General features: G+C 36.7%; 82 protein-coding genes and 1 pseudogene (1 of these 83 cut by a window edge). 45 read left to right on the forward strand and 38 right to left on the reverse strand.

Translation table 11 applies throughout. The features are described 5' to 3' along the window. Window positions 1-593 precede the first annotated feature (593 nt). Both dnaJ and dnaK read right to left on the reverse strand, forming a co-directional pair. Window positions 594-1,736, reverse strand: coding sequence for a molecular chaperone DnaJ (dnaJ, locus tag ACFIO5_RS00430; RefSeq protein ID WP_375611466.1), 1,143 nt, complete (start codon window positions 1,734-1,736; stop codon window positions 594-596). 158 nt (window positions 1,737-1,894) lie between these two features. Next, the gene (dnaK, locus tag ACFIO5_RS00435; protein ID WP_375633677.1) at window positions 1,895-3,787 is read right to left on the reverse strand and encodes a molecular chaperone DnaK; all 1,893 of its coding nucleotides are present in this window, start codon (window positions 3,785-3,787) and stop codon (window positions 1,895-1,897) included. A gap of 959 nt (window positions 3,788-4,746) precedes the next feature. Between dnaK and ACFIO5_RS00440 the strand changes: the two genes are divergently transcribed. Beyond that, window positions 4,747-5,301, forward strand: a complete 555-nt coding sequence (locus ACFIO5_RS00440; protein ID WP_375633676.1) for a copper chaperone PCu(A)C — start codon at window positions 4,747-4,749, stop codon at window positions 5,299-5,301. Window positions 5,302-5,411: 110 nt separating this feature from the next. Here ACFIO5_RS00440 and lysM read toward each other — a convergent pair whose 3' ends face one another. Further along, window positions 5,412-5,867, reverse strand: a complete 456-nt coding sequence (gene lysM, locus ACFIO5_RS00445; protein ID WP_375606145.1) for a peptidoglycan-binding protein LysM — start codon at window positions 5,865-5,867, stop codon at window positions 5,412-5,414. A gap of 386 nt (window positions 5,868-6,253) precedes the next feature. On the opposite strand from lysM, the gene ACFIO5_RS00450 reads away from it, so the two are divergent. From ACFIO5_RS00450 to thpR, 6 genes are all read left to right on the forward strand, one after another. Continuing rightward, the gene (locus ACFIO5_RS00450; protein ID WP_005774392.1) at window positions 6,254-6,976 is read left to right on the forward strand and encodes a response regulator transcription factor; all 723 of its coding nucleotides are present in this window, start codon (window positions 6,254-6,256) and stop codon (window positions 6,974-6,976) included. Between the two features lie 39 nt (window positions 6,977-7,015). After that, the gene (locus ACFIO5_RS00455; RefSeq protein WP_375636362.1) at window positions 7,016-8,800 is read left to right on the forward strand and encodes a sensor histidine kinase; all 1,785 of its coding nucleotides are present in this window, start codon (window positions 7,016-7,018) and stop codon (window positions 8,798-8,800) included. A 23-nt stretch (window positions 8,801-8,823) separates the two neighbouring features. Further along, the gene (locus tag ACFIO5_RS00460) at window positions 8,824-9,288 is read left to right on the forward strand and encodes an HPr kinase/phosphatase C-terminal domain-containing protein (RefSeq protein ID WP_375612806.1); all 465 of its coding nucleotides are present in this window, start codon (window positions 8,824-8,826) and stop codon (window positions 9,286-9,288) included. 136 nt (window positions 9,289-9,424) lie between these two features. Beyond that, window positions 9,425-9,823, forward strand: a complete 399-nt coding sequence (locus ACFIO5_RS00465; RefSeq protein ID WP_375606142.1) for a PTS sugar transporter subunit IIA — start codon at window positions 9,425-9,427, stop codon at window positions 9,821-9,823. Window positions 9,824-9,840: 17 nt separating this feature from the next. Next, a complete protein-coding gene (locus tag ACFIO5_RS00470) occupies window positions 9,841-10,134 on the forward strand; it encodes an HPr family phosphocarrier protein (protein ID WP_012754483.1) in 294 nt (97 codons plus the stop codon). A gap of 625 nt (window positions 10,135-10,759) precedes the next feature. Continuing rightward, complete coding sequence (thpR, locus tag ACFIO5_RS00475; RefSeq protein WP_375633674.1) at window positions 10,760-11,299, forward strand: RNA 2',3'-cyclic phosphodiesterase; 540 nt, start codon at window positions 10,760-10,762, stop codon at window positions 11,297-11,299. Between the two features lie 106 nt (window positions 11,300-11,405). On the opposite strand, the gene grpE is transcribed toward thpR, so the two are convergent. After that, the gene (gene grpE, locus ACFIO5_RS00480; protein WP_375701158.1) at window positions 11,406-12,068 is read right to left on the reverse strand and encodes a nucleotide exchange factor GrpE; all 663 of its coding nucleotides are present in this window, start codon (window positions 12,066-12,068) and stop codon (window positions 11,406-11,408) included. Window positions 12,069-12,192: 124 nt separating this feature from the next. Then, entirely contained in the window at window positions 12,193-13,263 is a 1,071-nt protein-coding gene (gene hrcA / locus ACFIO5_RS00485) for a heat-inducible transcriptional repressor HrcA (RefSeq protein WP_375633672.1), read from the reverse strand. Window positions 13,264-13,777: 514 nt separating this feature from the next. On the opposite strand from hrcA, the gene rdgB reads away from it, so the two are divergent. Together rdgB and hemW are read left to right on the forward strand one after the other, a co-directional pair. After that, window positions 13,778-14,425, forward strand: a complete 648-nt coding sequence (gene rdgB / locus ACFIO5_RS00490) for an RdgB/HAM1 family non-canonical purine NTP pyrophosphatase (protein ID WP_375633671.1) — start codon at window positions 13,778-13,780, stop codon at window positions 14,423-14,425. Continuing rightward, window positions 14,422-15,621, forward strand: a complete 1,200-nt coding sequence (gene hemW, locus ACFIO5_RS00495; protein WP_375633670.1) for a radical SAM family heme chaperone HemW — start codon at window positions 14,422-14,424, stop codon at window positions 15,619-15,621. Before rdgB ends, hemW begins: the two co-directional genes overlap by 4 nt. Before the next feature lie 1,625 nt (window positions 15,622-17,246). Here the strand turns inward: hemW and dapE are convergent. The 3 genes from dapE to ACFIO5_RS00510 form a co-directional block, all read right to left on the reverse strand. Further along, window positions 17,247-18,419, reverse strand: a complete 1,173-nt coding sequence (gene dapE / locus ACFIO5_RS00500) for a succinyl-diaminopimelate desuccinylase (RefSeq protein ID WP_375617489.1) — start codon at window positions 18,417-18,419, stop codon at window positions 17,247-17,249. A gap of 222 nt (window positions 18,420-18,641) precedes the next feature. Then, entirely contained in the window at window positions 18,642-19,388 is a 747-nt protein-coding gene (locus ACFIO5_RS00505) for a M48 family metallopeptidase (RefSeq protein ID WP_375611379.1), read from the reverse strand. Window positions 19,389-19,419: 31 nt separating this feature from the next. Beyond that, window positions 19,420-20,199 (reverse strand): alpha/beta hydrolase, encoded by a 780-nt coding sequence (locus ACFIO5_RS00510; protein WP_375633669.1) that lies wholly within the window; start codon window positions 20,197-20,199, stop codon window positions 19,420-19,422. Between the two features lie 196 nt (window positions 20,200-20,395). Here ACFIO5_RS00510 and infC point away from each other — a divergent pair, with 196 nt between their 5' ends. Together infC and ACFIO5_RS00520 are read left to right on the forward strand one after the other, a co-directional pair. Beyond that, window positions 20,396-20,914: a translation initiation factor IF-3 gene (gene infC / locus ACFIO5_RS00515; protein WP_375617486.1), complete on the forward strand. Its 519-nt coding sequence runs from the start codon at window positions 20,396-20,398 to the stop codon at window positions 20,912-20,914. A 597-nt stretch (window positions 20,915-21,511) separates the two neighbouring features. Further along, the gene (locus tag ACFIO5_RS00520) at window positions 21,512-23,278 is read left to right on the forward strand and encodes an ABC transporter ATP-binding protein (protein ID WP_375617485.1); all 1,767 of its coding nucleotides are present in this window, start codon (window positions 21,512-21,514) and stop codon (window positions 23,276-23,278) included. 1,528 nt (window positions 23,279-24,806) lie between these two features. On the opposite strand, the pseudogene ACFIO5_RS00525 reads toward ACFIO5_RS00520, so the two are convergent. The 3 genes and pseudogenes from ACFIO5_RS00525 to ACFIO5_RS00535 form a co-directional block, all read right to left on the reverse strand. Next, window positions 24,807-25,084: pseudogene (locus ACFIO5_RS00525) on the reverse strand (Arm DNA-binding domain-containing protein); the annotation flags it as partial. Between the two features lie 455 nt (window positions 25,085-25,539). Then, on the reverse strand, window positions 25,540-30,198 hold the full coding sequence (locus ACFIO5_RS00530) for a translocation/assembly module TamB domain-containing protein (RefSeq protein ID WP_375705044.1): 4,659 nt from the start codon (window positions 30,196-30,198) through the stop codon (window positions 25,540-25,542). Continuing rightward, entirely contained in the window at window positions 30,198-32,162 is a 1,965-nt protein-coding gene (locus ACFIO5_RS00535) for an autotransporter assembly complex protein TamA (protein WP_375633986.1), read from the reverse strand. Before ACFIO5_RS00535 ends, ACFIO5_RS00530 begins: the two co-directional genes overlap by 1 nt. Window positions 32,163-32,569: 407 nt before the next feature. Here ACFIO5_RS00535 and ACFIO5_RS00540 point away from each other — a divergent pair, with 407 nt between their 5' ends. Next, a complete protein-coding gene (locus ACFIO5_RS00540; RefSeq protein WP_375636377.1) occupies window positions 32,570-34,102 on the forward strand; it encodes a YifB family Mg chelatase-like AAA ATPase in 1,533 nt (510 codons plus the stop codon). An 11-nt stretch (window positions 34,103-34,113) separates the two neighbouring features. Here ACFIO5_RS00540 and ACFIO5_RS00545 read toward each other — a convergent pair whose 3' ends face one another. Further along, window positions 34,114-35,019: an ABC transporter substrate-binding protein gene (locus ACFIO5_RS00545; RefSeq protein WP_375636379.1), complete on the reverse strand. Its 906-nt coding sequence runs from the start codon at window positions 35,017-35,019 to the stop codon at window positions 34,114-34,116. Window positions 35,020-36,275: 1,256 nt separating this feature from the next. Here ACFIO5_RS00545 and gyrB point away from each other — a divergent pair. The 11 genes from gyrB (at window position 36,276) to tsaE (ending at window position 54,696) form a co-directional block, all read left to right on the forward strand. Next, window positions 36,276-38,708 carry a DNA topoisomerase (ATP-hydrolyzing) subunit B gene (gene gyrB / locus ACFIO5_RS00550; RefSeq protein ID WP_375617480.1) on the forward strand — a complete coding sequence of 811 codons (2,433 nt, stop codon included), beginning with the start codon at window positions 36,276-36,278 and terminating at the stop codon, window positions 38,706-38,708. Between the two features lie 118 nt (window positions 38,709-38,826). Next, window positions 38,827-39,609, forward strand: coding sequence for a bifunctional demethylmenaquinone methyltransferase/2-methoxy-6-polyprenyl-1,4-benzoquinol methylase UbiE (gene ubiE / locus ACFIO5_RS00555; RefSeq protein WP_375617479.1), 783 nt, complete (start codon window positions 38,827-38,829; stop codon window positions 39,607-39,609). Window positions 39,610-39,611: 2 nt separating this feature from the next. Further along, window positions 39,612-41,198 carry a 2-polyprenylphenol 6-hydroxylase gene (gene ubiB, locus ACFIO5_RS00560; RefSeq protein WP_375633664.1) on the forward strand — a complete coding sequence of 529 codons (1,587 nt, stop codon included), beginning with the start codon at window positions 39,612-39,614 and terminating at the stop codon, window positions 41,196-41,198. A 68-nt stretch (window positions 41,199-41,266) separates the two neighbouring features. Further along, complete coding sequence (coaBC, locus tag ACFIO5_RS00565) at window positions 41,267-42,688, forward strand: bifunctional phosphopantothenoylcysteine decarboxylase/phosphopantothenate--cysteine ligase CoaBC (RefSeq protein ID WP_375633663.1); 1,422 nt, start codon at window positions 41,267-41,269, stop codon at window positions 42,686-42,688. Between the two features lie 1,889 nt (window positions 42,689-44,577). Next, window positions 44,578-45,297 carry a sulfate transporter family protein gene (locus tag ACFIO5_RS00570; protein WP_375633662.1) on the forward strand — a complete coding sequence of 240 codons (720 nt, stop codon included), beginning with the start codon at window positions 44,578-44,580 and terminating at the stop codon, window positions 45,295-45,297. 982 nt (window positions 45,298-46,279) lie between these two features. Next, window positions 46,280-47,200 (forward strand): acetyl-CoA carboxylase, carboxyltransferase subunit beta, encoded by a 921-nt coding sequence (gene accD, locus ACFIO5_RS00575; protein WP_012754464.1) that lies wholly within the window; start codon window positions 46,280-46,282, stop codon window positions 47,198-47,200. 4 nt (window positions 47,201-47,204) lie between these two features. Beyond that, window positions 47,205-48,524 carry a bifunctional folylpolyglutamate synthase/dihydrofolate synthase gene (locus ACFIO5_RS00580; RefSeq protein WP_375633661.1) on the forward strand — a complete coding sequence of 440 codons (1,320 nt, stop codon included), beginning with the start codon at window positions 47,205-47,207 and terminating at the stop codon, window positions 48,522-48,524. 42 nt (window positions 48,525-48,566) lie between these two features. Next, a complete protein-coding gene (locus tag ACFIO5_RS00585) occupies window positions 48,567-49,565 on the forward strand; it encodes a complex I NDUFA9 subunit family protein (RefSeq protein ID WP_375633660.1) in 999 nt (332 codons plus the stop codon). 712 nt (window positions 49,566-50,277) lie between these two features. Beyond that, entirely contained in the window at window positions 50,278-51,675 is a 1,398-nt protein-coding gene (gene ahcY, locus ACFIO5_RS00590; protein ID WP_375633659.1) for an adenosylhomocysteinase, read from the forward strand. A gap of 33 nt (window positions 51,676-51,708) precedes the next feature. Beyond that, window positions 51,709-54,174, forward strand: coding sequence for a sensor histidine kinase (locus ACFIO5_RS00595; RefSeq protein WP_375633658.1), 2,466 nt, complete (start codon window positions 51,709-51,711; stop codon window positions 54,172-54,174). 51 nt (window positions 54,175-54,225) lie between these two features. Further along, a complete protein-coding gene (gene tsaE / locus ACFIO5_RS00600; RefSeq protein ID WP_375633657.1) occupies window positions 54,226-54,696 on the forward strand; it encodes a tRNA (adenosine(37)-N6)-threonylcarbamoyltransferase complex ATPase subunit type 1 TsaE in 471 nt (156 codons plus the stop codon). A 679-nt stretch (window positions 54,697-55,375) separates the two neighbouring features. Here the strand turns inward: tsaE and trxA are convergent. The 6 genes from trxA to ACFIO5_RS00630 form a co-directional block, all read right to left on the reverse strand. After that, window positions 55,376-55,699, reverse strand: coding sequence for a thioredoxin (gene trxA / locus ACFIO5_RS00605; RefSeq protein WP_375611361.1), 324 nt, complete (start codon window positions 55,697-55,699; stop codon window positions 55,376-55,378). Window positions 55,700-55,877: 178 nt separating this feature from the next. Continuing rightward, complete coding sequence (gene addA / locus ACFIO5_RS00610; protein WP_375705045.1) at window positions 55,878-59,354, reverse strand: double-strand break repair helicase AddA; 3,477 nt, start codon at window positions 59,352-59,354, stop codon at window positions 55,878-55,880. Between the two features lie 2 nt (window positions 59,355-59,356). Continuing rightward, a complete protein-coding gene (addB, locus tag ACFIO5_RS00615) occupies window positions 59,357-62,476 on the reverse strand; it encodes a double-strand break repair protein AddB (protein ID WP_375705046.1) in 3,120 nt (1,039 codons plus the stop codon). 385 nt (window positions 62,477-62,861) lie between these two features. Then, window positions 62,862-64,436, reverse strand: coding sequence for a peptide chain release factor 3 (locus ACFIO5_RS00620; RefSeq protein WP_375633653.1), 1,575 nt, complete (start codon window positions 64,434-64,436; stop codon window positions 62,862-62,864). After that, entirely contained in the window at window positions 64,436-66,097 is a 1,662-nt protein-coding gene (locus ACFIO5_RS00625) for a lysine--tRNA ligase (RefSeq protein WP_375671712.1), read from the reverse strand. The genes ACFIO5_RS00620 and ACFIO5_RS00625 overlap by 1 nt, the downstream gene beginning before the upstream one ends. A gap of 378 nt (window positions 66,098-66,475) precedes the next feature. Next, window positions 66,476-67,711, reverse strand: a complete 1,236-nt coding sequence (locus ACFIO5_RS00630; protein WP_375671711.1) for an argininosuccinate synthase — start codon at window positions 67,709-67,711, stop codon at window positions 66,476-66,478. A gap of 169 nt (window positions 67,712-67,880) precedes the next feature. Here ACFIO5_RS00630 and ACFIO5_RS00635 point away from each other — a divergent pair, with 169 nt between their 5' ends. Next, complete coding sequence (locus ACFIO5_RS00635; RefSeq protein ID WP_375617465.1) at window positions 67,881-68,522, forward strand: LysE family translocator; 642 nt, start codon at window positions 67,881-67,883, stop codon at window positions 68,520-68,522. Between the two features lie 509 nt (window positions 68,523-69,031). Here the strand turns inward: ACFIO5_RS00635 and rlmN are convergent. The 6 genes from rlmN to lptC form a co-directional block, all read right to left on the reverse strand. Beyond that, complete coding sequence (gene rlmN / locus ACFIO5_RS00640) at window positions 69,032-70,258, reverse strand: dual-specificity RNA methyltransferase RlmN (protein WP_375633649.1); 1,227 nt, start codon at window positions 70,256-70,258, stop codon at window positions 69,032-69,034. Window positions 70,259-70,299: 41 nt separating this feature from the next. After that, window positions 70,300-70,803 carry an invasion associated locus B family protein gene (locus tag ACFIO5_RS00645; RefSeq protein WP_375633737.1) on the reverse strand — a complete coding sequence of 168 codons (504 nt, stop codon included), beginning with the start codon at window positions 70,801-70,803 and terminating at the stop codon, window positions 70,300-70,302. A gap of 1,885 nt (window positions 70,804-72,688) precedes the next feature. Next, window positions 72,689-73,153 carry a PTS IIA-like nitrogen regulatory protein PtsN gene (ptsN, locus tag ACFIO5_RS00650; protein WP_375612779.1) on the reverse strand — a complete coding sequence of 155 codons (465 nt, stop codon included), beginning with the start codon at window positions 73,151-73,153 and terminating at the stop codon, window positions 72,689-72,691. A gap of 912 nt (window positions 73,154-74,065) precedes the next feature. Continuing rightward, complete coding sequence (lptB, locus tag ACFIO5_RS00655) at window positions 74,066-74,860, reverse strand: LPS export ABC transporter ATP-binding protein (RefSeq protein ID WP_012754448.1); 795 nt, start codon at window positions 74,858-74,860, stop codon at window positions 74,066-74,068. Window positions 74,861-74,866: 6 nt separating this feature from the next. Then, window positions 74,867-75,466: an LptA/OstA family protein gene (locus ACFIO5_RS00660; protein ID WP_375622043.1), complete on the reverse strand. Its 600-nt coding sequence runs from the start codon at window positions 75,464-75,466 to the stop codon at window positions 74,867-74,869. A 76-nt stretch (window positions 75,467-75,542) separates the two neighbouring features. Beyond that, a complete protein-coding gene (lptC, locus tag ACFIO5_RS00665) occupies window positions 75,543-76,187 on the reverse strand; it encodes an LPS export ABC transporter periplasmic protein LptC (RefSeq protein WP_375701162.1) in 645 nt (214 codons plus the stop codon). Between the two features lie 183 nt (window positions 76,188-76,370). Between lptC and ihfB the strand changes: the two genes are divergently transcribed. From ihfB to ACFIO5_RS00700, 7 genes are all read left to right on the forward strand, one after another. Then, window positions 76,371-76,649: an integration host factor subunit beta gene (gene ihfB, locus ACFIO5_RS00670; RefSeq protein WP_273790186.1), complete on the forward strand. Its 279-nt coding sequence runs from the start codon at window positions 76,371-76,373 to the stop codon at window positions 76,647-76,649. 7 nt (window positions 76,650-76,656) lie between these two features. After that, the gene (locus tag ACFIO5_RS00675; RefSeq protein WP_375617461.1) at window positions 76,657-76,953 is read left to right on the forward strand and encodes a lipopolysaccharide assembly protein LapA domain-containing protein; all 297 of its coding nucleotides are present in this window, start codon (window positions 76,657-76,659) and stop codon (window positions 76,951-76,953) included. A gap of 171 nt (window positions 76,954-77,124) precedes the next feature. Then, entirely contained in the window at window positions 77,125-78,057 is a 933-nt protein-coding gene (locus ACFIO5_RS00680; protein WP_375620886.1) for a class I SAM-dependent methyltransferase, read from the forward strand. 2 nt (window positions 78,058-78,059) lie between these two features. Then, on the forward strand, window positions 78,060-78,914 hold the full coding sequence (locus ACFIO5_RS00685; RefSeq protein WP_375668167.1) for a TrmH family RNA methyltransferase: 855 nt from the start codon (window positions 78,060-78,062) through the stop codon (window positions 78,912-78,914). Next, on the forward strand, window positions 78,904-79,407 hold the full coding sequence (gene lspA, locus ACFIO5_RS00690) for a signal peptidase II (RefSeq protein ID WP_375611348.1): 504 nt from the start codon (window positions 78,904-78,906) through the stop codon (window positions 79,405-79,407). The genes ACFIO5_RS00685 and lspA overlap by 11 nt, the downstream gene beginning before the upstream one ends. 1,119 nt (window positions 79,408-80,526) lie before the next feature. After that, a complete protein-coding gene (locus ACFIO5_RS00695; protein ID WP_375611347.1) occupies window positions 80,527-81,300 on the forward strand; it encodes a Bax inhibitor-1/YccA family protein in 774 nt (257 codons plus the stop codon). A gap of 112 nt (window positions 81,301-81,412) precedes the next feature. Beyond that, window positions 81,413-82,276: an endonuclease/exonuclease/phosphatase family protein gene (locus tag ACFIO5_RS00700; RefSeq protein WP_375633643.1), complete on the forward strand. Its 864-nt coding sequence runs from the start codon at window positions 81,413-81,415 to the stop codon at window positions 82,274-82,276. A gap of 6 nt (window positions 82,277-82,282) precedes the next feature. Here the strand turns inward: ACFIO5_RS00700 and polA are convergent, their stop codons facing one another. From polA to ACFIO5_RS00730, 6 genes are all read right to left on the reverse strand, one after another. Next, window positions 82,283-85,210 carry a DNA polymerase I gene (gene polA, locus ACFIO5_RS00705; RefSeq protein ID WP_375642790.1) on the reverse strand — a complete coding sequence of 976 codons (2,928 nt, stop codon included), beginning with the start codon at window positions 85,208-85,210 and terminating at the stop codon, window positions 82,283-82,285. A 299-nt stretch (window positions 85,211-85,509) separates the two neighbouring features. Further along, window positions 85,510-86,217 (reverse strand): DNA polymerase III subunit epsilon, encoded by a 708-nt coding sequence (gene dnaQ, locus ACFIO5_RS00710; protein ID WP_375633965.1) that lies wholly within the window; start codon window positions 86,215-86,217, stop codon window positions 85,510-85,512. Between the two features lie 4 nt (window positions 86,218-86,221). Further along, window positions 86,222-86,809 (reverse strand): dephospho-CoA kinase, encoded by a 588-nt coding sequence (gene coaE / locus ACFIO5_RS00715; RefSeq protein WP_375639474.1) that lies wholly within the window; start codon window positions 86,807-86,809, stop codon window positions 86,222-86,224. Next, entirely contained in the window at window positions 86,806-87,678 is an 873-nt protein-coding gene (locus ACFIO5_RS00720) for a shikimate dehydrogenase (RefSeq protein WP_375639472.1), read from the reverse strand. Before ACFIO5_RS00720 ends, coaE begins: the two co-directional genes overlap by 4 nt. Then, complete coding sequence (locus ACFIO5_RS00725; RefSeq protein WP_375639471.1) at window positions 87,671-88,267, reverse strand: Maf family nucleotide pyrophosphatase; 597 nt, start codon at window positions 88,265-88,267, stop codon at window positions 87,671-87,673. Before ACFIO5_RS00725 ends, ACFIO5_RS00720 begins: the two co-directional genes overlap by 8 nt. After that, window positions 88,264-89,103 carry a pyruvate, water dikinase regulatory protein gene (locus ACFIO5_RS00730; RefSeq protein ID WP_375633959.1) on the reverse strand — a complete coding sequence of 280 codons (840 nt, stop codon included), beginning with the start codon at window positions 89,101-89,103 and terminating at the stop codon, window positions 88,264-88,266. Before ACFIO5_RS00730 ends, ACFIO5_RS00725 begins: the two co-directional genes overlap by 4 nt. Before the next feature lie 552 nt (window positions 89,104-89,655). Here ACFIO5_RS00730 and rho point away from each other — a divergent pair. The 6 genes from rho (at window position 89,656) to ACFIO5_RS00760 (ending at window position 96,624) form a co-directional block, all read left to right on the forward strand. Further along, complete coding sequence (gene rho, locus ACFIO5_RS00735; RefSeq protein ID WP_015857121.1) at window positions 89,656-90,921, forward strand: transcription termination factor Rho; 1,266 nt, start codon at window positions 89,656-89,658, stop codon at window positions 90,919-90,921. A gap of 31 nt (window positions 90,922-90,952) precedes the next feature. Continuing rightward, a complete protein-coding gene (gene mnmE, locus ACFIO5_RS00740) occupies window positions 90,953-92,260 on the forward strand; it encodes a tRNA uridine-5-carboxymethylaminomethyl(34) synthesis GTPase MnmE (protein WP_375639469.1) in 1,308 nt (435 codons plus the stop codon). Window positions 92,261-92,366: 106 nt separating this feature from the next. Continuing rightward, window positions 92,367-94,235 carry a tRNA uridine-5-carboxymethylaminomethyl(34) synthesis enzyme MnmG gene (mnmG, locus tag ACFIO5_RS00745; protein WP_375633640.1) on the forward strand — a complete coding sequence of 623 codons (1,869 nt, stop codon included), beginning with the start codon at window positions 92,367-92,369 and terminating at the stop codon, window positions 94,233-94,235. Then, complete coding sequence (rsmG, locus tag ACFIO5_RS00750; RefSeq protein WP_375633639.1) at window positions 94,235-94,882, forward strand: 16S rRNA (guanine(527)-N(7))-methyltransferase RsmG; 648 nt, start codon at window positions 94,235-94,237, stop codon at window positions 94,880-94,882. The genes mnmG and rsmG overlap by 1 nt, the downstream gene beginning before the upstream one ends. Before the next feature lie 6 nt (window positions 94,883-94,888). Next, a complete protein-coding gene (locus tag ACFIO5_RS00755) occupies window positions 94,889-95,686 on the forward strand; it encodes a ParA family protein (RefSeq protein ID WP_273790170.1) in 798 nt (265 codons plus the stop codon). 41 nt (window positions 95,687-95,727) lie between these two features. Beyond that, on the forward strand, window positions 95,728-96,624 hold the full coding sequence (locus tag ACFIO5_RS00760) for a ParB/RepB/Spo0J family partition protein (RefSeq protein WP_375612765.1): 897 nt from the start codon (window positions 95,728-95,730) through the stop codon (window positions 96,622-96,624). Window positions 96,625-96,645: 21 nt separating this feature from the next. Here the strand turns inward: ACFIO5_RS00760 and ACFIO5_RS00765 are convergent, their stop codons facing one another. The 7 genes from ACFIO5_RS00765 to dapF form a co-directional block, all read right to left on the reverse strand. Further along, window positions 96,646-97,074 (reverse strand): hypothetical protein, encoded by a 429-nt coding sequence (locus tag ACFIO5_RS00765; protein ID WP_375705047.1) that lies wholly within the window; start codon window positions 97,072-97,074, stop codon window positions 96,646-96,648. Between the two features lie 194 nt (window positions 97,075-97,268). Beyond that, window positions 97,269-97,766, reverse strand: coding sequence for a hypothetical protein (locus ACFIO5_RS00770; RefSeq protein ID WP_375633637.1), 498 nt, complete (start codon window positions 97,764-97,766; stop codon window positions 97,269-97,271). 2 nt (window positions 97,767-97,768) lie between these two features. Next, the gene (gene gloB / locus ACFIO5_RS00775; protein WP_375705048.1) at window positions 97,769-98,530 is read right to left on the reverse strand and encodes a hydroxyacylglutathione hydrolase; all 762 of its coding nucleotides are present in this window, start codon (window positions 98,528-98,530) and stop codon (window positions 97,769-97,771) included. 62 nt (window positions 98,531-98,592) lie between these two features. Next, window positions 98,593-99,279, reverse strand: a complete 687-nt coding sequence (locus tag ACFIO5_RS00780) for a septation protein A (protein WP_375620900.1) — start codon at window positions 99,277-99,279, stop codon at window positions 98,593-98,595. Then, window positions 99,276-100,520 (reverse strand): signal recognition particle-docking protein FtsY, encoded by a 1,245-nt coding sequence (gene ftsY / locus ACFIO5_RS00785; protein WP_375705049.1) that lies wholly within the window; start codon window positions 100,518-100,520, stop codon window positions 99,276-99,278. Before ftsY ends, ACFIO5_RS00780 begins: the two co-directional genes overlap by 4 nt. A gap of 14 nt (window positions 100,521-100,534) precedes the next feature. Beyond that, entirely contained in the window at window positions 100,535-101,818 is a 1,284-nt protein-coding gene (gene mtaB / locus ACFIO5_RS00790) for a tRNA (N(6)-L-threonylcarbamoyladenosine(37)-C(2))-methylthiotransferase MtaB (protein WP_375633947.1), read from the reverse strand. After that, window positions 101,818-102,669, reverse strand: coding sequence for a diaminopimelate epimerase (gene dapF / locus ACFIO5_RS00795; protein WP_375671703.1), 852 nt, complete (start codon window positions 102,667-102,669; stop codon window positions 101,818-101,820). Before dapF ends, mtaB begins: the two co-directional genes overlap by 1 nt. A 225-nt stretch (window positions 102,670-102,894) precedes the next feature. Here dapF and ACFIO5_RS00800 point away from each other — a divergent pair, with 225 nt between their 5' ends. The 8 genes from ACFIO5_RS00800 (at window position 102,895) to lpdA (ending at window position 114,026) form a co-directional block, all read left to right on the forward strand. Continuing rightward, on the forward strand, window positions 102,895-103,440 hold the full coding sequence (locus tag ACFIO5_RS00800) for an AprI/Inh family metalloprotease inhibitor (RefSeq protein WP_375633631.1): 546 nt from the start codon (window positions 102,895-102,897) through the stop codon (window positions 103,438-103,440). 98 nt (window positions 103,441-103,538) lie between these two features. Further along, window positions 103,539-104,738, forward strand: a complete 1,200-nt coding sequence (gene zapE / locus ACFIO5_RS00805; RefSeq protein WP_375633630.1) for a cell division protein ZapE — start codon at window positions 103,539-103,541, stop codon at window positions 104,736-104,738. A 289-nt stretch (window positions 104,739-105,027) separates the two neighbouring features. Further along, a complete protein-coding gene (gene mdh / locus ACFIO5_RS00810; protein WP_375617436.1) occupies window positions 105,028-105,990 on the forward strand; it encodes a malate dehydrogenase in 963 nt (320 codons plus the stop codon). 88 nt (window positions 105,991-106,078) lie between these two features. After that, window positions 106,079-107,275, forward strand: a complete 1,197-nt coding sequence (gene sucC, locus ACFIO5_RS00815; protein ID WP_375633629.1) for an ADP-forming succinate--CoA ligase subunit beta — start codon at window positions 106,079-106,081, stop codon at window positions 107,273-107,275. 3 nt (window positions 107,276-107,278) lie between these two features. Beyond that, window positions 107,279-108,181, forward strand: a complete 903-nt coding sequence (sucD, locus tag ACFIO5_RS00820; protein WP_375633942.1) for a succinate--CoA ligase subunit alpha — start codon at window positions 107,279-107,281, stop codon at window positions 108,179-108,181. Between the two features lie 163 nt (window positions 108,182-108,344). Then, complete coding sequence (locus ACFIO5_RS00825; protein WP_375633940.1) at window positions 108,345-111,344, forward strand: 2-oxoglutarate dehydrogenase E1 component; 3,000 nt, start codon at window positions 108,345-108,347, stop codon at window positions 111,342-111,344. Between the two features lie 32 nt (window positions 111,345-111,376). Further along, on the forward strand, window positions 111,377-112,588 hold the full coding sequence (odhB, locus tag ACFIO5_RS00830; RefSeq protein WP_375606076.1) for a 2-oxoglutarate dehydrogenase complex dihydrolipoyllysine-residue succinyltransferase: 1,212 nt from the start codon (window positions 111,377-111,379) through the stop codon (window positions 112,586-112,588). A gap of 31 nt (window positions 112,589-112,619) precedes the next feature. Continuing rightward, window positions 112,620-114,026 (forward strand): dihydrolipoyl dehydrogenase, encoded by a 1,407-nt coding sequence (gene lpdA, locus ACFIO5_RS00835; protein ID WP_375611323.1) that lies wholly within the window; start codon window positions 112,620-112,622, stop codon window positions 114,024-114,026. A gap of 1,124 nt (window positions 114,027-115,150) precedes the next feature. Here the strand turns inward: lpdA and ACFIO5_RS00840 are convergent. Further along, window positions 115,151-115,343, reverse strand: the 3' end of a protein-coding gene (locus tag ACFIO5_RS00840; RefSeq protein ID WP_375633624.1) for a saccharopine dehydrogenase family protein. 1,046 nt of this gene lie beyond the right edge of the window; 193 of the gene's 1,239 nt are visible here — the last part of the coding sequence; the start codon falls outside the window, past its right edge; it ends in the stop codon at window positions 115,151-115,153.

Genomic DNA, 115,343 nt, shown 5'->3' on the forward strand with positions numbered 1-115,343 from the left:
ACATCAGAAATACAAAACTAAATCCGCATCTAAAAAGACATGATTACTGCTAAAAGCTAAGATGAGGCATGTAAAAGCTATTCCGAATAAAATAACCCTTATTTTAAAGGAAGCAGTGATTAAAACTATGAAAAATGCCAAAAATAAAATCGGTTATAAGAAGTTGATACTTTATTTGAAAAAGATGGATTGCCTAACAGCTTATTTAGCGTTTCTTGGCAAGCCGCTACCTATTTTATAGTTTTATTATAGAGCCTTTAAAAAGAAATTTTGAGTGAAAAAATAAACACAAAAAATACTGAATGCATAAAGGCAGTTATCATGACACTGGCAATATTTATTATCAATCACTCAATTGCGTTCTTATATGGATAAGCCCTTTTTAAAATGTCATAGACACTCAAAAATAAGACTTATCCATAAAATTCATGAAATATAAAAACTATCAGCAGCAGGAGTTTATCCTAAATTAGCTGTCTCTCTCTTTTCTTTTCAAGAAAAAATGCTTTTCAAAGATAATGAGACAATAGAAAGCTTAATGAAAATAACTTTCCCACAGTTCTCTCTAATTATTCTGAGAACATTCACATATTTTAACCAGAAATATTTTCAAAAAATTCTTTCATACGTGAAAAAAAACCATGTGATTGCGGTGAATTTTCATGATTTGAGAGTTTCTCAAATTTTTGCAACAATTCACGTTGTTCTTGTGTTAATTTCTGCGGTGTCTCAATCGTGATATGGATGTAAAGATCACCCCTTGCTTGCTGACGGCGCAACATAGGCATACCTTTGCCTCTAAGGCGGAATTGACGTCCATTTTGTGTCCCTTCTGGAATCTTAACGCGTGCTTTAACACCATCAAGGTCGGAAACTTCAAACTCTCCTCCTAAAGCAGCTGTTACCATTGAAATAGGAACGCGACAGTGAAGATCTGCTCCTTCTCGCTGAAAAAACTCATGCGGTTTAATGGAAAGGAAAATATAAAGATCACCATTGGGGCCACCACGAATACCAGCATCACCCTCACCAGAAAGGCGAATACGCGTTCCATCTTCAATACCAGCTGGAACATTTACGCTTAATGAACGTTTTTTCTCTATACGCCGTGTCCCCTGACATTTGGGGCATGGATCCGTAATAGTTTCACCACGTCCATGACATGTAGGACATGTCCGCTCAATAGAAAAGAAACCCTGTGCAGCACGCACACGACCAGATCCATGACATGTTCCACAAACTTGCGGCTTAGAGCCTTTTCTCGCTCCTGATCCTTCACAAACATCACACGTAACGGAACTGGGAATATTAATTTCTGCAGTTTTTCCTGAAAATGCCTCTTCTAAAGTCACTTCCATATTATAACTCAAATCTGCGCCACGTTCGCGACTATCACCACGCTTACGGTGTGTCCCTCCCATAATCTCACCAAAAAAGTCTTCGAAAATATCCGCAAATCCACCACCAGCAGCAAAACCACCAAAGGGATTTGCTCCCCCTTGACCACCGCTATTTTCAAAGGCCGCATGGCCAAATCGATCATAAGCAGCACGCTTCTGGGGATCTTTAAGAACTTCATAGGCTTCGCCAATTTCTTTGAATTTTCGCTCTGCCTCTTTATCCCCCGCGTTGCGATCAGGATGATATTGCATTGCTAACTTACGAAAAGCAGATTTCAACTTTTTATCATCACATTCGCGAGTCACGCCAAGAATTTCATAATAGTCAACCTTCATCATGTATTCCTGATAATTTTTCTGTCATCCATCTTTATGGATAATATTGCTTTTAATTTATATTTTTAGCAACAAAGTTGCAACTTATCTCAAATAATAAAGCCCCGCCTTATATTTCAAAGGCCGGGTTTATCAATTAATCAACACATATGCTGACACTATTTCTTCTTATCATTAACTTCTTCAAAATCAGCATCAACAACATCATCATTCTTTGCCTCTGTTTCAGTGTCAGCGCTCGCTGCTTGTGAGGCTTCGTACATAGCCTGTCCAAGTTTCATACTGACTTCTGCTAATTTTTGCATCTTTGTTGTTACTTCTTCCGTATCACTGCCTTCAAGCGCAGATTTCAAATCAGATATTGCTGTTTCAATCTGTCCCTTTTCTTCAGCTGATACTTTATCGCCATATTCATTGAGCGACTTTTTAGTTGAATGAATAAGAGCCTCCGCTTGATTTCTAGCTTCAACACCTTCACGGCGTTTTTTATCCTCAGCCGCGTGCTCTTCTGCATCCTTTACCATTTTTTCAATATCAGCATCACTTAAACCACCTGATGCCTGAATACGAATTTGATGCTCTTTACCTGTTCCCTTATCTTTGGCCGAAACATTAACAATACCATTCGCATCGATATCAAAAGTAACTTCAATTTGAGGTATACCACGTGGTGCTGGAGGAATACCAACAAGATCAAATTGAGCCAATAACTTATTATCACTTGCCATTTCCCGTTCACCTTGGAAAACACGAATCGTTACAGCACTCTGGTTATCATCAGCTGTCGAAAAAACTTGCGATTTTTTCGTCGGGATAGTGGTATTGCGCTCAATAAGGCGTGTGAAAACCCCACCCAAGGTTTCAATACCCAAAGATAAAGGTGTTACATCTAGCAACAACACATCTTTGACATCGCCTTGCAATACACCTCCTTGGATGGCAGCACCCATTGCGACCACTTCATCAGGGTTAACGCCTTTGTGTGGATCCTTACCAAAGAAGCTCTGCACAACTTGCTGAATCTTGGGCATACGTGTCATTCCACCCACTAAAACAACTTCGTCAATCTCACCGGCCTTTAATCCAGCATCTTTCAACGCAGCTTTACAAGGTTCGATGGTACGCTGCACTAAATCGTCAACGAGAGATTCAAATTTTGCCCGAGTCAATTTCATTGTTAAGTGCTTGGGACCTGATTGATCTGCCGTGATAAATGGTAAATTAATTTCTGTTTGCTGTGATGAAGAAAGCTCAATCTTTGCTTTTTCTGCCGCTTCTTTTAAGCGCTGTAAAGCGAGTTTATCATTTTTCAGATCAATTCCTTGCTCTTTTTTGAATTCATCGGCAAAATAACCAACCAAGCGCATGTCAAAGTCTTCACCCCCTAAAAATGTATCCCCATTGGTTGACTTAACCTCAAAAACGCCATCTCCAATTTCAAGGACTGAAATATCAAATGTACCACCACCAAGGTCGTAAACAGCAATTGTTTTTCCGTCCTTTTTGTCCAAACCATAAGCTAAAGCAGCAGCAGTTGGCTCATTAATAATCCGTAAAACTTCAAGTCCAGCAATTTTACCTGCGTCTTTCGTGGCTTGACGTTGCGCATCATTAAAATAAGCAGGAACCGTAATAACGGCTTGTTCAACTTTTTCACCAAGATAAGATTCTGCTGTTTCCTTCATCTTTTGCAAAATCATAGCTGAAATTTGTGACGGAGAATATTTCTTTCCCGCCTCTTCAACCCATGCATCACCATTGTCACCTTTAACAATTTTATAAGGAACAAGCGCTTTATCTTTTTCAACCATAGGGTCATCAAAACGGCGCCCTATCAAACGTTTAACTGCAAAAACTGTCCCTTCAGGATTTGTCACCGCCTGCCGTTTAGCAGGTTGCCCAACAAGCCGCTCCCCCCCATCAGTAAAGGCAACAACGGAAGGTGTTGTTCGCGCTCCTTCTGAGTTTTCAATAACTTTTGCGTTTTTGCCATCCATAACAGCCACACAAGAGTTCGTTGTCCCCAAATCAATACCAATTACTTTTGCCATATTATAATCTCCATTCAGCAAGCTACCTCAACCTTCATAAAGCATCTTTTTAAGATAGCTCCTCATAACACCTAAAGCCCGTATATTGCTTCAAGCAACATAAATAATAATAAACTGCAAGTCGCAACAAGCCTTGCTGCCTCGTATATAAGAACAGGCTTTTATTGCTACAAGAGAATAATGAGAGAAACATCTCCAAAATAAAAAATTTATTTTAAAATAGGCACGCTAATGACCCATAAATACCATATTTATGAGAGACTTGAGAGTATAATATATTTTTCTTGCGATTCTTAAAAAATATATCTTTCTATAAAAATTAAAAAATAAAAGAATGATTGCACTCTCGCTCTTGATCTTCTCATCATTGATAAAATCATACTCACGTAAAATCTTTTTAAAAGGCGAATAATTTATATCACAAATATTATAAATTTTCCTTGGACTAAAATAGTCATCATATCTAATGCTCATATCAGTAAAGGTATTATCTATCGATCTCCTTTCAAAAATTCTCCTTCTAACGGTCTCATTGTTTGCGGCTTTTGAAATCTGTGCTTTAAATTCACCTAAAGCGTTTTTTCTTAACTGTATAATTTTGAACTTTGAAAATATTAAAAATACCTCTGTATAAACGCTTTAAAATGCCAAGAGCTGTCATAATATTAAAAATTGGTAAAGTGGTTGATGATTGTTCTGTATTATATCTTCATTAAGTAAAATAGTAGTGCATCATAGATTTTATACCATTTGCAAATACTATTTATGAGATGAACACGGAAGCGTTAAGAGGTGTGTTGTCATTGTAAATCTTACTGTCTTCTTTTAAATTTCAAGAATTCTATGATTTTTATATTCAAATCAATTTCATTTTAGCATTTCTTTCTTTTATTTTAAATAAAAGCTCTGCTAAAATAAAAAATATTCAAAGTGTGAATCTTATGAAGGAGGGTAAATCAATGATGACATCTATTATTAAGAAAATAACAAATCTCATCTTTAAGAATATAATACATACACAATATCCATACAAAAAGGTTATCATAAATATCGTGTGTGCTCTTCTCTTTGCTGGTATAACCCTGCCAGCAGGTGCTCAGCAATATAAACTTGGCGACATAGAAATTCTCAATCCTTGGACACGCGAAACACTTAGAGGTATAAGAGTTGGTAGCGGTTATCTCTACATTATTAATCACAGTAATACCCCAGACCGTTTGGTTTCTATTTCCACAAACGGAGTAAAAACAACAGAGATACACTCTATGGCTGTCGTTAATGATATTATGAAAATGGAAAAAATGCACAATGGCATTGAAATTCCGGGAAATGGCGAAATCACGCTTAAGCCTGGCGGTGATCATATTATGTTCATGGGGCTTTCACAACCATTTAAGTTAGGTGATAAAATTAGCGCAAAATTAACATTTGAGAAAGCAGGAACCATTGATGTTGATTTCTCTGTAAACGCTATGAAAGTACCATCACCTTCTAAATCCTCTCCTGTTCACTAAGCTCCTTTTATTATAAATACACACTTTATAAAATGAAGAAGCGTGAAATTTTTTACGCTTCTTTATTTTTTGTTTAATGCCATCAGTAAAAAATTATCCCCTTTGATGAATTAACTATGGTCAATTTCAGGAATACGTAAAACTTGTCCAGGATAAATTTTATCGGGAGATTTTAGCATTGGCTTATTGGCTTCAAAAATAAATGTGTTTTTATTACCTTGCCCTTTTCCATAAACCTCTTCAGCAATTTTCCAAAGATTATCACCAGATTTAACCTCATAAAAGCGAGAAGTTTTTCTAGGCGTTGTATCTATAACCTTTAATTGATCAACATCTACAGAAGAGATACCTTGTGAATTGCCAACAACCAGCAGTGCTTTTTCAAGTGTTTCCCTATCTGGAACTTCACCGCTTAAAATAGCTTTACCGTCTTCAACTTGAATATTGACTTTTTCTGTACCGAGTTGAAAATGATCAAATGCTCTCTTAAAATCCTTTTCTTTTGGTTCATGGTCCCCAATACCTAATTTTTCCCCTACAGTTTTAATAAAATTAAAAAATCCCATTACGACCTCCTTTCGTGTAGCAGAAACAAATTTTTGTGCATATATTGCCACATTCTTTTCTTTGCTCTTAAAACACATAGGCAGATTTTCTAAACTTCAACAATCAAAACTACATCTGTTCAATTATGAGACAAATACAATAATAAACTTTGTAATAAACCTTGATAAAAAAAGCCTTTATGAAAATTTTCTCTCAAATGAAGGGATCTTAATAGACGTAAAAACATTATAAATTATGAAAGCAAAACAAGATTTTACAGTAATGACAGAAGGTTTTTTACTTTGCTACAATTTGTATCATATTTGTTTTGCAAAAAAAATATGAACTCCCATATAAATAAGTGTGGGTAATTTGCTACCACAGCAATAGAAAGGTCTAAGAAACCATGAAAGATACACCAACAATCACGCAAACGATTGTACTTGTTGATGATGATCGCAATATTTTGACATCTTTATCTTTTGCGCTTGAGACAGAAGGATATCGGGTTGAAAGCTATACAGATGGAGCATCTGCACTCAAGGGTCTCACACTTCACCCTCCACACTTAGCTATTTTTGATATTAAAATGCCCCGAATGGATGGGATGGAACTTTTGCGTCGTTTGCGTCAAAAATCTGATCTTCCAGTTATTTTTCTTACCTCTAAAGATGATGAAATTGATGAATTATTTGGTCTCAAAATGGGAGCTGATGATTTTATTACTAAACCTTTCTCCCAACGTCTTCTTATTGAACGCGTGAAAGCTATTTTACGCCGTTCTAATGCACGTAACCAACCGCTTTCTACAGGAACTTCTTCCACCTCTTCTCTCAAACGCGGAGACCTTGTGATGGATCAAGAACGCCACACCTGTACATGGAAAGATAAACCTGTTATTTTAACCGTTACGGAATTTTTGATTCTGCAAACCTTAGCACAAAGACCAGGAGTTGTAAAAAGTCGTGATGCTTTAATGGATGCTGCTTATAGTGATCAAGTCTACGTAGATGATCGCACCATTGATAGTCACATTAAACGTCTGCGTAAAAAGTTTAAACAAGTGGATGATGATTTTGCAATGATTGAAACACTTTATGGTGTAGGTTATCGTTTCCACGAGGTATAAAACTACTTTGTCGCAAAAATTTGAATGGCAATCAAATCGATGACAGACAATTTTCAACTGGAAACTTTACAAAAAACAACCGTTAATGGTACATCCTCAACGCCATTTCTTATGTTCGCTCGTTTGCATCTTCGAACACAACGTCTCTTTAGACAATTGCTTTTTTCCAGCCTCACACGTCGCATTGTTATATTAAACATTGCTGCTCTTGCCGTTTTAGTTACAGGCATTTTATACCTTAACCAATTTCGCGATGGTTTAATTGAAGCAAAAATCAAAAGTTTATGTACCCAAGGAAAAATTATTGCTGGGGCTATTGCTGCTTCTGCAACAGTAGATACAAATTCTATCCTCATTGACCCTCAAAAACTCTTAGAGTTACAGACTGGTGAAAGCGTTACACCCGCTCCTCAATCAACCGATTCTTGGGATTTTCCTATTAACCCTGAGCAAGTTGCCCCTCTTTTACGGCGTCTTATTACACCTAAAACGACAAGAGCACGTATCTATGATCGTGATGCTACTCTCCTTCTTGATTCGCGCGTTCTTTATTCTAGTGGAGAAGTTTTTAGTTATGATTTACCCCCACTTAAAACAGAACAAAACATGTGGGATCGCCTTACTTCATGGTATTCAAGCGCATTTTATGGCAAAGGTATTGCTCTTGACAGAGAACAAACAAAAACCAGTGGTATTGCTTATCCAGAAGTGTACCGCGCATTAAACGGATCTCTTGCTACGGCTAAAAGACGCAACAGACAAGGGCAATTAATTGTTTCTGTTGCCGTTCCTGTTCAACGCTATCGCGCAGTGGTTGGAGCTCTTCTTCTTTCAACCACTGGTTCCGATATTGATAACATTGTAAAAGGCGAAAGACTGGTTATCTTTAAAGTTTTTGCCGTTGTAGGTAGCGTACTTTTGGTTCTTTCTCTCTTTTTGGCCCATACGATTGCCCATCCATTAAGTAAATTATCTGCCTCGGCTAATCGAGTGCGTAATGGCAATAATCAGCGTGTAGAAATTCCTGATTTTTCAATGCGTGAAGATGAAATTGGTCACCTTTCAACTTCTATTCGTGATATGACTAATGCCCTTTATATGCGTATTGAAGCCATTGAACGCTTTGCTGCTGATGTAAGCCACGAATTAAAAAATCCTCTCACCTCTCTACGCAGTGCTGTTGAAACGCTCCCTCTGGCTAAAAATGAAGAAGCACAAGAGAAATTGCTGGAAATTATTCAACATGATGTGCGCCGCCTTGATCGGTTGATTACAGATATTTCTGATGCATCGCGACTCGATGCAGAGCTTGCACGAGAAACCGCAGAGATTGTTGATATGACACCGCTTTTGGAAAGTCTTGTTCATGCTGTTCAGGAAGTGTATCGTAATACGCAAACTATTGATATAAGCCTTAATATTGTCCCACGTCCTCATGGAAAAGCTTATCTTGTATTGGGACATGAACTTCGTTTAGGACAAGTGATTTCAAATCTTCTTGAAAATGCGCGTTCTTTTATTCCTCGGAATCGTGGCAAAATTTGCATTACTATGAAAAGTCATGCTTCAACCCTTATTTTAACCATTGAAGATAATGGCCCAGGTATTCGTTCAGAAAATATTGAACGCATTTTTGAACGTTTTTACACAGATCGACCAAATGAAGACGCTTTTGGACAAAACTCTGGACTTGGCCTTTCTATTAGTCGGCAAATCATCGAGGCTCATAATGGGACAATTACAGCCGAAAATATTATCGATCCTACACTTGGGAAGTGTAAAACTGGTGCACGTTTTACTATTATGCTTCCGCTTGCTAAATAAATCTTTTATCCAAAGTAAAAGGCATGAAAACAAAATGTGAAATACTCCACGCAAATTGCCTTCAACTGGGCGGCAAGGGGCTGTTAATTATAGGTCCATCGGGATCAGGAAAATCAACCATCACCCTTTCTTTGCTTGACCGCGCTGAGTGGTCAAAACGTGAAGCGAAGCTTATCAGTGATGATTATACAATGTTGCGTGCGGAAAATGGAAAGCTTCACGGATACACTCCCGATAATTTAGAGGGCGGCATCGAGATTCGTGGCGTTGGTCTTTATATGATAGAATTTAAAAAGCACACAACTATCGATTGCGTTATTTTTCTCGGTCCGGAATATGAACGTTTTTCCACAAATAAAACTTTTCAATTTGAAAATTTGCACATTCCTCTTTTAAAACTTCCCTCTCTTCGTGAAGCCGATTGTACAGCCATTTGTCAAGCTATTGAAGCATTTTTGTTTAGAAAAATATGGCAAAAATCTGTCTAATTTTTTTCTAAAGATAAAAAAATCACAATTTTTGCCTTTTTTTTGCAAATTTTTCTTGGCAGCAAGATAAAGCCTTGTACAATGTCTTTCCCACCAACTATGGTCGGGTCTTATTAGTTAACAGGAGTTTGCGTAAATGATTGGACTCGTGCTTGTAACGCACGGTGAGCTGGCTGTCGAATTTTTACATGCCGTGGAACATGTTGTTGGAGTACAAGAAAAGTTCGCAACAATATGCGTTTATCCCGATGACGATATAGATCAGCGCCGAGGTGATATTATAGCCGCAGTAACCGATACAGATACGGATCATGGCGTCATCATATTAACAGATGTGTTCGGTGGAACACCATCAAATATAGCTATCCCTGCTATTGAAAAAGGACGCGTTGAAATGATTGCGGGTGTTAATTTGCCCATGCTTATTAAACTGATTTCTATTCGCAAATGTCCTGATATTTCATTATCAGACGCGTTAAGAATAGCACAAGAAGCAGGGCGTAAATACATTAATGTACCAAGTATAATTTTATAGCGGATAATAAAATACCAATGTTTTCCAAAGATACCCTCCCATGTATAAGTCGTCATTTCAATATCTGTAATAAACGTGGATTGCATGCACGTGCTTCTGCAAAATTTGTACAAACTGTTGACAATTTTAATGTTACTGTTGAAGTTGAAAAGGACGGAAAAATTGTTGGCGGATCATCAATTATGGGACTTATGATGCTAGCGGCTTCATCCGGTTGCAACCTCACCATTCGTGTTTCAGGACCAGAAGCAACAGATGCTCTTAATGCTCTTGAAAAGCTCATCAATAACAACTTTGGAGAGGAAAACTAGTGCTTTTTCATCATAAACAAGGATGATGATTCTTAGAAAATAGGAACTTTCCATCATTATTTTGAATTTTAATTTCTCTTCCCGCTTTTATACCAATATTCATATCCATTATAGATTGGCATAATTATCATAAATGTAAAAGCTTATAGTAATTTTGTTATGCTCGATTTTTTTCTTCCTTTCCTAACATTATTTGACCAATTTGAATAGTTTTGCGTATTATGGCTATTCCCCGATTTAATCATATAATTAAATTTTTACAGAAAAGAGAACTCTTCACCTTGTATTAAAGTATGCTTTATTTTAGACTAAAGATAAACGTCAAAATAATTTCGCACATCAAAAATCTATCAACTTTTCTTATTTTCTGCTAACTTTGTAGCCTTTATAATACACAAGTAATCTTCCATTGCACATCATTGTGATACAGATCCTGAAAACGCAATTCTTATCAATGTCATAACCATTTCTTAAAACGAATAAGCTTTGTACGCTCATAATTATAGTAAGCATTTTTTAGACATTCTTTTTCTATACTATTGCCTTGTTTTCTGTGATACGTGCCCCGCCCTTATTATCTATATTGCGCTTGAGATAGCATCTTTCATTATAAGGAGATAATATCATGGGTCGTCTATTTAGTGCTCTTCAGATTCCTCAACAAACAACAAAAGCCCTCGTATCATTGCAAAATGGCTTACCAAAAGCGCAATGGATCAACCCGCAAAATTTTCATGTCACCTTATCTTTTTTTGGCGAAGTTGAAAGCTCCTTAGCAGATGAAATTATGCATACCTTTAACACTATAGAACTTCCTTCTTTTACGCTACAGATAAAAGGTTTTGAAGTTTTTGGTTCAGAAAATGCTCCTCATTCTCTTGTGGTTCGCATTGAACCTTGTGAAAAGCTTATTCTTTTACATGAAAAGACGCAATATATCCGGAATAAATTAGAGTTAAAGCCTGATAAAAGACTATTTATTCCGCATATCACTCTTGCACGAATATTTGATATTAATCTTAAAGATCTTTCTTATTATCTATCTTTTCAAGATGATTTTTTTGTTCCTCCTTTTGAGGTTGATCATTTTGTTTTATTGTTATCGGCCTCTCCCTTAAATAAGGCTCCCTATATTGTAAAAGGAAGTTGGGCGCTTCAAAGATAAAAGGGTGTTTATAACACCCTTTAAAACCCCTTTAAGAAAAGACTTCATATATGTGTGATTGCAGGGAATACTGCATTTTATGTTAGAGATTTATTATTGATGTGTTTTAATCCGAATCAGCTTCAACAGAAGCTTCTTTTGCTCCTCCTTTAGCTACACCCACTATAGCTGGACGCAGCACCCTTTCCCCGATAATATAACCTGCCTGAACCACTTGTTGAACAGTATTATCTGGAACATCAGCATTGGGAATTTCAAACATCGCTTGATGAAAGTGAGGATCAAATTTTTGCCCCTCTGGATGAATTTTTTGCACCCCATGACGTTCTAATGCTGCCATCATGGCACGTTCAGTCATTTCAACGCCTTCTGCCAATGATTTCAAACCAGCATCACTCTCCCGTGCACCTTCTGGAATAGCTTCCAAAGCACGATTGAGATTGTCAGAAACCAATAACATATCCCGTGCAAAATTAGCAATGGAATAAGCCTTTGCATCCGCCACATCTCGCATAGTACGGCGTCGAAGATTTTCCATATCTGCAACAAGACGTAAAAGTTGATCTTTCAATTCTTTATTTTCATCCTGCAAAGAGGCTAAAAGATCACTAATCTCATTGCTTTCTGTTTCAACGACTTCGTGTTCCTCTGTTTTATGTGTTTTTAAAAATTCATCGGCTGCCTGTTTAAGTGTATTACGATCAGCTGGATTTTTTAAATCACAATTTTCAAATGAAGCGTCAGTAAATTTGTTTTTTTCATCAGACATAAAAATTTTATTCCTTCATAAGATTCGTTATTCTCGATATCGAAATTCTACAGACAAAAATCAAGGGGTATCGATGTATATAATACAATGAGCTTTTATAGTACAAATACTTACTTGCATCGTTTTAACGCAATAACTGTGACACAAGTTGAGCTGTATAATCAACCATGGGCACGATCCTTGCATAATTAAGCCGTGTAGGACCAATAACACCTAAAGCACCAATGACTCTTTGTTGTGAATCACGATAAGGTGCTACAACTAAAGAAGAACCAGAAAGTGAAAATAACTTATTTTCTGAACCAATAAAAATTCTAACCCCAGAACCTTCATCCGTTAAATCGAGAAGCTGTGCCATACTCTCACGCGTTTCAAGATCATCAAACAAATGGCGTAATCGTTCTAAATCTTCTTCTGCTTTCACATCTTCAAGTAAATTGCTACGCCCGCGAACAATGAGGTGTATTTTATGATCAGCACCTTCTCCTCCCCAAAGAGCTAATCCCGTTTCAACAAGATGATGCGATAAATCATCAAGTGCAGCCCGTGTTTCTGCGCATAAGCGGGCAATTTCCCCTTTAGCTTCACTCAATGTACGCCCTTGGATATGGGCATTGAGAAAATTCATTGCTTCCGTCAATTGTGCATGAGTAACCCCTTCTGGTAAATGAACAATACGATTTTCAACTTCACCTTGTTGAGTCACCAAAACGGCAAGAGCGTGCTCCCTATCAAGGCGCACAAATTCAATATGTTTCAATGTTCCTTCTTGTTTTGTTGCTAAAACAAGCCCTGCCCCACGTGAAAGATCTGAAAGAACTCGGCTTGCTTGAACAAGAAAATGTTCAACCGATTGTGCATGACCAGCCTCTTTGACTTGCATTTCAATATTTTCTCGCTCTTCGTTTGGCAAATCACCCGCTTCCATAAATGCATCAACAAAAAAGCGTAAACCTGATTGTGTTGGCATTCGACCCGCAGAAACATGTGGTGCATAAATCAAACCGAGATGTTCAAGATCACTCATCACATTGCGAATCGTCGCAGGCGATAATGTCTGTTGTAAAAGCCGCGAAAGATTACGTGATCCTACAGGTTCACCATCATTAAGATAAGCTTCAACAATATGGCGAAAAATATCACGCGAACGTTCATCAAGATATTTTAGTTCATTATCAATAGTTTTGTGCTTCATCACAATTGTTTCACTACTTCTAAAATCCTCATCTCTTATATAAGTTTTGCCAAGGTTTGGTCAAATAGTCTAAAGTAGTATAAAAACATATTATCCTATTGAGCTGTAAAATGCTACCTTTCAGAGTGATGCTTGATAAATTACGCGGGAAATATTTTTTGTTAGAGTGTGTGAGAAATATTTAAGATTAAGAGTTGATCTGTAAAGTGGTCTGCTGTAGGGACTTGTCAAGAAAATCTAGATTGATTAAAAACCGCTGTAAATAGAAAATTTCACCCTTTAGAGCAAGCAGAAAATTGGAAATTTACCATAAAATGCTATCATAAAAAAGACATGTCTTTCTTATCTTTGCAAGATTATCTTCGTGCAAGATAAAAATTTTTATTGGAATAAAATATCATAAAACGTGTAAAATAATCATATCATGTAAAATCAAGCAGAATGTGTGTGTATGAGCATTTAAACCGGTTTTTAGCACAAAAATAATTCCCCTTTCATTTTTGGAGAAATCTATATGAGAAGCATAGCAGATAAAAAACTTGTCATTGCTACACATAACACCGGAAAATTGCATGAAATCACTACTTTAATTACGCCTTTCGGTTTAATAATACAATCGGCAAAAGAACTGGGCTTGCCAGAACCAAAAGAAACGGGAAAAACATTTGAAGAAAATGCTTATATTAAAGCTTTTTCAGCAGCAAAAAAAACAGGACTTCCTGCACTCTCTGATGATTCAGGCTTAGAGGTAGATGCATTGGAGGGTGCGCCAGGCGTTTATACCGCTGATTGGGCAATTCAAGCCGATGGTACACGTAATTTTCCAAAAGCTATGAAAAAAATAGAAAATGAACTCCAAAAAGTCGGAGCACGAGAAAAAAGTCAACGGAAATGCCGTTTTATATCCATCATTTGCATTGCATGGCCTGATGCTCATGCAGATTACTTCCGCGGATGCGTTGAAGGAACGTTCATTTGGCCTCCACGGGGAGACAAAGGCTTTGGTTTTGATCCTATTTTTTTACCCGATGGATATGAAAATACCTTTGGAGAAATGTCAACAGAGCAAAAACACAACTGGAAACGTAATGATCTTCTCCCTCTTTCGCATCGCGCACGTGCTTTCAAACTTTTGGCAGAAAACCTTTTAGCATTCTCATGAATGAACCTTTCGGCATTTACATTCATTGGCCCTTTTGTGCAGCTAAATGTCCTTATTGTGACTTTAATTCGCATGTTCGCATCCATGGTGTTGATCAACCACGTTTTGTCACCGCCTTTAAGCGCGAAATAGAAACGCAATACCACAAAATAGGCCCACGCCATATTACAAGTATTTTTATTGGTGGAGGAACCCCTTCTCTTATGGAGCCACAGACTGTCGATGCCCTATTGCAAGCACTTGCAAAAAAATGGGTAGTCGATGATAAAGTTGAAATTACATTAGAAGCCAATCCATCCAGTGTGGAAGCAGAGCGCTTTCGTGGATACCGTGCGGCAGGTGTTAATCGCTTATCTCTAGGAATACAAGCGCTCAATGATAAAGCATTGCGCAAACTTGGCCGACTCCATAATGTGGAACAAGCTCTTTGCGCCATTACTTTAGCACGGAAAATTTTTCCACGTTTATCCTTTGATCTCATTTATGCCCGTCCCGAACAAACCCTTGAACAATGGAAATCTGAACTTGTACAAGCAATTGATTTAGCAGCGGACCATCTTTCTCTTTATCAATTGACAATCGAAGAAGGAACTGCCTTTAAACGGCTTCATGATGCAGGAAGACTTATCCTTCCCCCATCAGAGCTAGCAACAGATCTGTATCATCTTACTCAAGAAATAACGGCACTAAATGGACTTCCTGCCTATGAAATCTCAAACCATGCAATGCCCGGTGCCGAATCAGCACACAATCTTCTTTATTGGCGTTATCACCAATATGCAGGCTTTGGTCCAGGAGCACATGGACGTTTCATTGAGCATACACCGAATCATTCCTATTTCTGTTCAAAAACATTGTCATCACACCTTGAAAACCGCGAACGTTATGTCACAATAAATGAAAAGCATCCCGAACAGTGGCTTAATTTGGTAGAAACAACAGGACATGGCTGTATTGAAACAGAACATTTAACCACTGAACAACAGGCAAATGAAATGCTCCTTATGGGATTACGCCTTTGCGAAGGCTTAGAACTTATACGCTATGAAACCTTAAGCCCTAAACGCATTCCAATGGAAAAACTGATCGATTTACAACACCAAGAATTGATAGAAATGGTGGATAACCAACGCTTAAAAGCAACAACCAAAGGACGTATTGTTCTTGATCACATCATCAGCCAACTCGCAAACTAAAGTTTTTATAACAACATACTTATTTTAATCATAATTATCATTTTTCACAGCAAAGGTGAGATTAGAATATCGTGAGATTCTCTCATTTCAAAACTATTTATAGCAAGCTAGTTACCGCCATTTGCTTACACCTTAAAAAGGGAGAAGCATGTGGATAAAAACTATAAAAAAGGAGTAAAAAGGCCTCTGATGAACACTCTTAAATGCTAAAAGCTATTGCAATATTTTGAGCTAGAAAATGTATGGTGCTCTAACTTTATTTTTCATAAACATAAAGATGAGGAGGCACTGTAGACTTTATACGCTTCACGGAAAATTTTATACTACACTATTCATAAGCACCGTAGTGGCATAAATGTGATAAACATTGAGAAAATTTCTTTAAAACAAGTATGTGAATGCATAATACGATAATGTATTGTTCTTTATGAAATCGTGGCACCATTTAAAGAACCAGAGAAATAAGCATGAAGCCATGCATCAGTCTCTGATTATTTAAAAAGATATTACTCTAGTTACTTTTGAAAACCGTAAAGCCGAATAAAAAAGGAGAGTAAAAAAGCACGCTGATTTTCACCTTTATACCTTTTATATTTTCCCTCAATCAGGTTGTGGTTGTATGTCTGTTTCAGAGATTATAAAAAATAGATATACACAATACTTTTATCCTATTCTGGCATATAAAAGCTGTTGTCGCAAAAAATACTGAACCAATATTTATTTGAGATACGCGGCTGTATGATTGGTGTTGATTTATAGATAACAGCAACATCATGAGCTTTATTACACAAATAATGCACTCAAATGGCAAATATACCAAATATGAATCGAGATTGCTTTGTTAGCGAGCGAAATGACATTAATCCCATATAATTTCACTTGTATGCGTACATGCTTATGAGTATCTATACGCGTCCTTTAAGGTTATTTTATTAAAAAATTGAGAATAATACTAGGACAATCCTTGGCTAAAGAAGTCAACGTGATGCTACAAAAGAATTTCTGTGTACCTTTATCATAACCAATATTAAAGCTGATTAAATAAGCTCACCTTCTATCTCGTAATGATATTGCAACGGAAGTTCTTGGGGACAAAAAAAGCAGAGCAAAATATATGAAATAAAATAAACTTAAAGCGCTTTTCCTATAGTCTTTATTCTAAGAGAGTCTAATTGAAATAAGAGGTACCTTTTGTGAGAGCTCAGAAACCATATTAAAACATGAGCTGTGAATGAGCGCATTTATGTTGTACAAACTTTTTACAATAGCAACATGTTTTTGTGTGTCTTCATGGCTTCAACCTGTCACTACACAATGATGATATAATATTCATTGTTTTCCATATATGATTGCACTGCCTTTCTACACCTTAAAGAACGAATATTTTCAATCTAATATGGTCTAAATAGTTCTGCTTCTTCAAGCAGTCCTCTTTTGGCTTTCCAATTATGTAATTCAATTAACTAAAGATTCTACAGACAAGAATCCCAACTTAAGAATATTCATCACTTACTCTAAAACCACTTAATATATTAAGTTTTACGGAACTCGTATCACCATACCTTAAATGGTAATATCTTATGGCACAACAAGATAAAAGTATTTTTGAACCAGCAATCTTTTCTTTATGAAAAAAAATCAATAATAAAACGCTCATAAATAGTAGTAAGCGTTTCCACTGCATCAAGGGACACACACTCATCTACCATATGCATCGTTTGCCCTGGTAAGCCGAATTCAACCACTGGGCAATAATCCTTAATAAATCGCGCATCCGAACTACCACCTGAAGTGGAACATTCTGGTATATTCCCTGTTACACTTTTAATAGCATTGGATAAAGTTTGAATAAGTTTATCATTTTTGGTTAAAAAAACATCCCCTAAACTTGGAATCCATTCAAGCTGATAAGAGGGATATTGGTTACCATTGTTTTTTGATTGCACCAAAGCAAGACGCTTTTCAATTTCCTCCACCAGTGTTTCTTTTGTCCAAAGATCATTGTAGCGTATATTAAAACGAACTGTTGTCTGCGCTGGGATAATATTGACTGTTAAATTACCGGTATCGATGCTTGTTAGCTCTAGATTACTAGGTTGAAAATTCTCTGTCCCTTTATCTAAAGCAGTTTGTGTCAATGCTTGAATAAGCTTACTTGCCAAAGGCAAGGGATTAGCAGCCCGCTCTGGAAAAGCAACATGACCTTGGCAACCCTTCACGGTAATAATACCAGAAATCGATCCGCGGCGACCAATTTTGATAATATCACCAACAGTCTTTACGCTTGTTGGTTCCCCCACAAGAGCCGCAGTCCATTTTTCACCTTTTTTTTCTGCCCATTTGAGAAGTTTTACCGTACCATTAACAGCAGGCCCCTCTTCATCACCAGTAATTAAAAGGCTTACCCTTCCTTTAATGGGTCGTTTCTCAAAAACTCGCGCTAGAGCCGCAATAAAACAAGCGATTCCACCCTTCATATCAACAGCACCCCGCCCATATAATTTTCCTTGATCTATGACAGCTTCAAAAGGTGGATAAGTCCAATCTTCCAATGCACCTGGCGGTACGACATCCGTATGACCCGCAAACATAAGATGGGGTCCTTCACTTCCCATTTTTGCATAAAGATTTTCAACATTGTCTGTATTTTTATCCGTAAAAATAGGGCGCTCGACATGAAATCCCATTTTTTTCAAAAATTGTTCCAAAGTTGATAACGCCCCTGCTTCATGAGGTGTAACAGAAGGACAACGAATAAGTGCCTGTAATAGCTGAAGTGGATCTGTAAGAACAGACATAAAAAACCTTCCCATTTTTTATAAGTCATCGGAACTTAGGGTTATTACGCTGAATTACAAAAAAGATAAAGTAAAAACATTGAAGACACTCAGCAAACCAAGCAGGGGAGAACAATCGTGCTGAGAGCTTCAATGGCTTCCTCATTATACATGAGCAAGCACACACACAACAAAACACTCAACAAAAAGTTCCGTTAAATATTGCCTTCATTTGAAAGTTTTTTACGCCTCTAAATTATATGAATCAAAATTAATTGCATGCAGTCTAGGAGCATTTTCTTTCAACCAAGCACGATATGTTTTACTATCAGGACATAGCTCTTCACAAAGAGCCCAAAATCTTGGCCCATGATTCATTTCAACAAGATGAGCAACTTCATGGGCAACAACATATTCCACAACTTCTTTTGGCGCCATAATAAGGCGCCAAGAAAAAGAAAGACGCTTATCTATTGAACAAGAGCCCCAACGACTTCTCGTATCTTTATAACAAATGGATTTGACTTTACGCTCTACCTGATGAGCATAATGTGCCACCAAAGGCGTTATAATAAGCGCCGCTTGTTTTTTTAAAACGTCAGCAATGCGTCTTGGAAGATATTCTAATTGACCATAAACAATAATTTCAGGCCCTTGCTCCGCATCTGCTGTAATGATTTCTGTTACTCCACGTCCCTCTCTATGTTTTATGGTATGAGAAACACCCAATAAGGGAATTGTCGCCCCCTCTTTGAGATAAGCATTTTTATGAGAGATTTGTACATGAGCAAGACGTGCCTCAATCCAAGATCGATGCTTTTCAATAAAATTTTCAACCGCATAGAGATTTATTGCTGGTGGTGTTGTTACACAAATCTCCTGACTTCTGGCATCAATACGTAAGGTAAGACGGCGCGCATACTTATTTTCCCGCACCCGTACAGGTACAGAGCGCTCAGAAAAAATAAAATGCTGTTTAGAAATGCTCATATATTTTTATCTTCATCAATAAATGTACCCCTTACTTTGCATTAATCTGATTAATAAAAGATCTCAATACTGTTTCAAGGCAATCTAAATCTTGTGGACGAGAAAAGCGATGATCTGCATCACGAACAAGTGTCAATGTTACATCATGGAGAGGTAAATGATCAAGTAAAGTCAATGTATGCTGATAGGGAATATCTTCATCTTCCATCCCTTGTAGAATATGGACTGGACACCCAACATCAATGCATCCTTTCATAACACAATTTTCGCGCCCATCTTCAATCAATGTTTTTGTAAAGGGCATTGGCTCTGTATCATCAACTGCAGGTCGTTCAATATAGCCTTTCTCCTCCAAAATCTTCCATTCTTCTGGGCCTAATTTTGGTTCCACCAATGTTTGTGTAAAATCAGGTGCTGGAGCAATCAATACCATGCCAGCAAGCTTCTTATTTTTCTGTGCTAGCATCATAGCAAGCCTTAGCGCAATCCACCCACCCATAGAGGAACCAATCAAAATTTGTGGACCCTCACAATAGGTTTCAAAAGTCGCTAAACTTTCCTTAACCCAACGCGAAATTGTTCCTTGAAAAAAATCACCTTCAGATTCTCCATGTCCAGAATAATCAAAACGTAAACAAGACAAATCATTCTTCTGAGCAAACTGATCAACTAACGTTGCCTTACTTCCTAACATATCGGATTGATAGCCAGGAAGCCAAACCAAACCTGGAGATTGGCGCCCCTTGCGATAGCGTACTGCAAGTGCGGTGTTCTCAAATGAAAAAAACTGACAAGGAATATTTTGATCCATGATTCTTTATCCTCCATAAAATAATTTCTTTAAATTAAGAGAAAAACTTTTATAATCTAAATCATCCCAAAAAGTAATAAATCAAATAATGAAAATAACACGAATTATAGTTGTTTTTAGGTACATAATTGTATATTAAATTAACTGTAGTTGAATCAAAATTTAAGGAGCATAAACCATTCGTAAACCGTTTAAAATGACACCTACCCAAAAAGACGGACCACGTTCAAATCAGGATATTCGGGTACCTCATGTTCAGCTTATCAATGATGAGGGACAACATCAGGGAGTTGTTTCGATACAAGAAGCTCTTGCTATGGCTGCAGATGCGGGACTTGATTTGGTTGAAATTGTACCAAATGCGGAGCCACCTGTATGTAAAATCATCGATTTGGGAAAATTAAAATATCAAACCCAAAAAAAAGCTGCTGAAACACGTAAGAAGCAAAAAGTCATCGAAATCAAAGAGATTAAGATGCGCCCAAATGTTGATGTCCATGATTATGGAGTCAAACTCAAGGCTGTTCATCGCTTTATTGATCATGGTGATAAAGTAAAGATTACTTTGCGTTTTCGTGGTCGTGAGATGGCTCACCAAGATCTTGGATTAAAGCTTCTTCAGCGTGTGAAAGAAGATACAAGTGAAATTGCCAAAATCGAATTGGAGCCAAAGCTTGAAGGCCGGCAAATGATGATGGTGATAGCACCTAAATAGTTTTGCATTGGAATAATATTCGCATGCAATTCATCAAAATGATGTGTATAGTATTATTTAGAAGCACCACATAGAGTTTTTGTGGTGCTTTTAAGGTTTTATAAATGTGTATAAATCCTTTTAAGAGTTTAATAATGCTTGATCGATTTATAAGAAGAATTCATTATTTTGCATATTAAATGAGAAAACTCAAACATCGTAAGGTCTTCTTATTTCAAGCTCTCTGTATCATGCAATGCGGCAAAATTGTTTGCTTACACATCACAAATGGAGATGATACATAAAAATTATCAAAAAAGCAGAAATGTTTTTTGTGAACTATTTCAAGTGCCAAAGACTATCACAATATGGAAATTGGTAAATACAATAGTGAAACTTGCCGGTACCTTTTATTGAAAACTAAAAATAATGATGAACAACGAATTTTCGTTATACCTTTCACAGAAACTTTGCACTACATTCTTCACTCTCACCATCGTGAAATTGATGTGATGAACCTTGAAAGAAAAAGCTATTTTTGTAAAAAAGATTAAGGGGCTTCTTAATTAAGAGTGTTTCAATCTTGCATAAAATAATGAGAGAATATAGAAGCTCTTCATGGCTAAAAAACAAATTTCCTCTTTTGACAAACATCTTATTATCCGCCTTTTGCGAGAAAATTTTCGTAAACATATGCGTTGGTATAGTGCGGCTATCTTCTCAATGATCATCATTTCTTGTACCACAGCAACCAGTGCATGGATTATGCGGGATGTTGTTAATCAGATTATTGATGCACAAAATTTTCCTATGATTGTTTTGATTTCTAGCTTCATTGCTTTTATCTTTATTCTCAAAGGAGTTGCAACTTTTTTCCAAACTTACTTTCTAAACAAAGCAGGCAATAGTATCATTGCTGAACAACAGCGTAAAATTTTTGCACGACTTATGGAACAAGGAGTCTCTTTTTATCATAATAACACTTCATCTGATCTTCTTGTTCGTGTAACTCATAATGCGACAGCCGTACGTAATATAATTGATACTATTATCACAACTTTTGTACGTGATTTGCTTTCCGTTAGTGGTCTGTTGCTTGTCATGTTCATTCAAAACTTTGTGTTAATCTCCATTACTTTAATCGTAGGACCACTAGCTTTTTTAGGCGTTCGAATGGCTTTAAAACGCGTTCGCAGCTTGATGGAAAAAGAGCTCCTTTCACTTGGTGAAATTATCAAAATCGTACAGGAAACGGCTGTTGGTATTCGAATCATCAAGGCCTTTTCACTAGAAGAAGTCATGAAAAAACGGATGGACAAAGCCATTTGTGATGTTGAAAAACAAACAAACAGTATTGCAACACTCGAAGCTATTACCAATCCAATTATGGAAACACTCACGGGTGTTGCCATTGCAGGTATTATTTGTTTTTCCGGTTATCTTGCAACCCAACGCGCAGGTGTTCAAGGTGAATTTATGTCCTTTATTGTTGCTTTACTTTTAGCTTATGAACCCGCAAAAAGACTAGCAAATGTACGTGTTAAAATTGAATCTGGCTTGGTCAATATCCGTACGATGTTTGAAATACTCGATTGTCCCCTTACAGTTGTAGAACATAAAGAAGCTAAAGATCTGAATAAAACGCAAGGAACTATTCGTTTCGAACATGTTTCTTTTGCATACACTAATAACAAAATGATATTGAAAGACATCAACCTAGAAATAGAAGCCGGAAAAATGACAGCATTGGTGGGACCATCCGGTTCGGGAAAATCAACCCTTATCAACCTTATTATGCGCCTCTATGACCCCACAAAAGGACGCATATTGATTAATGATCAAGACATTCGCTACACAACATTTCGCTCTCTGAGAAACCTGATGGCCTATGTAGGACAGGATACTTTTCTCTTTCAAGGAACTGTTAAATATAATATCGGACTTGGAAAAGAAGGAGCTAGTGATGACGAAATTATCGAAGCAGCAAAAGCAGCAAATGCTCATGACTTTATTATGAGTTTGTCAAATGGTTATGATACACAGATAGGTGATAATGGCTGTAATCTTTCAGGGGGGCAAAAACAACGACTCGCTATCGCTAGAGCAATGATTCACGATAGTGAAATTCTGATTCTTGATGAAGCAACGAGTGCGCTCGATTCACACACCGAAGCACAAATTAATGAAGCTATTCATCACCTTACTAAAGGACGCACAACGATCATTATTGCTCATCGCCTTTCAACGATTGCTCGTGCTCATAAAATTGTGGTCATACAAAATGGACAACTAATTGAACAAGGTACTCAAAAAGAATTGCTAGCAAAAGAACATGGGTTTTATAAAAAACTTCATAATATCCAGTTCAAAAAACATACCTCCTAATTTCTAGATCCTTAAATAAAATTTGAAATAAAAAATGGATAGAAGGTAATGCTCCATTTATAAAAAAGACTTGTTACCAAGAAAAAGCATTACTTTAATCAAAGTTTGCGAAGAATTTATGGTTTATTGAAAATAAACTTCTTGGATTTAAATGAAAACTTTACTCGCTATTTTGTTGAATGCAATTGACTTTAACCATGAAATTTCAAAAACCCCTTCCCTTCCTCAAATAAGTGTTGAAACATTCATAAGTGTTGTGAATCCTGAAAGAGAGAGCATCAAGGTTTGAAAAAATTATCGCGGATGATAATGAATCTGGATCAATACAACCTTTATCCGTGTTTATCCCTGCACTGATAATTTTTTTCTCCACACAACTTTTAAAGGACAAAGACTCTACCCAATCTGATCTGTAAACAATCTAGATTTTTATTGAGCTCATTCCACTTGATAACAACTTATGTGATTCACTTATACAAGGCTTACCCTAAATATTCACCACGTGCTTTCAGAATACTGTGTCAAAAAGGCTTACATACCTTATATCGCCACACCTCAAATGTCGGTCTTTTATGGTACAACAGAATAAGCTAACAATTATAAATTGTGTTGCAAATTATAGATACACTCCGTTTAAAAGAAAAACATTGAAAAAATAAGAGAGGTTTTATTATAAAACTTTTTTACTGTTGTAGCTTGCTTTAAAGCAAGCTTTGCTGTTTTTTCTACATTTAGAAACTAAAATGATATTCCTCCAATACTTTAACTGCTTGAAGAGTTTATAAATGCACAACGTTAGTGCTTATATAAGGCTATAATTTCAATATGCAAAAAAACAGATGAAAAGCAAAATGACATTCCTCTTTCTTTTAACCGCTAAAATAGAAAAATACGACATATAACTCTGATAAATATTTTTACAAAAATATCTTTTAATATACATTTTAATACTTTGATTTATAATCATAATTTGTTATTTTACATCTTAAACAAAAGATAAGATGTAATTTGCTTATTGCAAATTTTCTTTATATTTATGATGAATCAATCAAAAGCGCTTGTTGTACGTCATAAGAGATATTGGTATATGCATAAAAACTCTTAAGATAAGCAATAAAAATACCTCTACACTTTCAAGTGAAAAGATTGTCAGCAACATGAGAAGCTGAAAAATAGAATGATAATGCCGGCTTATAGCTTTAGTAAATACTTATACCTTTATTAATAACGGTAGTGTGGATTTTATACCATTCATAAGAGGTACTTTATACCATTTCACAAGCAATCTTATGAAATAGACTCAAGCGCACACTGAGAAATGTTGCTTTAAAACAAGTACATAAACTTGCAATACAATAATGTTATATTTTGGAGTATTCTGTTCGCGGAGCTATTCGTTATAAGAAAAGTGATCTCATTCAAGACACAATAAACAAAAATCTAAAATAATAGGTAATTTTTATTATTAAAAAATATTGCTTTAAATGCGTTTGACAATAAAATCGATGTCTTATGAATTCTCCGCTTAACGCTTTTGTTTATCACGTTCTTTAATGGAATCATGTCCTTCACATAAAAACAGAATGCCATTGTGTTGCAAATTCACGTGCTTGTTTTAAAGAAACCTCTCTCAAAGTCTTCCCCAAGCCCATTTCGCGATAACGTCCGTGAATTGTATAATGATAAATCCATTAAGCTGCCCTATCTTTACGCTTATGGAGTAACAAGCCGGCACCATTCACACTATTCTGCCAGTCCCTAATGTTGCGACAGCTCTTAGTTCTCGAGATGATTCATAAGAGGCATTTTTAGTCATTTCTTAATAGTTTTATCCACACAGAATTCTCCGCTTGTAGCATGCAAGCCGAATGGTTTTGATTGATTCAATACGAAAGAGATTAGTAATGAGAGAATCATATAATATTCAAAGTTCTAATTCAAGTTGAATAACAATAAATTATCTTTATAAATCAATATATTGCACACACTCCATTCTTTAGGCAACAGCACGATATGGGCTTGAAAACAAGGTAAGGTATTTCTCTAAAATAAATATATAGCAGCAAAATAACATACTATCTTTCGTGAAGATTTTTTCCCTTTAGAGAATAGCATAAACAAAAAATCGAATATTTCAGATATATCTCTTCACGCCTCAACAAAAAGCTTCTTCTTTTATAGGATTTCTAGTCTATCTCTTCTTCCTCAGATTTAGAAATGAGAGACAAAAAACGAAGAAATTGTTTTTTTAAATTCAATCTTTAATAATCTCTTTCATAAAAGAGACCTATACTAGAATTTTGTTCATTTCCTATGGCACCTTTAGCTTTGAGATGACGCGAAATATCTAAATTAATTGTCCCTTTCGTCGTTCCATCAGACCCTGCTTCAAAGCCCAAATAAATATTATTGTGTATGTAGCGTCCAATACGTAAGCCTGTATTCCCCTTCTCATTAACGATAACATCAAGATCATCAAGTCCAATTTTAGTTCGTAAAGTATTCAACAAAGATGTATTAGAACTACCTGCAAGATCAGCCGCTGCTGCTGCAAGTTGAGCAATCTGAAATGGTGATAATTCATTAAGAGAGCGATTAAAAATCAAACGCGCCAAAATCTCATCCTGAGGCAAATTTGGTTGTGATGAAAAATTAATATCAAGATTATCAACCGTCCCACTTACAGTTACAGTGACGCGAATATCACCACTGTTATTGTTGGTTACAAAATAAACCGTAGGATTAAGATTACCACTAAAACTCGCTTGTCCTTGATCAAAATTAAGACGTTGCGACAGGATATCAAAACGTCCACGAATCATTCTAAATTCACCAACTGGATGCACATCATTCAATGGACCTGCTAGATTAATGCGTCCTCCCAGTTCAGCATCTAAGCCTTTTCCGCGTACAAAAAATTGATTGCGTGCTGTAATACGCATATTTGATAGCACGACAGATGAAGATTCTTGTGTAACTATACGGCTTTTGCTTTTGTTCGTGTTCTTAACATCAGCACGTTCAAGTGTTGTTTGAATCGATTTAGTTAAATTCTTATTTCTAACATCAAGAAACTTGGCACTTTTAAAATGATCAGGAACAAAAACTTCAGCTTTTTCAACGATGATATCACCACCAAGAACAAGACTATTTAAAAAATGACCTGTCATTGTCATCTCACCTGATAATGTTGCCAGAATCATAGAACCATCATTATAATTGGCATTATCAAGATGAAATATCAAATCTGTCTCTAGACCATTAGAGATACGACCTGAAGCAGAAATTCCTCCCCCCTCAAACGAAGAAGCTGAAGCTTTTTCTATAAGGATATGATCACCTTTCAATTTGCCTTCAATCGTTATATTATTCAATCCTACATTTGTTTGTGAATCAAAAAAGCTACCGTCGCCTATAGAAATATTTCCTATCAATTGTGGCTTTGATAATGACCCATTAAGAGCTGTATCAATTCTTGCTGTACCCGTTATATGTGCACCACGCTTAGCTAATAAGAGATTAACAAAATCAAGAGGCATTATCCCTTTAACGTTTAATTTTGCCTCTGAACCATTAAGAGATAAAGGCCCATGGATGGAAAGATCTAATCCTTTATCTCCAGTAGCTATCATATTTTCAATATGAAATGTCGATTTTTTATAAGAACCACGAGCATTTATATTGATTGACATCGGTCCTTTATGCGTCATAGCGGTTAAATTTTGACTAGAAAGCTCAAAATGAGCAGATGGATCCTTCATTGTTCCATCAATATCAACTTTACCTATTACTGTCCCATCAAGCGCTTGTCCTGCAATAAAACCATTCGCCAAACGTGCAGATAAATTTTGCAAATTAATATGAAGATCAAGCGCATTTTTCTCTAGAGATACACGCCCCTGAGCTTGTGCTTGTATTCCTTCTCCTGTTAAATTTGCATTCAAAGTAAGATTTTGATCTACAGTGTTTCCCGTAGCAGAAAAAGAAAAAGGCATAATTTTTTTATCTTGAAAAGCAACGGTTGTCAGTCCCTCACCTTTTATATCGTAAGTTATATCAGGTTTTTTTAAATGACCACGAATCATAACCTGCCCTGTTACACTCCCTGCTGCTCCAAGATCGGATTTCCACAAATTGACTAAAGTAGCAGGAAGGGCATTCATTGTAAGTTGTAAATTCAGGGTATCTTGAATATTTCCTGCTAAGATGATGTTGCCCCCATTTATTGCAATTCCTAATTCATTGATTGTCATTCCATCTTTATCAAAAGAAATTATAGATGGCTTCGGCAATGTTGCATGAAAAGTGTGTTGTTTTAAGTCCACAGCTTCAATTTGCACTTCTCGTTTTATACTTTCTGGAAGTTCCTCAACCATTAAACGACCAGAAAGCCTTGCATTGAGAGTATCATGCAACATCGCTTGGACAGTAAAAACCGTTTGTCCATTATTCCTATCGGCGTGAGCATTTAAACGATTGACCATTACCAAAGGTGTTTGAATATGTTCTGCATTGATAACTCCTTCAAACTGAGTCATGCCAAAAGGGTCGAATATGTCAGCATCTATTGCCAATTTTTTTATTTTATTCTTGGAAAAATTCAAATGGTTAACATGCGCCTTCACATTGGTTTTTTGTCTGCCATTTTGTTCATCAAAAATAAAATCTCCTTTTACTTTTCCACTACCATCCTGCAAAAATAACGCTGAAAGTACGGAAATATCATCGGCATCAATATGCAGCGCTCCTTTCAAAAAACCGCCAAGTTGTTGAGAAAGATCACCCGTTATTTTTGCACTTCCCCCTCTAATATCGATATTTTCAAGTTTTCGAATTTTATGAGAATCTTTAAAAGAGGCCGATAAATGCAAAGGTTTCTTAGCAAAAATTCCTTCACCTTTTATCCCCCCCGTTAAAGCAGTAACTGGTGCTGTATTATCTACAAGTACATCTATGTTAAATGTTGTGTTTTGAAGTTTCTTCCCTACGATTAATGCTTCAGCAATATGGGCACGTGTATTTAGTTTTATATGGCTATTGCGCCCTCTCGCCGTACTTTCAATCGTAAGCGCACCGCTTATCTTTGGATCTAATTTGGACAAATCAGATATTTCAGCAGATAGATCCATTTTAGCGCTTTCATCTGAAAAATAACCATTAGCCTTTATGTTTGTATATTGATTTTTCAAATTAAAATGACGAAAAATGAAACCCTTCGTATTTCGAGTAGCACCACCTGAAAGAGTGATGTTTCCTTTGAATAAACGATCAAAAGACTGCACGCCTATTTTCATATCGTCAGCCATTCCTGATAATTGGAGATCAAAAATGCCACTCAATAAATTGATCGTTCCTTTGGCTTTAATATCTGCACTACCAGAAAGTGATTGTTTACTGAACACTTCCAAAGGAGTTAATGTTTGAGCTTTTAAACCGAGATCGCCTTTAAAAACAAAATTCTCCATTGTCCCTTTTAACCAAGAAGAAAAACTCTGAGCCGTAACACTCAGATCATGAATCAAAATTGGTTTGTTCGAAACAATATCCGTATCTAAATGCACATGAACCGCTTGGCTTAAATTTTCTACTAACGCTCCCTTAATCTTTTTAACCCCTTGAAGCGTCCCTTTAACCTGAACACCAACATGACGAGAAGCTGCATTATCAAGATTTTCGCTTACTCCTCCCATATCAAAAATTGCATCGCGAATATAAATATTTTTATTGCTTAAATGATTTACAACCAACCGCCCATTCCAAGATTGTTGACCTTCGCGACCATAGTCAATGTTCAAAGCAAGAGTATTCGCAGGTTTTGGCACTTCTGATATAGGTAAATGAACAGACTCCTTTTCGTTATCAAGAGCCATTTTGCCATCAACAAAAAGCCGTCGCAAGAATCCATCGGCGGTTATTTCAGCATTGGCTATAACATTCATTGCTTTGTTCTGAATAACCATCTGATCAAGGTGTGTCACACCTTCTTTTGTTCTTCTTGCCTTTGCTTTTAATGTTATATCAGATTCGAAGAGACTACGATATTGAACAGGTATTAAAGGGCTCAGTGTTCCCTCTAATTTCGTAGAAAAACTCTGTCCTTCTGGAACACTTGCAAGAATAACATTACCATCTAAAATAGAATGATGATCGGACTCTAAAGAAAGTTTGATAACCAAATCATCAAAAGTACCATCACCTTTCACGACGAGACTTAATGCTGGACGTTGTTCAATGTTAAAAATATTCGCCAAAATACCATTTTGTGGTTCGTTAGCAGAAATATCAATTTGAGCTGTACGATTACTATCAGATATCTTGGTGAGAACAGAAAAAGAACCCGGTGCATCTAAACGATGCGCCGCTATATCGACATCAAAATTACCACCAGCCAAGGTGAAATTGCCTTTTAAGGACATATCAGCAGAAAAACCAAAAAGATTCTGTTCAAATGTCACATGTTGAGCTGTAAGCGTATTGATAGAAAGAGCAAGCGGCAATTTTGGTAAAGAGAACTTACCCGTCTCAAGGGAAGAAACAAAAGAAGAATTGCCTTGCGGTTTGCGTAAAAATGTAACCTGTTCTGCCGAAAGCTGGTTAATATCCATCCGCCCTCTCAGCAACGCTAGACGATTCCAATCCATTTTAGCATTGGTAATTTTAAGCCAAATCCCTTTTTTATCACTGACAGTAATAGTATCAATTGATGTTTGAGAAGACAGTGTCCCTTGCATATTGTGTAAACGAACTTGACGATTAGGTGTTGAAAGCTTTCGTTCAATTAAAGAAACAAACCATGAGCGATCATCTGTTTTCATTTCGCTAGAGGGAAGAATGTCTCCTCTTTGCGCAAAAACAAAACCACCCACCCAAAAAAACAAAAATACAAAGAAGAAAGCTGATAAACGTACACCTTTTTTCATTAAAATGCTTGCCCTATACCTACATAAAAACCAATGCGAGGGTCACCCTTCTCTCTCTTTAAAGGAAAGGCTAAATCAACGCGTAAAGGACCAAGACCCGTCATATAACGACCTCCTATACCGGCTCCCCATTTAATTTTTTGAGAAAAATCAAAATTCGCCTTTTCCCCTACTAAACCTCCATCAAGAAAACTGACAAACCCTATTTTATCATTTAAAGAAACACGCAATTCTGCTGACCCCTCAATAAGCGCCCGTCCACCAACAACCCCATCATTTTCTGTTTTGATACCAATATTACGGTAAGCATAACCACGAACAGAGCCCCCACCACCAGCAAAAAAAAGCGTATTTGCGGGTACTTGTGCTGTATCATTCCCAAGAATTGTACCAAGCTTTGCCCGCGCAGCAACAACAAAACGATCCCCTTCATCCAACGCCCAATAAGAACGACCTTCTGCTGTTACTTTTGCAACAAAGTTGCTAAAACGCATCTCATAAAAAGGCTCAATGAAAACTTCACCATATAAACCTTTTGTTGCATTAAACTTATTATTACGACTATCGTAAATCAAACCGCTAGGGAAACCGATTGTTGTAAAATTACGGCTCCCAAAATAGATATCGCGTGAATAACCATTTGAAACTTCTACAGCAGCCTGTCCCGATAGATTACCATTAAAAATATGCGTAATACCTAATTTTCCTTTGATGGCTTTTGTCGTATAATTTTCTAAAACATCTTGTTGTATTTTTAATTCTGACCTGAAATCTGTATCTGGCGTGAGTACACCGGGCTTTATAAATGTGCCACCGAAAAGATAATCAAAATTTTTAAAATTATATGATTGCTTTTTATTGCTACCAACACCACTTATTTTTGTTTCAATTTTAAGAGTCTCTGCATGACCAAAAAGATTGTTATGCATCCAATAAGTCTCAAAACCAGCACCGTCTAAAGTTGAATAGCTACCGCCTACACCAAAACGACGCGGTTTACGTTCTTGTACAACAAGTGCAAGCGGTAAACTACCATCTAGATTAATAGTATCAGCCTCACGTATATTGATAGCACGAAAAACACCAAGGCGCGCAAGACGTTCATTTGCCTTAGCTAACGCATCAGAATCGTATATCTGCCCTGGTTTCAATCCGGTCATCCACGCGATATAAGCTGAATCTACACGTGGTTTCTTACTTATATTACGCACACTTAAAGGACCATAATAAGCCTTTTGTCCAGGAGCAACAACAATCCGTCCTTCAACACGCAACGCAGCATGGTCAGCCACGACCTCACTCTTCATAATTTTAGCTTTAGCATAACCTTGTTGCCGCCATCCTTCTATCGCCCATTTTTCTGCTTTCAAAATGGTTTCAGATTTAGCAATAGCCCCAACTTTATAGCCCAATTCTTCAATTGTGGGCATTTTATGCGCTTTACGTTTTTCAAACGGAGCTACTTTATCAATATTTGCAATACTAAAAACATATTGTGGACCAGCATTAATTGTAATAACAATATTAGACCGTGCTGGAAGTTGAGTTACCGGACTTAAATCAGCGACTTCTAAGCCATTAATTTTAATACTAATAACACCACCATAGCGTCCATCAGCATAAAGAGCAGAAAGAATTGCTCGATAATCTGAACGCGCCTTGGCGAGCAAACCAGAAGAACTGGCGGATGCTTTCTCTTTATCAGCAACAAGAGAAGAAACAGATTTAACTATTTTTATACCTTCTAATGGTGCACCTGGCGGTGCAACAACATCAACTTTATAAAATTTCTCTGTACTTTTGGCATAATGTGAAGAAGAATTTGTTTTCTTTTGACCAAAAAGAGGGATGCCGAAAAAATCAAATGCAGCAAGTGGCTGTGGAAAAGAAAAAGCAAAACACAAGCCTATAAATACACAGCGCACAGTCCCTGATTTTAACAAAATTCTTGTCTGGTATACCATAAAATCAGATACCTTATAATACACTTTGCATCTACTACGCTTTAAATAATATAAAAATAAGAAAGGTAAATATAATTACTTTGCACATTTTACACGTTTTATCACATCAAATAACACTCTGCGATACATAACGTTATCCTCCCCTTATATTTTCATAAAATTCTGCACTGTTGTATAACACGAACAGCCTCATTCTTTTTTTCTTAACATATTTATTTAGCTTATTATAAATGTTTTATTGCGTCCCATATCATCATGGTTAAATTTGTACAAATGACTTTCCATGGGAATGCTAAAAAACTGCCCACGTATATAGTTCTCTCTATAAAAAAAGCTATAGAGATGCTTCTTGATTTTTATAAATAGATATGATTGTCTCTACCAAGTCTAAAGGGGAAAATAAATAAATGATCGCACGTATTACAACTGTTGCTTTTCGCGGTCTAGAAGCAGTCCCTGTCGATGTACAGGTTATGATTTCGTCTGGTAAAATAGGAATGGCTATTGTTGGATTAGCTGATAAGGCAGTTGCAGAAAGCCGTGAACGTGTACAAGCAGCCCTCCACGCTTGTGGACTTTCTATGCCTACTAAACGAATTACGATTAATCTTGCACCAGCTGATTTGCCTAAAGAGGGATCGCATTATGATTTGCCAATCGCTGTAGGCTTAATGCTTGCTATGGGAATCCTCCCTCCCGAAGTAGCTCAAGACTATATCATTTTAGGAGAATTATCACTGGATGGTTCACTTACCGCTGTTAATGGTGTTTTACCAGCTGCCATGACAGCTTTATCACTCGATAAAGGACTGATTTGTCCCTTCCAATGTGGACCTGAAGCAGCATGGGCAAATGCAGAAATAAATATTCTTGCCCCAGAGACTCTGCTCACTATAGTCAACCATTTCAAAGGAACCCAAATTCAAAAACGTCCACAACCGCGCCAATATACTATCGAAACTGGACTTCCAGATCTTTGCGAAATCAAAGGACAAAAAACAGCCAAACGTGCCTTAGAAGTTTGTGCTGCTGGACGCCATAACCTTTTGTTTGTAGGTCCCCCTGGTGCTGGAAAATCTATGCTAGCGCAACGCTTACCTTCCATTTTGCCACCTCTTGATAGCCGTGAGCTTTTAGATGTCTCTCTGATTGCTTCTATTACAGGAGAAACGGTTCATAATACCATTTCACTTCATTGCCCCTTTCGTTCCCCACATCATTCTGCTTCCATGGCCGCAATGATTGGTGGAGGGCTTAAAGGACGACCAGGAGAGGTCTCCCTTGCTCATAATGGTGTGTTATTCCTTGATGAATTGCCTGAATTTTCTCCACAGGTTCTTGATTCTCTTCGTCAACCTTTAGAAAGTGGGGTGTCAGTTATCGCCCGCGCTAATCACCATATTAGCTATCCTGCTCGCTTCCAACTTATTGCCGCAATGAATCCTTGCCGTTGTGGTATGGCAGGCGAAAAAGACCATGTTTGCCCTAAAGGGATACGCTGTCAAATCGATTATCAGTCCCGTATTTCTGGTCCTCTGCTTGACCGAATTGATTTACGGATTGATGTCCCTGCTTTGACGGCTATAGACCTTATGCAACCAGAACAATCAGAAAAAAGCTGTGACGTTGCCAAACGCGTCGCACGGTGCCGTACCATTCAAGCTAAACGTTTTTCAACAATGGGGTTTGATCATATTCGTACCAATGGCGATTGCCCTGCCAAAATTATAGAACAGATTGCCATTCCTGATAAAAGTGCGACCATACTCTTACGAGATGTGAGTGAAAAAATGCACCTCTCTGCACGCGCTTATCATCGCATTCTCAAAGTTGCACGCACAATTGCTGATCTTGACGGATCAGATACTCTTTCACGCTATCATCTCGCAGAAGCTATTTCCTATCGACTAGGCGCAGAAAGATTAACAGCCCTTAATTAAAAAACTACTCATCAATAAAAACTTATTGGAAAATAACGCAAATAAAGTTCTGTAAGTTTACCATCCTCTTCTAGAGATTTCAGCGCATAATTGAGTATATCAACCAATTTTTCATTCTTTTTTGCAACAGCAAGCTGCATTCCTTGCCCCAATAACTGTGGCGCCATATATGCCCCCCCAACAAAATGGCAGCAATCAACAGATTTTTGTTTTTTGAACCATAATGATAAAGCAAATCCATCATCAAAAATAAGGTCAATTTTACGCTCTTGTAATGCTTTATAGAGCTCTTCTCTCTTTTTAAACCCTTGCCATTTGGCTTTAGGAAAATAATGTTGAAAGAGTTTTTCGTGAACACTTTTAGACAAAACACCACTGGTTAAATGTATCAATTGATCGCTTATTGGCTCATCGAGATTTAAACGTCGAGAAGCAACAAATCGCGCTGGAAAGCGCAAATATGACTTTGTAAAAACAAGATCTTGCTGGGTTTTACTTGTTTCTTTTAAACCCGCAATAATGACTTCTGCACCACCATTTTTAACATGTTCTACAAGCTCTTTCCAAGGAATCACTTCTATTTCACAAAGCTTCTCTAATTTTAATTTTGAGCAAATAGCGCGCAATAAATCGATATTATAACCTGCAAGATACCCCGATTGATCAATAAAATTAAAAGGAGGAAAATCAAAACTTGTTACAAAACGCAAACGAAAGATATCCGTTGTATCAGGTTGTACCAAATGTTCATGCGAATCAAAAAAAGAAGGCAGCCTTTCAGCTTCTGCGTAAGAGGAAAATAGAACCCCCCCTGCTACAAATAAAATACGAATAAAAATATTGTATGGATTATTGAATAAAAAGTACTTTAAACGCAATTGAAGATGTTTCACATATATAGATTTTTTTATTTTCAAAATCTCTCCCCCATTTTTCAAAACTAAGATGCAACACTTCTTAACTATTATCTAACGCACTTCACCAAAATATCTGGCGTTTAATAAATAAAATTCTTGCTATTTTTGAAACCATTGAAAATGCTTAGATTTCTGATGTTAATTTTCCAAAATGAATATATAAAAAGTAATTTTAGAGAAAAGCGATTTAATTTTTTAATATAAGAAATAAGCTGTATATACTTTAGTGGTACACTTTATTTTATCAAAATATCCCGCGTACCTTAAAATATTAAGACCATTTCCTTGCGTATCACAACCTGGGAAGTATATAGATACTATTGAAGAAAAGAGTAAAAACACCCCTCAAATGCCGAGGGTTTTCTCAACATTAAGGTTGCACCAACATTTAAGAGCTGAAAAATAAAATGATGATTCTGATTTGCACTTTATTGTCACGATGGGAAAGATGGGGGACATAAATCTTGTAGTATTCACAGGGTATTTTGCGTTATACTATTCAAATATCGTTGTAAAATGAGTTTGGGAACATTGAGAGATGCTCCTTAAAAAGTGCGTGAATAAACAGTACAATGGCGTTTTGTTTTGAATGAGCGATGCAACCTCACGAGAATACAAGAAACAAAAGCGTAAGATAATGCGTCATTACCCTCCTTATTCAAAAACATCACCGTAAGACGTTTTTTTTAAATTGTAAAGTTGAATATAAAGATGATCGTGGAAACATGTTTTTACATTTACGCATTTATATTTTCCTCAAATAAAGCTTTTTTCACATTTTAAAGATGACACAAACCAATATACATAATATTTTCGTCTCAATCTAACATACAAAAGTTTGAACTGCTTAGAGAGCTCGCAACCTTTGTTTTAAATATATGGTAGAATTAGGATTGAAAAATTGATTTATGGATAAAACAAGTGAGACCTTTATTAGTGTAACACAAAATGCATAACTAATTCTGAAACAGAACGTATATGCAAAAATAAACAAAGTAAATAGCATCGTTTATGAAACAGCTTTTTGTATAAGTCATAAGTGTTTATTCGCCTTATATCACCGCCCTAGTGTTTTACAGCATAACAGTACACTATCATTTTATCATTCTCTCCATTATATATCGACAGATATTGAATCTAGATCTGATATACGGTAAATATTTAATGTGGTTATTCCATAAATAACTGATCAGAACATTGAGCTTTAAAAAAAGCGGATAAAATATTGTAAATTGAACACAGGAATGGACTAACTTATGAGTGATGAAATAACCTCACCAGCACAAAGCAATAACTATGATGCCGCTTCTATCAAAGTTCTCAAAGGTCTTGATGCTGTACGCAAACGTCCTGGTATGTATATTGGTGATACTGATGATGGATCGGGGTTACATCATATGGTCTATGAAGTTGTAGACAATGCTATCGATGAAGCTTTAGCCGGTCATGCAACTCTTGTAAACGTCACACTCCATGCTGATGGTTCTTGTTCTGTTCGTGATAATGGACGTGGAATTCCGACAGATATCCATCCAACAGAAGGTATTTCTGCAGCTGAAGTTATTATGACACAGCTTCATGCCGGCGGAAAGTTTGATCAAAACTCTTATAAAGTTTCAGGCGGATTACACGGTGTTGGCGTCTCTGTTGTGAATGCATTATCCGTTTGGCTTAAATTGCAAATCAAACGCAATGGTAAAATTCATGAAATATCATTTACCCATGGGGTAGCTGATGCTCCATTAAAAGTTGTTGGCGATTGCGATCAAGAAAGTGGAACAGAAATTAGATTTTTACCAAGCTCTGAAACCTTTACTATGGTTGAGTTTGATTTTGAAATTTTGGAGCGCCGCTTACGGGAATTAGCCTTTCTAAATTCTGGGGTTTATATTCTTCTTGTTGACGAGCGTCATGCTGATATTAAATCCGTTGAATTGCATTATGAAGGTGGATTAATAGAGTTTGTGAAATATATTGATCAATCAAAAAAAGCTCTGCTTGATACTCCTATTTATATTGCAAGTGAAAAGGATGGTATGAGCGTTGATGTTGCCCTATGGTGGAATGATTCCTATCATGAGAAGGTCTTGTGTTTTACCAATAATATCCCTCAGCGTGACGGTGGAACTCATTTGATAGGTTTCAGAAGTGCCCTTACACGCCAAATTAATGGCTATGCTGAATCTTCAGGTATTGCTAAAAAAGAAAAAGTGAACTTAACCGGTGATGACTGCCGTGAAGGATTAACAGCTATTCTTTCTGTCAAAGTTCCTGATCCAAAATTTTCTTCACAAACAAAGGATAAGTTAGTCTCTTCTGAAGTGCGCCCTATTGTTGAAAGTTTGGTCAATGAAGGTCTTTCAATATGGCTGGAAGAACATCCTCATGAAGCAAAACTTCTCATTAGTAAAGTGGTAGAAGCTGCAACAGCACGTGAAGCAGCACGCAAAGCACGTGAACTAACAAGACGAAAAGGGGCGCTTGATATCACTTCTCTACCAGGAAAGCTTGCCGATTGCCAAGAACGAGATCCCGCAAAATCAGAAATCTTTATTGTCGAGGGGGATTCGGCTGGCGGTTCAGCAAAAAGTGGGCGCTCACGTCAAAATCAAGCAATTTTACCCCTTCGTGGTAAAATCCTCAATGTTGAACGAGCACGTTTCGACCGCATGCTCTCATCTGATATGATTGGAACACTTATTACAGCTCTTGGAACGTCTATCGGGAAGGATGAATTTTCACCGGATAAATTACGTTATCATAAGATTATTATCATGACGGATGCGGACGTTGATGGAGCCCATATTCGTACTCTGCTGCTCACTTTCTTTTTTAGACAAATGCCCGAGTTGATTGAACGTGGACATCTTTATATTGCTCAGCCTCCTCTTTATAAAGTGTCGCGTGGAAAATCTTCCCAATATATTAAAAATGAAGCAGCGTTTGAAGAATTCTTGATCGATACTGGATTAGAAGAAACAACGCTTGAGCTTTCAACGGGAGAAGTTCGTGCAGGGGCTGATTTGTATCAACTCGCTAAAGATGCTCGTATATTACGTCAACTTTTAAATGGTCTTCATACCCGTTATGACCGTAATATTGTTGAACAAGCAGCAATTGCTGGCGCTTTTAATCTTGAAGTCTTTGCAACACAAGAAAAAGCGCAAAAAATAGCAGATACTACAGCACACCGCCTTAATCTGATTGCTGATGATATGGAACAAGGTTGGAGTGGACAATATACAGCAGATGGAAGTTTATGTTTTGAGCGTATTTTGCGTGGTGTTAAAGATGTTGTTACGCTTGATGTGGGACTTATAAATTCAACTGACGCACGCCAAATTGATCGCATTTCCCAAAATTTTATCGACATATATCATCCTCCTGTTCTTTTACGTCGCAAAGATAAAACAGAGCGTATTTTTGGTCCTATGAGCCTTTTAGAGAGCATTTTTACAAACGGTAAAAAAGGTGTTACTCTTCAACGTTATAAAGGTCTTGGGGAAATGAATGCTGAACAACTTTGGGAAACAACGCTTGATCCCAATGCACGTTCTCTTTTACAAGTAAAAATTAATGATGCAACCGATGCAGATTCACTCTTTTCTCGTCTCATGGGTGATGAAGTTGAACCTAGACGTATTTTTATTCAAGACAATGCCTTAAGCGTTGCCAATCTTGATATCTAAAGGTACTCTTCTGTTTTTGGCTGTGTAAACGTCGTAGTTTTATACGTTGTTTTTTCGTAGTTGAACATTCCCTCTCTATTTCATTTACGATAAAAGAAAAATAAGGAAGATCATATACATGGCAATTGAAACAGAACGTGTAGGAACCAAGGGTGGCATGGAGCACTCTTTTGGTTTTACAAGAGTAGATGAAACACAAAAACAATTCATGGTGGATGGTGTGTTTCATTCTGTTGCTGAAAATTATGACAAGATGAATGATATCTTATCCTTAGGGCTACACCGTGTGTGGAAAAATTCCATGATTGCTTGGCTTTCCCCACCAGCACTTTCTCATTGGAAAGTTCTTGATGTCGCTGGCGGTACAGGTGATATTGCTTTTCGTATTCTTAATGCTTCACGCCAAAAAGCCCATGCTACGGTGCTTGATATTAATGGCTCAATGCTCAGCGTTGGCAAAAAACGCGCACAAAAAAATGGTCTTGCCCCTCTGATTGATTTTGTTGAAGCCAATGCAGAAAATCTACCTTTTGAAGATCGAAGCTTTGACGCTTACACGATTGCTTTTGGAATTCGCAATGTTCCTCATATTGATCAAGCTCTTAGAGAAGCTTTTCGTGTTTTAAAGCCCGGTGGACGTTTCTTATGTTTAGAATTTTCAAATGTCGAGATGCCTTGGCTCGATAAAATTTATGATCTTTGGTCTTTCCATGCTATCCCTAAGCTGGGTCAATTTATCGCAAATGATGGCGATGCTTATCGTTATTTGGTTGAATCTATCCGCAAATTTCCTAAGCAAGATGATTTTTCCCATATGATCAAGCATGCGGGGTTTTCGCGGGTATCGTACCGCAATCTCACCGGTGCGATTGCAGCGCTGCATTCAGGTTGGAAAATTTAAAAATGGTGCAAATTTCCCCTTACTTTCAATTGATGCGTGCAGGATGGGTTTTAACACGTGAAGGTGTTTTAAGTGCTCTTCCTCATGATGATCTTCAAGGATTTCCAGCGCTATGTCATCGTATAGCGAGTGCATTAGCACGACGCAAAACAAAAAAGAAACAGCGATCTGAAAATATTTCATATGCCATTAATAAGCTTGGACCCTCTTACATAAAACTTGGTCAATTTCTTGCAACAAGGCCTGATATTGTCGGCCGTGATATTGCGGAAGATTTGTCACAACTACAAGATCGTGTCCAAACATTTTCTTGCACCGCCGCTATTGCTCAAATTGAAAGTTCTCTTGGTCGCTCTATTGATGATTTATTCGTAAATTTTTATCCCCCCATTGCCGCCGCTTCTATTGCTCAAGTTCATCCAGCTGAATACAGTGATGAAACTGGCCATAAGAAAAAATGTGCTGTAAAAGTTATTCGTCCCAATATCAGAGCACGTTTTTCTAAAGATCTTAGAGGATTCTATCTCATTGCTCATTTGCAAGAGCGCTATATCCCTGCCTCTCGAAGGCTTCGTCCTGTTTGTGTGGTGGATACTTTAGCACAAATAACACGACTTGAAATGGATTTACGCTTAGAAGCAGCAGCTATATCTGAAATGGCTGAAAATATTCAACATGATACAGGCTTTCGGGTTCCACGTATTGACTGGGAACGGACAGGACGTAATGTTCTTACAATGGAATGGATTGATGGTATAAGAATATCCGAAACTTCCAAACTCAAAGAAGCAGGATTTGATTTGAAGGCGCTTGCTATTACGCTTATTCAATCTTTTCTTCGTCATACACTGCGTGATGGTTTTTTTCACGCCGATATGCATCCTGGTAATTTATTTGTAGATGAAAAAGGATGTATTGTCGCTGTTGATCTAGGTATTACAGGACGGCTTGGAAAAAAAGAAAAGCATTTCCTTGCTGAAATTCTTTACGGCTTTATTACCCGCGATTACCATCGAGTTGCACGTGCCCATTTTGAGGCAGGCTATGTTCCTTCACACCATAATATTGAAAGCTTTGCGCAAGCCAACCGCGCTATTGGCGAACCAATTCACGGACAATCAGCACAAAGCATTTCCATGGCTAAATTGCTCACTTTATTGTTTGAAGTCACTGAATTATTTGACATGCAAACGCGACCTGAACTTTTATTGCTGCAAAAAACGATGGTTGTCGTGGAAGGTGTTGCCCGCACATTAGACCCCACTTTTAATATGTGGAAAGCTTCTGAACCCATTGTCAAAGAATGGATTAGTAAAAATTTAGGACCCGTAGGCGTTGCAAAAGACTTTAGTGAAGGAGCACAAGCTCTCCTTTCGCTGGCACGCAAAACACCACAATTGGTTCAAAATTTCCAACAAATAGAAGAAGATTTTAATCAAATGAGAAAAACAGGTTTTAATCTTTCTCATGCTACCCTCAAACAACTTGCTGTAGAACAAAGTCACAGAAACCGTTATGGTCGTTATAGTCTTTTCATCATTGCACTTTGTTGCGCTTGTCTTACTTTTTACTTTTTTCATCTTTTCTAATCTCCTTAATATGCTAAAAATATCAACAATGAAATCATTGCAATCATTTTATTTCTTGGAGGTATTTTATGGCCAGTATTACCATTCGTAACCTGTCTCCTGAAACCAAAGAAGCTTTGCGCATACGCGCCGCGCAAAATGGTATTTCTATGGAAGAAGAAGTCCGGCGCCTTTTAAGCAATCCCTCTCTTCTCACCACACAACCCCTTCATGCTAGCGCTGTTGAAATGCAATCATTGAAATCAAAATCTCTCCTTCTTATTATTGGTGGAAGTATTGCATCCTATAAAGCACTTGATTTGATTCGCCGTTTACAAGAACGTGGAGCACATTTAAAAGTTGTGATGACAAAAGCAGCGCAAAAATTTATTACGCCTTTAGTCGCTGAAGCTTTAAGCGGTGGTACTGTATATACTGATTTATTTTCACGCGAAGAAGAACACGATATCGGACATATCCGATTAGCACGTGATGCTGACCTGATTATTTTAGCTCCTGCTACAGCCAACCGTATTGCAAAAATAGCCAATGGCATAGGAGATGATCTGGCTAATTGCATTCTTTTAGCGGCACGCTGTCCACTCTTGATTGCACCCGCTATGAATCCGTCCATGTGGACGCATCCAGCCACTATTCGCAATGTTGCACAATTGCGCGCAGATGGCGTTCATATCATCGGACCAGAAATCGGAAATATGGCTGAACGTGACGAGATGGGATATGGACGCATGAGCGAACCTTTAACTATTGTCGCTACCATAGAGAATCTTTTGAATGTGCATGAAAAACCTCTCTCTGACCGCCATTTCATCGTTACCTCTGGCTCTACCCATGAACCAATTGATCCAGTGCGTTATATTGCTAATCGGTCTTCAGGTAAACAAGGTCATGCCATCGCAACCGCTCTTGCACATTTGGGTGCAAAAGTAACACTTATTTGTGGACCTGTTAATCTCGCAGACCCACAAGAAGTAAAAACCATTCATGTTGAAACAGCACAACAGATGTTACAAGCCGTTCAAACCGCATTGCCTGCTGATGGTGCTATCTTTGTTGCCGCTGTTTGTGACTGGCGCAGTCAAACGCAGTCTTTACACAAAATTAAAAAGAATGCTCATAAAATACCACCATCCCTTCATATGGTTGAAAATCCTGACATTTTAGCAACGATTGGACACGCTCCAAACCGCCCCTCATTGGTCATTGGTTTTGCTGCTGAAACATGTGATATCATTGCCAATGCACAAAAAAAATGTGTTGAAAAAGGAGCTGATTTCATTCTTGCTAATGATATTTCTCTTCAACTAGATGGTACAAGTGTCATGGGCGCTGATACAAATCAAGTTTATCTCGTAAGTAGAAAAAAAGTTGAACAATGGCCCCATATGAGTAAACAACACGTAGCGCAAAAATTAGCAAACGTGATTGTATCATTTTTTGCCCCCAAAACACCTACTCCTCATGAGGAAAATATACCCCTTTGCAAATAAGAACTCTTCAAACGCGTTGATATTAAAACACCTTATAAAATAGAACTGACAATAGGTGTCTATCCATCTCAATTAGTATATAATATTTCTGGTTTATAATGATAATATCGCATTGTTCATATTAAATTAGAATCCCAAATATCATAAGATTCTCTCATTCCCAATCTCTCTCATGTTGAATCAATAAAAATCATTTTCTTGCACGTTGTAAACAAGGATAACTGTATGAATACAAAACGTTTCAGAAAGAACTAAAAGCGCTTATAATGGACCGTCTCAAGAACCAAGGGCTTGTCTCGGACAAACACTGAGAATGATGGTGCCAGCGTGCTCTTTTTATTAAGCGTAAAGTTAGTGATGCCCTATAAGTTTTATATTATTCACGAGAGCTTTACCCATATACCATTCACAAACGCTGTTGCGAAATGGGTGTGATGAGCGTTGGGAAATGTTTTTTTAAAAAATCCTATCTCACCCTAGCCTTCATAAAAGTAGGATCTATTGCACCACTGTCTCGCCAGCTTATAAAAAAAAACAAGCTATCATTCACTTTGGCTACCATCAATTTTGACAAAGCTCTTGTAATGGATAAAATTTATAAAAAGCATTTTCTTTCTTCAATGTTTTTATCCACATATCGGTCATATTTATGATATGCAAATAAATGATTTTGATTGTTTCATGATGAGAGCAGCTAATGAGAAAATATGAAAACTTTATTTTGAGCTCTTATTCGCTATGAAAAATAATGTATAAATCAATGATATTATAATATCTCAATGCAATTTGAAGCATATCTCACACTGACGCTTATAAAGAGTGTAGACAAAATTCACTGCACCACTGTCTATAAGTTTATGAAACTGAAGCCTTTATTATTTTTCTCAGTGATCGGTCTTTAAAATTAAATGTGTGTGTCCTCTCTCCAGAATACCAAGACCACAAAAACTAGAATTTTATCCATGATATCCTCACATTGTGATGTTTCATGAGAAGCATTTTTATTCCTTTATTGAAAGCTTTGTATCCATACATTGGTCTCGCCTATAATGTGTACGTAAATAATTTTTTGATGTTGAATAGAGTCTTTGAAATTAAAGAATATTTCTATATTTGGGATTCTTATTCAAGTTGAAAATGATCAATTCTCTTCGATAAATTAGTGGTGTTATTATCTAAAAATTATTTGATACAGTGCACCACTTGTATGAAAAGTGCTTCAATGAATGCTTACTTCATTGCACTTATAGCTTTTAAAATTCAAAATCTCATCATTTTTAAGCATCCGTGGTTTCTCCCTTTCTTTGCTTCCTCAAAAAACTGCTCTTCTATGGGATCGGACGGTCAATCGCCTAAGCTTATTTTTTCCACTTCTATCATATTAATCATTCTGTTGCCCAAAATTAGAATATCTACGGAGCTACTACGTTACCCCTATTCCATTGAACTCAATATTTTTTTGAAAGCGAGGGGCAAAAGCATGCCGCCAAATAGTAGAAAAGTACAGAATTTTAGGAATTGTGTAAAACAATTAAGCACTTAGATAAACGAAGTTAGATAACTCTACTGAATAAATAGAAGTAAACAACTTTTCTCCCAAATAGTTCTTATTCCTTAATTTTTTACATATATCATATAAACGCAATAATCTACACTATGTACAAAAATACTAAAAATTTCTTCTACAACAGCTACTTTTTAAATTCTTCTTTGTTTTTAAAAATCAAAATTTCTATTTATTCAAACTTTATTTTTAACAAAGAAACCTTAACCGTTTTTTATAATGTTCTTGAAAAAAATCTTGTAATTCAAAGAAAGAAAAAATTACACTGTACATACTTTAAATATATTTCTTGTTTTTTTTGCTTCTTTCCTTAGTTTATTAATCTATGATTTTTACTGCTGCTTATCGTGCTTTACAACGTCTTATGACCTCGCAATATCGTATTATGATACTGAAAGCATTGGGGGTTACTTTTTTCATTCTCACCATTTTATGGTTATGTGTGCACCAACTTTTTGTGTCTTACTTTTGGCCCTGGATTGCTCAATTTCTTCCTGGACTCCCTAGTTGGGCGGGATGGATTGGTTTTAGCATGCTTATCATTTTTAATCTTGGTTTGGCTCTTTTGTTGGCTTTTTTGATTGCACCGATCTCAGCTATGATTGGTGGTTTTTTCATTGACTCTGCTGCTGAAATCATTGAAAAAGAGGATTACCCAAACGAGCCTATTGGACAAGCTTTGCCGTTTCAGCGTTCTCTTATCATTTCCTTTAAATTTGTTATTTTAAGCCTTCTTGGTAATGGAATTGCTTTTATTTTATTCTTCATACCAGGTATTAATTTAATTGCTTTTTATCTTATTAATGGTTATTTGCTCGGTCATGAATATTTCTTGTTTGCGGCTTACCGTTTTCGAACAGAACAAGATGCCCGTGCTTTTTTACATACTCATTACACAACGGTTTTTGGCGCAGGATTATTGATAGCGCTTTTTGTTTCGATTCCAATTCTTAATTTAGCAACACCGCTTTTTGCAGCTGCCTTTATGACATATTTACACAAAATGCTTTCCCAAAAGACCATGGCACGCATTACACAAAAATAGTGTTCCTTGACTTTAAGGTTAATAAAACTTGCCAGCCAAAGAAAACATAATATAAAATTTTATGCTTTATCTTTTATTAAAGCAATATATTGATTTATAATGATAACTTATCGTTTCACAACATGAGTGAAAAACCTAAATATTATGAGGGTTTTTCATTTTAATCCTATTCATATTAGGTCAATTGAAATCGTTTGTTAATATGTCATAAACGGAGGTGGTGTGCGGATAAAAGTACTTTCAAAAAGGCGTGAAATATCTTTATATGAATCCTCTTAATGCAAACATTATCGTCGTATTGAAAACTGAAAAAGAATATGATGGTGTCGCTTTGTACTTTCTATTTCAGTAAAAACGGATAGCATAATGTCTTTTATACCATTCATGGAGAGTGTATACTCTTCATAAGAGAGTTTTGGAAATTATTGAAAGATATCTGTGTAAAATAAACACGTAAATGAGTAATATAATGGTATTTTGAGCGTATTCTATTTTAATTGTGAAAAGCACGCGCTTTAAAAAAACCTTTTGAAAAAAATCTTGCTCTGATGTTAGCGTTTCGCTAATATGATGTCGTCTTATACAGTATTTTAAATGGATTATTTTAGCCTTATTAACGCCTTATATTATAAGGTTTCTTTTCTTCAGAACCGTTGATACGAGTGATTAATTGGATATTCATTTTTATTAAAAAATAAGGGATTTGTTAACCATCGCAAGGAGTGAATTTTAATACCAAAGTAAAAAAATAAAAACATGTAAGTTCTTAAACTTATGAGAAATTTGTTATAGGGAATACTCTTCATAGATATGATTGTTATGATATTGGAAAATTAAAAAGTTAAAAAACAAGCTATACGTACACTGATAAAAGTATTAAATAGACTCCTTTGTTCCACCGGTAAAGCAAATGTGACTGCTTAGATTCATATTCTTTCAAATCATGCGAAAGATGTGTAATATTTAAAGGAAGGTTATAAAGATGAACTGGATTACAAATTATGTTCGTCCTAAAATTAACTCTATATTGGGGCGCCGTGAAATTCCAGAAAATCTATGGATTAAAGATCCTACCAGTGGTGAAATGATCTTCCATAAAGATCTGGAAGCTAATCAATTTGTAGCTCCCAATTCTGGTCATCATATGCGTATTAGCGCTAAAAATCGTCTCATGCATTTTTTTGATGATGGTGTTTATACAGCTCTTGAAAATCCAAAAGTTGTAACAGATCCTTTAAAATTTCGTGACGAAAAACGCTATATTGACCGGTTAAAAGATTATCGTTCTAAACTTGGTGTTGATGATAATATCTTAAGTGCACGTGGTACGATTGAAGGCTTACCAATCATTGCAACCGTTCAAGATTTCGCCTTTATGGGTGGATCACTCGGTATGGCTTCAGGAGAAGCTATTATCAAAGCTTTTGATACTGCCATTGCCGAAAGGCGTCCGCTGGTTCTTTTTTCTGCTTCTGGTGGCGCACGCATGCAAGAAGGAACGCTCTCGTTGATGCAAATGCCTCGTACAACTGTAGCGATTGAAATGTTGAAAGAAGCAAAACTTCCCTATATTGTTGTGCTGACTAATCCAACCACCGGTGGTGTTACTGCTTCTTACGCCATGCTTGGTGATATTCACATTGCCGAACCTGGCGCTATGATTGGTTTTGCTGGTCCACGCGTGATTCAACAAACTATACGCGAAACCCTACCAGAAGGTTTTCAAAGTAGTGAATATCTGCTCGAACATGGTATGATTGATATGGTTGTATCACGTTTAGAAATGAAAACAACGATTGCGCGTCTTTTACGTTTGATGATGAAACGCCCTGCTGTTTTTAACCCTTCCGATCCATCCCCTACAGACTCTCAAACATCGCTTTCTACAACAAAAGCAGCTTAAATTTATGCAACAAAGCCAAATACAAAAGGTGGTAGATGATTTACTAAAAAATTATCCGAAAAAATTTGATCTTTCTTTAGAGCGTATTATTCACCTTTTAGAGCGTCTTGGTAATCCACATTTAAAACTTGCCCCTATTATTCACATCGCTGGAACAAATGGCAAAGGATCTGCCTCAGCAATTTGCCGTGCTCTTTTAGAAAGTGCAGGATACTGCGTTCATGTCTATAGCTCACCTCATCTCGTCAACTGGAATGAACGCTGCCGGATAGGTCAAAAAGGAGGTGGTCAACTTGTTACAGAAAACCAATTGGCTGAGACAATCCGTGAAATTATAAAAGTAAATCGTCAAGAGCCGATTACTATTTTTGAAATTTTTACAGCCGCTGCCTTTATGCTGTTTAGTACACATCCAGCTGATGTTGTCATTTTAGAAGTTGGGTTGGGAGGACGTTTTGATGCTACCAATGTCATTAACAAACCAGCTGTATCGCTTATTATGCCCATCGATTATGATCATGAGAACTTTCTTGGAAACACAATTGCTCAAATCGCTTTTCAAAAGGGGGGAATTATCAAACCAAACGTTCCAGTAGTTATCGGGAAGCAAAATTATGAAGAAACTCTTGCTACTTTAATACCCCTTGCCGATAAAAATAAAGCACCTTATTCTCTATTTGATCAAGATTATCAAAGTTATAAAGAACATGGACGTATGGTTTTTCAAAACAATCAAGGTCTCATGGATCTTCCCCTTCCTAACCTTATTGGAGGCCACCAAATTGCCAATGCTGGCGCATCTCTTGAAGCAGTCTATCAAGCGGGCTTTCAACTTTCAGAACAAGCCATAAATGATGCTTTGAAAAATATCTATTGGCCCGCACGGATGCAACATCTTATCCAAGGACATTTGGTTGATCAACTGTCTCCTAATATTGATTTATGGTTAGACGGTGGTCACAATCCTGCTGCTGGAAAAGTTATTGCAGCAGAACTTACACAATGGAGAAAAAAAACAGATCGTCCTATTATTATGATTGCTGGCATGCTCAATACCAAAGATGCTGTCGGTTATTTTCGTTCCTTAGCGAACCTTGTCGATAAAATATATACGATACCGCTAATTAACAATAATGCCAGTATCTCTCCAATAAAATTAGCTGAATCAGCGCAAAAAGCAGGAATCTTTGCTACTCCACAAGCACATCTACAAGATGCTTTGCATAAGATTAGAGCCGAATATAAAGAGGCAATTGTCCTTATTAGTGGTTCCCTTTATCTTGCGGGCGATATTTTACGTGACAATAAAACACCTCCATGCTAGAAATTGATTATTTTAAAGCTTTGAAAGATAGACTTTTTAATCATGCAACTTGATTGTGCACTTTATCAACATCCTAAACTTATTACTGTTTTTGGCGGATCTGGTTTTGTAGGACGACATGTCGTTGAAACTTTGACTAAGCGGGGATATCGCGTTCGTATCGCTGTTCGTTATCCACAAAAAGCTTATTACATGCTCCAAATAGGAGAAGTAGGACAAACCCAAATGCTTAAAACGGATATCAAGCATCGTGCCTCTGTTGCACGCGCGTTGCTTGGAGCTGATGCGGCAGTGTTTTTACCTGGTAGCTTAAAACAAGCAAATCAATCGAATTTTAAAAACACACAAATTGATGGTGCTTACAATGTTGCTGAATTAACAGCACAAGCTGCTATTCCGCTCATCTATATGTCAGCACTTGTGGCTAACGAGAATGCTTCATGTCTTTATGCACGTGTTAAGTTTATGGGTGAACAAATCGTTCATAACAAGCATCCTCAAGCAATTATTATCCGTCCATCCGTTATCTTTGGACCAGAGGATTGTTTCTTTAACACCTTAGCAGATTTGTCACGTTTTTTACCAATTATGCCTCTTTTTGGGGGTGGGCAAAGCAAATTGCAACCCGTGTATGTTGGTGACGTTGCTGAGTTTATCGCGCGCGCTTTAGATGGACAGGTTGCTTGGGGAAAAAATTATGATCTTGGTGGTCCCCAGATTATCACCTTTCAAAATACTCTTGAAAATATACTCAAAATTATTCACCGTAAAAAAACAATCCTATCCATACCTCTTTCTGCTGGTCTATTGATTGGAGGAATTTTGGGAACTATCGGTAAATTGCCTTTTGTACCAACACTTGTAACAGCCAATCAGATACGTTTTTTGCAAATGGATAACATTGTTTCTAAAGAGGCTATAGAGAATGGATATACTCTAGAAGGTGCGGGAATTACCCCCAGAGCAATGGCTGCATTCTTGCCAAGTTATCTTTGGCGATTTCGTCCACATGGTCAATTTTCCCAAAACTTACACGTCTAGAATAAATTTTTCCAAAACTGAGTTATTATTTGATTTATAATTTATAACTCGTTGTTAGCGATTCTGAAATCAGAATGCTCAATAGAGTAATGTTTTTGCGTTTTAAATGCTCTATTCAGTATCACAAAAAATGTTTAATCGTATACCTATAGTATTTTGATAAAAATCGTTGAAAACAGGAGAAAAGCACTTCTTATAAACTGTCTTTATCCAAGAGCAGATGCAACATTGGAATCCTAAAGAACCGATTCTGAATTGCCTATTCATAAATATGATAACCTATGACTTTGCATTATATTATTTTGGTAGAAAGCTTAATAATGAGATTAAAGTAATTCTTCCTTTTTCAACAACCGCATAAGTGAGTAGAATACGAGTATAATACTTTCGATATTATCCCATAAAAAATCGATATAAAAACTGTGAAGCAATGCACAATTTTTATTATTTAAAAGGTATTCTCTTTGGAGATTTTTAAAAGCTTTAAAGTTACGTGAAAAGGATAGAGTTTTGTTTATATAATAAGACTTATCATGAAGATCTCTTATTCTATCAGTAACATCATTATTCAGATTCATAAATGCATATTTGTTGCACAAATTTATGGAGATTTTAAAAGAGCTTTTTCACATAAAGAAGTCCTCTTCTTGTCTTGCATTTTTTTTTAATTTCTCCTACCGTCTTGGAAAAACTTATTTTAAAGGAATAAAGAATGGCAGCTCAAGATTTTGTTGTCAAAGATATTGCACTTGCCGCTTATGGTCGTAAAGAACTTGATATTGCTGAAACTGAGATGCCTGGTTTGATGGCTTGTCGTAAGGAGTTTTCCTCTAATCAACCTTTGCGCGGAGCGCGTATTTCTGGCTCATTGCACATGACAATTCAAACAGCTGTTTTAATTGAAACATTAAAAGCGATTGGCGCCGATATACGGTGGAGCTCTAGCAATATTTTTTCTACGCAAGACCATGCAGCAGCAGCTATCGCCGCAACTGGTATTCCTGTATTCGCCGTTAAGGGTGAAACATTGGAAGAATATTGGACTTATATAGATGCAATTTTCCAATGGCCAGATGGTAATCCTTCCAATCTTATTTTAGATGATGGCGCTGATGCCACAAACTATATTTTAATGGGAAGTCGTGCAGAACAAAATAAAGATATCCTATCGCATCCAAAAACAGAAGAAGAAGAAATTTTTTTCAAACAAATACAAAAGCGTATGGATGCAACGCCAGGATTTTTTACACGACAGCGCGCAGCAATTAAAGGTGTAAGCGAAGAAACCACAACAGGTGTAAACCGTCTTTATCAGTTACAAAAAGAAGGGCTTTTGCCTTTTCCTGCTATTAATGTCAATGATAGCGTCACTAAATCAAAGTTTGATAATAAATATGGATGTAAAGAATCATTGGTCGATGGTATTCGACGTGGAACAGACGTGATGATCGCTGGTAAAACTGCCATTGTCTGTGGTTATGGTGACGTAGGAAAAGGTTCAGCAGCATCTCTTTCTGGTGCTGGGGCTCGTGTTAAAGTAACAGAAATTGATCCTATTTGCGCTCTTCAAGCAGCTATGGATGGCTATGAAGTTGTTAATTTGGATGATGCTGCTTCCAGTGCTGATATTATCATCACGACAACAGGCAATAAAGATGTTGTTCGTTTAGACCATATGCGACAAGTAAAGGATATGTGTATTCTTGGAAATATTGGTCATTTTGATAACGAAATCCAAGTCGCAGCCCTTAGAAATTTGCCATGGACAAATATTAAACCACAAGTTGATATGATCACCTTTCCCGATGGAAAACGCATCATTTTGCTCTCTGAAGGGCGTTTGTTAAACCTCGGGAATGCGACTGGGCATCCCTCTTTTGTCATGTCAGCCTCGTTTACTAATCAAGTTTTAGCGCAAATTGAACTTTTTACCCGTGCAGAACACTATACAAATGAAGTCACTGTTTTGCCTAAACATCTTGATGAAAAAGTTGCACGTCTACATCTTGATCGGTTAGGAATAAAATTAAGTGTTTTATCAGAAGAACAAGCCGCCTATATTGGAGTCACACCACAAGGACCTTATAAACCAAACCATTACCGTTACTAAACATTTCCTTGGGTTAAAAAAGGGAAAGATATCGTGCGCAGCTTTGGTGACTATAACCCCAAAGAAAAAGCTCAAAAAATGATTCGAATCTATGCGTATATATTTTGCCTTTTTTTCTTTTTTTCTCCAACATGCGCTGTTGCTCAGTCATTGGAAGGTTATTTACCATTTTTCTTCACTTTGCCGAATGGTCCATGGCTGCTTTTAGCGCTGTGTGGAGGAATTTCTTGTGCTTCACTTCTCACGTGCCTAGCTGTTATTATGCGTGCAAAAAAAACTGCACAGAAGACTTTGAAGATAATTCAGGCAAATTTTTCTGAAAAACTTAAATATTATGAATGGCTTCTGGAAGAAACCGAGCAATTCCTTCTTATTTGGGAAAATCCAACAACCTTACCCCGTGTCGTTGGTGCCCTTTCTGCATTGCAAAAAATAGGAATCGACCAGAAAGATTTTCAGCGTTTTGAGCTCTGGGTTGAAGAAAATTCTCTTCGAGAACTTGATTATGCATTGACTCAACTACGTTGTAAATGTCACCCTTTTGATCTTTCTATCACCACCACAAACAATGTATTGCTGCAAGTTACAGGAGTCATCGCAGGAACAGTCGCTATTGCTCGTTTTCAAGATATCTCAAAACAACAGAGTGAAAATGCTCGTTTACAGAAAGATATCGCCCGCCTTCTTACTGAACTGAGAATGCAGCGTAATCTTCTTGATCTTATTCAAGAGCCCGTATGGATAAAAGATTGTGAAGGAAAAGTTTGTTTTATCAATCGCGCCTTTAGAGAAATGACAGATTTTCGTGAAGGCAGTGATGAAGTGGGGGATCTTTTCAATGAAAATACACAACGCAAAACAAATGAAACAGAAACAATTTTTCAAGAACATGTTCACACAGTTATTGATGGAGAACGACATCGTTTTCATCTCACACGTATTACAACAGCCGAAGGGATGGCAGCTTTTGCGCGTGATGACAGCGCATATGAAAATATTGCTCATGAATTAAGTTATGTCCTTCAAAGCCATTGTGAAACACTTGACCAAATTTCAACAGCTGTAGCTATTTTTGATACAAACCAAAAATTAAAATTCTGTAATCATGCTTTTAAAATTTTATGGCCGTTGGAGACTTCCTTTTTAGAAAGTGAACCAAGCCATACATTATTTCTTGAACGTCTACGTGAAAAAGGGCTCATTGCTGCACACCCCGATTGGCGCGCATGGAAAGAAGAACTTTTTAAAGCCTATCGACAAACAGAATCGAACCAACAAATTTGGAATCTTCCAGATGGGCGTACGGTGCGTGTTATCTCGAACCCTCATCCACAAGGAGGTGTCACTTGGCTTTACGAAAACCTTACAGAAAAAATTGATCTTGAACGCCGTTATAATACACTTATTAAAATACAAGGTGAAACACTTGATAAACTTTCCGAAGGCGTGGTTGTTTTTGGTACTGATGGACGCCTTCGTTTATCGAATCCTGCCTTGTCGAAATTGTGGTCTCTTCCTTATAATTTACTGGTAGAAGGGACCCATATTACACAGTTACAAAGCCATTGTTCAGCCTTAACCTTAGGACAAGAATGGGATCAATTTACCAAATTCATTACCGGTTTTGCTGAAAAACGTGAAACATTTTCAGGTCGTATAGATCTTAAAAATGATATGATTATTGACTATACTCTGGTCCCTCTTCCTAATGGACAAACGATGCTTACTTTTGTGAATGTTACGGACACTGTCCATGTTGCGCGTGCTCTTCAAGAAAAAAATGAAGCATTAGAAAGTGCTGATCGTTTGCGTAATGAATTTGTCCAACATGTTTCTTATGAATTACGCACACCTCTCACCAATATTATTGGATTTTCCGATATTTTACGTGATCAAATTTTCGGCTCTATCAATGAACGTCAACAAGAATATCTTGAACACATTCATTCAGAATCAGGAACTCTTTTAAATATTGTTAACGATATTCTTGATCTTGCTACCCTTGATGCAGGCATTATGGAGTTGGACATAAAATCGGTTAACATTGCCGATGCTATGATACAAGCAGTAGCACGTGTAGAAGATCGCCTTAATGGACGTCATATTACGCTTTTACAACAAATTTCTCCTTCCTTAAATTCTATTTCTGCTGATGAAAAGCGCTTGCATCAAATTTTTGTGAATGTACTGAGTAATGCTATTAATTTTGCAACGGAGGCGAGTACTATTGAATTTTGCGTCGATGAACAAGATGATAACATTGTCTTTAGCGTTCACAATCAGGGCTCTGACATTCCAGAAGACATCCTTGATCGTATTTTTAAACGTTTTTCTTCCCATTCACACCATGGTGGGCGTGCGGGAGCGGGTCTTGGCCTTTCCCTTGTAAAAAGTTTCGTTGAACTACACGGTGGACATGTTGAAATTCTTACCGGTTCTGGAAAAGGAACAACAGTTAAATGTTTTTTCCCACTCTCCAAAGGAGATAAGATTTTTTAATTTTAACCTTTATGATAACAAAAATTTTTCATCCATTTCATGGAACTTTTAATGAATTTTAGTTTTTTTCTTGAAAATGAAGAGGCAACAAAGCTTTTTGCACAAAATTTAGCTCTTTCTTTAAAGCCAGGAGATCTTGTGACGCTGCAAGGGGATCTTGGAACTGGAAAGTCAACCATTGCACGTACAATCATTCAAACACTTGCGAACAATAACACTATGGATGTTCCAAGCCCTACTTTTACTCTTGTGCAAAGCTATCAACTTCCAAAGTTTGAAATTATTCATGCTGATCTTTATCGCCTTTCTATGGCAGAAGAAATTGATGAATTAGGGCTTCATGAAGCTCGTGAGAAAAATATTTTACTTGTTGAATGGCCAGAAAGAAATACAGCTCTTTTAGAGCTTGCCACTTTTGCAGTCACCTTACACTATAAAGAACATGGGCGTCATGTAACAGTTAGATCAGCGCAACATTCCATTGAATGTTTGCAACAGTCTTTCGCAATTCGTACATTTTAAAAAAACATGAACATCATCATTTTTTAATTTGATAATACCTCAATACTACCTATGAAATCTGAGATGATGGACAACATAAAGAAGGCTTCATGGAGGTACCAACCATGGAAGATGAAACGAAATGCTGACTCTTTCATATAACAATGACATAAATTGCAAAGGACAGCCGTTAATTTATAGGAATTCATCAATTTATTTTAGAGAATCTGATACCTACAATTTTGATTCTAGAGAATAGTATAAGAGAATTTTAAATTGAAGTGGTAACCCTTTAGAAGAGCATTATATAACCTGTAGTGAATTGCTTGTTTCTTTCTGCTTAAAAATTGTGAGCTTCAGAAAAGTAATTTGCAAAGTTTTTGCTTAAAATCTCCTTTTATGTGTTGAAAACACTATCTATCTCAATAGTCTTATCTAAGAAGAAATACCTTTATGAAATTATCATTCACCTAATATTTTTAACGCGCCTATAAGGAAAGAATTGCCTATATTCTTCATACAAAGCAATTTTTTATAAAAAATAGTCAATTGAAACATGCATAAGAGCATGAATTCTTAAATTCATTTAAAATTTTGATTTTTATTGTCTTTTCATTATAATATAATGCAAAAAAGAATATTTTAAAAAAGTCAAAAGGAGAGACAAAATTTCTCTCCTTTATAGTGATTATATGTGGAATTAACTAAGCCCATCTTTTATCCATTCAGAAAGACGTCCTTTAGAGGTAGCGCCAACCATATTCGATGAAATATTTCCATTTTTAAACATTAATAATGTAGGGATAGAACGTACTCCGTATTGGGTAGCCAGTTCCGGATTTTCATCAATATTTACCTTAGCAATTTTAACTTGATTTTGCATTTCTATTGAAATTTCATCCAAAATTGGAGCAATCACTTTGCAAGGGCCACACCATTCTGCCCAAAAATCAACCACAACAGGGGTGGAAGAGGTTAGAACTTCACTTTCGAAATTGTCCTTATCAACTTTTATACACGTCATTTATTTATCCTTTTATATTCACTTTTTATAGATTGGTATAATAACAATTCATATCAAGTTATTGCAAAGATAAATTATTAAAGGACTTTTTTACACCAGGGATTGTGCGTTGTGTTTGTTTGAGCGATTTTATGAAAGTAAATAAAATGTAAAAATGCTTTGTAAGGAAAAGAGTAACTTATAAGGCAACTTCACTAAGAAATGCCTCAAGTTTTTCTGGAGGAAGTTTAAAAATTTTGGCTTCTTTACTGTAGATAAGCAGAGCCTGGATATCTTTATCGGGATGAATAGCTTGCAACAATTTTTGGTAAAGGGCCATTTGCAACCAGTGATGGGAAGCAATAGCAGCTTCATTTTCTGGTGGAGTTCCGGTTTTAAAATCGGCAAAGATAATGCTGTTTTGCTTGATGTAGAGACGGTCAATTTGACCAGAGATTGCTTGTTCTTTTCCACGAATTTTCACAATACCCATTAAGGAGACCTCAGCACGTGAATGCTCAGAGAAAAGGGGTTTGAGATAAACATGATCTAATATTTTCCAAATATGGCAAAGAGCATCTTCTCTTTGGCTCTCATGCCAATGAGAGGCTTTGATATTGAGATAGTTTCGAGCATAATCTCGACGTTTTTGTGGGGGACAATCGGGCAAATATTGTAACAATCGGTGAACGAGATTACCATATTCAATGGAAAAAGCTCTGTTTGTGTTCATGGCTCCTAAAACAGGTGAAGTGGTAAGCTGTTTTGGACTTGAGGACAGCTCTGTATCAGCTTCAATGGAAAGGCTCGCCACTGACGGTTTTAACGGTTTTGGTAACACTGGTTCTGCTGGTACTTTATGAGAGAAAAAAGCAGGCAAAGGTGGTAAGGTTTGGCATTCAGCGGAAGGAACTTTTGAGTTTATAGAAGCAGAAGAAGCAGGTGTAATGCAATAACGCCAAGCTGCAATATCTTCCGAAGAATCTTTTATAGCAAGGGCATGCGGTTCGAGGGCTTTTTTTACGAGTTGTAACCATGTATGAGATGGCGTTTTCGGACCTTTATACCCACAAATAAACAAGCGATCTTCAGCGCGTGTCATTCCTACATAAAGAAGACGCCTATATTCTTCTTCTGCACGCTCTTTTAAATATGAAATTGCTTGTTTAGAGAGTTTTGTATCAAACTTTTCATTGGGATGCCAAATAAAGGCTTGTTTTCCGTTCCATTGTGCATTGTTTAAAGGAACTTTAAGCAAGTGAGGCGCATGCTGAGGATGCCAAATCGCACTACCAGGATCGACTAAAAACACAACAGCAGCCTCTAGTCCTTTTGCAGCATGAACAGTCATGATACGAATTTCTTCATTACTTTGTTCAAATTCACGTTTAATTTCTGGTTCGCTTGCACTTAATGTTTCTAAAAAAGCTTGTAATCCTGGTAATCCTGTTTTTTGAATAGTGAGCGTATAATCCATAAAAGCATCGAGCACATCATTTGCTTCAGATCCTAAACGAGACAGAATTTTTTGTCGTCCCTTATCATTGTTCAGAATATAGCTATAGAATTCAAAAACTGGTATTTTATCCACTAAAGCGCGATAATGGTTTAGCTTTTCAAAAGCATCTTTAAAAGATACCTGCGATGATATATGCGCGCACAGACTTTGCCAAAGAGAGCCGGTGCGGTGTACGGCAAGCTGATAGAGTTCCTCTTCACTAAGAGCAAAAAGTGGGCTTTTTAAAACACAAGCAAGAGAAAGATCATCTTGTGGCTGCAAAATAAAACGCGCAAGCGCCATTAAATCACGGATACTAATATGTTTGGTAAGCTGTAAACGATCAGCCCCTGCTACGGGAATATTACGGTGTTTAAGAGCACGGGAAAGAGCTGAGACAAATTGATCACGTTTACGGACCAAGATCATAATATCACTTGCACGTATTAAGCGTCCTTTTGCTGGAAGCATTTCGCCTTTTTGTAACCAGTCGGCAATCGTTTCAGCAATTTTTTCTGCTAAACGAACTTCAGGTGTATCTAAATGATTAACAGTTGTATGCCAATCTTGAGGAAAGTCACTCGTTTCTTTGGAAATGGCATCCCATATAACAACTTCACCGGGACTGTGAATACGGATAGCTTCATGCACCGTTTTTGTATTTTCTGCCGAAAGCCCTTTATAGTTTTCTGGTGTTTCAAAAACAAGATCAACACTTTTAAGAACATCTGCTGTAGAGCGAAAAGAATAATGCAGTTGTATTTTTTCAAATTGTTGATTTGTTTGTTGCACTTTTTTTTGAATAATTCGTCCATTTGCAGCAAAATTTTCTGGAGCAGCGCCTTGAAAAGAATAAATAGATTGCTTTTCATCTCCAACAGCAAAAAGAGTCCGTATGTTTGTTCGTTGGCTATACCCTGAAAAAAATTCCTGTGCCAACAGTTGAATAATTTGCCATTGCTCAGGGTTGGTGTCTTGTGCTTCATCAAGTAGAATATGATCAAGTCCCTGATCAAGTTTATAGTGCACCCATTGGCTTGCACCTTTGCGCTGTAACAAATGAAGTGTACGCTCAATAAGGTCATCAAAGTCTAAGAAGCCATTGGACTTTTTTAGATTCTTATAAATTTTGAGATAAATAGTACAGAGTTGAAAAGCAGCCATATTGAGGGTGGCAACCTTTGCGCATTGATATTTTTCTAAAAGAACAGAAAGCTTGTTTTGTTTATCTTCAAGCATTTGTTGAATAAAAGGCCAAATTTCGTCTGATTTTTTATGAGATAAATGTGAAAAATTACGCGGCTCACCTTTTGTTGTAAAATAAACATCAGAAATAAGATTGAGAATATTTGTCTCATCATGCACCTTTTCTAATTGGGAAAGTTTTGCCACCATATCCTTAAAGCTTTGATTACCATTGGTTTCACAATGCTTAAGAGCATAAAGAGGAAGGCGCGCTGTTTGTTTAATTTGTTCCAGAAGATATTGATTTGTTTCATTGGGCGCTAAGTTAAAAAGCGCGCGCAATTTTTCTTCTCCATTTTCAGATAAAAGAGAAGATAAAAAATCAGACAATTTATGTTGCTTTTCAACTGCCTCATAGAGCAATTGGTTAAAAGTATGTTCGCTAATAACTTGAAGTAACTGTTGCAAAGCAGGTTGTACATCACGACGAGCTAAAAGTTGACGACGAGATTCTTGTCGTAATTTTTTTCGACTGATATCATCGGGAAGTTCAAAATGCCCTGCAATATTGGCTTCTAACATAAATTGATGCAAGAGAGATTCACAAAAAGCATGAATCGTTTGGATTTTTAAGCCACCAGGCGTTTCGAGGGCACGCGCAAAGAGTTGCCGTGCATAAGTTAATTTTTGCGCATTAACAGTTTTTTTTTCAAACCGTGTTAAGGTTTCTTGCAGCTGTGCATCATCGAGCTCATTCCAACTGGAAAGCGTGCGAAAAATTCGTGATTGCATAACAGCAGCAGCAGCTCTTGTATAAGTAAGGCATAAAATACGTGCTGGAGGCGTACCGTTTAAAAGCAAACGGATAACACGTTCACTTAAAACGTGGGTTTTTCCAGATCCAGCATTTGCAGAAACCCACACGTTTTTTTGGGGATGTGTTGCTGTTGCTTGTGCATCAAGAGCGGCTTCAGGAATAGAAAAAAACGTCATGATTACTCTTCTTTATGAAAACCACTTGACCATTCCCACAACCGAGCCAAATGGTCGTAGTCACCTTCATATCGTTTTGACATGGGGACAGCATGTGAGAGATAGCCTTGTTGTGGATTTTGATAATAAATTATGAGTGCGATAAGATTTTCCCATGCATTTTCAGCAAGATCAACAGCACTTAGATAAGTTTTTCCGTCTTTTTTCTTTAAAAGAATTGATTGGGATTTAATTTCACCTTTTTTGTTAAGGGGAATGTAAAATAAATTTGAAGGTGTAAAATCTTGAAAATCTGGGAAGCCCCCTTGTATGAGTAAAGCTGTTTCTAAAGCCAATTGCGGAAATAATAATTCACGAACTTGTTTTGATAAAGGAGGCGTTCCGGTTTTGAAATCTAGAATTTCAACCGTTTTATCTGGCAAAACATCAAGACGATCAGCACGTCCTGAAAGGGTTACCCCTGTTGTTCCTATAGGGATTTTTTGTGATACCACTTCCGAATATCGCTCTCGCAGTCCTAAACTTTGTTCCCATTGAATAAAGCGTGGAGCAAGATTTTCAAAACTATTCCACCAAATTACTTCAATATCGGGTGGAAAGTTGAATTTATCAAATTCTTTACGTCCAATAGAAAGCAGTACGTTGAGTGCATTTGCATCATTTGGATTTTTCATTTGTGTACAAAAAGCCGCAAGAATAGCGTGATAAAGTGTTCCACGTTCTGAAGCGCTAGGATCATGAATAAGTTCTTTAAGTGGTTTGAGCCTTAAGATTTTTTTGGCATAAATAGCATAGGGATCATATCGCAATGTTTCTATTTCAGTGACTGAAAAATGGCGCGGGCGTATATCAAGAGGTGGAGAAGGGCAAGGACGTTCCACCTCAGAAGTTATGCTTGTATGATCAAGTATCTTTGCCCAATGGCGTAGTATTTCACCTCGTTCACGGATTTGTTCCCAAACCTGTTTTCCTACAACTGTTTCCATGCGTTGTAGCCAGCGTGAAGGAATGGAAGGCGTATGATTAACGCGCAATGCGCGACTCATCACCACTTTATCCATTCCCATTGCCCATTGAAAATCATGCGCAGAAAGACCAATACGCTGCTCTGGTGGTTCCAGAGTTAACATCATTTTCATCGGTCGCGATAAAAAAGCATCATTTCGGGTTGATATCGGCCATGACCCTTCATTAAGACCGCCGATGACCACTGTATCAACCGTTTGCAAACGCGATTCCAAAGTACCCCAGATGAATAAACGTGGATGTCCTCCAGGCGAAGGTGCGACGGAACGAGTTGCTATTATAGCAGAAAACATAGCAGGCCATTCACAAAGATGAAATGTTAATCCTGATTGATCACTGACCAATTCACGTAAAAACTTTGATAGGGCTTGTCCTGCTTCGTGTTGATAAAGATGTGCAAGAGAATTATCCTCATTGCGACCAAAATTTTCAAAAACTTCAACAGTTGCTATCGCAGCTTCGTTGATGGTGCATTCTTTCTCTTGTTTCATAAGAGATGTTAAAGGTTCAACAGCTGTCCTCAAAAGATGACAAAGGAAACGTGCTTCTTCACATTTCTGCTGATCAAGGGTGTCGATTTCAGAACTATTATGAAAGTATGTTTCAATCCATTTTTCAAGAAATTGATCACACTCGCAAAGATTGATGCGCCCTGTATTCCCTCGAAGAACAAAAAGTTCAAAATTTTCTGCCATTTCCCGTAAACGATGACGATTTTGTTGGAGTGTTGTAAGGGGATGTTTAAGAAGAGAAAGAAAAGCAATGGGATCATCAGGTTGCAATACATTTTCTAAGATAAGTCGTAAGAGAGTTACAGGCAATGTTTGGGCAAGTGGTATTCCCCCTGAATCATTTGCTTCAATTCCAAATCGTTGTAATTCCACGGCAACACGGCGTGCTAAATTACGGTCATTTGTAATAAGAGCTGCGGTTTTTTGGGGTTCTTCAATAGCTTTGCGTAAAGCAACAGCAATAGCGAGAGCTTCTTCACGTTCATTGATAGCTTCAATAAATGACCAGTCTGCACAAAGAGCCTCATAATCGTTACGGACAATTTGTATCCATTTATCTGTCGTAGAAGCTGGTCGAAGTGCCTCTGATAAAAGAGCCATTCGTCTTTTCTTTGTGCTACTTTGTTGGCCAATTTCGCAAACATGATGACGTTGACACTCCATGAGAGAAAGAAGTTTTTTTAAATGATATTGAGGATGGCTAAAAACATTTTCTGCTGGATCAAAAAAATCGCAAGCTGTTTTTTCTTTATTGCTTGTGCTTAATGCATTCCATTGTTCTTCATCCATATAGAGATCAAGACCAGGAAGAACAACAGCCCCTTTGGGCAGAGAAGCTATAACCTTTAAAAGATGAGAAACTGCGGGCATAGAACCCGACACACCAGCTGCAATGATCGGTTTATCAGGCAGCATACGTCGTAAAGCCTCTGCATGCATTGTGAGTGCTTGATTACGCCATTCAACGGGATTGCTTCGTTGTCTTTCTTTCAAGATTTTGGGCCAATTTTGTGTAACAATAGTCAGAAAGTCAAGCGTTATTTGCCACCATTCAGCGACCATATCAGGTGCAATATCTTTAAGTTTCGACCAATCTGCTCCTTCTGTTTCAATTTCATCCATCAAATGCGCTAAATCCTGAGCAAACCAAATTGCATCAGCACTATGAGCCGGAATAAGCACATCTTCTGTACCAAACATGGCACGCAGATGCGCAGGTAAATTTTCACGCCATGGACGAATAAGGCGCGCTAAAAGCAGTAAGCGTTCACTTTTTCCAATGGGTGGATTCAGAGTGCTGGTATGATTTTCAACAAAAAGGAAACTGTCTTCATCGACATCTCCTAGAGCACGAATAGTTGGCAAAAAGGTTGATTGTGTATTACTTCTTTCAACAAAAGCTAAACGCAAAGCGCGCGCAGCACGACGTGTCGGAACATAAATAAGGCTATCAGCAAGAGCAGTTTGAATATCTCCATTGGGAGCAAAATTATCAATAAGGCTACCAGAGAGCAGTGCATCAACAAAGTGAGGCAAAAAATCCGTTCCAGAAGATATAGAAAAGACACGTGGTTTATAAGTCATATGATCTCATATTGGGAATAACAAATTTCATCTTATTGATTATTTGCTTTATTTTGACTGTATACAATTTTCATACAAGAAAAAACTGAAAAGCTCTATTTATACAGGAGATTTTTAACTGACATTCAAAATACTTAAATATATGAGCTTGTCTTAAGCTATTGTGAAAAAATATATCAAAATTTTAAAAGACGTTACAATTACAAATATATTATAACTTATTGAATATTATAAATAAATTTACCGTATTCTTTATACAGTGCAATTTGAAAGTGTTCTTTACATACTCCTTTTGTTTTCAGAAAAAATAACAATATTCAGATCCCCAACTCAATATGAAAAATCATTACCAACCAAATTGTTACATAAAAAATTCTTCTTTACATTACAAGCTTACTTGATAATCTTTAAAAGTAGAAAATTTTATCTTAGGAGCTCTTTCTGCTTCATAATTTAATGAAAAATGGTTCTCCGCTAAAAAAACTGGATCACCTTCTAAATCATACGCAATAGCAGAGCGGTGATTGCTGAGAAACTTTTGCAACTCATCTTTGCTCTGCGCTGAAATCCAACGGCATAAATTAAAGCGCGCAGACTCAAAATTCACTGGCAAAGAATATTCTATTTTTAATCGTTCTTTTAAGACATCAATTTGCAAAGCACCAATAACACCAATGAGAGAAGGCGACCCATCATCAGGAATAAACAATTGTACAACCCCTTCTTCAGCCATTTGTTGCAAAGCTTCTTTGAGCTTTTTTGCTTTCATTGGATCGCCTAAACAAACACGACGCAAAATCTCTGGTGCAAAATTTGGTACTCCCTTAAAGAGGATATCTTCTCCTTCAGTCAAAGTATCGCCGATACGCAATGTTCCATGATTAGGGATTCCTACGATATCACCAGCATAGGCTTGATCAGCAATTTGGCGCGAACGCGCAAAGAAAAATTGTGGAGCCGAAAGTGTCATCGGTTTTCCTGTTCGGACCAACTTTGTTTTCATACCACGTTCAAGTGTTCCCGAACATACCCGAAAAAATGCAATACGATCACGATGATTAGGATCCATATTCGCTTGAATTTTAAAAACAAATCCCGTCATTTTAGGTTCAGTTGCTATGATATTGCGCTGATCTGCACTTTGATCACGAGGACTTTGACCAAAATCAATAAGTGCATTGATCAAATCACGAACACCAAAATTTCGTAAAGCTGAACCAAAATAAACCGGAGTCATATGACCTTCACGGAAAGCTTGAAGATCAAAATTCTTGCAAACACTTTGAGCAAGTTCTACCCCTTCAATAAAAGTGGAACGTTGATATTCAGGGAGTAAATGGAAAATCTCTCTGGGATTTGAAACTATTTGCTGTGTTATCTCATCATCTTTTTGACGAAACCGATTATGATGAAGGTCATAGGTACCAACAAAATCTTTACCCGTCCCAATGGGCCATGTTATAGGGGCGGTATCAAGAGCAAGCTTTTCTTCAATTTCATCTAAAAGCTCTATAGGATCACGTGCCTCACGATCCATTTTATTGATAAAAGTAACAATAGGAATATCCCGCATCCGACATACTTCAAACAGTTTTAGTGTTCTAGGCTCAATCCCGCGGGCCCCATCCAATACCATGATAGCACTATCAACAGCTGTAAGCGTGCGATAAGTATCGTCTGCAAAATCTTCATGGCCTGGGGTATCTAGGAGATTAAAAATATGATTTTCATATTCAAACGTCATCACCGAAGTCACAACGGAAATACCACGATCACGCTCAATATTCATCCAATCAGAACGGGTTTGAATACGATCTTTTTTGGCTTTTACTTCTCCTGCAAGTTGAATAGCACCACCAAACAATAAAAGCTTTTCTGTTAATGTTGTTTTCCCCGCATCTGGGTGAGCAATAATTGCAAATGTACGGCGTCGCTTTACTTCCTGCACTCTTCGTTCCATTATTCCTCCATAGGTCGTGCAAGTGTTTCAGCAATCAGTGCACGCATTTCATTAATCCCATAAAGCGCTATAAATGATCCCCATCGTGGACCTCGCTCTTGTCCAAGAAGAACTTCATACAACATTTGAAAAAAAACATTGGAAACACCAGGCCCACCTTCAGGGCTTTTTTTGCTATGATCTTGATAGCGTTCCGTTAACCGTGCAACATCAAGAAGCATATTTTGTAATATGTTGCCATCAACAGTTTCAGGTAAATGAGCTAATTTTTCATCAATTTGTGCTAATGTTGCTCGTTCGCTATCATCTGGTATACGAAATTTCTTGTTTGGTTTAACAAAAACATCAAAATATTTAATGGCAAACTTCACCAATTGATCAAGTTCTGGATAAGTTTGTGCATTTGCTCCTTTAGCGTAACGAGAAATAAAACCCCAAAGAACTTCTGCATTCTCCGCATTTGAAGCACTTACCAAATTTAAAAGCATCGCAAAGGATACAGGCAAATCAACCTGCGGTGGACAACCATTATGAATATGCCATACAGGATTACTAAGCCGTTCTTGCCAACTTTGACGACCATAAGCAGAAAGATGAGCATAATATTCATCCACAGCTTTAGGAATAACATCAAAATAAAGCCTTTTTGCTGTTTTAGGTTTTGAAAACATATAAAGTCCTAAACTCTCTGTTGGGGCATAAGTAAGCCATTCATCAATGGTTAAGCCATTTCCCTTGGATTTGGAAATTTTCTGCCCTTTCTCATCTAAAAAGAGCTCATAGTTGAATCCTTCTGGGGGCTTTCCACCTAATACTTTACAAATTTTAGAAGAAAGATTTGTGGAATCGATAAGGTCTTTTCCGGCCATTTCATAATCAATGCTAAGTGCTGTCCAACGCATTGCCCAATCTACCTTCCACTGACACTTAACTTTGCCCCCAATAACCTCTGTTTCTATGGTTTCTCCTGTTTCAGGTTCAATATAAGTGACAGTCCCTTTTTCAACATTACGCGCAATCATCGGTACCTGTAATACTTTTCCAGAAAAGGGAGAAATCGGTAGAAAGAGTGAATAGGTCGCTTGCCGTTCTTCACCTAATGTTGGTAAAATAATTGCCATAACCTTGTCATAACAAGCAAGGATTTTTAAAAGTGTTTCATCAAAACGACCGGAATTGTAATAATCCGTAGCACTTGCAAATTCATAATCAAAACCAAAACGATCAAGGAAAGCCCGTAACCGCGCATTATTTGCCGCTCCAAAAGAAGGATAATCATCTCCAAAAGGGTCGGGTACACGGCTCAACGGTTGACCAAGATAATGTTCCATCCTCTCGCGATCAGGCACATTCTCAGGAACCTTGCGCAAACCATCCATATCATCAGAAAAACAAAGTAATTTTGTTTTTACTTTATTCTCCGTGAGAATATGAAATGCATGACGCACCATGGTTGTACGTGCAACTTCCCCAAAAGTTCCAATATGCGGTAAACCAGAAGGGCCATAACCTGTTTCAAATATCACACTGTCTGGATAACCCGTTTTTTCATACCGTTTGATAATCTTACGTGCTTCTTCAAACGGCCAAGTTCTCGATTGAGAAGCTGCATCTTTTAATTCAGGCGTAAGGTTGAGGGTATCACACTGATCACGCATCATTATTATTTATCCTAAAAATTACACTCTTTCAAAATAGGGTGTATGGTTCTTGAATTTATTCGTCAATAATAGCAAGCAAAAAGATGAAAATTTCTTTATACTCTTAAGCCACAATACAAAAACCGCCCTCGTTATAAACATATTCTGTTCTGATAAAAATCAAAAACATTCAATATTATAAAGCAAAATTGACTTGTTTTGATTATCGAAGCCTTCATTGCTATTATTATCATGGGTTTTGCTTATTATATTTATTAGCGCAAAAGATAAGCTTCTAGTATTGAACGAAAGAACGGTAAAAACCAACAGAAAAAATGCTTAAACTAGGCATTTCATACAAAAGCACTGCACCTACTTTACACTTGTCACCGTAACTTTCTATTTCTTTTCTTTATCACCTTGATGATGCATTGCTAATGTACGCAAACGTAGAGCATTTAATTTAATAAAACCAGTTGCATCTCTTTGATCATAAACACCTTGATCATCCTCGAAAGTTACTAACTCACTGGAATAAAGTGATTTCTTACTTTGGCGCCCTTCAATAATTACATTCCCCTTATAAAGCTTTAACGTGACTTCACCTTCAACATGTTCTTGAGATAAATCAATAGCTGCCTGCAACATCTTACGTTCCGGCGAAAACCAAAATCCATAATAAATGAGTTCTGCATAACGTGGCATCAACTCATCTTTTAAATGAGCTGCGCCACTATCTAACGTTAAAGATTCTATAGCTCTGTGAGCCGTCAAAAGAATGGTTCCACCTGGTGTTTCATAAATACCCCGCGATTTCATACCCACAAAGCGATTTTCTACCAAATCTAACCGACCAATACCATTATCGCGCCCGTAACGATTTAATTCTGCAAGTAAAGTTGCAGGAGATAAATTTTTTCCATTGATTGAAACAGCATCGCCTTTTTTAAAGCCAAGAGTAATTCTGGTTGCTTGATCTGGAGCATCTTCCGGCGAAAGAGTACGCATATGGACATATTCAGGAGCAGGAAGTGCTGGATCTTCTAAAATCTTTCCTTCTGATGAAGAATGCAATAAATTTGCATCCACTGAAAAAGGCGCTTCACCTTGCTTATCCTTTTCTACAGGAATTTGATGAATACGAGCAAATTCAAAGAGATCTGTCCGACTCTTAAAATCCCAATCACGCCATGGAGCAATAATCTTTATATCAGGATTAAGCGCATAAGCGGAAAGCTCAAAGCGTACCTGATCATTGCCTTTTCCTGTTGCTCCATGAGCAATGGCATCTGCCCCTGTTTCCTCAGCAATTTCAATAAGGCGTTTTGAAATAAGTGGACGTGCAATTGATGTTCCTAAAAGATAAGTCCCCTCATAAACGGTATTGGCTCGAAACATCGGAAACACAAAATCACGCACAAATTCTTCGCGCAAATCTTCAATGTAGATCTCTTTAACACCTAGCATTTCAGCTTTACAACGAGCAAGTTCTAGCTCTTCCCCCTGCCCCAAATCTGCTGTAAAAGTTACAACTTCAACACCTAGCGCACTTTGCAACCATTTAAGAATAATTGACGTATCCAATCCACCTGAATAAGCCAAAACAACTTTTCTAATATTTTGCCACCTTTTCATTTTAACGTTCTATATGAGCTACTTTTTTATTTCTACCCAAAAATCGAAACGATGCAAAAAATATAAAAATAAATTCTTTTTAAGCAACATTAAAAAGACGCAAAAAGCGTAAATAAAGGTGCCTCAAAGTATAAATAGTGAACACTGCTTAAAATAAAAGGAGATTTACGTGTCATTTCTACCGGAGTGGTCTATTGTTGTACAATTTGCTTTAGCATCGTTGATTTTAGCACTTATTCCAGGACCAGATATGATGCTTTCTGTAGGACGAACCATTACACAAAGCAAAAAAGCTGGAATTATGTGCGCCTTGGGTAGTGCAACAGGGTTTGCCATTCAGGTTACGGCTGTAGCACTTGGCTTATCAGCGCTTATTTTTGCTGCACCACATACTTTTGTTCTTCTGAAAATTGTTGGCGCCTTTTATCTTTTATGGTTTTCCTTTCAAGCGTTACGGAGAAACCCCAATTTTTCCTTTGAACAGACATCTTCTAAATCTCAAAGCGCTAAACGTAACTATCTTGCTGGTATTGGAATTAATCTTCTCAATCCTAAAGTTATACTCTTTAACGCGACATTCTTACCACAATTTATCAATGCGAATGATCCTATGGCAACACAAAAATTACTCTTTTTAGGACTCTCTTATATTCCTATTTCTTTCCCCATTACAATTGCAATCGTTTTTACAGCGCATAAACTTACCAAAACTCTCAAAAAGAACCCTCTTTATATTCGCTTTCTCGACTGGCTTATTGCTGGTACTTTTACCAGCTTTGCCCTCCATCTCCTTGTGGTTACAAAACATTGATTTATAAATGTAATGTATCGCTTTTAATTTAAATAAAAAAACAAATATTATAAGATTTTTTCATTTCAAACCTGTTTATTTTGAATAAAACAATACCTTTCCTTTGTACATCACAAGAGAAGCTGGAGTTTTCGTATGGATAAAAACTATCTAAGAAAAGAATAAACAAAAGCATGAGCCACTGCACAATCTCCACTTTTTAAAAGATATTACCGTAGATTCTTTTAAAAGACACAAAACCTAATTAATGAGTATGATAATAAGGTAGAAATTAGTTACAATCCTTAAGACTTCATATTCCCTCTAAATTAGGCTTCCTTCTTATTTCAGAGATTATGCAAACAAGACTATAGACAATATCTTACCCCATTTAGCATATAAACGCTGAAACTGTTCGTCTAGCACTTATCCATCTTAGTATCTGTCTCACATATGCCATCGCATGAGGTTTGGATATTAAATTACAAACAAAAAAGCATAGGCCTCGATATAGCTGAAAATTACGTTAACTAATCACCAATGGCATTTTCAAGTCGTAAACGTTCAGATTTACGTAAGCGCTCTGAAGCCGATTTAAGCTGTCCACATGCAGCTAAAATATCGCGTCCACGCGGTATCCGAATAGGAGAAGCATAGCCCGCTTGATTAACGACATCAGCAAAACGCTCGATTTGCTCCCAATCAGAGCACTGATAATTACTCCCTGTCCACGGATTAAAAGGGATTAAATTAATCTTAGCAGGAATCCCTTTCAATAACTGAATCAATCGCTTAGCATCATCTAAACTATCATTGATATCTTTCAGCATAACATATTCAAATGTGATTCGTTTTGCATTGGAAAGACCAGGATAATTACGGCAAGCCTCCATTAGTAAAGCAAGCGGATATTTTTTATTAATGGGAACAAGCATATCCCTTAGTGTATCGTGTACTGCGTGGAGTGAAATTGCTAACATAACACCAATTTCTTCTCCAGTTCGGATAATTCCAGGAACAACTCCACTAGTTGAAAGCGTAATTCGACGTTTTGATAAAGAAAGTCCATCGCCATCAGAGGCAATCAATAAAGCTTTTTTAACAGCTTCAAAATTATAAAGAGGTTCTCCCATTCCCATCATAACAATATTGGTAATTTTTCGTCCTTCAATGGGAACAATTGCTCCATCAGGGGTATTCTTATCAGGAAAATCACCCAAACAATCACGTGCAACCAATAATTGTGCCAAAATTTCTTCTGCGGTCAGATTACGAACAAGCATCTGCGTTCCCGTATGGCAAAAAGAGCAGGTTAACGTACACCCTACTTGCGATGAAAGACATAAAGTACCACGTCCTTCTTCAGGGATATAAACCGTTTCAATTTCAACAGGCCTTCCAGCTCCACGTGCAGGAAAACGTAAGAGCCATTTACGCGTACCATCTTTTGATATTTGTTCTCCAACAATTTCTGGGCGCGCAATGGAGAAATGACACTTAAGTGTTTCTTGCATTGCTTTAGAAATATTCAGCATATCATCAAAATTTGAAACACCACGCACATAAAGCCAATGCCAAAGCTGACGCACACGCATACGCGTTTGATGCTCTGGTACACCAACAGTCTTTAAAGCTTGCATCATTTCATCTTGCGACAAACCAATCAAAGAGAGCTTAGAACTCTCCTTCACGACCACATTATCTGTTTTTCGTACAAAACATGAACCAACTGGTCTAAGGTCATAGGAAATGGCCATTGCTTTCCAATTCACATCACTATTTTAGAGTTATCGAAACCTTAATGGCACTTTTGAACTGCATTTAATGCAGCAGTGACCCCTTTTAAGGAATAAGTATAAGTGGTATGCGTTCCTCGTTTTGATATCGCTTGCACTGTCATATTGCTTCCAGCACGCATAGCAGAAACAAGCTGCTTTTCTAGCTCTGATGACGCCAGCCAAGCTGAGGAATCTTTCGTGAAAAAATCAAAGTCCTTACCTCCAATGGTCACTGTCACTCTCGACCCTTCTTGAAGGGTATAACCAGCCATAAACTGCGGTTCAAACGAAATAGGTGAATGAGAACGCTTGGTAACCAAGAAAAAGTTATCACCATGATTAACTGTCGTTGGAAGAGCCTTCAAAGGTACCGATAACACATAGCAAATCGTATTTTTGGGCGATTTATAAGAATAGGCTCCCCACGCTTCAAATTGATTTAAACGGCTTGGCGTTTGTGCATATGCCACTCCCGCTGTAACAAGAACCATTACAGATGCAGCAATAACAGTCTTTTCAAACATCTTCATTTAGCTCACTTCTTTAGTCTCTAACAAGATTTTCTTCATTAGAAAAATTCAACAAAAACTCCTCGATATTCATGTGTTATTGTCCTAATTCCTTCAATAAGCGAAATATTTTCACACTAATCAAAATAGATTTCTACGTTTCATTGTGACCTTTTAATCGTTACCAAAACATAAACTTCTTATTCAATAACCACATTAAAAAATAATATCTTCATTTTACGCTACTTATTTCGTTTTTGTATAAAAAACGATTTCTTTAAGCTATAGAACTTCAAAACGAGATGAAAATATACCATCACTCTGTTAAGAAATAAACCATACTCTTTATATCACAAGCAATCTGATGCAAAATTTTGAAAATACACCCCGGACTCCCCGCAAAAAAGCTTAATCGCCTTACGAATATCACTTCTCGACTTTATGCATTCAATACATTTATGTTCGCAGAATACTCCATCTTTTACTCATTATAGTGCATTCATATTTCGTATTCAATATCGTCCCGATAACACTTTTTCTCAATCTTCAAAAGACCTTGTAAAAATAATAAAATATTATCAAGATATTAATAATAAAACATAAAGAATTTAGATTCTATCTCAATAATCACATACAATTTTGTTTCTTTTGATCTTATTTCCCTATATACTTCATCTCCAATTATTAATTTCTAAAATGATTTTAGTAGCTTATAATAGCTTAATCGTATTATTTTAATGTATTAGACGATATTTTTCTTTCTGTTATAAAAAACTTCTTAAGAATTCTTTGGGAAAGTCTCCTTATCTTATTTCTAAGTAATTTATAAAAAGAAATATAAAACTTTTTTCTATAGCAGTTCTAACATTACCGTTTTTTAAACAATATTTTAATCAATTAAAGACACTTAAATAAATCTTCCTATGCATAAAAACTCTTTCACCCAACCTAAAGGTATAATTTTCATTCTTACCGTACAAAATTGTTCTTTAGCATGAGCTCTATACAACAGCAGACATCTAAATCATATCTATAAAATAGTTGATCTCTCCACTTGTGAAGAAGAAAGCTGGCACCATAACACTATTTTCCAGCTCCCAATGTTTTGCACAACTCTCGATACTTTAGACGATTCATAGGAAGCATTTTTACCCCTTTCTTGTACAGTTTTTATCCACACGCTAATTCCGTTTACAACGTGCAAGGAAATGGTTTTGATTGATTCAACATAAACAAGTTTGGAATGAGAGAATTTTACAATATTCGGATCTCTCATCCAACATGCGAAATAGTGAATTATATTTAAAATCAATATCTTGCTATACTGAAGATACAATATATCTCTTATTTTTTCTTGAGCATTAAAATATTATCCCTAAACACTCAAACTCAACTTACAAAAAAATTCAATGCACAAATAAACTTTTCTGTTGATTTCTTTCCCGCTTTCAAAGGACGAAGATTCTTAATCCAATCTGGACTGAAAAAGTTTGGATTCTTGTCGAGCGGTCTCCTCTTTTCTTCCCACTCATGTGATTCACTTAACTAAAGGCTCTACAGACAAGTCCTGTTTAAAAATATTTACCACGCACTCTAAAAGCACTTAATATATTAAGAAGACTTACAGAATTTATCTCACCATATCTCAAATGATAGTGTTTTTACAGTATAACAGGATAAAAGAATCCACGAACATAATAATTAGATGCTTTAATATACGAGAACAAGAAAGGAAAAGCCCTTCGTTTTTGTTGGTTGCTCTTTAAAAAGAAGGTTCAATTAGAAGTAAGTTTCTTAAATCTCATGACATAACCTTTTGTTATTAGTCTTAAGATGCAAATTATATTATTTCCTACGCTCTGTAGTGCATACCTCGCAATTTATACGCTCATAATAACTTTTAAGCTGCATTTGATTCTGAAGATTGAATCAATAAAGCATAAAGCGCATTGGCATTATGCGTACTGCGCAACTTTTGTACAACATCAGTGTGACGCAAAACACGTGCGATCTGTGATAAAGCTTTTAAGTGATCTGCACCAGCATTTTCAGGTGCTAAAAGGAGAAAAACGAGATCTATAGGTTCGTCGTCAAGAGCTTCAAAATCAACAGGACTTTCAAGACGTGCAAATATACCAATGATCCGATTAATATCAGGTAATTTTCCATGAGGAATCGCAATACCTCCACCCAAACCCGTTGAACCAAGCTTCTCGCGTTGTAAAACAACATCAAAAATCACATGCTCACTAAGACCTGTTAGCTTGGAAGCTTTTTCGGCTAAAATTTGCAGAACCTGTTTTTTCGAATTAGCCTTAAGAGCCGGAATGATCGCTTCCGGTGCTATTAACTCACTCAAATTCATACTTTAATTTTCCTCTTACACGCTAAAATGCTCATCAATAAACCTATAAACGCTATAGATACTTAATGTTCTTTCACTTTTCGCAACATCGCATGTGTTTTTACTTTTCAATTTATAATGGGTGATGGCTCAATACATCTCATATCACTTCTAAAACAATAATAAATAGTATTCGGATCATCATTAACGGCATGAGAAACCAAACAAATGAAGTTGTTCATAAAGTTAATTTCCTTACGACTCTAGAAAAGGCCATTATTCATAAACTTATTAAACTTGTCATAAGAGTTGATGTATAATCCGCCATCAGAGTTTTTCTTTCTTTAAACAATGAGCCCTTAAATTAAGATGAAAAGCATACTGAGCAAAATGGACCTTTACTTTGAAAATTACTGTATAGCTTGAACATCGACTTATAACAAGAATATAAAGATTTTTAGAAATTTAATGATTATTTTAAAAGATTTATAGATTTAGCCTGATATCTGTAGCCAAGCTCCTATTTTCAAATAGGCGATATAAACCAATAAAATACGACAACTCCTATTGAATAACCGCAATATATAAACCGGTGCTCCCATCAAAATACCTAAAACAGCATCATCGATATATTTTTTGATTCGACAGAGAAAAATATGATAAATATCTCTTACCTTTCAATAACACACGCATTTATTGAGAGCTTCGTTTATCACTCATTATCACGTTAATCTAGTGATATCTTTTCTATGATACAATTATGAGTAAGCTAAACTTATAAAACAACAAACTAACCTCTAATGATGAAGCCTTTTTCACCACTCAATAACAACATTAAGGTTATAGTCATAAAAGAAGTTTTGGCATAAATAAGGAAATTTTCAGTAATAATGTTTGGTTAAACTTAAATGGAAACTCGTGAAAGCTGTAAAATCAAAGAGAAAACTGATTTCCCAAATAAATTCTGCGTACATCAACGTTGTTGATAATATCGTTAGGACAACCGTGAACTAACACCCGCCCTGTATGAATAATATAAGCGCGATCGACAAGCCCTAATGTCTCACGCACATTATGATCCGTTATTAAAACACCAATGCCACGCCTCGTTAAATGACGAATAAGTTGTTGAATATCGAAAATAGCGATAGGATCAATTCCTGCAAATGGTTCATCAAGTAACATAAAATGGGGACGAGAAGCTAAAGCGCGTGCAATTTCAAGTCGCCGACGTTCACCTCCAGATAACGAAAGTGCAGACATTTTACGTAAATGATCAATTTTAAATTCATGTAAAAGGCTATCTAACTCTTCACGTTGTTTAAGGCGATCTTTTTCAACGACCTCTAAAACAGCTTTAATGTTATTTTCTACTGAAAGACCACGAAAAATAGACGCTTCCTGTGGAAGATATCCAATACCTAAACGCGCACGTCGATACATCGGAAGATGCGTAATATCAAATCCATCAATTTTAATGGATCCTCCATCAGATTTTATAAGCCCTGTCACCATATAAAAACAAGTTGTTTTACCTGCCCCATTGGGCCCTAAAATGCCAACGGCTTCTCCCGTACGAATGCCAAAAGAAACACCATTAACAGTTCGTCTTCCTCGATAAACTTTAATCAAATTACTAGCAATCAAGGTCCCTTTTAAGGGATTTTTTGAAGCTTCACTTTCAAGATTATACCTATCGGTCTGTTTTTTTCTTTTGATTCCAAACATGAAATCTTAATGGCCATTCTTTTGATTTTGTTTTAAAATAATAGAAACACGACCTTTTTTCTTAGGCGTCTCACAACCTTCTAAAAAAGCCTTTCCGCTTTCCATATTTGCCGTTAGTTTGCACCCCGTTGCCACATTATCACCATCAGTTAACACAACATGATTCCCTGTCAAACTCATCATTTTTGACTTTCCATCAAAAACGCCTTTATCACCCGTAGCAACTTGCGTAGCAATTTTTATATAAACTTTTCCTAAAGCTTCCATTTTTTGTATACTCGACGAACCAAATAAAGAAACAGATGATGCCTTTGTATCTTCCTTGTTTTTATCAATTTCTTTATATGCTTTATCGTAGTAAACAACTAATTCTGCCGTTCTTAAAAGACGTTCACCTTGCACCACTGAAACATCACCCTTAAAAAGCGCTATCCCTTCTTTATCACGTATTTCCAAAGAATCTGCATGAAGTTCTACCGGTTCTTTATCGCTTGATAGACTTATTCCAAAATGGGCCACTTCAGCATATCCTAAAACTGCTCCTCCTCCTAACATTCCCATGCTAAAAGCCAACATCACACCTATCCATCTTTTGTACGATTTCATTATTTCAATTCTTCTGTTTGTATATACACATACTTCTCTTTATAAATATCCTTTAAAGATTTGTATTGATACTGCGTTATTGCTTTTGAAGCACTAAATGCACACCACCATGGAAATATATGTTTTTTCCTTTTTCTCGAATTTGTAAGGCGTTTGCGGCAAGATTCAAACCGGCTTGCTGAATATTAACACGTTGATCTGTTTTTAACTGTCCCTCGGATAAGTTAATACTAGCTGACATAAATTGTACCATCATCCCATCATTCGTCGTAATCGTGAATGGCTTATCCAACTGTAAAAAACCATTAATGTTATCGTAACCCCCCCCTTGTGCGACGAGAAAAACCTGTCGTTGTTGGCCCATAAATGCTCTAGCTGTAATGTTTTGCAACCCAATCATTCCAGCGTGGGTATGATCTTGAAATGCCTTTTCTGCTTTAAGCCAATAAGGTTCATGAGCACGCGTATACCCTTCTAATTTTGGATTGAGCATCGTCAAATTCATCACGCCACTTTCTCCATTATTCAAAGGCATAGAATCAGAAGTAACGGGAACCAAGAAAAACGTAAACCAGCAAAAAACCAGCGCTGAAATCAACGCTAAGAGAGGTAAAAAAATTTTTAATATGCTAATGCGACGCGAATGACGGGATGCTTTTTTTAAAACATCTCCAAAAGATGATTGCGTTGAAAAGACTTCATAATGATTGTGTACGGACATACTCTCCTGATCTCTTAAATCCTCCGCATTTTTAATCTGTATACCCTTTATAGAAGGTATTTTCAAATTTTGTTTCTTGCAATTTGTTTTTTCTTGATTTTATTTTGCTTTTATCCGTTTATATATTGTAATATGCATGGAGTGCACAATTACAAAATTTTTTTGTGTGAAAGTGAGGCTATTGTGGTAAAATCAGAGCTTGTACAAATTATCGCTCGTCATAACCCGCATCTTTTTCAACGGGATGTGGAGAATATTGTAAACGCTATTTTTGAGGAAATTGCAACAGCACTTGCAAATGGCAATCGCGTTGAACTTCGTGGATTTGGAGCTTTTTCTGTAAAAAGCCGTTCAGCCCGTAATGGACGTAACCCACGAACAGGTGAAGCCGTTTCTGTTGAAGAAAAGTGGATTCCTTTTTTTAAAACTGGCAAGGATTTACGCGACCGTCTTAATCAGTGAGAAACTTATGATAATTAAACGTATTCTTCTAACAAGTATCGGTGTGATTCTCGCAGCGGTTTTGATTGTTTTTATCGTGGCTAATCGTCAAATGGTTCCGTTAACCCTTGATCCTTTTCGAGCAAATCCTGAAAGTTTTACTTATCATGCTCCCCTCTTTATATGGCTCTTTATTTTCTTTGTTTTTGGTATTTTATTAGGAAATCTGATCAGTTGGTTTTCCTACCACAAATACAAAAAAGCTCTCAAAAAAAGTAAAGCCGAGATTGAAAAATTGAAAACATCTATCACAAATCTGGTGTAATGGTATTTAAATGAAATCTTTTCTCTCTGTATTCTATATTCAGTACAGAGTTAAAAGTGCTCTTTTTCTTTTTTATACATGTTTTAATTGACTTTAGCTTTTTTGCACTTTTACGAAACATTTAAGAGCTTTATAATATATTTTTATACCTCATATACCGTGATACAAAACATGCCCGCACAATGCTTTCAATTCTCCCATAACAATAGATATCCGCAGGAAAAGCTGCCCCTTATTTTAGAAACGGGTATAAGCGAAAACTATGCTCTCATTGATTCTGGTCATGGACAAAAATTAGAACGTTATGGAGCTTACCGCATTATTCGACCAGAAGGTCAAGCACTATGGAAACCCGCTTTACCACAAAAACAATGGGCTGATGTTGATGCTATTTTCACAGGAAACCTTGATGAAGAAGGGGTTGGGCGTTGGCATTTTCCTAAAAAGCCACTTGATGAAACATGGGCTCTTGCTTGGAATGGATTGTCTTTTCTAGGCCGTTTTACTTCCTTTCGTCATGTGGGGGTTTTTCCTGAACAAGATGCCCATTGGCGCTCTATGGAAGAACAAATTGTTAAAGCCGAACGCCCTATAAAATTGTTGAATCTTTTTGGCTATACAGGTATTGCCTCTTTGATTGGAGCACGAGCGGGTGCGAATGTTACCCATGTTGATGCTTCTAAAAAAGCCATTGCGTGGGCAAAAGCTAATCAAGAAAGAGCAGGATTACCAGATCATTCTATTCGCTGGATTTGCGATGATGCTATGAAATTTGTCGAGCGTGAACTGCGTCGTAAGAAAAGCTATGATATGATTCTTCTTGATCCCCCTGCTTATGGGCGTGGACCCCATGGTGAAATTTGGCAACTGTTTGATCATTTACCCGCTATGATCACAAATTGTCGTAAACTTCTCTCTGATAAACCGCTCTCTGTTGTCCTTACGGCTTATTCTATTCGTGCTTCCTTCTTTGCACTTCATGCTTTAATGCGTGATGCATTTGTAAATCTTGGTGGTACGGTCGAATCAGGAGAACTCATTTTGCGTGAAGAAGTTGCAGGACGTGCTCTTTCTACTTCTCTTTTTAGCCGTTGGATTGCTTGAATATGTGTAGACCCAAAACTGGTAGAGTGAAAGAAATTACCTCTCTTAGCAACCCCATCATAAAAAATCTTAAAGCACTTAGCCAAAAGAAAAACCGTAATAGAGAAGGTCTTTTCATGGCAGAAGGATTGAAATTGGTCATTGATGCTCTCAATCTTGGCTGGACAATACAGACGCTTATTTTTTCTAAAAGTGAAATCGGTAATGCTACTATCGAAAATACTGCCGCACGTGCTGTAGCCAACGGTGGTTTTGTTATTAAAGCCTCACAAAAGGTTATGGAATCACTTACCCGACGCGATAATCCACAAACAGTTATTGGTATTTTCAAGCAAAAATGGCACTCTTTTGAAATGATAAAAGGGCAGATTAAAGATGTTTACATCGCGCTTGATCGTGTACGTGATCCTGGAAACCTTGGTACCATTATTCGAACCGCTGATGCTGTAGGTGCTAAAGGTGTTATTTTAATTGGCGAGACAACAGACCCTTTCTCGCCTGAAACAGTCCGTGCAACCATGGGATCTATTTTCTCTGTACCACTTTATCGTTTTGATGAAAACGGCTTTTTAAACTGGTCTTCTCACTTTAAAGGCATGATCGTTGGCACGCATCTCAAAGGATCTCTGGATTATCGGACACTTGATTTCAAAAATGGTCCTGTTATCCTTTTAATGGGGAATGAAAAACAGGGATTATCAGATCTTCTTACGAATCGGTGTGATAAACTTACGCGTATTCCACAAAGCGGACGAGCAGACTCGCTTAATCTAGCTGTAGCAACAGCTGTTATGCTTTATGAAATCCGTCGCCCCTATTTAATACTGGAACCATGTGAGGAAAAACATGATTCGTAAATCACTCCCTTTTCTTCTCTTGGGCTTGGCTTTTACAGTAGTACTTGATCAAGCTGTCAAATACTGGGTTATGCACAATATGCCTTTAGGAACAGAAATTTCGCTTATTCCTTTTCTTTCCCTTTATCATGTGCGCAATTCTGGCATTGCATTTTCGTTTTTTTCTTCCTTTTCTCAGTGGGGAATCATCGCCATCACGATCATTGTGATTATCTTTCTTCTATGGTTATGGAAAAATACTGAATATAATAAGTCTTTAATGCGCTTTGGCCTTATTCTTATTATTGGGGGAGCCATCGGCAATCTCATTGATCGTATTCGCTTTCATCATGTCACTGATTATATACTTTTTCATATTGATGATATTTTTTATTTTGCTATTTTCAACCTTGCAGATAGTTTTATCACTCTCGGTGTTATTGCCATCCTTATTGAAGAATTGCGTACTTGGATGAAAGCAAGGCGTCATTCCAATAGTACATCTTCTCACTGATATGTTCAGTGCCTTAGAAAACAGAGATTATTGACCGTCACAAGTCTGATTACGCATTGATTTCTCTTAATCAATTCTTGTTGCTCGTCATTTCACGTGTTTCTCTTCATGGGACTATAAAATCTTACTTTCTTTTCAACTTTACATTTCTACACTTAGTTAGTGCAAAAGAAATGAACTCAAATAGAATCAATATTTTTTATCCATGTGTCCTACATCACAATTTTTGAGGAGACATTTCACAGCATTTGAAGTTCTGTTTATTTGATTTGAACAATTGCTTTTCGTACGTTTTTTAGTTTTTACAGATATCGATTTTACAGAGCCTTTCTTAAGTGCTTCGTTTAAAAACTCTCCTTTTTTATTTTATATATTGTTTAATAAAAAACATTTTTTCAACTATTTTCAATGGTGTCTTGTTAAAGCAACATATTGATTATAAATATAAATTACCGTTTTTCATATTGAATAAAAGCCCTTACTATCCTAAATCTCTTTTATTTGGAATCTGTTCATGTTGAATCCATTAAAACAATGTCTCTTGCAAGACACAAGTCAATAATCTTGATTGATTTAATATGAACAGATTTTCAACCAGAGAATCTTGCGATATTCGGAGTATCATTTAGCATTCAAAAAGACAATTTATCATTATACATCAATATATTATATAAAAATCCAATTCAATAGCTCTTATAAACGTGCAAAACAGATGCAATATTAGAGGTTGAAAATAGTGTGATGATACTTGCCGCTCTTCTCATAAACGCAAAAATAGTGAATATTTTATAAGGGATTGTATTACATAGTTTTTGTGAAAATAGAAAAAATTTTGAGTGTAGTCTTTTTATCTTGCAAAAATATGGCAAAAAATGGGAATATTTTTTATTAAAATGAACTATTTCCTTACCAATTTGTAAGGTTCCTTCTTCATATAAATCTCTTGTAATTTTTAAATAAATCTCCATAATAAGAGCATATATGCTGGAATTCTGTCAGTGATTCTTAAGGGTTTTTGTATTTGCCCAATTAAGGCTTATACCAAGCTTATCTGTGTAATGACAGAGACACCTTTAAAGCCCTATACCTGACAGAACATATGCTAAAGGATTTTATATTATGGCTAATTTTAAAGATTTACGTTCGGCACCTGCTTCTCATGCCGATGCATCAATTGATCAGGGATTACGCGACTATATGTTGGGTGTCTACAATGCAATGGCCATTGGTTTGCTTATTACAGCTGCTGCCGCTTATGCAATTGTATCATTAGCAACGACAACAGATATGAGCCAAGCAGCAGCTCAAATCAATAGCAGTGTTTATCTAACACCATTTGGAGTAACATTTTATACATCGCCATTCTCTTATATTGTTATGTTTGCACCACTCATAGCAGTCTTATTTCTCAGTTTTAAAATTAATACATTGAGCACAAATGCTGCTCGTAGTCTCTTTTTTGGTTATGCTGCTCTGGTTGGTCTTTCACTGTCTTCAATCGTTTTGCGCTATACGACAGAAAGTGTTGTGCAAACCTTTGTCATTTCCGCCGCAACTTTTGGAGCTCTTTCACTTTATGGATACACAACAAAGCGTGATCTCACAGCAATCGGTTCATTCTTATTCATTGGATTGATCGGCTTGTTGCTTTCCATGATTGTGAACATTTTTCTTGGATCAAGCGCTTTGCAGTTTGCTATCTCTGTGATTGGTGTTTTTATCTTTGCTGGTTTAACAGCCTACGATACCCAGAGCATTAAGTTGATGTATTATGAAGGAGATGAAAGCGATACCAGAGGACGTAAAGTTATTATGGGCGCGCTGAATCTTTATCTTGATTTCATCAATATGTTTGTCTTCTTGCTACAGTTTCTTGGCTCAAACCGTGATTGATTGTAAAAATCATTACTTAATTAAAGAACCTTGTTTCTAAAAGAGACAAGGTTCTTTTGTTTTTAGTGTAAATCTTTATCCTCTGCTTCTTAGAAACTATTCTTTTCGCAAAATGACAAAAATCCCTTATAAGCAAAAATTCCCTTGGTTTACCGGTTTTATCCAACAAAAACTCCATAGCTCCTTTTTAAATACAACTCACAGCCGCTCTCATCATCAATCAAACATCGTCAATCAAAATAGTAATTATGATCTGACCGTTGCTTCCTATAATGTGCATAAATGTGTAGGTGTTGATAAAGTTTTTAATCCTACAAGAATTGTCCGTGTTATTACTGAATTACAAGTTGATATCCTTGCTCTTCAAGAAGCAGATAAACGTTTTGGGGAACGCATCGGTTTGATTAATCTTCAGCTATTAAAAGCTGAAACCGGTTTGATTCCTGTACCTCTTAATACTACGTCACCTCATGGCCATGGTTGGCATGGGAATGCTCTTTTTTTGCGAAAGGGATATGTACGTGATACTTTACAAGTCACTCTTCCTAGTATTGAACCACGTGGGGCTGTAATTGTAGAGTTGGAAATGGCAGCAGGCCCTATTCGTATTATTGCGGCTCATTTTGGCTTATTACGTTACTCTCGTAAACAACAAACAAAAATGCTCCTTGAAATTTTCCAAAAACGCCCCCTTATGCCTACACTCCTCATAGGAGATTTTAATGAATGGCGAATGGGAAAAGGCTCATCTTTAAATCATTTTTCTCCCTATTTTGATAGCACTTTTGAAGTTGTACCAAGCTTTCCCTCTCGTTTTCCTTTGTTAGCCCTTGATAGAGTTTTTTCTTTTCCCCACCAATTGGTAACAAGTATTGAAAATCATTATTCACCACTTGCACGCATTGCTTCAGATCATTTGCCTATCAAAGCCTATCTTAATCTTTCCAACGCAATCAATATTCTTAAAAATAAATAAAAAAAATTAATGTGCCTCATCCCAATTTTGAGCCGTCATAACTTTTACTTCAAGCGGTACAGATAAAGATAGAACCGGTATTGTAGCATTTTCCATAACATTTTTAACAACAGTCATGGTTTTTTTACTTTCTTCTTCTGGTACTTCAAAAATCAGTTCATCATGAACTTGCAGCAACATTTTTGCTGATAGTTTTTCTTCTTTTAAAGCATCTCCCATATGTATCATAGCGCGACGAATAATATCTGCTGCAGAACCTTGAATTGGAGCATTGATAGCTGCCCGCTCATTAAGAGAACGAATTTTTACATTCTTTGCTTTTATCTCTGGATAATGGATACGACGTCCAAAAATTGTTTCTACATAACCATTTTCACGTGCAAAGATTTTGGTCTTCTCCATATAATCTTTAATTCCTGGAAATCTTTCAAAATACAGTTGAATATAACGACCCGCTTCTTGGCGTGAAATTCCCAATTGATTGGCTAGTCCAAAAGCTGAAATACCATAAATAATACCAAAATTAATCGCTTTTGCACGCCGTCGTATATCTGAATGCATTCCTTCTATCGCAACACCAAACATTTGTGATGCCGTTATAGCGTGAATATCATGCCCTTTAGCAAAAGCTTCTTTTAATGCTTTTATATCCGCAATATGTGCAAGAATGCGCAACTCAATCTGACTATAATCAGCAGAAAGTAACACATGTCCTTTGGGAGCAATAAAAGCTGTTCGAATTTTACGTCCTTCAGCAGTTCGCACTGGAATATTTTGCAAATTTGGCTCTGATGATGATAACCGACCTGTTGATGTTATTGCCAAAGAATAATTTGTATGAACTCGCCCTGTTTTTGAAAAAATATAAGAAGGCAAGGCATCTGTATAGGTAGATTTTAGCTTTGAAAGTTGACGCCACTCAATAATTTTACGCGGTAAAATATGACCTTCAGCAGCCAACTCTTCTAAGGTCCGTGCAGAAGTTGACCATTGTCCACCCTTAGTTTTAGCGCCTCCAGGCAATCCCATTTTGCCAAAAAGGATATCCCCTAATTGCTTTGGCGAAGCAAGATTAAACTTTTCATCAGCTTGTTTGTAAATTTCCTCTTCTAGAATCAAAGCAGCTTGTGCCAACTCTCCTGAAAGACGCAATAAAATCTGCCTATCAATAAGAATCCCCCGTTCTTCCATTCTTGCAAGAACTTCTACAAGAGGCCGATCAAGACGCTCATAAATTTTTGTCATTCCACGAGCAACAAGTTGCGGTTTCAATACTTGCCAAAGACGTAGCTTTATATCAGCATCTTCCGCCGCATAAAGGGTTGCTTGTTTTAAATCTACTTGTGCAAAAGAAGTAATTTTTTTCCCGTTATGCGTTAAATCTTTATAGACAATTGGTTTATGCTCAAGCCAACGTTCAGACAAATCATCCATATTATGGGTTAACATTCCAGCATCAAAAGCATATGATAAAAGCATGATGTCGTCAAAAGAGCTTATCATAATGTCATATTGCTTCATCACCAACCAATCATATTTTATATTATGACCAATTTTTAACACCGCTGAATCTTCTAATATCGGTTTTAAAAGTGCTAAAGCTTTTTGGTCCTCAATCTGTGAGGCAATGCGCCCGCCCCTCAAAAGGTCCTCTTCTCCTTCATCAAAATGTTCAAGAGGTATATAAGCTGCTTTTTCCGGCTGTAATGCGAGTGAAAAACCAACAAGCTTTGCTTGCATCGGATCAAGAGATGTTGTTTTAGTATCAAAAGCAAAAAAACCCTGCTCTTGTGCTTGTGATAACCAGTCTTTTAAAATTTCCTCATCAAGAATTGTTGTATAAGCATCTCTTGTAATTTTTTGAGTCAGCGCTTGATCTTTACGTTTTTGTGCAAAAACTTGTGGAGAATTTTCAGAAAAATTATGAAGAGATGCGCGCTCAGTATTCTTGATATAAGAATCATGCCTGATATCAGAATCATTCCTGGGGCTTAGTTTTTCCCATTCAACATCTATATCAAGTGCGTCAATAACAGCTGCATCGCATGTCGTTGCCTCTGCCACGCGACGCGTTAATGTTGAAAACTCCATCGCTTTCAAAAAAGCAATTAAACGTGGACCATCTTGTGGCTCCAAAATAAAATCATCTAAATCATTATCTATAGGAACATCTGTTTTAAGCCTGACAAGTTCACGAGATATTTTAACTTGTTCTCTATAAGCTTGAATGTTTTCACGTCGTTTTGTTTGTTTAATTTCTGTTACGTTTTGCAATAAAAGATCAAGAGAACCAAATTCATTTAACAACTGAGCTGCAGTTTTTGGACCAATGCCTGGAATACCCGGTACATTATCCGTTGAATCTCCAATTAATGCTTGTAAATCAATCATTTTTTCAGGCGCAACACCCCATTTTTCTATAACTTCTGAGATACCTATATGCTTATCTTTCATTCCATCATACAAAGATACATGCGTATTTACGAGTTGCATAAGATCCTTATCAGAAGAAATAATGGTTGTTTTTGCCCCAACCTTTGTTGCCAACTTTGCATAGGTAGCAATTAAATCATCCGCTTCAAAGCCTTCCTTTTCAATACAAGGCAAATTAAAAGCCTTCGTTGCTTGGCGTATTAGCGCAAATTGAGGAATTAGATCTTCAGGAGGTTCAACACGATTCGCTTTATATTCAGGATAAATTTGTTTCCGAAAAGTATCAGATGAATAATCAAAAATAACAGCAAAATGTGTTGGAACAACACCCGTAGCTGTATTACGAGCATCACAAAGTAATTTCCATAACATATTGCAAAAACCAGCTACTGCTCCTACAGGAAGTCCATCCTTTTTACGTTTTAAAGGCGGCAAAGCATAATAAGCACGAAAAATATAGCCTGATCCGTCAACCAAAAAAAGATGATCTGTTGCTTTCATGACAATTTTTTCTCCATTTCAGCTAAAAAAACAAATTACCCTTATATATTTTTTCACTTTGCCTCTAAAAAGCCATTTTTTCTCTTCATAAAACGTGAAGTCGTTGCACTTTATATTAAGTACCTAGAGCTTTTCTTTGCTGTTACAGGATTAATAGCTTTCATTTTGCTCCTCCTATGATAGCTGAGGTACGATGTAGCGACAGGGTCGTTGTGGTGTTCCCCTCCCCACAACGACCGTTTTTTTTGACATCTATATTCTTTAATTTCAATCGTAACTCTTTTAGATAAAAGATGATGTTATTCATGAATTTTGAAGTTTTTCCACAGAGCTTTTTCACCCATTTTGTAGATAAAATCAGCGTGTAACTTTTTTTCTTGCGTACTCAATCTTGAAGGTAAAACCTGTGGGCGAATTTTAACGGCATAAGATGTATCTTTATCGTTCTGGATATGTTCATCAATACCCCTTCTGTTATCAAAACCCAATACACCTTGCTTTCCACCGATGAGCTCAATATAAACATCAGCTAGAATCTCTGCATCAAGCAAAGCACCATGAAGAACACGATGGCTGTTATCAATTCCAAAACGTTTGCATAAAATATCAAGAGAATTAGGACCCATAGGAAATTTACGCCGCGCCATAGCCAATGTATCAAGAATATTATCAATACTGATAAGCGGTTTGTTGACGCGTTTTAATTCTGCATTAATAAAACCAATATCAAAACTCGCATTATGCGCAATCATTGTCGCGTCTTTGATAAATTCCAAAAATTCATCAACAATATCACTAAAACTTTTCTCGTTTTTCAAGCGTTCATTGGTTAATCCGTGAATTGCTACAACTTCATCAGGAATAATAACGCCTTCAGGGTTTAAATAAACATGAAATTGGCGTCCTGTGAGATAACGATCAACCATTTCTACACAACCAATTTCGATTATGCGATCTTTCTCTTTATCTAAACCTGTTGTTTCTGTATCAAAAATAATTTCACGCATGATTTTAATTCTTTAGCAATTTTTTTATCACATCAAAAACCTGTTGACGGGTATTTTCTAAATCTTTCCCTGTATCAATAATAAAATCAGCACGTTCTCGTTTTTTTTCATCTGGCATTTGTTGAGCATTGATAAAGGCAAATTTTTTCTCATTCATACCTTGGCGAATCATGACACGTTCTTTTTGTATTTCTGGTGGAGCAGAAACAACAATAACGCTATCCAAACGACTTTCACCATTTTTTTCAAACAAAAGTGGAATATCAAGAATAACTAATTTTTTCCCTTGTTCACGCGCTATATCAATAAATTCCCTTTCTTTTTCTTGTACCAAAGGATGAATTATTTTTTCTAATTTTTGTAATTTTTCTTTATCATCAATCAAAATTTCAGAAAGTTTCAAACGATTAACTTCACCGTTTTCAACAACACCAGGAAAAATACGCTCTATGAATGACAAAGCTGGCTCACTTTTATAAAGCTGTTTTACTGCTTCATCAGCACTAAAAACAGAAATACCCGCTTGCTTGAAAAAATCAGCAACTGTTGATTTTCCCATAGCAATTGATCCCGTTAATCCTACGATCTTCATTCTCTTTTTTCACTCATATCATCTAAAATAGCTGTCCGTAACGCTTTTGTCACCTGTGGTCTTATTCCAAACCACTGTTCAAACCCTATAACAGCCTGATGTAGAAGCATCCCAAGCCCATCAACCGTCTTGAGATCACAAGCCTTTGCCTGTTGTAAAAAAGGAGTTATCAATGGTGTATAAATAATATCTGTTACTAACGCCGTTTTTTTTGCTTTATGAAAATCGCAAAAAAAAGAATCACTTTTTTCTTCTGGAATTTTTATGCCAATAGATGTTGTATTAACAATCAAATCAACTTGATGAAGTATTTCATGGATTTTATACCAATCGTAAACTTTAATGATTTTTCCAAAATGCTGAGCTAAATTATCAGCACGTTGTTTTGTACGGTTAATTAAATAAATCTGTTCAAATCCGCGTTTTTTTAAGGCATATATGATAGCGCGAGCGGCACCACCTGCTCCAAAAACAAGAGCTGTTTCCCCTCCCCAATCAGATGCAAAATCATCAAGATTAGCGCTAAAACCATAGGCATCGCTATTCGTGGCACAAAGCTTATCTCCTTCATACCAAAGTGTATTAACAGCACCAATCATTGTTGCTCTCTCATCTTTATAATCTGCTAAACGAAAAGCTTCCTGTTTATAAGGTAAAGTAACATTTCCTCCACAAAAGCCTATTTTTTGTAAAGACGCAATAAAATGACTGAACTCTTCAGATGTTACTTCTTGTGCAAGATATTCTCCTTGTAAACCATATTGTTTAAGCCAAAAATTGTGAATTTTTGGCGATTTTGAATGATGAATTGGAGAACCAACAACAAAAGCACGCGGATAATTTGTTTTTTTTATTGTTAAGTCAACCATTAATAATTCCTAAGTGGCGCAGTTTTATGAGTAGAGGCAGCAAAGGTAAACCAACAATGGTAAAAAAATCTCCTTCAATTTTTTCAAAGAGATGAATTCCTTCTCCTTCAATTTGATATACTCCCACGCTGTTTAAAACATCTTTTCCTACGCGTGCTAAATAACGTTCAATAAATTCTGATGAGAGTAAACGGACGGACATATGTGCACTAAAAGCTTCAACCCAAATTTTTTGACCATTTTTAAATAAAGCTACCGCACTATGAAGAGAATGGGCTTTTCCTGATAACTTACATAAACGTTGATGTGCTTCTTTAATATTTGTTGCTTTGTGAAAAACTTGACCTTCCAAATCAAGAACTTGATCACAACCAATAACGAAAGCATCAGGAAAACGATCTGAAACATTTTTTGCTTTTGCACTCGCAAGAAAACAGCTGAGTTCTTTAGGTTTTTTTTCTTTTGCTTTTTTTTCTACTTCTCTTTCATCAAAAGAAGCTCCTTCAATGGAAAAATTTAAGCCTGCTTTTTTTAATAATTTTGCACGATAAAAACTAAGAGATGCTAATATTAAAGTATCTGCGTTCATGAGAATTTTCTCTCATTTCCTTCACGAAATCGTGATAACAGTTCAAATATTGCAGCAGCAGTTTCTTCAATAGAACGTCTTGTGACATCAATAATAGGCCAACCAAAACGTTCGCAAATGCGTTTTGCATAGATTAATTCTTCAGCTATGTTGATACGATTTGTATAATTATCAAGAGCAAAACTTTCTCCCAAATCTCGATTTTGGCGGATATGTGAGATTCTTTCAGCTGAAGCAATTAAACCAATAATTAAAGAATTTTTTGCCTCTAAAAGGGATTCTGGCAAATCAATATTAGGAATAAGAGGAATATTAGCCGTTTTTATTCCGCGATTTGCTAAATAGATACTTGTTGGCGTTTTAGAGGTTCTTGAAATTCCCACAAGGATCACATCTGCTTCGGATAAGCTACTGGAAGACTGCCCATCGTCATGCTCTATTGTAAAATCCAGTGCCTCAATACGGCGAAAATAATCTGCATTAAGATCATGTTGTGCGCTCGCACGTAAATGTGTTGGCATTCCAAGGTAAGACTGAAAAGCATTTAAAACAGGATGCAATATATCAATACAGGGAACTTTCATTTCTTTACACCTTTTTTGAAGGAGAAGTTTAAATTCTTCATCAATCATTGTGTAAAGAACAATACCTGGCTCTTGTTGTATTTCATTAAGAGCTTTCTGTAACTGTATTCTATTACGAATCATAGGATAGATATGCTCTGTTGCCTGAATCATTGCATATTGCGATGCTACAGCTCTTCCAACAGAAATTAATGTTTCTCCTGTTGCATCAGAAAGCATGTGTAAATGAAAGAATTTTTTTTCTTTTGTCACAAAAATTTTAACTCCTTGTTAAGACATGTGTATATATCCTCACCGTTTTTTATAAAACTAAAATTTATGAAAAATTCTCCTTTTTTATGCACAAATTAAATGCTTGTGATAATTTAATCCCTCTTATAAAAAAAGAGGGGATAATATCTTTAAGATAGTGATATTTTTATTCTTTTTTCAGTTCCTTTTGTGGATAAAATTGAGGATAAATAATAATCCACACTAAACACAGTTATAAATAAGAATAATCCTTTCTTTAATATAAATTTATTAATATAAATTTCTGTAAAAAATACTTTTGAATAGCATTTCATTAATGCTATAATTCTAAATCACATTTTTGTTATTAAAATAATTAAATACTATTTGGATTTTATATTTTTTCAAGTTTTTCATATAATTACTTAATATTACAGGAACAAATTTCATATAAATGGTACTTGCAGATTAAAAAAATTGAGTGTAGGATATTTTTTCTTAATAATATTTCACTCATAAATTTCCATAAATTATTTAGAACAATCTTCTCCTTAATTACAAAGAGCATATTTCATGCAAAAAATGAAACTACAAGAACTTAAAAGCAAAAATCCCGTTGAGCTTGTTTCTTTTGCTGAAACATTAGAAGTTGAAAATGCCTCCCTTATGCGCAAACAAGAATTAATGTTTGCTATCTTGAAAAAACTTGCTCTACAAGACGTTGAAATTATAGGAGAAGGTGTTGTTGAAGTTTTACAAGACGGATTTGGATTTTTGAGATCTGCTGATGCTAATTATCTTCCTGGTCCTGATGATATTTATCTTTCACCTGCACAAATACAGTCGTTTTCTTTAAAAACAGGCGATACAATTGAAGGACCCATACGCAGTCCAAAAGAGGGAGAACGTTATTTTGCTCTCCTTAAAATTAATACAATTAATTTCGAAAAACCTGAAAAGATTCGTTATAAAATCCACTTTGATAATCTTACTCCTCTTTATTCAAATGAACGTTTCCAAATGGAAATACAAGATCCTACAGAGAAAGATATGTCATCACGCGTGATTGATTTGATATCTCCATTGGGAAAAGGACAAAGAGGGTTAATTGTAGCTCCTCCTCGAACGGGAAAAACAGTTTTACTTCAAAATATTGCTCATTCTATTACCACTAATCATCCTGAATGCTATCTCATTGTTCTTTTAATAGATGAACGACCAGAAGAAGTTACTGATATGCAGCGTTCAGTAAAAGGAGAAGTGGTTTCTTCTACTTTTGATGAACCAGCAATACGTCACGTACAAGTGGCAGAAATGGTCATTGAAAAAGCCAAACGTCTTGTTGAATATGGGCGTGATGTTGTTATTCTTCTCGATTCTATTACACGTCTTGGACGTGCATATAATACAGTTGTTCCTTCTTCGGGTAAAGTTTTAACAGGTGGTGTGGATGCAAATGCCCTCCAGCGTCCAAAACGTTTTTTTGGTGCAGCACGTAATATTGAAGAAGGCGGATCTTTAACTATTATTGCAACGGCTTTGATTGATACAGGAAGTCGTATGGATGAGGTTATTTTTGAAGAATTTAAAGGAACAGGTAATTCGGAAATTGTTCTTGATCGAAAAGTTGCTGATAAACGTATTTTCCCTGCTATGGATATTTTAAAGTCAGGAACGCGTAAAGAAGAACTTCTGGTAGAACGACAAGATTTACACAAAATTTTTGTTCTTCGTCGTATTTTAGCATCTATGAATGTAACAGATGCAATTGAATTTTTGATTGATAAATTAAAGCAAACAAAAAATAATAGTGAATTTTTTGATTCAATGAATACGTAGAGTTATTAAAGTTTTTATTAGGATAAAACCTGTGGATACAATCTTTGCTGTTTCGAGTGGATTGTTACCTTCAGGGGTTGCAGTCATTCGGCTTTCTGGTCCTCATGTTGTGGATATAGTTAAAACGCTTTGTGGTCGTTTACCTAAAGCACGTTTTATGCATTATGGAAATCTTACTGCTCGTGATGGTAGTTTTTTAGATTCTGGTTTAACTGTTTTTTTTCCTTCTCCTCATAGTTTTACGGGGGAAGATTGTGCAGAATTCCATTTACATGGAGGAAAAGCAGTAGTTAATCGTTTTCTCGATGAATTGTCGACATTTTCTGGATGCCGTATTGCAGAGGCAGGTGAATTTTCACGTCGTGCTTTTATGGAAGGAAAATTAGATCTTGTTCAAGCAGAAGGTCTTGCTGATTTAATAGAAGCAGAAACGGAAAGCCAACGGCGTTTAGCTGTTATGGGTACAAGTGGACATTTAACGACGCTTTATCGTGATTGGCGTCATAAGCTTATGAAGGCGCGTGCTTTTATTGAGGCAGAACTTGATTTTGTTGATGAAGCAGATATTCCCAACGCAATATCTGATAAAGTTTGGAAAGATGTTGAGGATCTTTGTACTTCTATTCGGGAATATATTACTGAAGGAGAACGTGCGAGTATTTTACGTGATGGATTAAAAATTGTTATTGCTGGTGCTCCAAATTCTGGAAAATCAAGCATTATGAATCGTCTTTCAGGAAGATCTGTTGCTATTGTAACGGAAGAAGCAGGAACAACCCGTGATGCTTTAGAAATGAGAATTATTCTTGGTGGTTTACCTATTTTTTTAACAGATACTGCTGGTTTTAGAAAAACAGAAAATAAAATAGAACAGATGGGAATAGAAGTTGCTAAACAGCATGTTATGGAAGCTGATTTGGTTATTTTGGTTTATGATATAGGAAATCCTACGCAAGTTGATTTACCAGAAACATCGGCTGAAATATGGTGTGTTGGCAATAAGCTTGATCTTTATGAAAAAAGTGATCAGCGTTGGTCTATACAATTTTCCGCATTAACTGGTTTAAATTTTGATTATTTTATAAAAGAACTTGAATCATTTTGTCATTATCGTGCTTCTGAAATTGGAAATATTGTTCCAGCACGTAAAAGGCAACTTCAATTATTAAAGCAGGCTGTTAAAGAGATTGAATTTTCTCTTAATTATCATTCTCTTGATCTCAGTTTACGTGCAGAACATCTCCGTTGTGCAAGTGATTTTCTTGGGAAAATTACAGGAGATATTGATGTTGAAGATTTGCTTGATATTATTTTTTCAGAATTTTGTGTTGGTAAATAATGATTCACGTGAAACATTGATTATTTCATAGACAGATTATAAAGATTATGTAATTTATATCCTGTTTCACGTGAAACCTTATAATATTTTCTACGGAATGAATTAAATGCAATCATATGATGTTGTTATTGTTGGTGGTGGTCATGCTGGCTGTGAAGCGTCTTCAGCTTCAGCACGTGTAGGAGCCAAAACAGCGCTTGTTACACATAAAATATCAGCACTGGGAACAATGTCGTGTAATCCTGCTATTGGTGGACTTGGAAAAGGGCATCTAGTTCGTGAAATAGATGCGTTAGATGGTCTTATGGGAAGAGCAGCAGATGCTGCTGGAATTCAGTTTAGACTACTTAATAGACGTAAAGGACCGGCAGTAAGAGGACCACGGACACAGGCAGATAGACAACTTTATAAAAAAGCAATTCAAAAATTATTAAAAGAACAAGAAAATCTTACTCTTATTGAGGATGAAGTTATTGATCTGGTTGTTAAAGATAATTGTGTATCAGGTGTTATTTTAAAAAAACAAGGAACAATTTTTTCTGGTGCTGTTGTTTTAACAACAGGTACATTTTTAAATGGCTTTATTCATATTGGTAATAAAACATGGGCTGCTGGTCGTATGGGAGATCAGTCAAGTGTAAAACTTGCTGAACATTTGAAAAAATATCATATAAAACTTGGACGATTAAAAACAGGAACCCCTGCTCGTTTGAGTAAAAAAACAATTGCTTGGGAAGCTCTCAAAAAACAACAAGCAGATGAAAATCCCATACCCTTTTCTCTTTTAACAGAGAAAATTGAACAACCACAAATTGAATGTGCAATAACACGTACAAATGAGAAAACACATCAAATTATTCGCGAGAATATTTATCGCTCTGCTTTATATTCTGGAAATATTGAAGGGTTAGGACCACGTTATTGTCCTTCTGTTGAAGATAAAATTGTGAAATTTGGAGAACGTGATGGACATCAGATCTTTCTGGAACCAGAAGGATTAAATGATGATACTGTTTATCCAAATGGTCTTTCTACTTCTCTTCCTGAAGATGTACAAATTTCTCTATTGAAAACCATTGAAGGATTGGAAAATTCTATAGTTTTGCAACCTGGTTATGCTATTGAATATGATTTTGTTAATCCACAACAATTAACGAGAAACTTAGAATTACGTTCTTTACCGGGTTTGTTCTTAGCAGGCCAAATTAATGGTACAACAGGATATGAGGAAGCAGCAGCACAAGGACTTTTAGCTGGATTAAATGCTGCACGTAAAGTAGGTAAATTAGATGAAATACTTATAAGTCGTTCTACTGCTTATATTGGTGTTATGATTGATGATTTGGTTTCACGTGGTGTTTGTGAACCTTATAGGATGTTTACATCACGTGCTGAATTTCGTTTATCTTTACGATCTGATAATGCTGATACGCGTTTAACACCTTTGGCACAAAAATGGGGTATTGTGAGTAAAATACGTTGGGAATGTTATCAGAAAAAACAACAACGGCTTGATCAAGCACGATCAATATGTCAAAATCTTTTTTTAACACCCAATGAAGCTTCTGCTCATGGATTACATGTTAATCATGATGGAATTCGGCGTTCGGCTTATGATTTTCTTGCTTATCCTCATATGACCTTAGAGCGTCTTTCAAATTTTTGGCCACAATTACAAACAATTGATTCTAAAACAGCAGAATCTTTAGAAATTGAAGCACAATATGCGGTTTATTTAGATAAACAAGCACAAGATATTGCCTCTCTTCAGAGAGATGAGCGTTTAGAAATTCCTTCTTCTCTTGATGTTCAGGCAATTTCAGGTCTTTCAAATGAACTTAAATCAAAAATTCAAGAAGTGTCGCCGCGTTCAATTGCTGATGCACAAAAAATTGATGGCATGACACCCGCCGCGTTATCACTTATTATTACACATATTCAACGTCAACGACGTGAAAAGGCTAAAACAGCTTAATGAATTTTTCTACAGAAAAAAAATATCAACAATTATTAAATATTGTTCCTTCTGTTTCACGTGAAACGATGGAAAATTTAATTCAGTTTGAGTCTTTAATACTTCAGTGGAATGCACATATTAATTTGATATCTGCTACAACTATACCAGATCTATGGACACGACATATTCTAGATTCAGCACAAATTTTTCCTTTGTATGCTCATTCTTTACATTGGTGTGATTTAGGATCAGGAGGAGGTTTTCCTGCAATTGTGATTGCTATCTTTTTGAAAGAAAAAAAAACAGCACATATTAATCTTGTTGAAAGTAATGGGAAAAAAGTTGCTTTTTTGCGAACAGTTATTGCTCAACTTAATCTTCCAGCAACGGTTTATCACGCTAGAATTGAAGATATATATCAAAAAATTCCCATATCTGATATTATAACGGCACGGGGATTAGCGCCGCTTGATACTCTTTTACAACTCATTTTTCCTTTATTAACAGAAAAAACAATAGCTCTTTTGCAAAAAGGTCGGGATTACGCTACAGAAATAAAAAATGCCTCTGCCAATTGGCACTTTGATCTGTTAAAACATAAAAGTAAAGTTGATGAAAATTCTGTTATTTTGGAAATTTCTCATATTCGATCATATAGAGGGTAGAGCAAAATGAGCGAAACACGAATTATCGCTATTGCAAACCAAAAGGGTGGAGTCGGAAAAACAACCACAGCAATTAATCTTGCTACAGCTTTAGCGGCTATTGGTGAAAATGTCCTTATTATGGATGTTGATCCACAAGGTAATGCTAGTACAGGTTTAGGGATTGATCGTAATAGCCGTCCTTTATCTTCTTATGATGTTTTGGTTTCGGGCGTTTCAATTACACAGGCGGCTTTAAAAACAGCCGTACCCAATCTTTATATAGTTCCCTCTACACTTGATCTCTTAGGTGTGGAAATGGAAATTTCTTCATCAAAAGATCGCATACAACGCTTACGTAAAGCTCTCTATGATGATCCGGAAATGGAAAAAAAATTCAATTATATTTTAATTGATTGTCCTCCCTCCCTTAATCTTTTAACACTTAATGCTATGGGGGCTGCGGATTCTGTTTTAGTGCCTATGCAGTGTGAATTTTTAGCACTTGAAGGTTTAAGTCAATTACTTGAAACAGTAAAACAAGTGCGATCCGTACTTAATCCATCTTTAGAGATCCAAGGTATTGTTCTAACAATGTATGATGGACGTAATAACCTTTCAAATCAAGTTGTTGAAGATGTACGTTCTTTTATGGGAGATAAAGTTTATCGTACTGTTATTCCACGAAATGTAAGAGTATCAGAAGCGCCTTCTTTTGGCAAACCTGTATTGCTTTATGATCTTAAATGTGCTGGGAGCCAAGCTTATTTGCGTCTAGCATCAGAAATGATTCAACGTGAAAAACAAGCACGTGCTGCTGCTTAAAAATGTAAAATTTTTTGTAAGAAAACTCAAAGAGCAAAATTATGAACGATGATCTATCAAAAAAAAGACTAGGACGTGGATTAGCGGCATTGATTGGAGATATCAATTTAAACAACAATATTGCACGTTCATCAAGCTTTGATAAATTAAATGAATCCGGTAGTCTTTCTGAGCGATTTATTTCTATTGAATCTATTTCATGTAATCCTCACAATCCTCGGCGTCATTTTACTGAAACAGAGCTTGATAATTTGACACAATCAATTCGTCAACACGGTGTGGTTCAACCGGTTATTGTGAGGCCTTTAAGAGATCATCCTCATCGGTTTGAATTGATTGCGGGTGAACGGCGCTGGCGTGCAGCACAACGTGCAAATTTAAGTCAATTACCCGTTATTATTCGTGATGTGGACGATAAAACGGCTTTGGAATTGGCAATTATTGAAAATGTTCAACGTGCAGATCTTAATCCTATCGAAGAAGCAAAGGGATATGAGATGCTTCTAAATGAACATGATTATACGCAAGTAGATTTAGCGCAAGTTATAGGAAAAAGTCGTAGTCATGTTGCAAATACGCTTCGTTTGTTAAAACTTCCAGAAAAAGTACAACAATTCTTAACTGATGGACAACTTTCTGCAGGTCATGCACGTTGTCTTATAACCGTTGATGATCCACAAAATTTAGCTGAGAAAATTATTCGTGAAGGGCTTTCAGTACGTCAAACAGAAATACTTGCATATGAGCAAGCTAATCCTAAAACTAAAAAGCGTACCAATACGGAGAAAGATGCTGAAACAAAATCTTTAGAAAAATTACTTGCAGATGTGATAGGAATGAAAGTTATTATTCGACATGGTAAAAAAGGTGGAGATTTAAAAATACATTACTCTTCATTAGAACAATTAGATGAAATTTGTCGGCGTTTACAAAGTTAATCAATTGTTCTAAAAAGTTTTTTAACAGTTATCTTTTAAAATTTTTATTATTCTATACATATGCTCTTTAGCAAATTCTATATTGCTTGGAGGTAAAAAGTTTTTTTCATAAGTAGAATTTCCTTCATCAGTAAGTACATACAATGTCGCTTGAAGTGCTAGGTGAGCAATAACAAACTCTTTCGGTGTTATATTATTTTCTTTTAAAATATTCACAAGTTTTGGATTATTAGAAATATAGGCAGCGTATTTTTCAATATTATCATTATAATTATTGAAATCACTTTTTTTATTTGTTTGTTCTGGTTCTGAAGATAAATTTTTACATTCTATTTTTATTTTTTCCAGCTTTAAAAGAAGATCTTCCGTTAAGGGATAATTTGCAATGAAAGGCGGTATAAAAGAAAGATCATCTATTTCTTGTTTTTTTTTCTTGAGCGTATGATGCAAAAGGAAAAATGAAGAAAAAGCACAATAGAAGTTTAAACATGACTAAAAATTATCCTTTCTTTTTTGAATTTCAATAAATATTTTTTCGTCTGTTATTCTTTATTTTTATAAAAACATTTGTTAAATATAATCGAAATAAACCCAATTATTAGGAATGATAAAAACACGGTGATTTTTTAATGTGTCATAGCTGATTAGTTGCTCAAAATGAGTTTTTCACAGTTATCTAAAAGAATTGTCGCTTTAAAAAAATGTTTTTTAACAAATTCAAGATTGTTTAGAAATATAGTATTTTTCTCAGTAGAATATTCCTTTTCAGGTACAAATATGAGAAGCGTTGATATTTCTTTAAGAGCTAAGGTTCCTGAAGCAAAATCTTTCGGTGTTATATTATTTTCTTTTAAAATATTTACAAGTTTTGGTTTACTAGAAATATAGGTAGTGTAATTTTCAATACTAGATTGGATACTAGAATCATAAGTTATAAGATTATTTTTTGTTTCTGGAAGTAAGTTTTTACATTCTTTTTCAATTTTTTCCAGCTTTAAAAGAAAATCTTCCGTTAAGGGATAATTTGCAATGAGAGATGATATAAGAGAAGAATTATCTGTTTCCTTTTCCTCTGCCATTGTTTGTTGAATATGTATCACGAAAAGAAAAAGCAGGAACAAACGTAATACGAACTTACGCATAGTTAAAAATTATCCTTTCTTCTTCGAATTTCAGCAAAGACTTCTTCATCTGTTTCCTCTTCCATTACAAGGTTTCTTCGCAACACACTATCATCCCAGCGGAGAAAGGGATTGGTGGCTTTTTCTTGCCCTAAGGTTACTGGTAAAGTCATAGCGTTTTTTGCACGTAGCAAAAAAACTTCTTCTATTCTTTGGTGGAGTTTTTTATTATGTGGGTCAATTGTTAGTGCGAAAAGAGCGTTATTTTTTGTATATTCATGTCCACAATAAAGAAGTGTTTCATCAGGAAGTTTACGAAGTTTTTTTAAAGAATTCAGCATTTGTGTTGGTGTTCCTTCGAAAAGACGTCCACAGCCCAATGAAAAAAGTGTATCTCCAGCAAAGAGTAAATTCTTTTCAGGAAAATAGTAAGATAATGCGCCTAGAGTATGACCAGGTGTTGAAAGAGCTAAAAGAAGATGTGAGCCAAAAGAAAAACTTTCATCAGGTTGAAGTGTTTTATCAAGATGATTGATCTTTTCTTTTTCTGCTTCTGGTCCGATAACCATAGCGTTGTAAACTTGTTTTAATTCTGATAGGGCTTCTACATGGTCGTGATGATGATGAGTTACAAAAATAGTGTTAAGTGTCCAATTGTGGCGCTTTAAGGCATTGTGAATCGCTTTGCCTTCAGGAGCATCTATTGCAGCTGTCATACCACTTTTTTCATCATGAAGGAGTACACCGAAATTGTCTTCTCGACAAATAAACTGTTCAATCAACATATTTTTTCTCCCGAACAGTGTTTGGCGATGAATCTATAAAATAATCGGTAGTGATGATTTTTTTAAGAATCAGATTTGTCCTCTTCTGTAAAAAGTCCTTTTGAATGTTTTATAATTATAGGCATTTGGGTAAGCATGAAAAGGACTGTTATAGGCATGACGCCAAATACTTTGAAACTTGTCCAGAAATTATCGCTAAAATTACGCCAAATTATTTCATTCAAAATGGCAAGAAAAATGAAAAAAAACGCCCAACGATAGGTAAGTTTTTGCCAACCTAAATCATCAAGTTTTAAGGTAGAATCAAGAGCATAACGTAAAAGTGGTTTTTTAAAAAACATCCCTCCAAAAAGTATAAAAGCAAATAAGCTATTAATGATTGTTGGTTTCATTTTTATGAAAGTTTCATTATGAAGCCAGAGAGTTAGAAAGCCAAAAACTAAAACAAATATTCCTGAAATAAGAGGCATAATAGGAATTTGTCTTGCAAGGATCCATGATAAGCTTAGGGAAATAATAATAGCCACCATAAAAATAGCTGTTGCAGGGAAAATAGGCTTACTAAAATTTTGAAAAAATCCAATGTTTTTTATCAGCCATTCTCCCTTATAATTGGCAAAAAAGAAGGCAACCAATGGACCCATTTCCAAAAGAAACTTAAGTGTTGGTGAGAGAGAAATTTTTTTATTGTTATTCATCTTTTTTTCAGAATTATTGTGTAAATTAAGATTAGATAAAGGCTGTTTCATGCGTGTTTTCCTGCAATAGTTTCGGCAAAGTCAGAAGCAGAAAAGGGTTGAAGGTCTTCAATATCTTCTCCTATACCGATAAAATAAACGGGTAATTTATATTTTGCTGCGATAGCGACAAGAATTCCTCCTCGTGCAGTCCCATCTAGCTTTGTCATAACTAAACCATTAACACCAGCAATATCACTGAAAATGTCCACTTGGTTGAGTGCATTTTGTCCGGTTGTTGCATCAAGAGTTTGAAGGATTGTGTGGGGTGCTTGGGGGGTGTGTTTTTTTAAAACACGAATAATTTTTGCCAACTCATCCATTAATTCAGATTTATTTTGTAAACGCCCTGCTGTATCAATAATTAATACATCACTGTTTGTTTTTTTTGCTTTTTCATAAGCATCAAATGCTAAGCTGGCGGCATCTGCACCCAATTTTGTCGAAATAACAGGAGAATTGGTACGTTCACCCCAAATGTGTAGTTGCTCAATAGCAGCGGCTCGGAAAGTATCACCTGCTGCCAGCATAACTTTTAATCCCCCTTCTGTTAATTTGGCTGAAAGTTTTCCAATAGTTGTCGTTTTTCCAGTGCCATTTACACCTACCAGCAAAATAACATGAGGTTTATGGCTGAGATCAAGTTCTAATGGTATTGCAACAGGTTCCAGAACTTTTTTGACCTCATCAGCTACAATAGTATGAATATCATTTGGGGAGAGGTTTTTTCCGTAACGACTGGAAGCTAAAGTATTTGTGATGCGTGTTGCTGTCTCTACACCTATGTCAGCTTGGATAAGAATATCTTCGAGCTCTTGCAGTGTATCTTCATCAAGTTTTCTTTTAACAAAGAGATCGCCAATTGATCCGCTTAGGCGTTGTGAAGAAAGGGATAGGCCTTTTTTAAGGCGCCCAAACCACGCTGTCTTTTTTTGTTCAACAGAAGGTTCAGATAAAATTTCTTCATTCTTTTTTTCACGGATGTTGTCTGTGACAATAATTTTACCAGAAAAGGGAATTTTATCAGAATGGGATTCTAGAAATGGAGATTTTTCATCATATTTTGTAAGTATTGACTCTGGATTTTTTGTTTGTTCTTTTTTTTCTGTGTCTATAGAAATTTGATTATTTTTTGTCTTTTCATTATTTTCTTCTATTATATCGCTTTTATCAGGAATAGAAATCTGTTGTTCAATTTCTTGCTCTTGAGATTTGTTAAAAGAGAATATTTTTTTTATAAAAGATTTAGTCATAAGAATTCTCCTGCTCAAGCAGCGTTTAATTTTGGAGGGACAGCAATCAATTTATCGCCATCATGATCAACGATAAGTGCTTGAACAATTGTTCCTGCTTTTGCACCTTTAACTTGTACAAGAGTATAATCTTCTGTTCGTCCGATTTCATCTTTTTCAACGAGAATTGTTTGTAGACTGTTTTGTAAATGAGCAAGATGCTTTTGGTAAGCCATATCACCTGCTTTACGCAATTTTTCAGCACGCAGCTTAACTATTTTACGGTTGATTTGTGGCATACGTGCGGCAGGTGTTCCTTCTCTTGGACTAAAGGGGAAGACATGGAGATGGGTTAAATTACAGTCTTTGATTAAGGCAAGACTATTTTGAAACATCTCTTCTGTTTCTGTAGGAAAACCAGCAATTAAGTCGGCACCATAAACCATTGTAGAACGTTTGGCACGCAATTCTTGGCAAAATTGAATGGCATGTTCGCGCAGATGGCGCCGTTTCATCCGTTTTAAAATCATATTATCACCTGCTTGCAAAGATAAATGCAAATGGGGCATGATTCTTGTTTCATAAGCTAAAAGATTTATGAGTTCTTCGTCTGCTTCAATAGAGTCAATAGATGAGAGGCGTAATCGGGCTAAGTCAGGGACATGATGCAAAATAGCTGAAGTTAATTTTCCTAGAGTAGCTTTTCCAGGAAGATCGTGGCCATAACTTGTAAGGTCAACACCTGTAAGGACCACTTCTTGGATACCCCCACCTATCAGCTTTTTAATTTGTTCTATGACAACACCCATGGGAACTGAACGAGATGGTCCTCGTCCATAAGGAATAATGCAAAATGTACAGCGGTGATCGCATCCGTTTTGTACCTGTACAAAAGCGCGGGTGCGCTCTTGCATTGCACTGACCATATGTGGAGCAATTTTTTGTACTTCCATAATGTCATTGATATGCACCTTTTCAGAATGATTAATACCAAAATCAGGAAGTTGACGATAAGAATGAGCGTGAAGTTTATCTTCGTTTCCTAAAACAAGATCTACTTCTGTCATTGAGGCAAAATTTTGTGCTTCTGTTTGGGCTGCACACCCTGTTACAATGATACGCGTATGAGGATTTTCACGTCTTGCTTTGCGGATAGCTTGTTTTGCTTGTCGTACGGCTTCGGCAGTGACAGCACAGGTATTAAAGATAATAGCACCATCTTTAAGTTGATCTAGCCCTGAAGAAGTACTTTCTTTGCGAATGATTTCCGATTCGTAGCTATTAAGTCGACAACCAAAAGTTACAATTTCTATTGCCATCAGGAGTGATCCTTTTTGTAGCACCCTGTTAAAGGGCTTAAAAAACCACTAAAGTGATATTTAATTGGTCCTGTCATGATAATATGATCGTCTTCTCGGTAAAAAATATTAAGTGTTCCCTTAGGTAAATTTACATCAACATGGCGCTCTGTAAGTCCACGACGATAAGCAGCCACTGCACTTGCACAAGCAGCACTCCCACATGCTTGTGTTAATCCTGCCCCTCGCTCCCATGTACGTAAATTTAGACTTTTCTTTGACGTTATGCAAGCAATGGAAATATTGCACCGTTCGGGAAACAGGGGGTCATGTTCAAGTTTTGGCCCATATTTTTCTAATGGAATATGTTGAATATCATTTTCAACAAAAAAGATAGCATGGAGATTGCCAATGGATATGAGACAAGCGTCTTTTAGGGGACCAGCCATAATTTCTACGTGATTGGTATCAACTATTTCACGTGAAACAGGCATCTCTTTTGCATTGAAATTTGGGCATCCCATATCAACAGAAATGAGATTATCGGTTTGGTATTTTCCTTCAATAATTCCAGCGGGAGTTTCTAAATGAAATTTTTCACCAAAATTGTGATCTTTAAGCCATGCGATGACACAGCGGGTACCATTGCCACAAGCTTTAGCCATTGATCCGTCAGCATTCCATATTTCTATGCGGAAGTCGGTTTTTTTCTGGGTTGGTGTGTGGATAGCCATGATTTGATCAAAATGCATTTCAGGATCTGCCGACAAAGCAAGGATTGCTTGTGGTGTAAGAGCGTATGTGCTTTCACGCATATCAACAACAATAATTTGATTTCCAAGACCGTCCATTTTGCTAAATGGCGTTTTCATGAAACTTCTCTATTTCTAATGATTACTTATAAAAAGATATATGACTGAAAATATTATAAATTTCTAGTGTTTAATAAATATAAAATTGGGTACATAAATTATTTCTTTTAAAATAAGTGATTTTAACCTGTTTTTTTTAATTTGTTAATTTATCTTTGTAACTATAACAAATATTCGCTTAATTTTTTTGTGAACTTATTTATTGTCGTGGGAGAGAGTACAGACATGGCGTTTTCAAAAGTTTCGTTTTTCGTTGCACTATCAACTGTAATGTTTTTAGGGGGGTGTTCAACAACACGGTTTGATGGTAATGACGATGGTAACGCATTAGAAGTTTTTTATCCATCTCAAAAAATGACAATATTAGAAGCGTCTGATCTGTCGTCTACTTCTTCGTCGATATCTGAAGATGCAAACGCTCCGATGTATGAAAAAGGAGATTCTCAGAGCGATGGACGAATGGCTAGTCTCGAATTGCCAAGCAATGCCACTGATTTATTTCCTGCAAGTATTGCTGGGGTATGGAATCTTTCTATGGGAGGAAAAGTTTGCCGGATTGCAACTCCACAAACAAAGTTTGGACAAGGGTACCGTGCTGGTCCTTTACACTGTCCAGGAATTGTTTCCCAAGTGAGATCGTGGGCTGTTAAAGGAAAAAGATTATATTTTTATAATAACTCTGGACGTGTTATCCTCGTTCTTTATTCTTCAAATGTTGATCGTTTTGAGGGACGTACACTTGATGATCATCCCGTTATTTTAAGTCGTTAAATCATTTTTGATCGTTTATGACAAACTAAACTAGACGGACAGATTCTTGAAAAGTATTTGTATTTTTCATTGAGGTCGGTTTGAAAAAGGTTTTTTGGATGATTCTCGTTTCAACACGTTATAAGGAGCTTGTCGCTAAAGGAGAGGTTTGTTTTGATCCCGCTCAATTAGCTATAACAGAATATTTTGATCATTTATTAAAAAAAATTGCGGAACAAAATATCTCTCATTCTTTGCCTTGGATATTTTGCTCTTTCTTTAACAGAATATTTAAAAGGAAAAAACAAAATATTTCTTGCGTTGTAAAACAAGGAGATGAAACAGTTTTTTTTCAGGGACTGTATATTTATGGTGAAGTAGGACGGGGCAAAACCATGCTGATGGATTTGTTCTTTTCTTGTTTGCCTAAAGTTCATAAAAAGCGTGCCCATTTTAATGATTTTATGGCTGATGTGCATGAGCGTATTAATTCTTATCGTCAAGCATCTGGGTGTACAAAATTTAAACAAGATAATCCTATTTTAGCTGTTGCTAAAGATCTTGCACGAGAAGCAAAAGTACTTTGTTTTGATGAGTTTAGTGTAACGGATATTGCTGATGCTATGGTATTGGGGCGGCTTATTTCTGCTCTGTTTGATAAAGGAATTTTCTTTATTGCGACTTCAAATGTGGCGCCGGATAACCTTTATTGTAACGGTTTGAATCGTGAGCTCTTTTTACCTTTTATTCAAGTTTTGAAAGCATATGTTCGTGTTGTTAATCTTGATGCAAAAACAGATTATCGCCTTGAAAAATCAAATCTACAACAGATGTATGTATCGCCGTTGGGGGTCCAAGCAAATGAATATATGGATCAAGCATGGGCACTTGTATTGCAAGGACATAAGGAGATGTCTGATGAGCTTTCTATAAAAGGGCGCTTTATTCCTATTCCGCGCTTTGGTGCAGGATGTGCTCGTTTTGATTATGGGGATTTATGTGCAAAACCTTTGGCCGCGGCTGAATATTTGTTATTAGGAGAGCATTATCATACGATTTTTATTGATAATGTACCGGTCATGGATGATACATGTCGCAATGAAACAAAACGGTTTATTTTGCTTATTGATATTCTTTATGAGCGGCATATACGGTTGTTTATGTCGGCAGCCGCAGGGATAGGGGATTTGTATAAAGGGCATGCGCAGATTACGGAAACATTTGAATTTCAAAGAACACAATCACGTCTTTTCGAAATGCAAAGCTACGATTATTTAAAACTTTGGGAAGAACATTTTCTTTTGAAGAAGAAGCATTGATTATACTTTTACCTTTACGTAAACTGTCAAAACAATAACTTTTTGAAATTAAAGAAATATAATAATTCTGTTGTATTTTTTTTAAATTCACTTTATCGATACATCGTGATAATTTTCTAATAGTTGTTTCAGCGGAGGGTTGTTGTTTCTGTAAGGAGATAAATTTGTAAATTTCATTTCTTTACTCCTTTTTATGATATTGTTTGAATATGGTTGAAGTCAAAAATATTCAGTATACGGACGTTGATTGGGTGTGCGCTGAATGATCTAAAAGTTAGGAAAAAATAAAATGGCACGGAAAAAAATAGCTCTCATTGGTTCAGGTATGATTGGTGGTACTTTAGCACATATTATTGGGCTTAAAGAGCTTGCTGATGTGGTCTTATTTGATATTACAGAAGGTGTGCCACAAGGTAAGGCTCTAGATATCGCCGAATCTTCTCCCGTTGATGGTTTTGATATCAGTCTAAAAGGTGCTAATGCTTATGAAGCAATTGAAGATGCTGATGTTGTTATTGTAACAGCAGGTGTTGCGCGAAAACCTGGTATGAGCCGTGATGAACTTTTGGGCATTAATTTAAAGGTTATGGAACAAGTTGGAGCTGGAATTAAAAAATACGCTTCTTCAGCGTTTGTTATTTGTATTACCAATCCCCTTGATGCGATGGTGTGGGCATTGCAGAAATTTTCAGGTCTCCCTACACATAAAGTAGTTGGTATGGCTGGTGTTCTTGATTCAGCGCGTTTTCGTCATTTTTTATCTGAGGAATTTAAGGTCTCTATTAGAGATGTGACAGCGTTTGTTTTAGGGGGGCACGGTGATACAATGGTTCCTCTCGTGCGTTATTCAACAGTTGGTGGTATTTCTTTGCCTGATCTTATAAAGATGGGCTGGACAACACAGGAAAGAATTGATCAAATTATCCAGCGTACCCGTGATGGCGGTGCAGAGATTGTTGGTTTGTTAAAAACAGGTTCTGCTTATTATGCACCAGCAGCTTCTGCTGTTTCTATGGCTGAGGCCTATCTAAAGGATACTAAGCGTGTTGTGCCTGTTGCAGCTTATCTTTCAGGAGAATATGGGGTTAATGATACCTATGTTGGGGTACCTGTTGTACTTGGTGCAGGTGGTGTTGAACGAGTCATTGAAATTGATCTTGACAAAGAAGAAAGAGGTGCTTTTGATCATTCAGTAAATGCGGTTAAAAAGCTTTGTGAAGCTTGTATTGCTCTTGTACCTAGTCTCAAGTAAATTGAACAAGATTTAATTCATTAAAATAAGTATTTAGAATGTTAAAACTTTAGGATTAATAAGATCCATAAAAGAAAAGGACAAATGCATGAATATCCATGAGTATCAGGCCAAACGTCTGCTTCATGAATATGGAGCACCAATTGCAAATGGTGTCGCTGTTTATTCTGTAGAGCAAGCTGAAAAATGGGCGGAAAAATTGCCCGGACCTCTCTATGTGGTTAAAAGTCAGATACACGCTGGTGGTCGTGGTAAGGGTAAGTTTAAAGAACTTGGTCCTGATGCAAAGGGTGGTGTTCGGCTTGCACAATCTGTTGAAGAAGTTGTTGCAAATGTTCAAGAAATGCTTGGAAAAACTTTGGTAACCAAACAAACTGGTCCAGAGGGTAAGCAGGTCAACCGCCTTTATATTGAAGATGGTGCCGATATTGAACGGGAGCTTTATCTTTCACTTTTGGTTGATCGTAGCGTTGGTCGAATTGCTTTTGTTGTTTCAACAGAAGGTGGAATGGATATTGAAACGGTTGCTGAAGAGACACCAGAAAAAATATTCACGCTTCCCATTGATGCTGTAGAGGGTGTTACTTCAGCTGATTGTGCAAGACTTTGTGATGCGTTGAAACTACAAAGTAGTGCGCGAGAAGATGGTGAAAAGCTTTTTTCGATTCTCTATAAGGCATTTTGTGAAAAAGATATGAGCCTTTTAGAAATCAATCCGCTTATTGTGATGAAAGATGGTCACTTGCGTGTTCTTGATGCGAAAGTTTCTTTTGATAATAATGCTCTGTTTCGTCATCCAGATATTTTAGAATTGCGCGATCTTTCAGAAGAAGATCCAAAGGAAATAGAAGCATCAAAGCATGATCTTGCTTATGTTGCTCTTGAGGGTACGATTGGTTGCATGGTTAATGGTGCTGGGCTTGCTATGGCAACAATGGATATCATTAAGCTTTATGGAGCAGAGCCAGCGAATTTTTTGGATGTTGGTGGTGGAGCATCAAAAGAAAAGGTGACAGCTGCTTTTAAAATTATTACGGCCGATCCAAATGTTAAGGGCATTTTAGTTAACATTTTTGGTGGTATTATGCGTTGTGATGTCATTGCTGAAGGTGTGGTTGCTGCTGTTCGTGAGGTTGGTTTAAAGGTTCCCTTGGTTGTTCGTCTTGAAGGTACTAATGTTGAGCAAGGTAAAGCAATTATCAATGAGAGTGGTTTGAATGTTATTCCTGCTGATGATTTAGATGATGCTGCCCAAAAAATTGTTGCAGCCGTGAAGGGAGCTTAAGCTATGTCAATTCTTGTGAATAAAGAGACAAAAGTTCTAGTTCAAGGGCTTACAGGAAAAACAGGAACATTTCATACAGAACAGGCACTTGCTTATCATGGTACGCAAATGGTTGGTGGCGTTAATCCTAAAAAGGGTGGAGAAACATGGGAAGGTTTAAAAGGCGAAACTCTTCCTATTTTCGCTAATGTTGCAGAAGCAAAAGAAAAAACAGGTGCAGATGCTTCCGTTATTTATGTTCCTCCTGCAGGGGCTGCGGCAGCTATTATAGAGGCTATAGAAGCTGAAGTTCGTTTAATTATCTGTATTACGGAAGGTATTCCCGTTATGGATATGGTTAAAGTGAAGGCGCGATTAGAAAACTCAAAGTCTCGTCTTATTGGTCCTAATTGTCCCGGTATTCTTACACCAAATGAATGTAAAATTGGTATTATGCCTGGTTCTATTTTTAGAAAAGGTTCTGTTGGGGTTGTCTCGAGGTCGGGAACTTTAACTTATGAAGCCGTTTTTCAAACGAGTCAGGAAGGTCTCGGACAAACAACTGCTATAGGGATTGGTGGCGATCCTGTTAAGGGCACTGAATTTATTGATGTGTTGGAAATGTTTTTAGCGGATGATGAAACCGAGTCTATTGTTATGATTGGTGAGATTGGTGGTTCTGCTGAAGAAGAAGCAGCACAGTTTTTGCAAGATGAAGCAAGAAAAGGTCGAAAAAAGCCAGTTGTTGGCTTTATTGCTGGCCGTACGGCTCCTCCAGGACGTACAATGGGACATGCTGGTGCTGTTATTTCTGGTGGTAAAGGTGGAGCAGAAGATAAAATTGCGGCAATGGAATCAGCAGGGATTCGTGTGTCTTCTTCGCCATCACAGATAGGTAAGACTTTGATGTCAGTTTTGAAAGGCTAAAAGAAAGTTTCACCTGAATAAGAAAAGGTTCTTAGATTCAGGTGAGAAAACTTGAGTATAAAAAGGTAAAACTTTTTTGAATGTTCGAATCACTGCTTGTTTGTAAGCATTTAAAGGTCAAAAAGAGATATAAGGAGACGGAATAAATGTTCCGGAGAAGTATATGGCAAGGCAGGACGAAATAAATAGCCTTTTTGCACAGACATCATTTCTTTATGGTGGGAATGCGGATTATATAGATCAACTTTATGCTCAATATGAAAAAGATCCTACCAGTGTTGATTCACAGTGGCGTGCTTTTTTTGAAGGACTTCATGATAATAAAGAGGATGTTCTTAAAAATGCTGAAGGAGCAACATGGCAGCGTGATCATTGGCCATTAAAAGCAGAGGGTGAATTGATTTCTGCTCTTGATGGTGATTGGTCTTCTCTTGAAAAATATTTTGGCGATAAATTAAAGGAAAAAGCAATAACAGGTGCTGCACAAAAGGGAAAAACTTCCAGTGAACAAGATATTATTCGTGCAACACGTGATTCCGTTCATGCAATTATGATGATTCGTGCGTTTCGAGAACGGGGACATCTTCATGCGCAACTTGACCCTCTTCAATTGGCCGAAAAACAAGAAGATTATAAGGAACTTTCTCCAGAAGCGTATGGTTTTACTCCAGCTGATTACGAGCGTCCCATTTTTATTGATAATGTTTTAGGGTTGGAATATGCAACTATTCCGCAAATGCTTGAGATTCTCAATCGTACCTATTGTTCAACAATCGGTGTGGAATATATGCATGTTTCTGATCCGGTTCAGAAAGTATGGCTTCAAGAACGCATTGAAGGGCGAGATAAAAAAAATTCTTTCACACACCAAGACAAGAAAGCTATTCTGAATAAGCTTATTCAGGCAGAGGGATTCGAACAGTTTTTAGACACTAAATATAAAGGCACAAAGCGTTTTGGACTCGATGGTGGTGAGGCGTTGATTCCCGCTCTTGAGCAGATTATCAAATGTGGTAGTGCTTTGGGGGTTAGGGAAGTTATTTTAGGGATGGCCCATCGTGGTCGTTTAAATGTTCTTTCACAAGTTCTTGCCAAACCGCATAGGGCTATTTTTCATGAATTCAAAGGGGGATCTTACAAGCCTGATGATGTGGAGGGATCCGGTGATGTCAAATATCATTTGGGAACTACCGCTGATCTGGACTTTGATGGTAAAAAAGTTCATTTATCGCTGTTGGCCAATCCATCTCATCTTGAGATTGTTGATCCGGTTGTTATGGGAAAAGCACGTGCTAAACAAGATCAACTTATGGGACATGCGCATACTGATTTACTCCCATTAAGTGAGCGTTCAAAAGTGATGCCATTGCTTATTCATGGTGATGCCGCTTTTGCAGGACAAGGCGTTATCCAAGAAACTTTTGGTCTTTCAGGTCTTAAAGGTTATCGTGTTGCAGGCTCACTTCATGTTATTATCAATAACCAGATTGGTTTTACAACATCTCCACGTTTTTCACGTTCTTCGCCTTATCCATCAGATGTCGCAAAAATGATTGACGCACCAATTTTCCATGTGAATGGTGATGATCCTGAGGCAGTTGTTTTTGTTGCCAAAATAGCAACAGAGTTTCGCCAGATTTTCCATAAACCAGTGGTTATTGATATGTTTTGTTATCGCCGTTATGGGCATAATGAAGGTGATGAACCTTCCTTTACGCAGCCGCTTATGTATAAAGCAATACGTAATCATAAAACAACACTTCAACTTTATAGTGACCAATTGGTAGCAGAAGGAATGGTTACTTCAGAAGAGATTGAGCAACAAAAAAAATTATGGCGCGATAAGCTTGAAGGTGAACTTGAAGCAAGTGCTTCTTATAAACCTAATAAGGCTGATTGGCTTGATGGAAGCTGGACGGGACTCAAAGCTTTTAGTAGTTCTGATGAGCAGCATTCTAGAACAACTGGTGTTGAATTAAAAACTTTAAAGGAAATTGGTCAGAAAATTGTTGAAATTCCGGCAGATTTTCACGTTCACAAAACCATTCAACGTTTTTTAAATAATCGTGCTAAAATTTTTGAAACCGGTGAGGGTGTTGACTGGGCAACTGCTGAAGCTTTAGCTTTTGGTTCACTTTGTTTGGAAGGAGCACCGGTTCGTCTTTCCGGTGAAGATGTTGAACGGGGAACTTTTTCACAACGTCATTCAGTTCTTTATGACCAAGAAAATGAGGCGCGTTATATTCCTTTGAATCATTTACAAAAGGGGCAAGCGCTTTATGATGTTGTTAATTCTATGCTTTCTGAAGAAGCTGTTCTTGGTTTTGAATATGGATATTCTCTTGCTGAACCACGAGGATTAACACTTTGGGAAGCACAATTTGGTGATTTTTCTAATGGTGCACAGGTCATTTTTGATCAATTTATTTCATCCGCAGAGCGTAAGTGGCTTCGTATGTCTGGTCTTGTGTGTTTATTGCCTCATGGTTTTGAAGGGCAAGGGCCGGAGCATTCTTCTGCACGTTTAGAACGGTTTCTTCAACTTTGTGCGGAAGATAATATGCAGGTTGCTAATTGTACAACCCCTGCAAATTATTTTCATATTTTGCGTCGACAAATTAAGCGTGATTTCCGGAAGCCATTGATTTTGATGACACCGAAATCACTTTTACGTCATAAGCGAGCTGTTTCTTTTCTCAATGAAATGGGGCCAGAAACAAGTTTTTGTCGTGTGTTGCTTGATGATGCAGAATGTCTCAAAGATTCTGTCATTAAGTTGCAAAAAGATAATAAGATTCGCCGTGTCGTTCTTTGTACTGGTAAGGTTTATTACGACCTTTATGAAGAACGTGAAAAAAGGGGTATTGATGATGTTTACCTCCTTCGTGTTGAACAGCTTTATCCTTTCCCTGCAAAAGTTTTGGTGAATGTATTATCGCGCTTTTTGCAGGCGGAAGTTTTTTGGTGCCAAGAGGAACCAAAAAACATGGGGGCTTGGTCATTTATTGAGCCTTATTTGGAATGGGTTTTGACGCATATTAATGCGCAATATTCACGTGCTCGTTATGCAGGACGTCCTGCGAGTGCGTCACCGGCCTCTGGGTTAATGGTGAAACACCTTGAACAACTGGCTGCGTTTCTTAAAGACGCGTTAGGTTCTTAATTTATTACTACTCTGATGTATGGAAAAATATTATGACTACTGAAATTCGTGTTCCTACTTTGGGCGAATCGGTTACCGAAGCAACGGTTGGCAAATGGTTTAAAAAACTTGGCGAAGCTGTCGCTATGGATGAGCCTTTGGTTGAATTAGAAACTGATAAGGTAACCGTTGAAGTTCCTTCTCCTGTTGCTGGGAAATTATCTGAAATCATTGCAAAAGAAGGCGATACGGTTGAAGTAAATGCTCTTTTAGGAGTGGTGAAGGCTGGAGAAGCTGGTATCTCCCAATCACTTTCACCTTCTGCTACACTTGTTCCAGCGGCTTCATCTGAATCGGAGAAGCCTGCTTTGAGCAGTGCAATGCCTCCTTCTCCTTCAGCAGCAAAATTGATGGCTGAAAATAATGTTGCAAAAAGCGATATTTCAGGTTCTGGAAAACGTGGACAAATTCTTAAAGAAGATGTTCTTGGTGGATTAAAACAAAGTACAAATGCTCCTACACCCTCTTCTTCTGCGACGAGTTCTTCGGCAACTCCTGTCCAAGAAACACGTGAAGAGCGGGTTCGTATGACGAAATTGCGTCAAACAATTGCTCGCCGTCTTAAAGATGCACAAAATGTAGCAGCAATGTTAACCACATTTAATGAGGTTGATATGTCAGCAGTGATGGATTTGCGCAAGCGTTATAAGGATCTTTTTGAAAAGAAACATGGTGTTAAACTTGGTTTTATGGGTTTTTTTACCAAGGCTGTTTGTCATGCATTAAAAGAACTTCCTGCTGTTAATGCAGAGATTGATGGGACAGATATTGTTTACAAAAACTATGTTAATGTTGGAATTGCTGTTGGAACGGATAAAGGGCTTGTTGTTCCAGTGGTGCGAGATGCAGATCAAATGTCATTGGCAGAGATTGAAAAAGAGATTGGTCGTTTGGGGCGTCTTGCGCGTGATGGAAAATTAGCCGTTTCTGATATGCAGGGCGGAACTTTTACCATTACCAATGGTGGTGTGTATGGATCGTTGATGTCAACACCGATTTTGAATGCACCACAATCTGGTATTTTGGGAATGCATGCGATTAAAGAGCGAGCAATGGTTGTTGAGGGTCAAGTTGTGATCCGCCCCATGATGTATTTAGCGCTTTCTTATGATCACCGTATTGTGGATGGGCAAGAAGCTGTGACTTTCCTTGTGCGTGTTAAGGAAAGCTTAGAAGATCCGGAACGCCTTGTTCTTGATTTGTAAAATACAGTTTTCAGGATGAAAGGAGAAACGGATGTCTTATGATGTGGCTGTGATCGGAGCGGGTCCAGGTGGTTATGTAGCAGCAATAAAAGCGGCGCAACTGGGACTTAAAGTAGCAATTATTGAAAAGCGTACAACATTAGGAGGAACATGTCTCAACGTTGGTTGTATTCCTTCTAAAGCGTTGCTGCATGCTTCAGAAGTGTTTTCTGAAACCCAGCATGGTTTTGAAACGCTTGGTATTTCTATTGGTAAATCTAAGCTTAATCTTGAACAAATGATGGTTCATAAGAAAGCTGTGGTGACAGCCAATACGAGTGGTGTTTCTTTTTTGATGAAAAAAAATAAAGTTGATACTTTTTTTGGGACAGCCAAAATTTTGAGTGCGGGTCATGTGGAAGTTGTTGCCAGAGATGGTAATAAACAAACAATTGAGACAAAAAATATTATTATTGCTACCGGTTCAGAGAGTTCAGGCATTCCAGGGGTGAATGTTGAAATTGATGAAAAGACTATTGTTTCTTCTACGGGAGCTCTTTCACTTGAAAAAGTACCAACGCATATGATTGTAGTAGGTGCTGGTGTCATTGGTTCAGAACTTGGATCAGTTTGGAGCCGTTTAGGTGCTAAGGTGACCATTATTGAGTATCTTAATAAAGTTTTGGGCTCAATGGATGGTGAAGTTTCACGGCAATTTCAGAAATTAATGGAAAAACAGGGGATTGAATATAAAACGGGTGCAAAGGTAACAGCTGTTACACAATCTGGCTCAACTGCTCAGGTGAGCTTTGAATCTGTCAAAGGTGGTGAATCTGAAACTTTAGAGGCTGATGTTGTGCTTATTGCTACTGGACGTTCTCCTTATACAGAGGGGCTTGGATTACAAGAGGCTGGTGTTCAGTTAGATGAACGCGGATTTATTGCAATTGATGCTCATTGGCAGACGAATGTTCCAGGAATTTATGCGATTGGTGATGTCGTAAAAGGACCAATGCTAGCACATAAAGCAGAGGAAGAAGGCGTTGCTGTGGCAGAAATTTTGGCAGGTCAAAAAGGGCATGTTAATTTTGATGTTATTCCTAGTGTTGTTTATACACAGCCGGAAATTGCGAGTGTAGGAAGGACAGAAGAAGAGCTAAAAACTGCTGGTATTGAATATAATGTTGGCAAATTTCCTTTTATGGCTAATGGTCGTGCACGTGCAATGCAAAAGAGTGATGGGTTCGTTAAAATCCTTTCTGATAAAAAAACAGATCGGGTATTAGGGGGGCATATTCTTGGATTTGGTGCTGGTGAAATGATCCATGAAATTGCAGTTTTAATGGAATTTGGAGGTTCATCAGAAGATCTGGGACGTTGTTGCCATGCACATCCTACCTTATCAGAAGCCGTGCGTGAGGCAGCTTTGGCAACATTTGCTAAACCACTTCATATTTAAAAAGCTTTTAAAAAGTAAATTTTAAAAGGTACGGGGGGCAGAAAATATTTGTGAAGCATGCAACAACATTTTAAAACTTAAAAAAAGAATATAACCAATTGTATTGAAATGTTCCATTTGTTGTATGCTTTTCGATAGTTAATGTTTTAGATATCTGTTGTGCAGTTTTGATTGATTATTCTGTTGTGCACTATCGTTTAGAGCGGTGGTGTTTAGTCTATGTAAAGTTTTATATATGGGGTAGTTTTTATACTGTTATAAAATATTTAAGATAGGATTCTGAGCCTATCTGCGTGCTTTGTGTTAAGAAAACATCTCTCAAAATGCTTAAATCTACTTCGCGATGGTGTTCATGAATGGTATAGCTGTAAAGTTCCTCTTGAAATATATGAAATTCATTCAAACTGTTATAAGACCTATTGTGCACTATAATCTTTATGTTTAGTAAAAGTACACGCTGGTATTATAATACACTTTTTCAGTTCTCAATATTGCTAAAGCTCTTTATTATTTGAGAGTTTTCATAAGAGAATTTTTATTCTGTTCTTTTATCATTTTACCTCACACGCTCGTTTTGTTTGTGATGTGCAGACAAAAGATTTTAATTGCTTCAATGTGAGAGAGTTTGTGATTAAGAGAATTTTACAGTATTCAGCGTTATAAATCAACATGTTGTATATGATGGTGAATCATATGAAGAGAGAAGCCAAGAGGAATTCACCCAAAGAAATTGAATTGTTTAATGATTGGTGTGGGTTAAGGATCTTTGTCATTTAAGATGAAGAGGGGGGAGGGATTGAATATTCTACAAAATACCGCTCTTCTTTAAAAGAGCGGTATTTTTATATCTTTTGTTTATGACACTATCTTTTTGATGATAATGACAAGTTATACAGTGTGATTAAATTAGTTTTTCTTCTCTGTTTTTCTTGATCATTGCTCGCTATGTCTTAAAAAGATGCTATGTCTCTTCTTTAGGGTTGTTAAGAAATCGCAATGTTGCCAAAATATAACGAATAGCTAAAATTTTTTTGAAAACCATAATTACACGAGAATATTAAGTTTGTTTTCATTGGGCAGTTTTGTGATAACTTAAAAAATCAAGCATATGCTTTCTATAGGTATTAAAATTGTAATTTTTTATCCTCTTGTTGTTCTCTTATAAAAGTGGGAAGCCCCATATGATCAAGATATTTAAGGAAAGGGTGGGGTGGTAATTCTTCCACATTGACCATAGTTTTAACATCCCATTCACCTGTGGCAATAAGAAGAGCTGTTGCGGCTGCTGGTACGCCAGCCGTATAGGAAATGCCTTGT

This window comes from Bartonella sp. AA86SXKL (assembly GCF_042196885.1).

Coding starts and splice junctions, on each gene's coding strand:
- dnaJ (WP_375611466.1), bottom strand. CDS start 1,736: ATGAAGGTTGACTATTATGAAATTCTTGGCGTGACTCGCGAATGTGAT.
- dnaK (WP_375633677.1), bottom strand. CDS start 3,787: ATGGCAAAAGTAATTGGTATTGATTTGGGGACAACGAACTCTTGTGTG.
- ACFIO5_RS00440 (WP_375633676.1), top strand. CDS start 4,747: ATGATGACATCTATTATTAAGAAAATAACAAATCTCATCTTTAAGAAT.
- lysM (WP_375606145.1), bottom strand. CDS start 5,867: ATGGGATTTTTTAATTTTATTAAAACTGTAGGGGAAAAATTAGGTATT.
- ACFIO5_RS00450 (WP_005774392.1), top strand. CDS start 6,254: ATGAAAGATACACCAACAATCACGCAAACGATTGTACTTGTTGATGAT.
- ACFIO5_RS00455 (WP_375636362.1), top strand. CDS start 7,016: ATGACAGACAATTTTCAACTGGAAACTTTACAAAAAACAACCGTTAAT.
- ACFIO5_RS00460 (WP_375612806.1), top strand. CDS start 8,824: ATGAAAACAAAATGTGAAATACTCCACGCAAATTGCCTTCAACTGGGC.
- ACFIO5_RS00465 (WP_375606142.1), top strand. CDS start 9,425: ATGATTGGACTCGTGCTTGTAACGCACGGTGAGCTGGCTGTCGAATTT.
- ACFIO5_RS00470 (WP_012754483.1), top strand. CDS start 9,841: ATGTTTTCCAAAGATACCCTCCCATGTATAAGTCGTCATTTCAATATC.
- thpR (WP_375633674.1), top strand. CDS start 10,760: ATGGGTCGTCTATTTAGTGCTCTTCAGATTCCTCAACAAACAACAAAA.
- grpE (WP_375701158.1), bottom strand. CDS start 12,068: ATGTCTGATGAAAAAAACAAATTTACTGACGCTTCATTTGAAAATTGT.
- hrcA (WP_375633672.1), bottom strand. CDS start 13,263: ATGAAGCACAAAACTATTGATAATGAACTAAAATATCTTGATGAACGT.
- rdgB (WP_375633671.1), top strand. CDS start 13,778: ATGAGAAGCATAGCAGATAAAAAACTTGTCATTGCTACACATAACACC.
- hemW (WP_375633670.1), top strand. CDS start 14,422: ATGAATGAACCTTTCGGCATTTACATTCATTGGCCCTTTTGTGCAGCT.
- dapE (WP_375617489.1), bottom strand. CDS start 18,419: ATGTCTGTTCTTACAGATCCACTTCAGCTATTACAGGCACTTATTCGT.
- ACFIO5_RS00505 (WP_375611379.1), bottom strand. CDS start 19,388: ATGAGCATTTCTAAACAGCATTTTATTTTTTCTGAGCGCTCTGTACCT.
- ACFIO5_RS00510 (WP_375633669.1), bottom strand. CDS start 20,199: ATGGATCAAAATATTCCTTGTCAGTTTTTTTCATTTGAGAACACCGCA.
- infC (WP_375617486.1), top strand. CDS start 20,396: ATGACACCTACCCAAAAAGACGGACCACGTTCAAATCAGGATATTCGG.
- ACFIO5_RS00520 (WP_375617485.1), top strand. CDS start 21,512: ATGGCTAAAAAACAAATTTCCTCTTTTGACAAACATCTTATTATCCGC.
- ACFIO5_RS00530 (WP_375705044.1), bottom strand. CDS start 30,198: ATGAAAAAAGGTGTACGTTTATCAGCTTTCTTCTTTGTATTTTTGTTT.
- ACFIO5_RS00535 (WP_375633986.1), bottom strand. CDS start 32,162: ATGGTATACCAGACAAGAATTTTGTTAAAATCAGGGACTGTGCGCTGT.
- ACFIO5_RS00540 (WP_375636377.1), top strand. CDS start 32,570: ATGATCGCACGTATTACAACTGTTGCTTTTCGCGGTCTAGAAGCAGTC.
- gyrB (WP_375617480.1), top strand. CDS start 36,276: ATGAGTGATGAAATAACCTCACCAGCACAAAGCAATAACTATGATGCC.
- ubiE (WP_375617479.1), top strand. CDS start 38,827: ATGGCAATTGAAACAGAACGTGTAGGAACCAAGGGTGGCATGGAGCAC.
- ubiB (WP_375633664.1), top strand. CDS start 39,612: ATGGTGCAAATTTCCCCTTACTTTCAATTGATGCGTGCAGGATGGGTT.
- coaBC (WP_375633663.1), top strand. CDS start 41,267: ATGGCCAGTATTACCATTCGTAACCTGTCTCCTGAAACCAAAGAAGCT.
- ACFIO5_RS00570 (WP_375633662.1), top strand. CDS start 44,578: ATGATTTTTACTGCTGCTTATCGTGCTTTACAACGTCTTATGACCTCG.
- accD (WP_012754464.1), top strand. CDS start 46,280: ATGAACTGGATTACAAATTATGTTCGTCCTAAAATTAACTCTATATTG.
- ACFIO5_RS00580 (WP_375633661.1), top strand. CDS start 47,205: ATGCAACAAAGCCAAATACAAAAGGTGGTAGATGATTTACTAAAAAAT.
- ACFIO5_RS00585 (WP_375633660.1), top strand. CDS start 48,567: ATGCAACTTGATTGTGCACTTTATCAACATCCTAAACTTATTACTGTT.
- ahcY (WP_375633659.1), top strand. CDS start 50,278: ATGGCAGCTCAAGATTTTGTTGTCAAAGATATTGCACTTGCCGCTTAT.
- tsaE (WP_375633657.1), top strand. CDS start 54,226: ATGAATTTTAGTTTTTTTCTTGAAAATGAAGAGGCAACAAAGCTTTTT.
- trxA (WP_375611361.1), bottom strand. CDS start 55,699: ATGACGTGTATAAAAGTTGATAAGGACAATTTCGAAAGTGAAGTTCTA.
- addA (WP_375705045.1), bottom strand. CDS start 59,354: ATGACGTTTTTTTCTATTCCTGAAGCCGCTCTTGATGCACAAGCAACA.
- addB (WP_375705046.1), bottom strand. CDS start 62,476: ATGACTTATAAACCACGTGTCTTTTCTATATCTTCTGGAACGGATTTT.
- ACFIO5_RS00620 (WP_375633653.1), bottom strand. CDS start 64,436: ATGGAACGAAGAGTGCAGGAAGTAAAGCGACGCCGTACATTTGCAATT.
- ACFIO5_RS00625 (WP_375671712.1), bottom strand. CDS start 66,097: ATGATGCGTGATCAGTGTGATACCCTCAACCTTACGCCTGAATTAAAA.
- ACFIO5_RS00630 (WP_375671711.1), bottom strand. CDS start 67,711: ATGAAAAGGTGGCAAAATATTAGAAAAGTTGTTTTGGCTTATTCAGGT.
- rlmN (WP_375633649.1), bottom strand. CDS start 70,258: ATGGCCATTTCCTATGACCTTAGACCAGTTGGTTCATGTTTTGTACGA.
- ACFIO5_RS00645 (WP_375633737.1), bottom strand. CDS start 70,803: ATGTTTGAAAAGACTGTTATTGCTGCATCTGTAATGGTTCTTGTTACA.
- ptsN (WP_375612779.1), bottom strand. CDS start 73,153: ATGAATTTGAGTGAGTTAATAGCACCGGAAGCGATCATTCCGGCTCTT.
- lptB (WP_012754448.1), bottom strand. CDS start 74,860: ATGTTTGGAATCAAAAGAAAAAAACAGACCGATAGGTATAATCTTGAA.
- ACFIO5_RS00660 (WP_375622043.1), bottom strand. CDS start 75,466: ATGAAATCGTACAAAAGATGGATAGGTGTGATGTTGGCTTTTAGCATG.
- lptC (WP_375701162.1), bottom strand. CDS start 76,187: ATGTCCGTACACAATCATTATGAAGTCTTTTCAACGCAATCATCTTTT.
- ACFIO5_RS00675 (WP_375617461.1), top strand. CDS start 76,657: ATGATAATTAAACGTATTCTTCTAACAAGTATCGGTGTGATTCTCGCA.
- ACFIO5_RS00680 (WP_375620886.1), top strand. CDS start 77,125: ATGCCCGCACAATGCTTTCAATTCTCCCATAACAATAGATATCCGCAG.
- ACFIO5_RS00685 (WP_375668167.1), top strand. CDS start 78,060: ATGTGTAGACCCAAAACTGGTAGAGTGAAAGAAATTACCTCTCTTAGC.
- lspA (WP_375611348.1), top strand. CDS start 78,904: ATGATTCGTAAATCACTCCCTTTTCTTCTCTTGGGCTTGGCTTTTACA.
- ACFIO5_RS00695 (WP_375611347.1), top strand. CDS start 80,527: ATGGCTAATTTTAAAGATTTACGTTCGGCACCTGCTTCTCATGCCGAT.
- ACFIO5_RS00700 (WP_375633643.1), top strand. CDS start 81,413: ATGACAAAAATCCCTTATAAGCAAAAATTCCCTTGGTTTACCGGTTTT.
- polA (WP_375642790.1), bottom strand. CDS start 85,210: ATGAAAGCAACAGATCATCTTTTTTTGGTTGACGGATCAGGCTATATT.
- dnaQ (WP_375633965.1), bottom strand. CDS start 86,217: ATGCGTGAAATTATTTTTGATACAGAAACAACAGGTTTAGATAAAGAG.
- coaE (WP_375639474.1), bottom strand. CDS start 86,809: ATGAAGATCGTAGGATTAACGGGATCAATTGCTATGGGAAAATCAACA.
- ACFIO5_RS00720 (WP_375639472.1), bottom strand. CDS start 87,678: ATGGTTGACTTAACAATAAAAAAAACAAATTATCCGCGTGCTTTTGTT.
- ACFIO5_RS00725 (WP_375639471.1), bottom strand. CDS start 88,267: ATGAACGCAGATACTTTAATATTAGCATCTCTTAGTTTTTATCGTGCA.
- rho (WP_015857121.1), top strand. CDS start 89,656: ATGCAAAAAATGAAACTACAAGAACTTAAAAGCAAAAATCCCGTTGAG.
- mnmG (WP_375633640.1), top strand. CDS start 92,367: ATGCAATCATATGATGTTGTTATTGTTGGTGGTGGTCATGCTGGCTGT.
- rsmG (WP_375633639.1), top strand. CDS start 94,235: ATGAATTTTTCTACAGAAAAAAAATATCAACAATTATTAAATATTGTT.
- ACFIO5_RS00755 (WP_273790170.1), top strand. CDS start 94,889: ATGAGCGAAACACGAATTATCGCTATTGCAAACCAAAAGGGTGGAGTC.
- ACFIO5_RS00760 (WP_375612765.1), top strand. CDS start 95,728: ATGAACGATGATCTATCAAAAAAAAGACTAGGACGTGGATTAGCGGCA.
- ACFIO5_RS00770 (WP_375633637.1), bottom strand. CDS start 97,766: ATGCGTAAGTTCGTATTACGTTTGTTCCTGCTTTTTCTTTTCGTGATA.
- gloB (WP_375705048.1), bottom strand. CDS start 98,530: ATGTTGATTGAACAGTTTATTTGTCGAGAAGACAATTTCGGTGTACTC.
- ACFIO5_RS00780 (WP_375620900.1), bottom strand. CDS start 99,279: ATGAAACAGCCTTTATCTAATCTTAATTTACACAATAATTCTGAAAAA.
- ftsY (WP_375705049.1), bottom strand. CDS start 100,520: ATGACTAAATCTTTTATAAAAAAAATATTCTCTTTTAACAAATCTCAA.
- mtaB (WP_375633947.1), bottom strand. CDS start 101,818: ATGGCAATAGAAATTGTAACTTTTGGTTGTCGACTTAATAGCTACGAA.
- dapF (WP_375671703.1), bottom strand. CDS start 102,669: ATGAAAACGCCATTTAGCAAAATGGACGGTCTTGGAAATCAAATTATT.
- ACFIO5_RS00800 (WP_375633631.1), top strand. CDS start 102,895: ATGGCGTTTTCAAAAGTTTCGTTTTTCGTTGCACTATCAACTGTAATG.
- zapE (WP_375633630.1), top strand. CDS start 103,539: ATGATTCTCGTTTCAACACGTTATAAGGAGCTTGTCGCTAAAGGAGAG.
- mdh (WP_375617436.1), top strand. CDS start 105,028: ATGGCACGGAAAAAAATAGCTCTCATTGGTTCAGGTATGATTGGTGGT.
- sucC (WP_375633629.1), top strand. CDS start 106,079: ATGAATATCCATGAGTATCAGGCCAAACGTCTGCTTCATGAATATGGA.
- sucD (WP_375633942.1), top strand. CDS start 107,279: ATGTCAATTCTTGTGAATAAAGAGACAAAAGTTCTAGTTCAAGGGCTT.
- ACFIO5_RS00825 (WP_375633940.1), top strand. CDS start 108,345: ATGGCAAGGCAGGACGAAATAAATAGCCTTTTTGCACAGACATCATTT.
- odhB (WP_375606076.1), top strand. CDS start 111,377: ATGACTACTGAAATTCGTGTTCCTACTTTGGGCGAATCGGTTACCGAA.
- lpdA (WP_375611323.1), top strand. CDS start 112,620: ATGTCTTATGATGTGGCTGTGATCGGAGCGGGTCCAGGTGGTTATGTA.